The organism is Roseomonas indoligenes, assembly GCF_017813365.1.
GTDB lineage: Bacteria > Pseudomonadota > Alphaproteobacteria > Acetobacterales > Acetobacteraceae > Roseomonas > Roseomonas indoligenes.
The window spans coordinates 153003-266690 of the sequence record NZ_JAGIZA010000003.1; the positions used below are offsets into that span (position 1 = coordinate 153003).

The window sequence follows — 113688 nt, forward strand, 5'->3', positions numbered from 1 at the left end:
CGTCACCAGCACGACTGTCAGGCCGCGCTTTTCCCAGAGTTCGAGCATCAGCCTGTGCAGGTCCAGCCGCGTCAGCGCGTCCACAGCGCTGAAGGGCTCATCCATCAGCAGGATCCTGGGTTCCGCTGCCAGCGCGCGGGCCAGGGCGACGCGCTGCTGCATGCCGCCGGAAAGCTGCCAGGGAAAGTGGTCGCCGAAGCCCGTCAGCCCCACGGCCTCAAGCTGCGCATCCGCCAGAACGCGCGCCTTCGCCCGCGAGACACCGGCCCTGTGCTCCACGGCAAAAGCGACGTTGTCCCGCACACTGCGCCAGGGCAGCAGGGAACGCCCGTATTGCTGGAAGACGTACACCGCCTCGGGCGGCGGCCCGGATACGGTGCGCCCGGCCACACGCACCGATCCGGCGGAAGGTTCCATGAGCCCCGCCGCGATCTGCAGCAGCGTGGACTTGCCGCAGCCGGACGGGCCGAGAATGGAGAGGAACTCGCCCTCCCGCACGGAGAGGGAGAGCCGGTCCATCGCGAGGGTGGGCGGCCCGCCCCGGCCGGGAAAGACCTTCTCGACCGCTTCCAGCTCCAGGATCGCCATTCACTCACCTCCTGGACCGCGCCGCGATGCGGGCCCGCCGGGAACTAGAAGATCTCGAAATACTCCCGCTGCTCCCACTCCGAGACCTCCGCCTCGAACCGGGCGATCTCAGCGCGCTTGAGGCGCAGGAACCAGTCGATGAATCCCTCGCCGAAAGCCTCGCGTGCCGTGTGGTTCCTGTCCAGCGCGTCCAACGCCTCGGCCAAGCTGCGCGGCAGGGGATCGGCGGCGGTCTCGTAGGGCGTGTCGGCGGCCGGGCCGGGTTCCAGCTTGCGGGCAATGCCGTCGAGTCCGAAATGCAGCTGGGACGCCATGTAGAGGTAGGGGTTCGCCGCCGGCTCGCCCAAGCGGTTCTCCAGCCGGGTCGCGCGGTCCCCGGGCTGGCCGAGGGCGCGCACCATCACGCCACGGTTGTCCACGCCCCACACTGCACGGTCTGGCGCGAGCGACAGGGGCCGGAACCGGCGATAGCCGTTGATCGTCGGCGTCGAGAACGCGGCCGCCGCCCGCGCGTGCTGCAGCAGGCCGCCCAGGTAATGCAGCGCGGTGCCCGAGAGGAGCTCGCCCTCCTCCCCGACGAAAAGGTTCCGCCCCTCCCCGTCGCAGAGCGACTGGTGCAGGTGCCAGCCGGAGGACATGACGTTGGGGATGCGCGGCCGGCACATGAAGCTGGCGTGGTAGCCGTGCCGCCGCGCCACCTGCTTCACGGCGCTGCGGAACAGGATCGCGTTGTCCGCGGAGTCCAGCGCGGGCCGCGCATCGAAGGTGAACTCCACCTGGCTCGGCCCGTACTCGATCTCCATGGAGCGCAGTGGCAGGTCCAGGCCTTCCACCGCGTGGCGAAGCGTCTCCAGGATCGGGTCCAGCGCGTCGTAGCGGCTCTCCGTCAGGTAGTTGTAGCCCTGCGTCAGAAGCGCCACCTCCGGCGGCGTCCCGGGCTGGCCCGCATCCTCCGGCGCCATCTTCGGATCGAGCAGGCGGAAGAGATGGAACTCCATCTCGATCCCCGTGTTAAAGGAGAAGCCCTTCCCCTCGGCCTTCGCGAGCGCACGCCGCAGCTGCTGGCGGGAGCAGAGCGGTACGGCGCCGCCATGCTTGAAGTAGGCATCGCAGAGCAGCCAACCCGTGTGCGGCGCCCAGGGCAGCACGCGAAAGGTCGCGGGATCGGGGATGACGAGGAAGTCCGCCGCCCCCTGCATTTCCTGCATCGGCCCGCCCGTTCCGAAGACCGGCCAGCTCGTGCGGTGGCTGGTATCCTTCAGCAGCATGGTGGAGGTCATGGCGATGCCGTCGCGCAGCGCGCGCGCCGCGTCCGAGGCCACCACCGTTTTTCCGCGTAGGATCCCGTGCTGGTCCGCCCAGGAGAGGCGGATGACCCCGACTCCCTCCTCCTCGACCCGGCGCAGCACCTCTTCCGCCGCCTCCCGGGCAGCCGCGTCCTGCAGCCCGTGCGCCTCGACGAAGCTCATGCCGTCACTCGGCCGCCAGGGCCGGGGCGGACCAGGGTGCGGATGCGCGCCGGCGGGCCACGGCTGACTTCCAATGCGCCTGCCAGCTCTCGCTCGGGGCCATGCCGTCGATCGTGGCGGGCCCCGTGAGGTGCTCCGCCCCTTCGGTCAGCATCGGCGCCCTGCCCTCCTCCACCGCGGCCATGCCGCGCAGCAGCAGGCGGCGGTTGGCGGCGATCGCCTTGTCGGTGGAGGCCAGGTGCTCCTTCGTGCGGTCCTGGATCGCGCCCTGGCTCTCCACCGCCCATTGGTCATGCGTGTTGATGTCGTGGCCCATGCCCGTATAGGTCTGGGAAGCCTGCTCCTGCGGGTCGAAGCCGTAGTCGTTCTTTGCGTTCCGCGCGGGCAGGTAGTCCGGCAGGGAATAGCTCTCCAGCCGCTGCGCCCGCATCCGCGCGCGGTCCACCGGGGCGGCGAAGCTCGTGAAGATGGCGATCCAGTAGCAGCGCGTGTCGTCCACGGGCATGTGCCACTGGGTGATGGTCATCTCCGCGCTCATCGGGATCACGAAGGCCTGCGGGAAGTACAGGTTCGTCACGCGCACATGCGTCGTCGCCTCGCTGATCTTCCGCAGCGCCGTCACGCGCAGCCCGTATTCGGTGCTGTCCACCTCGATCTCCGGGCGCGGGAACTCCCGCAGAACGTAGGTCATCGGCAGGTCCGATCCGTCGGAGGCGCCGCGGAATTGCTTGCCGTAGGACTCCTTCTCGTCCCCATCCTCGAAGAAGCGGTGCAGGAAGGAGGCGTGGGCGGGGTCGATCCCCACCTCAAGCGCCTGCAGCCAGTTGCACTCGATCATGCCCTTGAAGGCGAAGGTGTGGGTGTCCGGCGCCACGAAGCAGTCGAAAGCCGGCAGCGCGGGCGCCTCACCCTCCCCGAGATAGGCGAAGACGATCCCGGACCGCAGCTGCACGGGGTAGGAGCGGGTGCGGATGCGCTGGTGCAGCGTGCTGCCCTCCGGCTCGCCCGGCGTCTCCAGGCAACGGCCATCGGCGCCGAAAAGCCATCCATGAAAAGGGCAGCGCAGCCCGCCATCCTCCAGGCGCCCATAGGCGAGGTCCACGCCGCGGTGCGGGCATCCCCGGTCGATGAGGCCTATCGTCCCCTGCTCGTCCCGGAACAGCAGGAAATCCTGGCCGAGTGCGCGCACTGGCCGGACAGGACGCGGCCCTTCCAGCTCGTCCAGAAGCGCGATCGGCTGCCAGTAGTGCCGCAGCAGCGCGCCGCCCGGCGTGCCCGGGCCGACCTGGGTCAGGCGCCTGTTCTGTTCCGCACTCATCATGGCCGAACACCCCCGAAAAATGTCCGATGACCGAACGTCTGTGCGATTGTAGAACCGCTCTTTCGGCCGACGCAACGCTGCCGAGGGGGAGGATCGAATGCCAAGGCTCAGTGCCGAGGCCAGCCGTAACCGCGAGGAGGCAGCGCTGGGTCCAGACTACTCCGAGGCCCTGGCCCGCGGGCTGGCGGTCCTCGCCGCCTTCGGGGCGGAGCGGCGCCCGATGACCCTGGCGGAGGCTGCGCGCGCGACCGGCCTACCCCGCGCCACGGCCCGCCGTGCGCTGTTCACCCTCGCTCATCTCGGTTTCGTCGAGGCGGAGGGGCGTCTGTTCCGCCTGACGCCGCGGGTGCTGCGCCTCGCCTCCGGCTATCTGGGGGCGAATGGTATTTCCACGCTGGTCCAGCCGCGCTGCGAGCGAATCGCGGTCGCTCACGGAATTGCCTGCTCTGTTGCCATGCTGGACGGGCCGGAAGTGGTGTTCGTGGCCTATGGTCAGCCGGCCCGCCTCATGCCCGTGAACACCATGATCGGCACGCGCCTGCCCGCCCATTGCACGGCCCTGGGCCGCGTCCTGCTTGCCGCGCTGCCGGCGGGCATGGCGGAAGCGCTTATCGCTGCCCATCCGCCCGCGGCTGTTACCCCGCGGACGGAGACGGACCCGGCCCGGCTGGGCGCTGCCATCGACGCAGCGCGCGCGGAAGGCCACGCGCTGGTGGAGGAGGAGATGGAGCTCGGCTTTGTCTCCCTGGCCGTGCCGCTGCGCCGCTATGACGGCCGCGTTGTAGCCGCGCTCAACATCGGCGCGCCCGCAGCCCTGCACACGCGCGTTGCGCTGGCGGAAACCTTCCTGCCTCTCCTGCGCGAGGAAGCAGCAGAACTGCAAGCACAACTCCTCTGAGACATGCTTCAACCGCGCGGCCTCCGGATCGTTCTTAACACAGGTGGTGGCGACGGGATCGGAGGAACGGTGCAGCAGCGTGCCCCAATCCAGGGCACCCCATCCGGAATGCGTCCGGGGCAGGGGGAAGCCGAGGTCAGGGCATTGCGCTCCGCTCTCGAGGAGGCGCACGCCGAATCGGCGCGCCTGACGGTGCGGCTCCAGGCCATGGAGCAGCGGCTGGCGGCTGGCCGCGCCCTCGCCTCTGCTCGCCGTGGCGCCGAGGACGACGATGCCGTCATCGGCGAGGCCTTCGAGGATCTCTGGTCGCTCACCGCGGAACTGGAGGAGGCCAACGCCCGGCTGGCGCGGGAGACGGCCGCGCGGCGGGCGGAGCTGGCCGCGGTGGACGCCGCCTTGCACGAGAGCGAGGAGCGCCTGCGCCTTGCCCATCGCTACGCAGGTGCCGGCGCCTGGGAATGGGACATCCCGGCGAACACGGTCACATGGTCAGCCGAGTACCGGGACATGCTGGGACTCGGTCCCCAGGCGCAGCCCACCATGGAGTCCTGGATGGGCGGCATGCTCTCCGAGGACAGGGAGGCCGTCGAGCGCGCGATCCGACGGATGCTGCAGGATCCCGATATGTCGGAGATCGAGGTCGAGTACCGCGCCCGCCACCCGGGCAAGGGCATCCTCTGGCTCTCCGGCCGCGGGCGGCTTCAACGCGACGCGGAGGGCAATCCCTGGCGCCTGACGGGGCTGAGCATCGACATCACCGCCCGCAAGCGCGCGGAGATCGCGCTACGCGACGCCAACGAGAACCTTCGCCGCGAGGTGGAGAAGGAGGTCGCGGCGCGGGAGGCCGCGCAGGCCGGCGTGACGCAGACCCTGAAGCTTGAGGCTTTGGGGCGGCTGACCGGTGGCATCGCTCATGACTTCAACAACCTCCTCGCCGTCGTCTCCGCCGGCATTTCCCTCCTCGCCCGCACCGAGGATCCGGCACGGCGGGAGAGGCTGACGGGGAGCATCGCCACCGCCTCCCAGCGGGGCGCGGACCTCACGCGCCGCCTCCTCACCTTCGCCCGGCGGCAGGCGCTGCGGCCGGAACCGATCGCTCTCAGCCCTTGGATGGGCGAACTCGGCGCCATGCTCTCCCGCTCCCTGCAGGCCGATATCGCGGTGGAGATAGAGGTGGCCGAGGACGCCTGGCCCCTCCACGCCGACCCTTCGGAACTCGAGCTGGCGCTGACGAACCTGGCCCTGAACGCCCGAGACGCCATGCCGCGGGGCGGGACGCTCCGGATCGCCGCGCGCAACACGGTGCTGGACGGCACGGAGGACCCGGACGGGCTTCGCGGCGAGTTCCTGCGCCTCGACGTCTCCGACACCGGCACGGGCATGGCGCCGGAGGTGCTGGCCCGCGCCTTCGAGCCCTTCTTCACCACGAAGGCCGGCAGCGGCAGCGGCCTGGGCCTTGCGCATGCCTACGGCTTCGCGCGGCAGAGCGGGGGCGCCGCACGGGTGCGGAGTCAGGAGGGGCACGGCACCTGCATCACGCTCCACCTGCCCCGTGCGGCCGAGGAGGCATCCGCGCCCGCCCCGGCCGAGGCGGCGGCGGAGCGGCCCCTGCGCGTCCTGGTAGTGGAGGACGAGGAAGCGGTGGCGGGCCTCGTGCTGGACATGATGCGCCACCTCGGCCACGCCCCTGTCCACGCGGCGAACCCCGCGACGGCGCTGGAAATGCTGGTGCGCGGGCTGGAGCCGGACCTCGTCTTCACCGACGTGCTGATGCCCGGCGGCATGGACGGGCTCGACCTTGCCCGGCACCTGAAGGAGGGCCGGCCCGCGCTGCCGGTGCTGCTGACCAGCGGCTATGGCGGCGCCCCCGCACGGGTGGCGGAAGCCGGGCTGCCGCTGCTGCGCAAACCCTATACCCTTGGCGCGCTGCGCGATGCCCTGACGGCGGCCGCGGCGGGCCGCAAGGCGGGCTGACCCTTCGCCGCCTTGGGGCGGGCCGTTCCCTGCAGGTTTCACGCGGGGCGCCCTTGGCCGCCGCCCGGCGGGCTGGTTGATTGGCGCCCATGCCCCTCGCACCCCGGCGTGTCCGTCCTTCCCCTGCCCGGTCCGCCTGGCGCTGGCTGCGCCGGGCCCTGGTGGTTCTGGTCGCCCTGCCGCTGCTGCTCGCGGCCGGCGTCGCGGGGCTGATCTGGTGGACCCTGCCGGGTGAGGAGGAGGCACTGCGGATTGCCGGCCTCTCCGCTCCGGTGGAGATCGCCTTCGATCCCAAGGGCATCCCCCGCATCCGCGCCTCCAACGAGAGGGATGCCGCGATGGCGATGGGTGTGCTGCACGCGCGCGACCGGCTGTTCCAGATGGAGATGACGCGCCGCGGCGGCGCCGGGCGGCTGAGCGAGATCGCCGGTCCCTCGACGCTCCGGCTGGACCGCTTCCTGCGCACCCTCGGTCTGCGGCAGAAGGCGGAGGGCGACCTCGCCGCCCTGCCCGCCGAGGAACGCGGAATGCTGGAGGCCTATGCGGCGGGAGTGAATGCCTGGATCGCCGCGCGCGGACGCTTCGCGGCGCCGGAATTTGTCGCCCTTGGCGCGCCGGAGCCTTGGAAGCCCACCGACAGCCTTCTCTGGGGCAAGGTGATGGGGCTCTGGCTCTCCGGGAACTGGCGGCTGGAGACCGAGCGGGCGCGCCTTTCCGCCACCTTGCCGCCGGAGAAGCTCTGGCAGCTCTGGCCTTCCGACGACAGCCCGGGCCGACCGGACCTCGCAGCCCTTCCCTCGCCGGAGCGGCTGGCGGCCCTGCTGGAGGCCGCCCCGAGCTGGGGAAGGGGCGCGCCCCTGCCGGAATCGGCGTCCAATGCCTGGGCACTCGCGCCGGCGCGCTCCTCCACAGGCGGCGCGCTGCTCGCCTCGGACCCGCATCTCGCCCTGCAGGCGCCGGTGCTGTGGTACCTTGCGCGCATCGAGCTGCCGGGCGGGCGCTTCCTCGCCGGCGCGACGGCGCCGGGCGTGCCGATGGTGGTGATCGGCCGGAACGAGCGCCTGGCCTGGGGCTTCACCACCACCCATTCCGACACGCAGGACGTCTTCGTGGAGCGCCTTTCCGGCACCGACGCCTACGAGACGCCCGATGGCCCCCGCCCCCTCACTACGCGCGAGGAGCGCATCGCCGTGCGCGGCCGGGCCGAGGAGGTGCTGCGCGTTCGGGAGACGCGGCACGGCCCCGTCCTGTCCGACCTTGACGAGCAGCCGCCGGGGAACGAGGTGCTGGCCGTCTCCATGGCGTCCCTCGCCCCGTCCGACAGCCAGGCGGCGGGGCTGCTGGCGCTCAACCGCGCCCACTCCCTTGAGGAGGCGCGGACGGCCGCCTCCCTCATTTCATCCCCCGCGCAGAACCTGATGGTGGCGGACGCCGCCGGCGGGATCGCGATGTATCTTACCGGCCGCACGCCGGTCCGCACCGCGGGCGATGGTGCCCTGCCCGTCGCCGGCTGGGACGGGGCGCATGACTGGACGGGCTGGGTGCCCTTCGATGCCATGCCGCATGTCGAGCGGCCCGCCAGCGGCGTGCTGGCCAACGCCAATAACCGCGTTCAGCCGCCTGGCGCGGAGCCGTTCCTGGGCCGCGATTGGTACGGCGACTGGCGCTTCCGCCGCATCGGCGAGTTGCTGCGGCAGCGGGAACGCCACGCGCCGGGGGACCTGGCCGCCATCCAGGCAGACGCCGTGGACCTTCTGGCACGGGAGATGCTGCCCCTCCTTCTCTCCCCCGCGCGCCCGGCCGGGGTGGCCGGCGCGGCGCGGGACCTGCTGCTGGGCTGGGACGGCACGGCGGGCACGGCCATGCCGCAGCCCCTGATCTTCAATGCCTGGGCCCGCGAGTTCGGCCGCATGGCCCTGGCCACGGCCGGGGTCGGGGAGGAGGCCTTCTCCCCCACCCCGGAATTCCTGCGGACCCTGGCCACGCCGCAGGGCGCCGGATGGTGCGGGGCGGGCGGCTGCGCCGCGCTCTCCATGCAGGCGCTGGAGAAGGCGGTTGCCGGGCTGGTCGCGCGCTTCGGCCCGGACCCGGCGGCCTGGCGTTGGGGCGAGGCGCACCGGGTGCGGCTGGACCACCCGCTGCTGCGCTTCGTGCCGCTGCTCGGCACAATGCTGCGGATCGAGGCGCCGACGCCGGGCGACGGGCAAACGTTGAACCGCGGCGGGATGACAGGGGATTTCACCCATGTCCACGGGCCAGGGCTGCGGATCGTGATGGACCTCGCCTCCCGCGACGGCGTGGCGGCGGCGGTCGCCACGGGGCAGTCGGGCAATCCCTTTTCCCGCCACTGGCGCGACATGAACGCCGCCTGGGCGGCGGGCCGGCTTGAGCCCATCCCTGCCCTGGCGGAGACCGCCGCGCGACTGCAGCTGGATCCCTGATCCTTCCTACCCGCCAAGGTATTGAAACCTCCCAGGACCGGCCTGAAATTGGAACCTTACGAAGCCATGGACGGCGACGGCCTTTCCGCGGACACTGGACCCCTCATGCTGCACCGCGCCGGACGCCGACCGCAGTTCTTCTACACCACCGCGCCCCTTCCCTGCCCCTACCTGGCCGGGCGGACGGAGCGGAAGGTCGTCACGGAGCTCTCCGGGCCGGAGGGCGAGGCGCTGCACGACCGCCTCTCCCGCGCGGGCTTTCGCCGCAGCCACAACATCGCCTACGCGCCGGTCTGCCCGGGCTGCCAGTCCTGCATCCCCATCCGCATCGTGGTGGCGGACTTCCAGCCGGGCCGCACGCATCGCCGCCTGCTGAAGGCGAATGCTGGGGTTGTCGCGCAGGAGGTGCCGGCGCGCGCGACGGCCGAGCAGTTCGCCCTGTTCCAGCGCTACCAGCGCGCCCGCCACCGCGACGGCGACATGGCTGCCATGGGCTTCTACGACTACCGCGCCATGGTGGAGGACACGCCGATCACCACCATGCTCGTGGAATTCCGGGAAGCGCCGGACCGGCTCATCGGGGTCTGCCTCACGGACTGGCTGAAGGACGGTCTCTCCGCCGTCTACTCCTTCTTCGAGCCCGACTACGCGAACCGTTCGCTAGGAACGCTGGCGATCCTGCAACTCGTGGAGCGCGCCCGGCAGCTCGGCCTTCCCTATGTCTACCTGGGCTACTGGGTGCCGCAGAGCGCGAAGATGGCCTACAAGGCCGCCTTCCGGCCGAGCGAGATTCTGGTGAACGGCGCATGGGTGCCGCTGCGCGACGCCGCCCCGCCCGTCGCCTCCTTCGCGCCGGAGAGCGTGGGGAGCTCCACCGCCCCGGCCTGATCCTTGCCTGTTGGCTGCGGTCGCCACCCGGCCCCTGCCGGGACGGTCGGACCGTAGCCATCGGAGCGCCGGATCGTGTTGGATCGCCGAACCCTTCTCCTGAGCCCGCTAATGGCCGCGCCGGCGCTCGCGCAGGAAGCCTTTCCAAACCGGCCGATCAGCTTCGTCGTGCCGCTCACCGCCGGCGGCCCCGCGGACGTCATCTTCCGCCCCCTCGGAAATGCCATGCAGGCGGAGCTGGGACAGCCCGTGGTGATGGACTACCGGCCCGGCGCCGGCGGCACCGTGGCGATGGACCACGCCATCCGATCCCGCCCGGACGGCCATACGCTCGCGATCGCCAGCAACAGCCAGTACAGCATCGCGCCCTTCCTGTTCCCCATGCCCTACGACAATGACCGGGCCTACGCGCCGGTGATCCTCGTCGCGCAGGCGCCGAGCTTCGTGGTGGTGCACCGATCCGTTCCCGCCAACACGCTGGCGGAGCTGATCGCGCTGGCGAAGGCCAAGCCGGACGGGCTGAGCTTCGCCACCGCCGGCGTCGGCTTCACCAGCCACCTGGCGACGGAGCTGCTCATGGAGTGGGCAGGCATGTCCATGCTGCACGTGCCCTATCGCGGCGCCTCCGCGGCCACCCAGGCAGTGGTGAGCGGCGAGGTGCAGATGAACTTCATGGAGGCCGCCTTCCTGGCCGGCCAGCTCCCCGGCGGCCAGCTGAAGGCACTGGCGGTGACGAGCCGGGAGCGCCACCCGCTCTTCCCCGACGTGCCGACCGTGTCCGAGGCCGGGATTCCCGGCTTCGAAACCGCCACCTACTGGGGGCTGGTCGCCCCGGCCGGGGTGCCGGCGCCGGTGCTGGAGCGGCTGCGGGCCTCCACCATGCGCCACGTTTCCTCCGCCGAGGAGCGCGCGCGGCTGGTGCAGGCCGGCTTCCTGCCCGTGGCCGGCGACGCGGCCGCCTTCGAGCGGAACAAGGCGGAGGAGACGGCCAAGTGGGGGCCCCTCATCCGCGCGCGCAACATCCGCGTGACCTGAGCGGAGCGCGCGGGGTCAGTCCGGCGCGGCGGCTGCGATGGCCGCGCGGATTTCGGCCTCGCCCGGCTGCGAGGCGCGGGTCCAGGTCACCCGCTCCCGCAGCACGCGCATGGGAACGCCGCCCACCAGCGTGCAGGGCGCCACATCCGCGGTGACGATGGTGTTCATGGCGATGATGGCGCCGCGCCCAACGCGCACGCCGCGGCTCACCACGGCGTCCTTGGCAATCCAGACATGCGGCTCCAGCACCACGCTCGCGGGCGGGTTCAGGGCGGCCGTGGGATCGTCCAGCGAGATGATGCCGTGGCTGTCGCTCGTGCGCAGGCTGACCCGGTAGGCCACCATTCCGTCGTCGCCGAGGATGATGCAGCGGCGCGGCCCCTCAACCAGGAAGTCGGCGGCGTTGGACGTAGCCCCCTTGCCGAAGAACAGCGCCCCGTGACGGGCGCGGAAGGTCATGTTGACGTGGCAGGTGTCGCGACCGTTGAAGACCAGCAGGTGGTCGTCGCCCTCGAAGCTCACCTGCCCGGCGAGCACGCCCTCGCCGCCGATCACGGCGATGCAGTTCTTCCGGCCGCCGAAGAGGATCCGGAGGTGATGCCCGCCCTGCCCGCCCGCGAGCACGACGAGGTTGCCCTCGCCCCCGCCGCCCCCGACCTGGATACCGAGGGGCGCCAGCGCCCCAGCGTCCTCCGCGCCATGAACCTGGCAGGTCCCGAGGGCGGGAAAGGTGTAGCCCTCGCGCGGCTGCCGGAAGAAGCCGCCCCAGGCTGGATGCCCGGTGATGGCCGCTTCCAGGGCTTCCGGCGTCAAGCCCGTGCCCTCACCCGTCGAAGCGGTTGGACTTCGGGAAGCCGTTCGGTGGCATCTTGCCCGCCCCGCCACGGTTGCCGCGCCAGGGGGCCAGCGCCGTCTCCGTGCGGGTCCGGTCCCCGAGCTGCCAGGTGAGGCCCTCGCGCCGCGCGTCGAAAACCTTCACGTCCGAAAGCCCGCCGTCGCGGTAGCCCTGGAGCGCCACGCCGCGGCCGCGCGCCATCTCCGGCACCTGCTCCAGCGGGAAGACCAGCAGCTTCCTGTTCTCGCCGACCACGGCGACCGTGTCGCCCGCCGCCGGAACCGCGGCGGCCAGCGTGTCCGGCGCGTCCACCACCAGCGCCTGCTTGCCCGTGCGCTTCTCCGCCAGCAGGTCCTCGCTCTTGGCCACGAAGCCGCGGCCGGAAGCAGAGGCGAGGAGGAACTTCATCCCCTCCCTCCACACGAAGGCGGTGACGATGTCGTCCTCGTTCCCCAGCTCCACCATCAGCCGGACGGGCTGCCCGTCGCCACGGCCGCGCGGCACGGCATCCGCCTTGATCGTGTAGGCGCGGCCATTGGAGGCCAGCAGCCCGATCCGGTCCGTCGTCTCCGCGTGCAGCATCAGCGCGAGGGCATCACCCTCCTTGAAGCGCAGGCCGGAAGGGTCCTCCAAATGACCCTTCTGCGCGCGCAGCCAGCCCTTCTCCGAGAGGATGACGGTGATCGGCTCCTTCTCGACGAAGTGGGATTCGTCGAAGACGACCGCCACAGCTTCCGTCTGCAGCGTTCGCCGGTCGCCCAGCGGCCCGGTGCCGAACTTCTGCCGCGCCGCCTCGATCTCCTCGCCGATGCGGTCCCACTGCGCCTTCTCGCTGGAGAGCAGCTTCTGCAGCCCCTTCAGCTCCTTCGTCAGGCGCGTGTGCTCCTTCCGGATCTCCATCTCCTCCAGCTTGCGGAGGGCGCGGAGCCGCATGTTGAGGATGGCCTCGGCCTGGTTGTCCGTCAGGCCGAAGGCCTGGATCAGCGCTTCCTTCGGGCGATCCTCCTCGCGGACGATGCGGATCACCTCGTCGAGGTTGAGGTAGACGATGAGATAGCCGTCCAGGATCTCCAGCCGGCGCTCGATTGCGGCCAGCCGGTAGTTCGAACGGCGGACCAGCACGACCTGCCGGTGATCCAGCCAGGACCGCAGGACCTCCTTCAGCCCCATGACGCGCGGTGTGCGGTCCGCATCCAGCACGTTCATGTTGAGGGAGATGCGGCTCTCCAGCGGCGTCGCGCGGAACAGGCTCTCCATCAGCACGGCCGGCTCGACGGTGCGGGACTTCGGCTCCAGCACCAGCCGGACCTTGTCCGTGCTCTCGTCCCGCACATCGGCCAGCAGCGGCAGCTTCTTCGCCTCCAGCAGCTCCGCGATCTGCTCGATCAGTCGCGACTTCTGGATCTGGTAAGGGATCTCCGTGACGACGACCTGCCAGGTGCCGTTCTTCAGCTGCTCCTTCTCCCAGCGCGCGCGCAGGCGGAAGCCGCCGCGCCCGGTCTCGTAGGCGTTCAGGATGCTGTCGGCGGGCTCCACCATGATGCCGCCGGTCGGGAAATCCGGGCCGGGCATGTGCGCGAGAAGGCCGGCGGTGGTGACCTCCGGGTTGCGGATCAGCTCCAGCGCGGCCGCGCAGCACTCGCCCGCATTGTGCGGCGGGATGCTCGTCGCCATGCCCACCGCGATACCGTTCGCGCCGTTCGCCAGGAGGTTCGGGAAGGCGGCCGGCAGCACCAGCGGCTCCTGCTCCTCCCCGTCATAGGTCGGGCGGAAATCGACGGCATCCTCGTCGATGCCGTCCAGCAGCGCCTTCGCCACCTCGGTCAGCTTCGCCTCAGTGTAGCGCATGGCCGCGGCGTTATCGCCGTCGATATTGCCGAAGTTCCCCTGACCCTCCACCAGCGGGTAGCGGGCGGCGAAGTCCTGGGCCAGCCGCACCAGCGCCTCGTAGACCGAGGCATCGCCGTGCGGGTGGTACTTGCCGATCACGTCGCCGACCACGCGCGCGCACTTCTTGAAGCCGCCGGCCGGGTCCAGCCGCAGCTGCTGCATGGCCCAGAGCAGGCGGCGGTGCACGGGCTTCAGCCCGTCCCGCACATCCGGCAGGGAGCGCGCCATGATCGTGGACATGGCGTAGGCGAGGTAGCGCTCGGAAAGGGCGCCGGCGAGCGGTGTCTCGTGGATGCGACCGCCCTCGGGGATCGCCTTGACGTCGTCTGGCATGGCGGGCCGGGACCTATGTTCTCAGTTCGTTCAGGTAGTTCCGTTCTAGCAGGCCGGGCGCCACGGCGCCAGGGCACGGCTATGTTGATGGACGTCCCGGCGGAACGGGGGCTAGCACGAGGGGAAGAGTAGAGGAGGATTCCGCATGGCGCAGCGCGGATCGACCCGGGCCCTCGGCCCGGTGGCAGGAGCCCTGATGGGCGTCGCGGCAGTCCTGGCCGCAGCGGAGGCGAGGGCCCAGGCGCCAGCTCCCCCGCCATCCCCCTCGCCCGCCCGGCCAGCCCCGGACGGCCCGGCCAAGAACCCTGCCACGACAGCGCCCGCGCGTCCCGGCCCGGCCGCCCCCACGCCCCCCGCCCCGGCCTTCGCGTCCAGCGCCGCCGATGCCGCCCGCACGCCGCCGCTGCAACCGGACCGGCCGGTGACCGTGAACCTGCGCCGCGGCCAGCAAGCCTTCTTCCGCGTGGCGCCGGACGCAGGCGAGGCCTGGGCTGTGACCACCCGCCGCCTGGGCCGCAACACGGACACCGTGCTGGCGGTGCTGAACGAGAACGGTGAGGTGGTGACGGAGGACGATGACGGCGGACAGGAGAACCTCGCCTCCCGTGTCGAGGTCCAGCCCGGCGACGGCGCACGCCTTGTCCGCGCCGGCGTGCTGGAGGATGCGGGCGGCCGCTTCGAGGTGGTCCTGACCCGCGAGGCCGTGCTCCCCCCGCCGAACTTCGCGACGACGCAGGAGGATGCGGCCAACCGCCCACCCCTTGCCACCGGGCAGGCCGTCCGGGTGCGTCTGCGGCGCAACCAGCAGGCCTTCTTCCGCCTGCCGGACGACCGGACCGACCTGATCGCCATCACGCGCGAACTCGCCGGGAATACGGACACGGCCCTGGCCCTGATCGACTCCTCCGGCCGGGTCCTGGCGGAGAACGACGATTCCGAGCGGGGCCTCGCCTCCACCCTGGCCGTCTCGCGCGCGGCGGAGGGACCGCTGTTCGTCCGGGCGAGCCTCGTCAACGAAGGCCCCGGCACCTTCGAGGTCATGCTGGAGCGCGAGGCACCGCTTCCCCCGCCCGACTACCCCACCACACTGGAGGCGGCCCGCGCCCGCGGCCCGGTCTCCGCCGGCCAGACCATCCACATCGAGCTGGCACGCGAGGGGCAGGCCGTCTTCGCCCTGCCGGAAGGCCAGGCGCTCACCCTGCTCACCCGCAACCTCAGCGACAATGCCGACACCGTGCTGACCCTTCTCGACGCGGCGGGCGAGCAGGTGGCTGAGGACGACGACAGCGGCGGCGGCGTGGCATCCCGCCTATCCACCAGCGCCGCGTCCCGCCCGGCCGCCTTTGTCCGCGCCACGCTGCTGAACGGCGTTCGTGGCAGCTTCGAGCTGGCTATCCAGGGCGTTGCGGAAGCCGCGCCGGGCGGTGCCTCCTCCAGCCTCGCCGAGGCGGCGCGCCGCCCGACCCTGCTCCTGGGCGAGGCCGTGCGGATCCGGCTGGAATCCGGCGGTGAGGTGTTCGTCGCCTTGCCCTATGACGGCCGTCCGGCCCAGGCGATGACCTACGACCTGGAGGCCGAGCTGGACACGGAACTGGCCCTTGTGGACGAGAACGGGGCAGTGCTGGCGGAGAACGACGACGCGGAGGGCCTCGCCTCCCGCCTCGACGTGCCGCCCACCCCGCGCCCGGCCTTCCTGCGGGTGAAGCTGGTGGACGACAAGGCCGGGTCCTTCAGCCTCGTCCTCGTGCGGCCGGCGCCCTGACGCCGTTCTGAGCGGCAGGGAACCAGGAGGCGCCGCCCCCTGGTTCCCCCGCCAGGGCGCTAAGGCTCCTCGACCTGCACTGGGCTGCCGTCGGCTCGGCCTAGGAGCCGAGAGCGATCGATCCGACAGAGCGTCAGCCGGCCAGATCAGAGGATCGGCGGCGCCTCGGCTTCAACCTGGGGCTCTGCCGCGGCCAGGGCGTCCACCCGGTCCGCCAGGGCCTGCCGCGCAGCGGGCATCGGGCGGTGGTGGGCGCCCAGGGCGTCACGCGCCAGGAAGTGGCCTGTCAGGCGCAGCGCAGCGGACCAGTCCCTCGGGCCGCTCGGAAGCGTGGCCTTTCGGAGGAAGGGCGGCAGCGGCAGCATCCGGTCGCCGTAGGGCGCGGCGATGTCGGAGCGCACGGCGCGGCCGGACTTCGGGGAGACGTGCGTGAGGTCCGTCGTCGCCCCCGTCATCGCGCAACGGGAGAAGTCCAGCCCGTAGCCCAGTTCCGCCAGCAGCAGCATCTCCCACCGGGCGTAGTCCGGGATCACCTCCGCCGCACCGGTCTGGAGGTGGGCGATGATCGGCAGCAGGGCGCGGAAGGCGGCGGGATGGGCCTCCCGCTCCGGCAGCGCCTCCAGCGCGACGGCGCAGGCCGAGGAGAGGAGGGTCAGGGCCAGTGGATCCTCCATCGCCAGGGCGGCGGTGGGATGTACCAACTCCCCGGAAATGGCGCCGAGCTGGTCGGGAAGCCGCGCAACCCAGCGCGCCTCCACCAGATTGCCCGGAAGCCATGTGGCCGCCTGCGCGCGGGACGCCCCGCCCCTCGCCAGCCCGGCGTGGCGTCCCTGCGCCTCGGTCAGCACGGTCACGACGGCCCCGCCCTCGCCGAGGGGGCGCGAATCCAGCACGATCGCGGGGGCGGTCCATTCCATGGCGGGAAGATGGGCCTTCCGCCGGTCGGACGCTACTCCAGGTCCTCGAGGCCGAGGGCGCGCAGCCGACCGCGCTCCTCGTCCCAGCCCGGCCGATCCTTCACGTTGAGGAAGAGGTGGACGGGCCGTTCCAGCAGCTTCGTCAGCTCGGACCGCGCGCGCTGGCCGATCTCGCGGATGCGGCTGCCCTTGTCGCCGATCAGGATGGCCTTCTGGGAGGCGCGGCCGACATAGATCGTGCAGTCGATCCGCACGGAGCCATCCTTCCGCTCCTGCCAGGATTCCGTCTCTACCGTCGCGTGGTGGGGAACCTCCTCATGCGTCTGGCGGAGGATCTGCTCGCGCACGATCTCGGCGGCCAGCATGCGGTCCGGCACGTCGGAGAGCTCATCCTCGGGGAAGAGCCACGGGCCCTGCGGCATCGCATCGGCCAGCCGGGTGCGGAGGCTGTCCACCCCATCCCCCGTCTCGGCGGAGATCATGAAGGTCTCCCGGAAGGAGAGCATGTCGTTCAGCTCGGCCGTCAGCGGCAGCAGCCGCTTGGTGTCGAACAGGTCCGTCTTGTTCAGCACCAGCCAGAGCGGCGGCGCGCTCTTCGCCAGCTTCTTCACGATGGCCCGCAGCGGCTCCGTCACGCCGGCGCGCGCATCCACCACCAGCATCGCCAGGTCCGCGTCCTGCGCCCCGCCCCAGGCAGCGGCCACCATGGCGCGGTCCAGCCGGCGCTTGGGGGAGAAGATGCCCGGCGTATCCGTCAGCACCACCTGGGACCGGCCCTCGGTGATGATCGCGCGGATGCGGAAGCGCGTGGTCTGCGGCTTGTTGGAGACGATCGAGACCTTCGCCCCGGCCAGCCGGTTCACCAGCGTGGACTTGCCGGCATTCGGTGCGCCCAGCACGGCGGCGATGCCGGCGCGGGTCGGACCCTCCGGCAGGGCGGGGCCTTCCTCGTTCATCTCCTCGGGCGGGATCCCGTTGGGCTCGTCAACCACGGCCCAGCTCCGTCAGCAGTGCTTCGGCAGCCGACTGCTCGGCCGCGCGCTTGTTGTCGCCCGTGGCCTCCGCGACCTTCCCGCAAGCGGCCACGGACACGGTGAAGAGCGGCGCATGGGAGGGACCTTCCGTGCCGACCAGCGTGTATTCCGGCAGGCCCTGGCCGCGGCCGAGGGAGAACTCCTGCAGCCGGCTCTTCGCCGACATGGGCGGGGTGGCGTCGGCCTCCATGGCCACGGTCCACTCCCGCCGGATGAAGTCGCGGGCCTTCTCCAGCCCGGCATCGAGGTAGAGGGCGCCGATCAGCGCCTCTGTCGCGTCCGCCACGACATTGGCGCGCTGGCGCAGCCCGGTGCGTCCCTCGGCGGGGGGAATGCGCAGGGCGGCCGGCAGGCCGATGGCGTCGCCGACCTTCGCCAGCGTATCGGCCGCCACGAGCACGGCGAGGCGCTTGCCCAGCTCCCCTTCCCGCTCCTCGGGGAAGCGCTCGCTCAGCCATTCCGCCATGCAGAGGGCGAGAACGCGGTCGCCCAGGAACTCCAGACGCTCGTTGGAATCGAGCTGGCGGCGCTTCGGGTCCGCGGCGGAGCGGTGCGTCAGGGCCTGTTCCAGCAGCGCGACGTCGCGGAACTCGTGGCCGAGCCGGCCTGCGAGGGCGGCGACGGGCGCTTTCAAGAAAGGTGGGCCTTCATCAGCGGACGCCCGAGAAGATGCGGGACCAGCGGACGGCGAAGGGCCATGCCCAGACCTCCCACCAGTTCGCCGATCCGTCCCAGGAGAAGAAGATGAATTCCGCCCGGCCGACCAGATTCTCCACCGGGACGAAGCCCACATAATTCGTCGCGCGGCTGTCCAGCGAGTTGTCGCGGTTGTCGCCCATCGCGAAGACATGGCTCGGCGGCACCACGAATTCCTGCGTGTTGTCGTAGGGCCCGTCGTCGGTCTGCTCGAGGATGTCGTGCGTGCGGCCGGGCGCGTCCGCGCTCGGCGGCAGGGTCTCGCGGTAGAGGTTCACCGTCAGGCGCGGACCGTCCCCCTCCACCGTGTAGGGGCCGATGCGGTTGCGGGTCACGGGCTGGCCATTGACCCGGAGGATGCCCTGGCGGACCTGGATGCGGTCGCCGGGCAGGCCGACGATGCGCTTGATGTAGTCCGTCACGCCGTCCCGCGGCAGCTTGAACACGGCCACATCGCCCCGCGCCGGCAGGCTGCCGAAGATGCGGCCGCTGAACAGGTTCGGGCTGAAGGGCAGCGAGGCACGGGAATAGCCGTAGGAATACTTGGAGACGAAGAGGTAGTCGCCCACCAAGAGGGTCGGGATCATGCTGCCCGAGGGGATGTTGAACGGCTCGAAGGCGATGGTGCGGATGCCGATGGCGATCAGGCCCGCATAGAGAATCGTCTTCAGGCTCTCCAGCCAGCCGCCGGAGGACTTCTTGCTCATCGTGCGCTTGCTCGCGGGCCTACCCGGTTGGCCATGCGTCCCAGGGTTCGGGTCGTGCCACCGCGTTGCGGCTGGGTGCGACAGTCTGGCGCTCCTGTCAAGGAAGCGGACCTCTCGGGCGCCGGGTCGCTCTCCGCCGGCACCTGGTGGGCCTGGACGGAACCCCGTGCAGCCTCGACCGTCACTCACTTGGTAGGGATAAGGTAAACCGGACGAGGCAGGCCCGATGACCTCCTGGCCCCCGGTCTAACCACCCTGCCCGGCGAGCGAGGCCGGCAGCGGCACGGCGGAGATGATGACCACCGCCTCGGCATAGGGGTACTCGTCCGTCATCGTGAGGGAGACCTGGGCCGCGTGCCCCGGCGGCGTCATGGCCGCGAGCCGCTCGGCCGCCCCGCCCGTCATCCGCAAGGTCGGCTGGCCGGAGGGCAGGTTTACCACGCCGAGGTCGCGCCAGAAGACCCCGCCCCGGAACCCCGTACCCAGGGCCTTGGAGGCCGCCTCCTTCGCCGCGAAGCGCTTGGCATAGGTGGCGACACGCGTCAGGCCCCGCCGCTCCGCCTTTGCGCGCTCCACATCCGTGAAGATGCGGGCGATGAAGCGCTCGCCATGCCGCTCCAGCGTCCGCTCCAGCCGGCGGATATCGACCATGTCGTTACCAAGTCCGAGAATCACGCCTTCGCCCGCTCCACCTGCTCGATCCCCGGCAGCGCCCGCAGCGCCGCGATGACGCTGGAGAGGTGGCGCAGGTCCTTCACCTCCAGGTCCACGTTCAGCTCCGCGAAGTCGGCGGACCGGTGCAGGAAGCGCAGGGACTGGATGCGGGCCTCCTGCTTGGCGATCGCCGTCGTCATGCCCGCGATGGCTGGACCCTCGTTCGAGGTCACGACGGAGAGCCGCGCGACGTGCTCCCCGGCCGCGCCGGGCCCGTTATCCCAGTCCACGTCGATGAAGCGCTCCGGCGTGGCCGCGAAGGCCTCCAGCGTGTGGCAGCCCTGCTTGTGGACCGTCACGCCGCGGCCGGTGGAAATGATCCCGACGATCCGGTCGCCCGGCACGGGATGGCAGCAATTGCCGAAATGCACCTCCATGCCGGAGACGAGCCCGACGATGCCGTGCGCCACCTCCCTCCCGCCGGTGCCGCGCGAATAGGCCACCGTGGCGCCCGGCCGGCCGCGGGCCCGGGTCAGCGCCAGGGCCTCCAAGCCCGAGACGGCGGGGCGGGGCGGGCCGCGCAGCTCCGGCACCGCGGCGTGCAGCACGTCCCGCGCCGAGATGTTGCCGTTGCCGACGGCGATGCAGAGCTCCTCGAAGCCCGGCTGCTTCAGCGCCTTCACGGCGGGCTCGGCGGTCTTCTCGGAGAATTCCAGACCTTCCTGGCGGAAGGCGCGCGCGATGGCCTGGCGGCCGTTCTCGCGGCTTTCCTCCCGCTGGCGGGCCAGCACGGTGCGGCGGATCCGCGCCCGTGCCTTGCCGGTGACGACAAAGCGTTCCCAGGCCGGGTTGGGCGTGCCGCCGCGGGCCGTGATGATCTCGACCTGGTCGCCGTTCTCCAGCTGATAGCGCAGCGGCACGATGCGGCCATTGATTTTCGCGCCCACCGTGGAATCGCCCACCTGGGAGTGGACCTGGTAGGCGAAATCCACCGGCGTCGCGCCGCGGGGCAGCGCGATCAGGTCGCCCTTCGGCGTGAAGCAGAAGACCTGGTCCTGGTGCAGGGCGAGCTTCGTGTTCTCCAGGAAGTCCTGCGCCTCGCCGGCATTCTCCAGGATTTCCAGCAGGTCCTTCACCCAGGGGAAGCGCTTGCGGTCGCGGGCGGCGTTGACCACGCCGTCCGGGCCCTGCTTGTAGATCCAATGGGCAGCGACGCCGAACTCCGCCACCTCGTGCATCTCCGGCGTGCGGATCTGCACCTCGATCTTGGCGTTGCGCCGCTCCGGCACCGTCACGCCCGTATGGAGGGACTGGTAGCCGTTCGGCTTAGGGGTAGAGATGTAGTCCTTGAACCGCCCGGGAACCACGCGATAGGCGGAGTGGACGGCACCAAGCGCCATGTAGCAGTTGGCCTTGTCGTCCGTGACGATGCGAAAGGCCATGATGTCGGAGAGCTGCTCGAACTCCACCTTCTTGGAGTGCATCTTCAGCCAGATGCCGTAGGCGGACTTCTCCCGGCCCTGGATGTCGATCACCGGCACCTCCGCGTCGCGCAGGCGGCGGCGGATGTCCTCCTTGATCTCCTCGATCAGGTCGGCGCCCTGCCCGCGCAGGAAGGCCAGGCGGGCGTGGATGGTCTGGGAGGCATCGGGCTGAAGCTCGCGGAAGGCGCGGTCCTCCAGCTCGTCCTTCACCGCCTGCATGCCGATGCGCTCGGCCAGCGGCGCATAGATCTCCATCGTCTCGCGCGCGGTCTTCTGGCGGCGATGCTGCTGCGGCACGAAGTGCAGGGTGCGCATGTTATGCGTGCGGTCCGCGAGCTTCACGAGGAGCACGCGGATGTCCTCGCTCATCGCGAGAACCAGCTTGCGGAAGTTCTCGGCCTGCTTCGTGCGCTCGGACTGCAGTTCCAGCCGGGTCAGCTTCGTGACGCCGTCCACCAGCTTGGCAACGTCGGATCCGAAATCGCGGGACAGGTCGGCCAGCGTAAGGCCGGTGTCCTCCACCGTGTCGTGCAGGAGGGCGGTGGCGATCGTGGCGGCATCGAGCCGGTAACCGGCCAGGATGCCGGCCACGGCGACGGGATGGCCGATATAGGGGTCGCCGTTGTCGCGCTTCTGGTCGCGATGGGCCCGCTCCGCCACGCGGTAGGCCCGCTCGATCATCGGGCCGTCGGCGCGGGGGTCGTAGCCTGTGACGAGATCGGCCAGGGCGCGGCCGGGGTCGGGGCCCAGCCCGGCATCGCCGAGGCTGTCGCTCTCCGGCCGGCCGGCGGCCAGTTGCACGGGGGCGGAAGCGGCCACCCCCTCGGGCGCAAGGAAGAGGCGCGGAACGGCACCGGGGGGTCTCGGGATCCCGGCGCCGTTGGTCATGCGGAGGGTCGGTCCTGCGCCGGGGTCAGCGCCGGCCGCCCAGCTCGGCCGCGATCGCGGCCTCGAGGTCGTCGCCGGACATGTCCTCGACCTGCATGCCGGCCTCGGCAGCGGTCTCCTCGTTCACGTCCATCACGCCGAAGATGTTCTCGTCGGTGGCGATCAGGTCGATCACCTCCTCCTCCACCGGCTCCGGCTCGGGCGCGCGCAGCAGGGACTTGATGATGTCCTGCTCCAGCCCGGTCAGCTCCACCGTCTGCTCGGCGATCTCGCGCAGGGCGATGACGGGGTTCTTGTCGTTGTCGCGATCCACCGTCAGCTCCTCCCCGCGGGAGATGGCGCGGGCGCGCTGGGCGGCGAGAAGGACCAGGTCGAAGCGGTTGGGAACCTGGAGGATGCAGTCCTCGACCGTGACGCGGGCCATGGCGAACCTCGGAATCTGTGAGCGGGCGAAAGGCGGAGATAGGGCCCCGCCCCCGCGAAGGCAAGCCTGGACCGCCCCTACCCCAGCGGTCGCATGGGGGCGGGCGGCAGGTCCGAGAGCATGGCGGCGACGCTAAGCCCGCTCACGGGATGCGTCCAGCCCGGCCAGACCTGCGCCAGGGGCTCCAGGACGAAGCGGCGGAGATGCGCGCGGGGGTGGGGCACCACCGGGTCCGGCGCGTCGCGGACCAGCCGGCCCATGGCGATAATGTCCAGGTCCAGGGTCCTTGGCGCGTTCGGGTAGGGGCGCACGCGGCCATGCGCCGCCTCCACCGCCTGCAGCGCGGCCAGCAGCGCCGCCGGATCCGCCTCTCCCCGCAGCCGCGCGACCCCGTTCACGTACCAGGGGCTGCCGGGCAGCGGCGGGTCCGGCGCCGTTTCCCACCAGCCGGAGACAGCGGCGAGGGAGAGGCCGAGGATGCCCTCCAGCGCCGCCGCGGCCGCGCGGCAGGTGGCCAGGGGACCGGCGCCGTCCACCCCCGGCAGGTTGGCGCCGATGGCAACGAGGGTATCGCCCTCCCCCGCAACGCCATCCGCCAAGTCAGGCGTACCGCTCCTCCAGCCAGGGGTCGCCGCGCTCGTGGTAGCCGCGGACCTCCCAGAAGCCGAGCTTGTCGTGCGGGATCAGGCTGATCCGCCGGATCCATTTCGGGCTCTTCCAGAAATACAGATGCGGCACCACCAGCCGCATCGGGCCGCCGTGCTGGCGGGTCAGCGGCTTGCCCTCCCAATGGGTGGCCAGCAGGTTCTCCGCCCGGTCCAGGTCGGGGAGCGGCAGGTTCGTAGTGTAGCCGTCGTGGGATTCCATGGTCACAAACGCCGCCTCGGCCTTCGGGCGCGCCAGGGCCAGCAGGTCGGAGATGGAAATCCCGCGCCAGTCATTGTCGTAGCGGGACCACTGGGTGACGCAGTGGATGTCGTTCCGCCATTCCCGCTGCGGCAGGGCCATCAGGTCTGCCCAGGAGAGGGAGAGCGGGTTCTCCACCAGCCCGTCGATGTCCAGCCGCGCCTGCGCCTCCGCCACCGTGGGCTGGATGCCCAGGTCCAGCACCGGCCAGTCCGTCACCAGCCGCTGGCCGGGCGGCAGCCGGTCCCGTGCCGGGTCCGCCGTGGTGCCGGTGAGGAGGCGCCCTTCCTCCGCCCAGCGCTCCTTCGTGCGGACGAGTTTTTCCTTGATCCCCGGGGGGGTGCCTTCCGGCTGGGTTTCGTCGGTCATGCCGCAACAGGTGCCCGCGGCGGGCGCCGGATGCAACGGACGATTCAGCGATGCGTGCCCAGCCAGGCGTCAATCTCCGGCCCCCAGGCGACCGCGCCGCCCCGTCCGTAGAACATGCCGTGGCCGTCCTCGCCCCAGGCAGGCAGTTCCACCAGCGTCGCCTGCCCCCCGGCACTGGTGAAGGCGCGTTGCATCGCGCGGACGAGGTTGGGCGCGAAGAAGCTGTCATTCGGGGTGTGCAGCCAGAGGAGGGGCATCCCCCCGCCCCTCCCGGCTAGTTGCCCCGCATCCGCCACCAGCCGGTCCGGGGCGCAATTCTCGTTCGGGCGGTCATCGCGGCGCCCACCCCGGCCCGGCGCCACGGCGACGAAGGCGGAGGTTCCCGGCGGCGGGTCGGCCGCAAGCGCCAGCACGCCCCACCCCCCGGCGGACTGCCCGATCACCGCGATCCCGTCAGGTTGGATGCCCGGCAGCCCGCGCGCGAGGGCGATGGCGGCGCGGATGTCCCGCCCCGTCTCCGCCGCCGCCCGCGCGTAGTCCGGGTCCTCGCAGCGGCCATATTCCTCAGCCCAGGCACCGCCCGAAGGGCCGTAGCCCCGCCGCAACGGCGCCAGCACCGCCTCGCCCCGCGCCAGGAAATGCCGGGCAACCGCCGAACCGCAGGGCAGCAGCCCGTATCGCGCCCGCGCTTGCACGCCCTCCCCCGGCGAGCCGTGATTGATGACGACGAGGCGGGCGGGCCCAGGTCCGGCCGGCCGGCAGAGCCGGGCGGGGATGGTCTGGACGCTGCCGTCGGCGGCCGTGACGGGAACGGAGAGCAACTCCTCCCCGGGCCGGTCCGGCGCGGCGCAGCCGGCCATGCCGAGCAGCGCGGCGAGGGCCAGGACCATGCGCCGCAACCGGCCATTTTCCCGCCTCGGGAAGGGTATATGTCGGTTACGGATAGGTGGTGGCGAAGGGTAACAGGGCATGGGATGCCCAATGTATCGCCCCTAGAAGGACGCTGTGCGAGATTCGAATCCCATGAACAAGCCCGCCGGGCCCACGCGACGGGACGCCGGCCGGATGGTGCTCGGCGCCCTGCTCGGGTTCGCCCCTGCGGGCTGCGCCCTGCACCCCGATGCCATCCCCGCCATCGAGCGCGGCCCGGACCGGTTCCGGGAGGCGGCGGCCCCGGCCGCCTGGCCGAACCCGGAGTGGTGGCGCGGCTTCGGCTCGGTAGAGCTGGATCGGCTGATGCGGCGCATCGCCTCGGAGAACCTGGACCTGGCGGCCGCTGCCGCTCGGGTGCGGCAGGCCGAGGCCACGGCCCGCGTGGCCGGCTCTACCCTGCTGCCCACCATCTCCTCCGGCGGGAATGCGCGGCGCAGCCAGACCGGTTCGGGCAACCCCTCGGCCACCTCCTATGACATCAGTCTCGCGGCTTCCTACGAGCTGGATGTCTGGGGGCTGAACCGGAACACCTACGAATCGGCCCGCCTCTCGGCCGTGGCCACCCGCTACGCCCTTGGCACGACGCTGATGACGGCCGAGGCCTCCGTGGCCAACACCTACTTCACCATCCTGGAAGCGCGGAACGCGCTGCGGATCCAGGAGGCAAACCTGAACGCCGCCCGGCGGGTGCTGAACGTCATCCGCCAGCAGGTGGCCGCCGGCACCGCCACCGGGCTGGACCTGGCGCAGCAGGAGACGGTCGTCGCCCAGCAGGAGGCGGCCGTGCCGCCGCTGCGCCAGAGCGTGTCCCAGAACGTCGCCACGCTCGCGGTGCTGGTGGGGCTGGCCCCCGTGCAGCTCGACATCCTGGGGGAGGGCTTCGAAGGGCTGGACGTGCCCTCCCCTTCCCCGGGCCTGCCCTCCGCCCTGCTGGCGCGGCGACCGGACGTGCTGCAGGCGGAGGCGAGCCTCGCCTCGGCGGGCGCCAACACCGCCGCGGCGCGGGCGGCACTGCTGCCCTCCTTCACCCTATCGGCCCAGGGCGGCTTCACCGCGGCACTGATCGGAACGCTTCTGCGGCCGGAAGCCCAGTTCTACTCCCTGGCGGCCAGCGTCGCGCAGACCATCTTCGACAACGGCGGCCTTCGCGGCCGGGTGGAGCTGGCCCGCGCGCAGCAGGAGGAACTGGTGATCGTGTACCGCCAGACCATCCTGAACGCTCTGGCGGACGTGGAGAGCGCCCTGGCGGCCCTGCGGGAGACGACCGAGCAGGAGGCGCTGCTGGCGGAGGCCGAGCGCCGCGCAGCCCGCGCCTACAATATCTCCGAGGAGCAGCTGCGCGGCGGCGTGATCAACCTGATCACCCTTCTGAGCACCCAGACAACGCTTTTCACCGCCCGGCGTAACCTCTCGACGGGCCGGCGGAACCGGTTCCAGGCCGCGGTGGGGCTGTTCCGGGCCCTGGGCGGCGGCTGGGGCGCCAGTGCGGCCGCCGTCCCGTCTCCTACCCTTGTGGAGGTTGCCCGATGAGGCGCGCGTTCGGTTGGCTCCTCGTCCTTGTCATCCTCGCCGGGGGCGGCTGGTACGGGTGGCGCTGGTGGCAGGAGCGGCACGGGGCGCAGGACCCCTCCGCCGCGCGCGACCAGATGCAGGCCCAGGGCCCGCAGGGCGGCACGAACCCGCAGGGCCCCGGCGCCAGGCGGGAAGGCGGCGGTGCTGGCGGCGGCAACCGTCCGCGCCGCGCGGGCGGCCCGGGCGGTGGGACCGCGGTTCCCGTGACGGTGGCGGAGGCCGCGCGGCGCGACGTGGCGCTGACGGTGGACGCGCTGGGCACCGTGGTGCCGCTGCAGAGTGTGGTGGTCCGCACCCAGCTGGACGGCCAGCTGATGGAGGTGAACTTCCGCGAGGGCCAGGAGGTCGCGGAAGGCGACGTGCTGGCGCGGGTGGACGACCGCACGGTGCGCGCCGCGCTGCAGCAGGCCGAGGGCAAGAAGGCCTATGACCAGGCACAGCTGGCCAATGCCCGCGTGGACCTGACACGCTACCAGGGCCTCGTCCGCGCCTCCGGCGCCACGCAGCAGCAGGTGGATACCCAGCGTGCCCAGGTGGCGATGCTGGAGGCCCAGGTGCAGCAGGACGATGCCGCCATCGCGCAGTCCCGGACCCAGCTCGGCTTCGCCACCATCCGCTCGCCCCTGGCGGGCCGGGTGGGCATCCGGCAGGTGGATGCGGGCAACCTCGTCCGCTCCTCCGACACGGCGGGCATCGTCTCCGTCACGCAGATGGCGCCGATCAGCGTCACCTTTACCCTGCCTCAGCAGGAGCTGCCGCGCCTAACCCGGGCGCTGGCCTCCGGCGCCGTGCCGGTGGAGACGCTGCCCGGGCCGAGTTCCTCCTCGGGCGGAACCCAGCCCGTGGCGCGCGGGACGCTGCTGACGATCGACAACAGCGTGGATGCCACCACCGGCACCATCAAGGCGAAGGCGGTCTTCCCGAACGAGGACCGCGCCCTCTGGCCCGGCGCCTTCGTGAACCTCCGCCTGCGGATCGAGGTGGTGCCGCAGGCCGTTGTGGTGCCCCTCGTCTCCATCCAGCGCGGGCCGGAGGGCAGCTACGCCTTCGTCGTGAAGGAGGACCGCACGGTGGAGCAGCGCCCCGTGACGCTCGGCCAGACGACCATGGCGGACGCCGTGGTGCAGTCCGGAATCCAGCCCGGGGAGCGTGTTGTGACCTCCGGCGGACTGCGCCTGTCTGCCGGCACCACGGTGGCGCTCCAGGATGAGAACGCCCCCACCCGGCAACCCGGCAGCCGGCCGCGGCGCACCGCCGAGGCGCGGGAGACGGCGAATTGAACATCTCCGCCCCCTTCATCTCGCGGCCGGTGGCGACGACGCTGCTCTCCGTCGCCGTGCTGCTGGTGGGGCTCTGGGGCTACTGGAAGCTGCCCGTCTCCTCCCTGCCGGAGGTGGAATTCCCGACGATCGAGGTCTCCACCCAGCTTCCCGGCGCCTCCCCGGACACGGTGGCGCTGCTGGTCACGGCGCCGCTCGAGCGGCAGCTCGGCCAGATTGCCGGCGTGGCAGTGATGACCTCAACCTCCGGCCCGGGCACCAGCCGCATCGCGCTGCAGTTCGCGCTCGATAAGGATATCGACGAGGCGGCGCAGGACACGCAATCCGCGCTGGACGCCGCGCGCGGCACCTTGCCAAGCACCCTTCCCTATCCGCCGGTCTACGCGAAGGTGAACCCGGCGGACCCGCCCATCATCACGCTGGCCCTGACGAGCGACACCCTGCCCATCGCGCGCCTGTCGGACACGGCGGACACGCTGCTGGCACAGAAGCTGTCGCAATCCGCGGGCGTCGGGCGCGTGACCGTGCAGGGCAACATGCGCCCGGCCGTCCGGCTGCGGATCGATCCCGGCCGGCTGGCGGCCTATGGCCTTTCCATGGCCGATGTCCGCACTGCCGTCACGGCGGCCAATGCCAACACGCCGAAGGGTTCGCTGGACGGGGCGCGGCAGGCCTCCACCATCATGGCGAACGACCAGATCACCGCGCCCGCGCAGTTCGCCGACATTATCGTGACCTACCGCGATGGGGCCCCCATCTTCCTGCGCGACCTCGGGACGGCTCAGGAGGGGCTGGAGAACGACCGCAACGCCGCCTGGTTCGACGGCCGGCCCGCCGTGATCCTGGACGTGCAACGCCAGCCCGGCGCCAACATCGTGGACACCGTGGCCCGCGTCCGCGCCCAGCTGCCGGTGCTGCAGCGCGGCCTGCCCGCCGGGATCCGCATGGCCGTGGTCTCCGATCGGACGGAAACGATCAAGGCCTCCGTGCGGGAGGTGGAGCTGACGCTGGTGCTCTCCACCGTCCTCGTCGTGGCCGTGATCTACTTCTTCCTGCATTCCGGCCGGGCCATGATCGTGCCGGCCGTCTCCCTGCCGCTCTCCATCATCGGCACCTTCGCCGTGATGGACTGGCTGGGCTTCTCGCTCGACAACCTCTCCCTCATGGCGCTGGTCATCGCCACAGGCTTCGTCGTGGACGATGCCATCGTCATGATCGAGAACATCGTCCGCCATATCGAGGACGGGATGGAGCCGCTGGCCGCCGCCTACGAGGGCGCGCGGACCATCGCCTTCACCATCGTCTCCCTCACTGTCTCCCTCATCGCTGTCTTCATCCCGCTGCTGTTCATGGAGGGCGTGGTCGGGCGGCTGTTCCGGGAGTTCGCGCAGACGCTGACGGCCACCGTCCTCGTCTCCATGGTCGTCTCCCTCACCCTTACCCCGATGATGTGCGCCCTGCTGCTGCGCCCGACGCATCACAGGAAGGGCTGGCTGGCGCGCGGGGCGGACCGCTTTTTCGACGGCCTGCTGCACGTCTATGAACGCGCCCTGCGCGTGACCCTGCGCTTCGAGGCGATCACCCTTCTGGTTGCCGTGGGCACGGTGGTGCTGACCGCCTGGTTTTACGTCATCATTCCCAAGGGCTTCCTGCCCGCCCAGGACACCGGGCTGATCCAGGTGGCCACGGAAGCACCGGGGGACGTCTCCTTCGCCCGCATGTCGGCGCTGCAGCGCCAAGTGGCGGACATCGTGCGCGCTGATCCGGCCGTGCAGGCCGTCACCTCCGTCGTCGGCGCGGGAACGGTGAACGCCACGCTGAACGGCGGCCGCATCACCGCCGTGCTGCGCCCGCGGGAGGAGCGGGACGAGACGGCGCAGGAGATCATCGCCCGCCTGGCCCCGCGCCTGGCGGGGGTGGCGGGCATTGTCTCCTACCCGCTGGCGGTGCAGGACATCCAGATCGGGGCGCGCGCCAGCACCACCCAATACCAGTTCACCATCGTGGACGCGGATGCGGCGGAGCTGGCGACTTGGTCGCCGCGCATCCTGGCCGCGCTGCGGAACCTGCCACAGCTTCTGGACCTCTCCAGCGACCAGCAGCAGCAGGGCCTGCAGATCAGCGTGGACGTGGACCGCGCCCGCGCCGGCCGGCTGGGCGTGACGATGCAGGCCATCGACGACGCGCTCTACGACGCCTTCGGCCAGCGCCAGATCTCCACCATCTACGCACAGAACAACCAGTACCGCGTGATCCTGGAGGCGGCGGAGGACTTCCTGGCAGACCCCACGAAGCTCGGCATGATCCGGGTGGCCGGCAGCACGGACGGCACCGCGAGCGTGGTGCCGCTGGCCGAGGTGGCGCGGGTGGGCCGGGTGAACGGGCCGCTGCAGGTGACGCGGGAGAACCAGTTCCCCGCCGTGACCTATTCCTTCAACCTTTCCGATACCGTCTCCCTGGGAGATGCGGTGGACTCCATCGGGAACTCCATGCGCGATCTCGGCGTGCCCTCCACCATCACCGGCCGCTTCGCCGGCGATGCGGCGGAGTTCAACGCCTCCCTGCAAAGCCAGCCCTGGCTGATCCTGGCGGCGGTGATCGTGATCTACATCACCCTCGGCGTGCTCTATGAGAGCCTGGTCCACCCGCTGACCATCCTCTCCACCCTGCCCTCCGCCGGCATCGGGGCGCTGCTGGCGCTGCAGCTCTTCGGGCTGGACCTCTCGGTGGTCGGAATCATCGGGATCCTGCTGCTGATGGGCATCGTGAAGAAGAACGCGATCATGATGATCGACTTCGCACTGGAGGCGCAGCGGGAACGCGGCCTTCCCCCGCGCGAGGCGATCACGCAGGCGGCCCTGCTGCGTTTCCGCCCGATCACCATGACGACCCTGGCCGCCCTTCTCGGCGCCCTGCCCCTGGTCCTCGGCCATGGCGCGGGGTCGGAGCTGCGCCTGCCGCTCGGCGTCTCCATCGTGGGCGGGCTGGTGCTCTCGCAGTTCGTCACCCTGTTCACCACGCCCTCCGTCTACCTCGCGCTGGAATGGGTGCGGCTGAAGCTGGGAGGGCGACCTGACGTGGCACCGGCCGCGGCGCCCGCGGAATGAACATCTCCGCCCCCTTCATCGCACGGCCCATCGCCACGGCGCTGCTGGCGATCGGGGTGGCGCTGTTCGGGCTGGTGGCCCTGTTCCGCCTGCCCGTGGCCTCGATGCCGCGGGTGGACATCCCCACCATCGTCGTTACCACCAGCCAGCCCGGCGCCGCGCCGGAGACGATGGCCAGCACGGTCGCTGCCCCGCTGGAGCGCCGCATCGGCACCATCCCCGGGGTGACGGAGATGACCTCCTTCTCCTCCCTCGGCAGCGCGACGATCATCATCCAGTTCGACCTGGCCCGCACGCAGCGGGAGGCGGCGCAGGACGTGCAGGCCGCGGTGAACGCGGCGCGGCAGGACCTACCCTCCGGCCTGCCCAACCCGCCCACCATCCGCAAGATCAACCCGGCCGACGCGCCGATCATTATCCTGGCCATGACGTCAGAAACCCTGGCGGGCCCTGCCGTCTACGACGCGGCGGACAGCCTCGTCGCGCAGCGCTTGGCGCAGGTGCCGGGGGTGGCGCAGGTGGAGGTGAGCGGCGGCGACCAGCCCGCCGTGCGCGTGGCCGTGGACCCCGCCGCAGCCGCCGCGGCCAGGGTTTCGCTGGAGGACATCCGCCTCGCGATCACCCGTGCCAACGTCACGGCCGCAACCGGCTTCATCGAAGGGCCGGAGCAGTCCGCCTCTATCCGCACCAACGACCGGATCGATCGCGCGGACGCCTATAGCGACATCGTGCTGAAATCGACGGGCGGCGCCATCGTCCGCCTCTCGGACGTGGCGCGGGTCGAGGACAGCGTGCGCAGCCGCCGCCAGGCCGGCTGGTTCAACGGCCGCCCGGCCATCCTGCTGATGGTCCGCAAGCAGGCGGACGCCAATATCATCGACGTGCTGAACGGCATCACCGCCATGCTGCCCCAGGTGGAGAACTGGGTGCCGGCCGGCGTGAAGATCGAGGTGGTGAGCGACCGCTCCACCACCATCCGCGCCTCCGTCGACGAGGTGCGGACGACGCTGGCCATCACCGTCGCCCTTGTCGTCGGCGTGGTCGCCATCTTCCTGCGGCGCTGGGCGCCCGTCCTGGCCGCCAGCGCCTCCGTGCCGCTGTCCCTCCTCGGCACGGTCGGGGTGATGTGGTGGATCGGCTACTCCCTCAATAACCTCTCCCTCATGGCGCTCACGATCTGCGTCGGCTTCGTCGTGGACGACGCCATCGTCATGATCGAGAATATGGCCCGCCACCGGGAACGTGGGCTCGCGCCGGTCCAGGCGGCGCTGGCGGGGGCGCGGGAGATCGGCTTCACCGTCCTCTCCATCACCATTTCCCTCATCGCCGTCTTCATCCCGCTGCTTGCCATGGGCGGGATCATCGGGCGCATCTTCCGGGAGTTCTCGGTGACGCTGGCCGTGGCCGTCGCCATCTCCGGCATCGTCTCCCTCACCCTCACCCCCATGATGGCCGGTTGGATGGAGCGGGACGGGCCGGAGAAGCCCCCAGGTCTCCTCGCCCGCGGCTTCGAGGGCGTGCTTGGCGCCACCTCCCGCGGCTACATCGCCAGCCTCACCTTCCTGCTGCGCTTCCGTTGGCTGATGCTGCTGGCCACCTTCGGGCTGATGGGGCTGACCGTCTGGCTCTACATCGCCGTGCCGAAGGGCTTCCTGCCCACGCAGGACACGGGCCTCCTCCAGGGCAGCACCCAGGCCGCGCCCGACACCTCCTTCGCCCGGATGGAGGAACTGCAGCGCCGCGCCATCGAGATCGTGGCGGCCGATCCGGCGGTGGAGAGCGTGGGCGGCAATGTCGGCAGCAATGGCGGCCAGGGTTCGTCGAACCGCGGCAACATGTACGTCACCCTCAAGCCCCGCGAGGAACGGGACGTGACGGCGGAGGGCGTGATCGCCCGCCTGCGCTCGCCGCTCAGCCGCATTCCCGGTGCGGGCGTCTTCCTGCGCCCGAACGAGGACATCCGCATCGGCGGGCGCCAGGACAGCGGCCGCTTCTCCTACGTGCTGCTCGGCAACGACATCGAGGAACTGCGCGAGTGGACGCAGACCATGGTCACCGCCCTGCGCGCCGTGCCCGGCATCAACGACGTGACGAGCGACCAGGACCGCGCAGGCCTCGTCACCCGCGTGGAGGTTGACCGCGCCGCGGCCTCAAGGCTCGGCGTGACGCAGACGGAGATCAACGCCGCGCTGAACAACGCCTTCGCCCAGCGCCAGGTCTCCACCATCTACCGCGCCCGGAACCAGTACCGCGTGGTGCTGGAGATCGACCCGGGGCTTCAACAGGGCCCGCCCGACATCACCCGCGTCTACGTGCCGGGGGCCGGGGACACGCAGGTGCCCCTCTCCGCCGTCGCGCGGGTGACGGCGGCGGCCGCCCCCCTCTCCGTCGCGCACCAGGGCGGCTTCCCCTCCGCCGCCATCTCCTTCAACCCCGATGAGAGCCTGCAAGTGGCCGAGATCCAGGCCAGGATCGAGGAGGTGCAGCGCCAGGTCGGCCTGCCCCCTTCCATCCGCGCCCAGTTCGGCGGCAACGCGCAGGCGGCGCAGTCCTTCACGAAGGACATGCCGCTGCTCATCCTCGGCGCCTTCCTCGCGATCTACGTCGTGCTCGGGGTGCTCTACGAAAGCTTCGTCCACCCCATCACCATCATCTCCACCCTGCCCACCGCCGGGCTTGGCGCGCTGCTGGCGCTGCTCGTCACGAACACGCCGCTGACGGTAATCGCGCTGATCGGCGTGATCCTGCTGCTGGGCATCGTGAAGAAGAACGCCATCATGATGGTGGATTTCGCGCTGGAGCATGAGCGCAACCACGGCGCCAGCAGCGAGGAAGCGATCATCGCCGCCTGCCGGGAACGGTTCCGCCCCATCCTGATGACGACGCTGGCCGCCCTGCTCGGCGCCGTGCCGCTGGCCCTCGGCACCGGCACCGGGTCCGAGATCCGGGCGCCGCTCGGCATCGCCATCATCGGCGGGCTCGTCGTCTCCCAGGTGCTGACCCTCTACACCACCCCCGTCATCTATCTGGCGCTCGACCGGCTGCGTCGGCGGGAGCATCCGCGCGCCATCCCCGCCCCGGCCGAGTGAGAGGTCAGGGCGGGGGCTTGCGGCACGGTTCGGGAGCAGGCCTCCTGCGCCCCGGACAACAGGAGCCCGCTCATGAATGCCATCCAGGCCGCCGGTGAACTTCTTGCCCGGGCCCGGGCCGGCGCCGCGCTGCCCGGCCTGCCGCCCGCGCTGCGCCCCGCCACCCTGGAGGCGGCCGAGGGCATCCAGCACGCCACCCTGGCCGCGATGGATGAAGGGATCGGCGGATGGAAGATCGGACGGCTGGACGGGATCATCAACTCGGCCCCGATCCCCGCCTCCCGCCTGCTCACCGATCCCCTGCCCGGCCCCATCACCCTGCCGGCGGAGCGCTACATCGAGATGGAGCTTGCCATCCAGTTCCGCGTTGCCGTCGCCCCCGCGGATGTGGCCACGCTGGTCCCCGGCGACCTCACCGGCCTTGCCACCCTCGCGACCCTGTTCGAATTCGTCCGGCCGCGAATCCCCACCTCGGGCGACGTGACGCCGCTGGACCGGATCGCCGACGCCATGGGCAATGACGGCGCGCTCGTCCGCGCGACGCTGCTGCCCTGGACGCTGACCACCCTGGACATGCCGCCCGCCCTGACCCTGTTCCAGGACGATGCCGTGCTCACGCGGCGGGAAGCCGTCCCCCATGTCGCGGCGCCCCTCGGCCCGCTGCTGGAAGCCTGGATCGGCCGCCTTCGCCGCGAGGGCCGGGGCATCGCCATGGGCGAAGTGGTCACCCTGGGCAGCCTTTCCGGCATGCCGCCCATCCCCGCTGCCGGCGCGACCTATTTCGGCGAGATCGAGGGGATGGAAGCCCTGCGCTGCACCGTCGCTCCGGTTTCCTGATCGGTTCGTTGCGCGGGTTCTGGGACGGCCTCGGCCGCCTCGGCCCCGCGCAGCAGGGGCACGCGCGCCAGCGGGTCGTGGTGCGTCAGCAGCTTGTCCAGCAGGCGGCCGAGCGTGGACGCCTCCCGCTCCGTCAGCGGCGCGAGAAGGGAGCACACGGAGCGCTCCGCCGCGGGTTCGACCTCCTCCAGCAGGGCAGCGCCCTGAGGCGTGAGGTTGAGGATGCGGCGACGCCGGTCCTGCCGGTCGCCGCTGCGGAGCAGCAGCCCCCGCGCCTCCAGCAGCCGCACGACCATGCCCGTGGTGGACCGGTCCAGCCCCAGCAGCTGCGCCAGCCCGATCTGGTCCAGCCCCGGCCGGGTCCGTAGCGCGACGAGGATGCCGTACTGCGTCGTCGTCACCTCGAAGGCCCGGCATTCCCCGGCGAAGACGGAAAGCGCGATCTGGTGGGCGCGGCGTAGCCGGAAGCCGGGCCGCGCGTAAAGGGCGGCGAGCGCCACCTCCGGCATCCCATTCGGCATCCCACCCGGCCCGGCGGCCGGCTCGGCTTCGTCGAAGGCCGTCAATGCTCCTCCTTCCGCGGGCGAACCGAGACTTGCAGGAAAGACATCGCCGGCGCCAGCCTGGTGTCTTTCACCCGGCCGTGATCTTCGCCTCGCGGATCACTTCGGCCCAACGGCGATAGTCCCGCTCCACCAGCTCGCCGAAGGCCTCGGGCGTCGCCGGGCTGGGGACCATGCCCTGGGCCTTCAGCGCCTCGGCCGTGGCGGGCTCGGCGACCCAGGCGTTCAGCGCGGCGTTCAGCCCGCGCACCATCGGCGCGGCCATCCCTGCCGGGCCGAGCAGCCCGTACCAGAGATCGGCCTGCGCCCCGCCGAACCCGGCCTCCGCCAGGGTCGGCACGTCGGGCGCGGAGGGGCTGCGCTCGTCGCTCGCCACCGCCAGCATCCGGATCTGCCCGCCTGCCACCAGCGGCAGCGCCGTGTGCACGGGCAGCACCATGGCAGCCACGCGCTTGCCCAGCAGGTCCTGGATGGCCGGGGCGGAGCCGCGATAGGGGATGTGCGTCAGCTCCACCCCGGCCTTCAGCGCGAAGAGAGCCATGCCCAGGTGCTGCGGCGTGCCGTTTCCCGGGGAGGCGTAGTCGATCGCCCCGGGTCTGCGCTTCGCCAGTTCCGCGAAGGCCCGCGCGTCCCGCGCTGGAACATCGGGGTTCACCACCAGCGCAAGTTCACCGCGGGTCAGCAGCGCGACGGGTGTGAAGCCCTTCACCGGATCATACGGTACGGTTGGAAAGAGGCTGGCGTTCATGACGAAGGTGTTGGGCTGCATCATCAGCGTGCGCCCATCCGGCGCCGCGCGCGCTACGGCCTGGGTGCCGATCAGCCCGCTGGCTCCGGCGCGGTTATCCACCACCACGGGCTGCCCGATCCGCGGCTGAAGCCATGGGGAGGCGAGCCGCGCCAGGATGTCCGGGCCGGTCCCGGCCGTATAGGGCACGATGATGGTGACCGGCCCATCCGGCTGCGGCGCCTGCGGGCTGGTTTGCGCAAGGGCGACGCGGGGCAGGAACGGCAGGGCGGCAAGCGCGGCCAGCCGGCGCCGGGCGATGGCATGGGGCACGAAACGTTTCCTGGCAGGGGTTATTCACTTCAGCCTGAACAGCCAGTGAGACTACTGTCAATCCGCTGGGCCGATTCAGTGAGACGTCTGACGATCTGGACAGGCGTCCCCCGGCGTGGGAAGCGTGGGGCGAAGCGGGCCGTCAGCAGCCCGCCGGATGCGAGAGGACGTGCCATGGCACAGGGCGAGGACCGCACGCAGGTCGTCATTGTCGGCGGCGGGCCGGTCGGGACGGGGCTGGCCATCGCGCTCGCGCAGCGCGGGATCGAAGCGGTCCTGGTGGAGCGCTACCGGACCCCGCAGCCCATTCCCAAGGGCCAGAACTTGACCCAGCGGACGATGGAGCACTTCCACTTCTGGGGGGCGGAGAAGGCCCTGCGCGCCGCGCGGACCATCCCGCGGGAATACGGCATTGGCGGCATGACTGCATACGGCACGCTGCTGGGCGACTACCACTACGACTGGCTGCAGCGCGAGCTCGTGCGCCCGTACTACTTCACCGACAACGAGCGCCTGCCCCAGTACGCCACGGAGGCGGTTCTGCGCGCCCGGCTGGCAGAGCTTTCCACGGCGAAGGCGCTGTATGGCTGGTCCGCCGAGGGCGTGGAGCAGGACGGGGACGGCGTGCGCGTGACGGTGAGCGAACGGGAGAGCGGCGCGACGCGCGTGATCTCCGCCGACTACGTGGTGGGCTGCGACGGCAGCCGCTCCACGGTGCGCGAGGCGGTTGGGATCACCCAGACCCGCTCCGACCACGACCGGCTGATGGTGCTGCTCGTCTTCCGCTCCCAGGGGCTGAACGAGCTGCTGCGGCGCTACCCCGGCAAGTCCTACTACAACGTGCTGCACCCCGACCTGCAGGGCTACTGGCAGTTCTTCGGCCGCGTGGACCTGGAGGGCAGTTTCTTCTTCCATGCCCCCGTCCCTGCCGGCACCACGAAGGACAGCATGGACTTCGCCGCCTACCTGCACCGCGCGGCGGGCGCGGAATTCGACGTGCAGTTCGAGCACATCGGCTTCTGGGACCTGCGCTTCGCCATCGCGGACCGCTATCGCGCCGGCCGCGCCTTCGTGGCGGGCGATGCCGCGCACAGCCACCCGCCTTATGGCGGCTACGGCATCAATACGGGGCTGGAGGACGCGGCCAACCTGGCATGGAAGCTGGCGGCCGACCTGCAGGGCTGGGCCGGGCCCGGCCTGCTGGACAGCTATGACGCGGAGCGCCGCCCCGTCTTCGCCTCCACGGCCGGCGATTTCATCGGCCGGTCCATCGAGCTGGACCGCGACTTCCTCGCCGCCTTCGACCCGACGCGGGACAGGGCGGCATTCGAGGCGGAGTGGGCGGCGCGCCAGGGCGGCGCCAAGTCCGAGGTCGCCTCCTTCGAGCCGAACTACGAGGGATCGCCGATCATCCCCGGCCCGGCTGGACGAGGGCCGAGCGCGCTCGGCTCCCACAGCCCGCTCGCCCGCCCCGGCCATCACCTGACACCGCAACATCTGGCGGACGGGCGCAACTGCTTCGAGGCGCTGGGACCGGGCTTCACCCTGCTCGCCCCCGATCCCGGCGCCGCGGCGGCGATGCGCGACGACGCGGCGCGGCGGGGCATCCCGCTGGAGGTCGCCGCCATCGGGGCGGAGGCGCAGAAGACCTATGGGGCGGAGGCGGTTCTCGTTCGCCCGGACCAGTTCGTCGCCTGGGCCGGCCCCACGGCGGAGGCCAGCGGCGCCCTGGAGCGCGCGACCGGCGGCTGATCGCGATGCGCGGCCGGGCTCTCAGCCCTTGTCGCGCATCACCCTGGCCTTGTCGCGCTTCCAGTCGCGCTCCGCGATGGCGTGGCGCTTGTCGGCCTTCGTCTTGCCTTCCCCGAGCCCGAGCGTGAGCTTCGCCACGCCGCGGTCGTTGAAGTGGATGTCGAGGGGGACGATCGTCGCCCCCTCCCGCGAGACGGCGCCGGCCAGGGCCTCGGCCTGCTTCTTGTGCAGCAGCAGCTTGCGCGGCCTCCGCGGCTCGAACTTCGCCACCACGGACCCGGCCTGCCATTCCGGAATATAGAGGTTGAAGATCCACATCTCGCCGTCGCGCTCGCCGGCCCAGGCCTCGGTCAGCGTGGCGCGGCCGGCACGCAGACTCTTCACCTCCGGCCCGACGAGGACGATGCCCGCCTCGTAGGTGTCGAGGATCTTGTAGTCGAAGCGCGCCTTGCGGTTCTGCGCGGCAACGCCGTGGCTGATCAGGGCCTTCTTGCGGGGCTCCGCCATCAGTTGAGCAGCCCCACGCCGGTCATCGCCGCCCGGACCTTGGCCTTCGAAGCCTCGGCGATCGGCGCCATCGGCAAGCGGCAGAACTCGCTGCCACGGCCCAACAGGCTGGCCGCGTACTTCACCGGGCCGGGCGAGGTCTCGCCGAACATGGCGTCGTGCAGCGGGGTCAGCCGGTTCTGGATGGCCTGCGCGTCCTTCACCCGGCCATCGGCCCAGGCGTCGTGCATCTCTCGGCACAGGCGGGGCGCGATGTTCGCCGTCACGCTGATGCAGCCCACGCCACCGGCCGCGTTGAAGGCCAGCGCCGTATGGTCCTCGCCGGAGAGCTGGCAGAAATCGTCGCCGCAGGCGATGCGCGTGTGCAGCGGCCGGGTCAGGTTCGCCGTCGCGTCCTTCACCCCGGCGATGTTCGGGTGCTTCGCCAGCCGCGCCATCGTCTCCACGCTCATGTCGATCACGCTGCGCGGGGGAATGTTGTAGATGATCACGGGGATCTCGGCGGCATCCGCCACCGCCTTGAAATGCAGGTACATCCCCTCCTGCGTCGGCTTGTTGTAGTAGGGCGTCACCACCAGCACGCCGTCGGCCCCGGCCTTCTTCGCGTGCACCGCCAGTGCCACCGCCTCCGACGTGGAGTTGGAGCCGGCGCCCGCGATCACCGGCACCTTGCCGCCCGCCGCCTCGATGCAGAGCTCCACGACCCGCTGGTGCTCCTCATGCGAAAGGGTTGGGCTCTCGCCGGTCGTGCCCACGGGCACCAGGCCCTGCGTTCCCTCGGCTACCTGCCAGGCGACGAGATCCTGGAAGGCGCGCTCGTCGATCTTCCCCTCGGTCGTCATGGGCGTGATGAGGGCGACGAGCGATCCCTTGAACATGGGGCGTTTCCTGGCTGGCGGCGGTCGGGGCGAGAGGATTATGTGGGGTGCCGGCGCCCCGCGCGCCAGCATCTCCATCCGATACAGGGCGCCACCCCCTGGAACAAGGCCCGCCCGGACCGTCCCGGCGCTCTGCCCGGGGGCGCGACAGGCGCGGGCGGACAGGTTAGAAGCGGCAGCGATGCGCATTCCGGTCCGCCCGGCGGTCGCCGCCCTCCTCGTCCTCGCCGCCGCGGCAGGACCCGCCGCCGCCCAGCCCTGGGCGACCGAGGCGCAGCGAAGCGCCGGCCGCGCCGCGCTGGCCCAGGCCAATGGCGGGCGCTACGCCGCGGCCGAAGCCGCGGCCGCCCAGGCGGACCCGCTGGTCCGCAAGCTTGCCCTCTGGCTCCGGCTGCAAGTCCGCGGCCAGGGCAACTCCGCCGAGCTGGTGGATTGGATGGCCGCCAATCCGGACTGGCCCCTGCCGAACACCCTGACCCGCCGGGCCGAGGAGGCGCTGGCTGCCGACCCGGATGACGCGCGCGCCCTCGCCCACTTCTCCCGCTTCCCCGCCACGACGCTGGACGGCGCCCAGCGCCACGCGGATGCCCTAACCCGCGCCGGGGACACGGCGCAGGCGGCGACGGTCATCCGGAGCGCCTGGACGTCCGGCCTCGGGGACGCGGCCGCCGAGAGCGGCTTCGCCGAGCGCAACGCCGCCCTGCTGACGCCGGAGGACCGCTGGCGCCGCTTCGACCGCGCCTTCCTTTCGCTTGATACGGGCGACGCCGCCCGGGCTGCGGCCTGGCTGGATCCGTCCCGCCGCACCGTGGCCGATGCCCGGCTCGCGGTGGCCGCCGGCACCGCCCAGCCCGTGACGGCGGGCGAGGATCTCGGCGTCCTTGCCGCCAGCGCCCGCGCGCTGCGCCGGGCCGACCGCGACACGGAGGCTGCCGCCGCCTGGGCTGCCGCCGCCCCGCTCCAGAAGGGCCTGCCGCCCGATGCGGCCCGGGGTATCTGGACGGAACGCCAGGTGCTGGCCCGCAAGCTGCTGCGGCTCGGGCAGGACCGGCTGGCCTATGCGGTGGCTTCCCAGCACGGCCAGACGGAGGGCGAGGCGCGGTCGGAGGCGGAGTTCCTGGCCGGCTGGATCGCCCTGCGCCGGCTGAGCGACCCGGTGCAGGCCGCCCGGCACTTCTCGCTTCTGGGGGACAACAGCGCGAGCGTCATTACCCGCGCCCGCTCCGCCTACTGGGAGGGGCGCGCGCTGGAGGGGAAGGATGCCGCCCGCTCCCGCGCCCGGCTGGGCGAGGCCGCGACACTCGGCACTGCCTTCTACGGCCAGCTCGCCGCCCTGGCGCTAGGCGAGGACGAGCCGCGCATCGCCGCCCGCATCCGCGCCATCCTGCCGCCCCAGCCGGGCGAGGAGGCGCGGCGCCTCTTCCAGGGGCGTGAACTGGCCTCCGCCGCCGCGGCCCTGGCCGATCTCGGCGACGCCCGCCGCGCCCGCATCTTCCTTCTGCGGATGGAGGAGCTCTCCCCGGATGCCGCGGACCGGGTGCTGATCGCCCGGCACGGCATGGCGCTGGGCCGGCCGGACTTCGCCGTCTGGATTGCCCGCCGAGCCGGGGCGGACGGCGTGATGCTGCTGCCGGAGGGCTGGCCCTCCCCATACCCCGCCCCCTCCGGCGGGCTGGAGCCGGCGATCGTCAACGCCATCGCCCGGCAGGAGAGCAATTTCGATCCGGAGGCCGTTTCCGGCGCGAATGCGCGCGGGCTGATGCAGCTGCTGCCCGCCACCGCCGCCGGGGTGGCCCGCAAGCTCGGCATCCCCCACCAGCCGGGATGGCTCACCTCCGACCCCGCCCACAACATGCGGCTGGGGTCGCAGTACCTGTCCGACCAGCTGGCGCGCTTCGGCGGCAATCTCGCCCTCGCCGCCGCGGCCTACAACGCGGGCCCGGGGCGGGTGCAGGAATGGCTGGGCACCTACGGCACTCCGGGCGAGGGCGGGACGGATATCATCGACTGGATCGAGTTGATCCCCTTCACGGAGACGCGGAACTACGTGCAGCGGGTGACGGAGAACGTAATGGTCTACCGGGCGCAGGATTCCACCGCGGCCGCCCTGCCCCACCCTCTCAAGCCCTGGATGACCGGCCCATGAACCCCGTGACGCGGCGCATCGCCGCGCGGGACGGGCTGGTCCTGAACGCCCTGGACTGGCCGGGGGACGAGGGCCGCACGCCCCTCCTCTGCCTGACGGGCATCCTGCGCACCGCCCACGACTACGACCGCTTCGCGGAGCGCCACGCCGGCAAGCGCCGCGTGGTCGCGCTGGACTACATGGGCCATGGCGAGAGCGCCCGCGCCGCGGACATCGCCCGCTACCGGCCGGAGCGGGCGGTGAACGACGTGCTGGATGCCTGCGCCGCCCTGCACCTGCCGCGCGCCGTGGTGGTCGGCACCTCCTTCGGCGGGATCATGGCCATGATCCTCTCGGTCCTGCGCCCCACGTTGCTGCGGGGCGTGGTGCTGAACGACATCGGGCCGGTGATCGACCCGCGCGGCCTCTCCCAGGTGGGCGGCTTCGCCGGAAACGACCCGGGCTTCCCCGGGATCGACGAGGCCGTCGCCTATCTCCGCACCGTCATGCCCCGCATACCTCTGGCCGACGAGGAGGCTTGGCGCCATTTCGCCGGCCTGACCTATGCCCGCGGCGAGGACGGGCTGCTCCACCCGCGCTGGGACACCCGCATCGCGGAGGCCATGGAGGCGGGCGCCGCGCCGCCCGATCTCGGCCCCGTCTTCCGCGGCCTGCGCCCCGTGCCCGCCATGTTGGTCTGGGGCGAGGAGAGCGAGTTCCTCGCCGCCGACACGGTGCGCGCCATGGTCCGGGAAAAGCCGGACCTGGAACTGGTTACCCTGCCCGGCGCCGGCCACGCCCCGACCCTGGAGGAGCCGGAGCTGGTCGGCCCCGTGGACGACTTCCTGGACCGCATCCCCTGATGTCTCCCGCGATGATGGTCGCGAGCCTTTGCGGCATCGGCCGGCTGCGCCCGGCGCCCGGCACCTGGGGATCGGCGGTCGTGCTACCCGCCGCGTTGCTCGGGCCGGGACCCTGCCTGGCGCTCGGGATCGCCTTTGCTCTCGCCGGCCTCTGGGCCGTCTCCCGCCTGCCGGAAGCGCGGGAGGACCCGGGCTGGGTGGTGGCGGACGAGGCGTCCGGGCAGTGCCTGACGCTTGCGGCCCTGCCGGCCGGCACGTCGCTCTGGTGGGTGCTGCTGGCCTTTGCCCTGTTCCGTGCCGCCGACATTCTGAAGCCCGGCCCCGTTGGCTGGGCCGACCGGCGCGGGGGAACCCTGGGCGTGATGCTCGATGACGTCCTGGCCGGGCTGCTGGCCGCCGCCGTGCTGGGCCTGCTGCGCTCCTTCGGAGGAATGGGCTGATGCTGCCCCAAGCCACCATCGACCTCGCCGCCACCCTGCTGGCCGCCTTGCGCGAGAGGGGCCTGACATCCGCGACGGCCGAGTCCTGCACGGGCGGGCTCGTTGCCGCCGCCCTGACGGCCGTGCCCGGCTCCTCCGACGTGGTGCAGGGAGGCTTCGTCACTTACTCCAACGCGATGAAGTCCCGGCTCCTCGGCGTGCCGGAGGCGGTGCTTACCCTCCATGGCGCGGTCTCCCAGGAGTGCGCGCGGGCCATGGCGGAGGGTGCGCTGGGCGCGGCCGAAGCGGGTCTCGCCATCGCTACCACGGGGATCGCGGGGCCGAGCGGCGGCAGCGCGGAGAAGCCGGTGGGACTCGTCTACATCGCCGTGGCACGGGCGGGCGGCGACTCGGCGGTGCGGCGCTGCCACTTCCCCGGCGACAGGGATGAGGTGCGGGCCGCGACGGTGGAAACGGCCTTGCTCCTCGCCCTGGCCGAGCTCAGGGCGGGTTGAAGGGGCATAATGCAGGGCGATGCGGCGGGATTAACGGCGTTGTTGCATCCGCAGCAACACAAACCCGGTATGGTGGCGAGACGCGCAAAAATTGCGCGCGTGACGAGAATCGAAGCGCCAGGGCTTGGGAAGGGTGAAGGAATGAGGCAACAGGACGAGGCCCGCGGCAATGGCGGCGCGCGCGACCGAGCGCAACGCACATGACGCTGACCGTCCGTGCCGCTGGCCCAGCGGACATCGAGGGACTGGCCGCACTCCTGGCCGAGATGCAGGCCTATTATGGAGCTCCAGTCCCTCTGGAGGACGCGCTGGTGGCGGCGGGCCAGCTCTGCACCCTTCCGCCGGAAGGCTTCAACCCGCGCACCCTTCTCGCGATGGACGGGGACATGGCCATCGGCTCCTGCGTCCTGAACGTCATGCTGCCGGCAGCGGACCTGCGCCGCTCCCTCTACATCCGCGACCTTTTCGTCTCTGCCCGGTCCCGGCGCCGGGGGGTCGGGCGCGCCCTGGTGGCCTGCGCGGCCCGGCTGGTGCAGGAGGGTGGCTTCTGCGCCCTGGACTGGACGACGGACTCGCAGAACCTGCCGGCCCGCCGCCTCTATGACGGGATCGGCGGCCGGGTGCTCGGCCGCACCTATTACCGGATCGAGCGGAACTCCCTGGGCACGTTGCTCGAGGAGGACGAGGTGCCCGCCCTCAGCCGCGCAGCAGGCGGCGGATAGTCCCGAGCGCCGCCTCGATCATCGGGGCGTCCACGTCGAGATGGGTGCAGGCGCGCAGGCGCCCACCCAGGCCACTGACCGCGATCCCCTCTCCCCGAAGCGCCGCCTGCAGGGCGGCCGGGGCCATGCCAGCACCGGTGGGGTCGAAGAAGACAAGATTGGTGTCCGGCTCCTCTACCACGACCCCTTCGATCTGCCGCAGCCCGGCCGCGAGGGCCTTGGCGTTGGCATGGTCCTCCGCCAGCCGGTCCACGTTGTTGTCCAGGGCATAGAGGCATGCCGCCGCGCAGATCCCGGCCTGACGCATGGAGCCGCCCAGGCGCTGCTTCCAGCGCCAGGCACGATCAATGAACTCCTGCGATCCGGCGAGCACAGCGCCCAGGGGCGCCCCGAGGCCCTTGGTGAAGTCCAGCCAAACGCTGTCAAAGCCCGCGCACATCTCGGCCGCGGGGATGCCGGCGGCCACGCAGGCGTTCATCAGCCGGGCGCCGTCCATGTGCGTGGACCAGCCGTGGTCGCGCGCGATGCCCGTCAGTTCCGTCAGCGTCGCCAGCGGCCAGACGGCGCCGCCGCCGATATTGGCGGTCTGCTCGATCTCCAGCAGCGTCTGTTCCGGCGAGTGGCGGCTGCGCGGGCGGATGGCGGCGCGCAGCGCGTCCGCGTCAAACATGCCGCGCGGGCCGCGCAGCGGGTGGATCTGAACCCCCGCGATGGCCGCGTGGGTGCCCGCCTCGCTCGTGAGGATATGCGCCGTCTCATGCGCCAGGACCTCGTCGCCGTTGCGGCAATGGACGTTCACGGCGATCACGTTGGCCATGGTGCCGGAGGGCAGGAAGACCGCCGCCTCCTTTCCCAGCAGCGCCGCCATGCGGTCGCAGAGGGCGTGGACGGTCGGGTCGTCGCCGTGCTGCTCGTCGCCCAGCTCGGCCTCCATCATCGCCGCCTTCATGGCGGCGGAGGGGCGGGTCTGGGTGTCGGAGTAGAGGTTGATGCGGACGGGCGGGGCGCCCGGTGCCGGGCGCTCGGGGATCTGGACCATGGGGCTCTCCGCGTCGGGTTGCCGTGGCTTTTGCCAGCCGCGACGCCGGGCGACCAGAGGTGCCTAGCCCGGCCCGGGGCTGGGTCGAGCCGCCATCCCCCCGCCCGGCCGCTCCCGCCGGTAGAGGACCATTGCCCGCCGCTCGAAGGCGCGGACCATGAGCCGCACCGCCTCGTTGAACACCGTGCCGATCACGGCTTGCAGCAGGCGCGACTTGAACTCGAAGTCCACGAAGAACCTCACCTCGGACCCGCCCTCGATCGGGGCAAAGTTCCAGTGGTTGTTCAGGTAGCGGAAGGGCCCGGTGAGGTACTCCACATGGACGTGGTCCGGCCGCTCCAGCGTCACCCGGCTGCGAAAGGTCTCACGGAACATCTTGAAGCCGATCGTCAGGTCCGCGATCAGCTCGTTCTCCGTCCTCGAGACCACATGCGCGCCGACGCACCAGGGCAGGAATTCCGGGTAGCGGCGCACGTCGGCCACTAGGTCGAACATCTGCTCCGGCGTGTAGGGCAGACGCTTGGTCTCGGCATGGGTGGGCATGTCAGGCGGCGCGACCCAGCCTGGCGTCGCGCGCGGCCCGCAGGTCCGCGAAATCCTTGTCCGCGTGGTAGGAGGAGCGGGTGAGCGGCGTGGCGGAGACGAGCAGGAAGCCCTTGGCCCGCGCCAGCCGGGCATAGTCCTCGAACTCCGCCGGCTCCACGAAGCGGTCCACCGCCGCGTGCTTCACCGTGGGCTGCAGGTACTGGCCGATCGTCAGGAAGTCGATCTCGGCGGAGCGCATGTCGTCCATCACCTGCAGCACCTCGCCCCGCGCCTCGCCCAGCCCGACCATCACGCCGGACTTGGTGAAGATGCCGGGGTCCAGCCGCTTCACCTCGTCCAGCAGGCGGAGCGAGTGGAAGTAGCGCGCCCCCGGCCGGATGGTGGTGTAGAGACGGGGCACCGTTTCCAGGTTGTGGTTGAACACGTCCGGCCGCGCGGCCACCACCACCTCCAGGGCGCCGTCCTTGCGCAGGAAGTCCGGGGTCAGGATCTCGATCGTCGTCTCCGGCGCCGAGGCGCGGATGGCCGCAATGGTCTGGGCGAAATGCTGCGCCCCACCGTCCTTCAGGTCGTCCCGGTCCACGGATGTGATGACGACGTGGCGGAGGCCGAGCGCCGCCACCGCCTCGCCAACCCGGCGCGGCTCATCCGTATCCAGGGACTTCGGCATGCCCGTCGTGATGTTGCAGAAGGAGCAGGCGCGCGTGCAGATCTCGCCCATGATCATCATGGTCGCGTGGCGCTGGGACCAGCATTCCCCGATATTCGGGCAGGCCGCCTCCTCGCAGACGGTGACGAGCTTCTGCTCCCGCATCAGGTTGCGGGTCTCGTGATAGATCGGGTGGTTCGGGGCCTTCACCCGGATCCAGTCCGGCTTGCGCTTGATGGGGTTGTCCGGCCGGTTCGCCTTCTCGGGATGGCGCAGCGGCGCCGCGGCGGCGCTGGGCACGATCCGGGCGATGTGCGCGGGCACGACGGCTTCAGGCACGGCAACAGCCGGGCTGGCGCCCTGGATGCCCCCCTGGGCGCCGCCGGCGCGGTGATCCACCAGGATGCGGGTGGTCATATGGATTCTGTCCTTCGGCCGCGCCCCCGGGGCGGGGGGCGCGGCGATAGGGGTGCGGGATCTCTCCCCTAGATGTGGATCACCCGGCCGTAGGCATCAAGGACGGCCTCGTGCATCGCCTCGGAGACGGTGGGGTGCGGGAAGATCGTGTGCATCAGCTCGGCCTCGGTGGTCTCGAGGGTCCGGGCGATGGTGTAGCCCTGGATCATCTCGGTCACCTCGGGGCCGACCATATGGGCGCCGAGCAGTTCCCCGGTCTTGGCGTCGAACACCGTCTTCACCAGCCCCTCGGGCTCGCCCATGGCGATGGCCTTGCCGTTGCCGATGAACGGGAAGCGCCCGACCCGGACCTCGTGCCCGGCCTCCTTCGCCTTCGCCTCCGTCAGCCCCACGCTCGCCACCTGCGGGCGGCAATAGGTGCAGCCCGGGACGTTCATCGCCTCCAGCGGGTGCGGGTGCATCCCCGCGATGTGCTCCACGCAGATGATCGCCTCGTGGCTCGCCTTGTGGGCCAGCCAGGGGGCGCCGGCCAGGTCGCCGATGGCGTAGACCCCCGGCTCCCCTGTCCGGCACATCTCGTCGATCACCACATGGGTGCGCTCGACCTTCACCTTCGTGCCCTCGAGACCAAGCTCCTCGACATTGCCGACGATGCCGACGGCGGAGATCATCCGGTCCGCCGTGATCTCCTGGGTCTTGCCGCCTGCCTCGACGGAGACGGTCACGGAATCCCCGTTCTTCGTGATCTTGCCGATCTTGGCCGAGGTGAGGACGTTCATCTTCTGCTTCGCGAAGGACTTCTGCACGAAGGTGCTGATCTCCGCATCCTCCACCGGCAGGATGCGGTCCATCACCTCGATCAGCGTCACCTGGGCGCCCATGTTGAGGTAGAAGCTCGCGAACTCGCTGCCGATGGCGCCCGATCCGATCACAATCAGCGACTTCGGCATGGCGTCCGGCACCAGCGCCTCGCGGTAGGACCAGATCAGCTTCCCGTCCGGCTCCATCCCCGGCAGCACCCGGGCACGGGCGCCGGTGGCGAGGATGATGTTCTTGGCGGCTAGCTCGGCCACGGCCTTGCCGTCCTTCGTCACGGCCAGCTTGCCGGGGCCGGCGAGCTTGGCGTGGCCGTCATAGACGGTGACCTTGTTCTTCTTCAGCAGCCCCTTAACGCCGCCGGAGAGCTGCCCCGCCACGGCACGGGACCGCTTGATCACCTTCTGGAAATCGAAGCGGATGTTGTCGGCCGCGAAGCCATAGGCATCCAGCGTGTGCAGCAGGTGGTTGATCTCGCTGGCGCGCAGCAGCGCCTTCGTCGGAATGCAGCCCCAGTTGAGGCAGATGCCACCGAGGTTCTCGCGCTCCACCAGCGCGACCTTCATCTTCAGCTGCGCGGCGCGGATGGCGGCCACGTAGCCGCCGGGGCCGCCGCCCACCACCACGAGATCGAACTGGTCGGCCATGCGGGCCTCCTCCGTGGCGCCCATGCGCCGATTGCGTCTTAGGTGGCGGGTCGCCCCGCCGAAGTCACGCGGCCAGATCCTTGAGGGCCTGGCCACTCAGGCGCTGGCCGACCCACTCGCCCTTCGTCTCCGCACCCAGGCCGCGGTAGAAGCCGATGGAGGGCTCGTTCCAGTCCAGCACCTGCCAGTCCATCCGCGTCCAGCCCTCCGCCACCGCGCGCCGGGCGAGGTGGCGGAAGAAGGCGCCGCCGATGCCCAGGCCGCGATGGCCGGGCTCGACGAAGATGTCCTCCAGGTAGATCCCGGGCTTGCCGGTGAAGGTGCTGACGTTGTTGAACCACAGCGCCTGCCCGACCACGCGGCCATCCACCTCCGCCAGCACGGCGTGGAGCAGCGGCTTCTCCCCGAAGAGCAGGGCGCGGAAGTCCTCCTCCGTCCCCACCGCCTCGTCCAGCATGCGCTCGTAATCGGCGAGCTCGCGGACGAGGCGCACCACCTCCGGCAGATCGGCCGGGGTGGCGTCCCTCAGGGTGAAGCGCCGCTCCTCACTCACAGCATCAGGCTCAGGGGATCTTCCACGATCGACTTGAAGGTCGAGACCCACTCCGCCGCCAGCGCGCCGTCGATGGCGCGGTGATCGACCGAGAGCGTCACGGTCATCACCGTGGCGATGACGACCTGGTCACCCTTCACCACCGCCCGCTTCTCGCCGGCGGACACGGCCAGGATGCCGGCCTGCGGCGGGTTGATGATGGCCGAGAAGTTGGACACCCCGAACATGCCCATGTTCGAGATGGAGAAGCCGCCGCCCTGGAACTCCTCCGGCTTCAGCTTGCCGGACTTGGCGCGGGCGGCGAGGTCCTTCATCTCCGTGGAGATGGTGGCCAGCCCCTTCTGATCGGCCTTGCGGATGATCGGCGTGATCAGCCCGTCCGGAATGGAGACGGCGATGCTGATGTCCACGTCGTCGTAGATCACCATGCCCTCGTCGGTCCACGACGCGTTGGTGTTCGGCAGCTTCCGCAGCGTGGCGGCGGCCGCCTTGATCACCAGGTCGTTCACCGAGAGCTTGTAGGCCCCGGCACCATCCTTCGGAGAGCGCGCGTTCAGGTCGGCGCGCAGCTTCATCAGCGCGTCCAGCTCCACGTCGATGGAGACGTAGAAGTGCGGGATCGTCTGCTTCGCCTCGGAGAGGCGGCGCGCGATGACCTTCCGCATGGAGGAGTGCGGGACGACCTTGTGCGGGGCCGTGATGATCGGCGCGGACGGCTTGGGCGCCGGCTTCAGCGCTTCGACCGGAGCGGCGGCGGCAGGCTGGGCCTGCGGCGCGGCAGCCGGCTTCGGCGCGGAGCCACCGGAGGCCTGAGCCGCCTCGATGTCCGCCTTCACGATCCGCCCGTTCGGGCCGGAGCCCTTCACCGAGCCCAGATCGACCCCGGCCTGCTCCGCCATGCGGCGAGCCAGCGGCGAGGCGAAGACCCGCCCGCCCTGCCCGCCCGAGGACGGCGCGGCGGCCGGAGCCGGCTGGTTCCCACCCGAGGGCACGGGCGCGGAGACCGGCTGCTCCGCCGCCCCCGCAACCTTGCCGCCGGCGGCCTGCACGGCCTCCAGCGCCGGGCTGCCGGAGGGAGAGGGGTTCGGGCCGACATCGCCGCCCGGCTTGGCGGCCGGTGCGGAAGCGCCGTCGCCTGACGGAACGGCCTCTCCTTCCTCCACCATGATGCCGATGGGCTGGTTGACCTTCACGCCCTCGGTCCCGTCCGGCACGAGTATTTTGCCGAGGATGCCCTCATCCACGGCCTCGAACTCCATCGTGGCCTTGTCGGTCTCGATCTCGGCGATCACGTCGCCGGACTTCACCGCCTCGCCCTCCTTCTTGAGCCAGCGGGCGAGCGTCCCCTCCGTCATCGTCGGGGACAGGGCGGGCATCAGGATGTTGGTGGCCATCGGACCCGCCCCTTACTTGTAGGTGACTTTGCGCGCCGCCTCGACCACCTGCGCCACCGTGGGCAGCGCGAGCTTCTCGAGGTTGGCCGCATAGGGCATCGGCACGTCGACGCCGGCCACGCGGACCGGGGGCGCGTCCAGGTAGTCGAAGGCGCCCTCGATCACCTGCATCGCCACCTCGCCGCCGACATTCGCGAAGGCCCAGCCTTCCTCGACCGTGACGAGGCGGTTGGTCTTCCGCACGGAGGCGAGGATCGTCTCGGTGTCCAGCGGCCGGATGCTGCGGAGGTTGATCACCTCCGCGTCGATCCCGGCCTTGGCCATCTCCTCCGCGGCCTGCATCGCCAACCCCACCATGATGGAGTAGGCGACGATGGTGACGTCCTTGCCCTGGCGTTCGACCTTCGCCTTGCCGATCGGCAGGATGAAGTCGTCCGCCGTCGGGCATTCGAAGGTCTGGCCGTAGAGGATCTCGTTCTCAAGGAAGACGACGGGGTTCGGGTCGCGGATCGCGGCCCGCAGCAGCCCCTTCGCATCCGCCGCCGACCAGGGCGCGAGCACCTTCAGCCCGGGCACGTGCGCGTACCAGGAGGTGTAGTCCTGGCTGTGCTGCGCCGCCACGCGGGCCGCGGCGCCGTTCGGGCCGCGGAACACGATCGGCGAACCGAGCTGACCGCCGGACATGTAGAGCGTCTTCGCAGCCGAATTGATAATGTGGTCGATGGCCTGCATCGAAAAGTTGAAGGTCATGAACTCGACGATGGGCTTCAGCCCCGCAAGCGCCGCGCCCACGGCCATGCCTGTGAAGCCGTACTCCGTGATCGGCGTGTCCAGCACGCGCTTCGGGCCGAACTCGTCCAGCAGGCCCTGGGAGATCTTGTAAGCGCCCTGGTATTGCGCGACCTCCTCGCCCATCAGGAACACGTCCGGATCGGCGCGCATCTCGAGCGCCATCGCGTCGCGCAGCGCCTCGCGGACCGTGGTCGGCTTCGTCGGCCCCCAATCCTTCTCGGGCTGCTCGGTGGACTTCGCCTCCGCCGCCACGCCCTCGCGCCGTTCCGCACCGCGGGCAGAGACCTGGCCATAATCCTCGGCCTGCTTGGCCACCTTGGCGACATCGCCGCCATGCTGGGTCGCGTTGGACTCCGGCAGCTGCACGGAGGCGGCCTTGCTGCCCTGCTCGGCGGGCGGCGTCGCGCCATCGCCCGCACGGGCGGTCGAACCGCCGTCGCCACCATCGAGCTCGGCGATGGCGGCGTTCACCTGCACGCCCTCGGTGCCCTCAGGGACGAGGATCTTCGTGATCGTCCCCTCGTCAACGGCCTCGACCTCCATGGTGGCCTTGTCGGTCTCGATCTCGGCCAGCACGTCGCCGGACCGGACCGCATCGCCCTCCTTCTTCAGCCAGCGACTGAGCTTGCCCTCCGTCATCGTCGGAGAGAGGGCGGGCATCAGGATCGTCGCGCCCATCTCAGCGGGTCTCCATCTTCATGGACTGGGCATCGACCGGGCTGGGAAGCACCACATCGGTCCAGAGTTCGGATTCGTCGGGCTCCGGGCTGGACTGCGCGAACTCCGCCGCATCCAGCACGATCGCCTTGATCTCGTCATCCACGGCCTTCAGGTCGGCTTCCGAGCGGCCCTGCTCCAGCAGCACCTTGCGGACCTGCTCGATCGGGTCGCTCTTGTCGCGCATCCCCTGCACCTCCTCGCGTGTGCGGTACTTCGCGGGGTCGGACATGGAGTGGCCGCGGTAGCGATAGGTCTGCATCTCCAGCAGGTAGGGGCCCTTGCCCTCGCGGCAGTGGGCCACGGCGCGCTCGCCGGCCTCCTTCACCGCCAGCACGTCCATGCCGTTCACCTTCTCGCCCGGGATGCCCCATGGCGCGCCGTTCTGCGACAGGTCCTTGGAGGCGGAGGCGCGCTCCACGCTCGTGCCCATGCCGTAGCGGTTGTTCTCGATGATGAAGATGCAGGGCAGCTTCAGCAGGGCCGCCAAATTGAAGCTTTCAAACACCTGGCCCTGGTTGGAGGCACCCTCGCCGAAATAGGCGAGCGCGACCTGCCCGTTCTCCTTGTACCAGTTGTGGAAAGCGAGCCCGAGGCCGAGCGGCACCTGCGCCGCCACGATGCCGTGGCCGCCGTAGAAGCCCTTCTCGCGGGAGAACATGTGCATGCTCCCGCCCTTGCCCTTGGAGTAGCCGCCGATGCGCCCGGTCAGTTCCGCCATCACGCCGCGGGCCTCCATGCCGGTGGCCAGCATGTGGCCGTGGTCACGGTAGGAGGTGATGACCTGGTCGCCCTCCTTCAGAGTCATCTGCATGCCCACCACCACGGCCTCCTGGCCGATGTAGAGGTGGCAGAAGCCGCCAATCAGGCCCATGCCGTAGAGTTGGCCCGCCTTCTCCTCGAAGCGCCGGATCAGCAGCATCTCGCGATAAGCCTTGGCGAGGACGTCCTGGTTGTGGCCGGCGGAGGGCGGCGAATCCTTGCCGTTCCCGCGGCGCTTCGCCGCGCTGTCGATCCCGAGGGCCATGGGAGTGCTCCTGCGTTCAAAGTCGGCCGAGGAGGCCGTCTTCTACCGGCAGATACGGTTGGCGCCCGGGATCAGCAAGCTACAAGACTCAGCTAAGTCATTGATGTTGCGTTGCAACATCGCGAATATCCGCACCGAAGACGCAACGACAGGCCCGGGAACGCCAAACGGCGCAGCGGAACCCCGCTACGCCGTCCGGAAGCCCTGCCCATCCCCGCCTCAGAAGAGGCGGCGGTTCGGTGCGTAGGGTACGATGATCTCGTCCTTGGCCACCACGTTGAGCAGGGCGCGGGCGCGCTCCTCCAGCATATCGCGGTCCAGGTGCTCGGCCCGCAGGCCGGCCACCTTCCGCTCCATGGCGTCCCGCTCCGCCTCGGCTTCCGCCAGCACGATCCGTGCGGCGGAAATCTCGGCATTGCGGGTATCGCGGGCAATCAGCCCGCGCGTCCCGTGGATGGCGTGGTGCGCGAAGTATCCACACAGCGCAAAGAAGATAGTCGGAAGAACCAAGGCCTGAGCCCGGCGCTTCACCCCCCTTAAGAAAGCCAACTGCCCCTCCCCCGAAGAGCTTAGGCCGATCGGAATGATCCCCTGGCCGCGAGTAGAATGGTCGCGACGCTGCGGCGCAAGGTCATTCAGGCCAGGGTTGCGGAATTAGCTGTGGACGTTGCGCGCACGCCGCGTCCTGGGGGGCGCGCGGCCCCGTCCAGCCCCGCTCAGCGCCCCTTCGGCAGCACGTTGCGGCCCGCGTAGCGCGCCGCGCTCCCGAGGCCCTGCTCGATTCGGATCAGCTGGTTGTACTTCGCGAGTCGGTCGGAGCGGGACAGCGAGCCCGTCTTGATCTGGCCGCAATTGGTCGCCACCGCGAGGTCGGCGATCGTCGCGTCCTCCGTCTCGCCGGAGCGGTGGGACATAACCGCCTTGTAGCCGGCGCGGTGCGCGGTCTCCACGGCGTCCAGCGTCTCCGTCAGGGAGCCGATCTGGTTCACCTTCACCAGGATGGCGTTGCCGACGCCCTTGTCGATCCCCTGCCGCAGCCGCTCCGGATTGGTCACGAACAGATCGTCGCCGACGAGGTTCACCCGGTCGCCCAGGCGATCCGTCAGCAGCTTCCAGCCCGCCCAGTCATCCTCGGACATGCCGTCCTCGATCGAGACGATGGGGTACTTCCCGACGAGCGCGGCGAGGTAGTCCACCATGCCGGCGGAGTCGAGCTTCTTCCCCTCGCCCTCCATGTCGTAGGTGCCGTCACGAAAGAACTCGGTGGAGGCGCAATCGAGGGCGAACATGATGTCCTCGCCCACCCGGTGGCCGGCGGCCTCGCAGGCGGCGGCGATGAAGTCCAGCGCCTCCTCGGCGCTCTTCAGGTTCGGCGCGAAGCCGCCCTCGTCGCCCACATTGGTCGCGTGGCCGGCGTCGTGCAGCTTCTTCTTCAGCGCGTGGAACACCTCGGCGCCGATCCGCACCGCGTCCGCCATCGTGCCGGCGGCCACCGGCATGACCATGAACTCCTGGATGTCGATCGGATTGTCCGCGTGCTGGCCGCCGTTGATGATGTTCATCATCGGCACGGGCAGCGTGCGCGCGAAGGTGCCGCCGACATAGCGGTAGAGCGGCAGCCCGTAATGCTCCGCGGCCGCCTTCGCATTCGCCAGCGACACGGCGAGGATGGCGTTCGCGCCGAGCCGCGCCTTGTTCGGCGTGCCGTCCAACTCGATCATCGTCTCGTCGATCTTCACCTGGTCGGTGGCGTCCAGCCCGGACAGCGCGTCGAAGATCTCGCCCTCCACGTTCGCCACGGCCTTCAGCACGCCCTTGCCGCCGTAGCGGGACTTGTCGCCGTCGCGCAGCTCCACCGCCTCATGCGCGCCGGTGGAGGCGCCGGAGGGGACGATGGCGCGGCCGATAGCGCCGCTGTCCAGCACCACCTCCACCTCCACCGTCGGGTTGCCGCGGCTGTCGAGGACCTCGCGGGCGATGATGTCGGAAATGGCGGACATGGCTGGCTCCGGCTTTGCGGGGACGTTGCCGGGGCGATAAGGCCCTGCGCCCCGCACTGCAAGGGGCGCCGGATGGGGGAACCCCGCACGGGGGCGTCCCTCAGCCCCCCGCGATGATCGCCTTGATGCGGGTCGCCAGGGCTTCCATCCCGAAGGGCTTGGTCATCACATGCATCCCCGGATCCAGCCGGTCGCCCACCGCCGCGGTCTCGGCATAACCTGTGATGAACAGCACCCGAAGCCCCGGCCGGACCGTGCGCGCGGCATCCGCCAGCTGCCGCCCGTTGAGCCCTCCCGGCAGGCCCACATCGGTCACCAGCAGGTCGATCCGACGAGAGGACCGCAGGATCTCCAGGCCGGAGGGACCGTCCGCCGCCTCCAGCGCCGTGTAGCCGAGGTCCTGCAGCACCTCCGCGACCAGCATGCGGACGGTCTCCTCGTCGTCCACGATCAGCACCGTCTCGCCGGCGCGCGCCCGCGGCGACTCGCCGGGCCCGGCGGCGGCCTCGTCCGTCTCAAGGGCCGCGAGGTGCCGGGGCAGTTGGATGGTGATCGCCGTGCCCTCCCCCGGGGCCGAGCGGATCCGTACCTGCCCGCCCGACTGCCGGGCGAAGCCATAGACCATGGAAAGACCAAGGCCCGTCCCCTGCCCCAGCGGCTTGGTGGTGAAGAAGGGGTCGAAAGCCCGCTCCAGCACCTCCGGCGCCATCCCGACCCCGGTGTCGCTCACGTTGACCGAAACATAGTCGCCGGGAAGCAGCCCCCGCGCCTGCGCCGCCTCCACCGCCAGGGACAGGTTCTCGGTCCCCACCGTCAGCGTGCCGCCTTCCGGCATCGCGTCGCGGGCGTTGATGCACAGGTTCAGCAGTGCGTTCTCGAGCTGGTTCGGGTCGCAGAGCGTCACCCAGAGGTCCGGCTGGAGCGCCTTCCGCACTTCGATGGCCGGCCCCACGGTGCGCTGGACCAGTTCCCCCATGTCCTCGATGAGGCGGTGCGCATCCGTCGGCTTCGGGTCCAGGGTCTGGCGGCGCGCGAATGCCAGGAGCCGGTGGGTCAGCGCCGCGGCGCGGCTCGAGGCGCCGAGGGCGGCGGCGATGTAACGGTCCGCCTCCCCCACCCGTCCCTCGGCGATCCGCGTCCGCAGCAGTTCCAGGCTGCCGGAAATACCGGCCAGCATGTTGTTGAAGTCGTGCGCCAGCCCACCCGTCAGCTGCCCCAGCGCCTCCATCTTCTGCGCCTGGAACAGCTGCTCCCGGGACTGCTCCAGCTGGATCTGGGTCTCGCGCCGCTCCGTGAGGTCGCGCGTCACCTTGGCGAAGCCGATCAGCTCTCCCGCCTCGTCGCGGATGGCGTCGATCACCACCCCGGCCCAGAAGCGGGTGCCGTCCTTGCGGCGCCGCCAGCCCTCGGCCTCGTAGCGCCCCTCTCTTCGCGCGGTCTCCAGCGCCCGGTGCGGCACTCCGGCCGCCGCGTCCTCCTCCGTGTAGAAGCGGGAGAAGTGCTGGCCGACGATCTCCCCGGCCGCGTAGCCCTTGATCCGCTCCGCCCCGGTATTCCAGTTGGTGACCTGGCCCTCCGGCCCCAGCATGTAGATGGCGTAATCGTGCACGCCCTGGACCAGCAAGCGGAAGCGCCGCTCCGTCTCCAGCGCCTCCATCTGGGCCGCGCGCTGCTCCGTCATGTCGCGCGTGACCTTGGCGAAGCCGATCAGCGCGCCGCCCCTGCGGATCGGGTCGATCACCACCATCGCCCAGAACCGGCTGCCGTCCTTGCGGATCCGCCAGGCCTCGGCGGTGAAGCGCCCCTCCTCGACGGCGGTCCGCAGCGCCCGGTCGGGCATGCCGACAGCCCGGTCCTCCTCCGTGTAGAAGCGGGAGAAGCTGGTGCCGATCACCTCCTCGGCCGCGTAGCCCTTGATCCGCTCCGCGCCGGGATTCCAGCTCACCACCACCCCGGTGGGGTCCAGCATGTAAATCGCGTAGTCCACCACGCCCTGGATCAGCAGCTCGTAAGAATCCGAGGCGAGGGATGGTCTTGCCGGGTTCATATGGACACTTGTCGAGAACTGGCCCGCTTCCGTTGGGGCAAGTTCTAAGCACTGATCCGGGCCGCCCTCAAGCAAGGCGTCAAACCGGCCAACAACCCTGGCGGGTCGTCCGGATCAACTCTTCGCGCCGGGGGAGGACCGCGCGGCCTCCCCCATTTGCGTTCAGGCTGCCAGCTTGGCCGCGATCCGTGCCACGTGCTCACCCTGGAAGCGCGCCGCCCCCAGGTCGTCCGGCGTGGGCTTCAGGCTGCCGTCGCCGCCCGCCACGGTGCTCGCGCCATAGGGCGTCCCGCCCTGCACCTTCGTCACGTCCTGCAGCGGGGCGTAGGAATAGGGTAGACCGACGATCACCATGCCCAGGTGGTACAGCACGTTGTTCGTCGCGAGAATCGTGCTCTCCTGCCCGCCATGGAGGCTGGCGGTGGAGGTGAAGCAGGATCCCACCTTCCCATTGAAGGCGCCGCGGGCCCAGAGGCCGCCCGTCTGGTCCAGGAAGTTCTTCATCTGGGACGCCATGTTCCCGTAACGGGTGGGCGTGCCGATGATGATGGCGTCGTAGGCGGGCAGCTCGTCCACGGTGGCGATCGGTGCCGCCTGGTCCATCTTGTAGTGGGACTTCCGGGCGATCTCCTCCGGCACCAGCTCCGGCACGCGGCGGATGTCCACGGTGGTGCCGGGCACGGCCCGCGCGCCCTCGGCCACGGCCTCCGCCATCGCCTCGATGTGCCCGTAGGTGGAGTAGTAGAGAACCAGGACCTTCGCCATCGCGCTTCACCCTTGACTGGCGGCCGGCCGGAGCGGCGGGCCTGCCGAGGAGTTAGGTGAAGGCGGACCCGGCGAACAACGCTTGACGGAAATGACCGTCATTCACGCCGGGTGCTCGCCAGTTTTCAGACCAGCCGCGCCTGCCGCACGGCCGCCCCGACGAAGCCCGCGAAGATCGGGTGCGGCTCGAAGGGCTTGGACTTCAGCTCCGGATGATACTGCACGCCGAGAAACCAGGGATGGTCCGGTCGCTCCACGATCTCCGGCAGCACGCCGTCCGGCGACATGCCGGAGAAGCGCAGGCCGGTGGCCTCCAGCTTCTCGCGGTAGTTCACGTTCACCTCGTAGCGGTGGCGGTGGCGCTCCATGATCTCGGGCTTGCCGTCATAGATGGAGCGGACGAGTGAATCCTCGGCCAGCAGGGAGGGATAGGAGCCCAGCCGCATGGTGCCGCCGAGGTCGCCGCCTTCCTCGCGCTTCTCCACCTGGTTGCCGCGCTTCCACTCCGTCAGCAGCCCCACCACGGGATCCTCGCAGGGCCCGAACTCCGTCGAGGAAGCGCCGGGCAGGCCGGCTTGGTGCCGCGCCGCCTCCACCACCGCCATCTGCATGCCGAAGCAGATGCCGAGGAAGGGCACGTTCCGCTCCCGCGCGAACTGCACAGCGCGGATCTTGCCCTCGCTGCCGCGCTCGCCGAAGCCGCCGGGCACGAGAATGCCGTGCACCCCCTCCAGCCGCTTCGTCGCGCCCTCACCCTCGAAGATGGAACTGTCGACCCAGTCCAGCTTCACCTTCACGTTGTGCGCGATGCCGCCATGGGTCAGCGCCTCGCCGAGTGACTTATAGGCGTCGAGCAGCGACATGTACTTGCCGACGACCGCGACGGTCACCTCGCCCTCCGGGTGCTGGAGGGAGTTGACGATCTTCCGCCAGCGGGAAAGGTCCGGCTCCCCGTAGACAGACATGTCGAAGTGCCGCAGCACTTCCCGGTCCAGGCCCTCGTCATGGTACTGCAGCGGCACGGCGTAGATGCTGGTGGCGTCCAGCGCGGGAATCACGCTCTCCGGCCGCACGTTGCAGAAGCTGGCGATCTTGCGTCGCTCGTTCTCCGGGATCGGACGGTCGCAGCGGCAGAGCAGGATTTGCGGCTGGATGCCCAAGCCCAGCAGCTCCTTCACGCTGTGCTGCGTCGGCTTCGTCTTCAGCTCGCCGGCGGAAGCGATCCAGGGCACGAGCGTCAGATGGACGAACAGGGCGTTGCGCGGCCCCAGCTCGTTCGCCAGCTGCCGCAGCGCCTCGAGGAAGGGAAGGCTCTCGATATCACCCACCGTGCCGCCGACCTCGACCAGGACGAAGTCGTAATCCTCGACCCCGCTGGTGATGCCTTCCTTGATGGCATCCGTAATATGCGGGATCACCTGGACGGTCCCGCCCAGATACTCCCCGCGCCGCTCCTTCGCGATCACCTCGGAGTAGATGCGCCCGGAGGTCCAGGCATCGGCCTGGTTGGCATGCACCCCGGTGAAGCGCTCGTAGTGGCCGAGATCGAGGTCGGTTTCCGCCCCGTCATCGGTCACGAAGACCTCGCCGTGCTGATACGGGCTCATCGTGCCCGGATCGACGTTGAGGTAGGGGTCCAGCTTTCGCATGCGGACCGTGTGGCCACGCGCCTGCAGGAGCGCAGCCAGGGAAGCTGCGGCAATGCCTTTTCCGAGGGAAGAGACCACGCCGCCGGTGATGAATACGTACCGCGTCATGGGGGTCCCTTATAACGAGCGTGATGGCGCCGCGGCCAGGGGCCACGGACGCGTGAGTGCCATGCGCGACCCCGGCTTGAACGGGGCCGCCTTTGCTACAGTGGCTTAGTTGGTCGGGACCGAGGGTGCGGCCGGCGCGACGGGTGCCGCCGGCAGGGCCGGAGCGGTCGCGGCGGGCGGCGAATCGAAGAGGGAGCGCTGCCGCCCGGTCCCCTGGTTCAGCAGCCCAAGCGCCAGCGCCAGCGCCATGAAGATCGTGGCCAGCACGGCCGTGGCCCGCGTGAGCAGGTTCGCCGTACCCCGGCCGGACATGAAGTTGCCCATGCCCTGGGAGGAGCCGATGCCCAGCCCCCCGCCCTCGCTGCGCTGCAGCAGCACGACCCCGATCAGGGCGGCGGCGACGAAGAAGTGCAGGACGAGGAGGACGGTGGTCATGATTCCCGGCTTCTAGCCCCGTAACGGGTGCGGGGGGAAGGGATTCAGGCGGAAACGGCGGCGGCGATGGCCAGGAAGTCGTCGGCCTTCAGGCTGGCGCCCCCCACCAGGGCCCCGTCCACATTCGGAAGGGCCAGGATGGAAACGGCGTTGGAGGGCTTCACGGAGCCGCCGTAGAGTAGGCGCGTCGTCTCCCCCTGCCCGGGGAACAGCGCCACGAGCTCGGCGCGCATCCTTCCGTGCATGGCGGAGATGTCGGCCTCGGTCGGGGTCCGCCCCGTGCCGATCGCCCAGACCGGCTCATAGGCCACCACCCCCTTCGCCCGCGCGAAGTCAGGCGGCAGGGACCCGGCGATCTGCGCCGCAACCACCGGCTCCGCCTCCCCGGCGTCGCGCTGGGCCTCCGTCTCGCCCACGCAGACCACGGGGATCAGCCCCGCCTCGATCGCCGCCCGGGCCTTGGCCTGGACCTGCGCGTCCGTCTCCCCGTGATCCGCCCGGCGCTCGGAATGGCCGAGGATGACGAAGCCGCAGCCGGCATCCGCCAGCATGGCGGCCGAGACGTCGCCGGTATGGGCCCCGTTCGCCTCCGCCGAGCAGTCCTGCCCGCCGATCGCCACGGGCTTCCAGCCCATGGAGGCGGCGGCGACGTGAAGGTGCAGGAAGGGCGGGCAGATCAGCAGGTCGGCGTTCGGCGCCCGGTCCAGCCCGGCCCGCACCCCCTCGGCCAGGGCCGCGGCGTCCCGCAGCGTGCCGTTCATCTTCCAGTTGCCGGCGATGAGGGGGCGGACTCCGGGGGTCATGGGCTCTCCTGGTGCAACGGCGCGTTTCAACGCCGCCTATCGGGCGGATCGAGGTTTGGCAACCGTACCGGGATGGGCTACCGCCCCATGTCCGAACTTCCCCCAGCAGGGCCCGCCGCCACCATGATCACCGCGTTCCGCCGCCTCGCCGGCACCTGGTTCGCCAGGGGCCTCTTCGTCCTGCTGGTGCTGTCCTTCGCGGTCTGGGGGATCGAGGACACCATCCGCAACTTCGGCCGGGACAATGCCGTGGCCCGGGTGGGTGGCGACCCGATCGAGCTGGCGGAAGCCCAGACCGCCGCCCGGCGGGAGACGCAGCGCCTGCAGCGCCAGCTCGGCCCGCGCTTCGAGCCGAACGAGGCCTTCCGCCAGGCCGTGGCCCGGCGGGCGCTGGACAACCTCATCGCCTCCCGCGCGCAGGACCGGGAGGCCCGCCGCCTTGGCGTCGCCGCCTCCGTGGATGCCGTGCGGGCCTATACCTTCTCCATCCCCGCCTTCCGCGGCGCCGATGGCCAGTTCAGCCCGTTCCTCCTCCAGCAGTTCATGCGCCAGAACGACATGACCGAGGCCGACTTCACCCGCCTCGTCGTCTCCGACCTGCAGCGCCAGCAGCTGGTGGGCGCCGTGCGCGCCGGCGCCCGCGCCCCGGAGACGCTGACGAAGCTCCTGGCCGCCTTCGCCGGGGAGAGGCGCGTGGCGGAAGTGGCGGAGTTCCCCCTCCTCACCGCCCCGGAGGTTCCTGAGCCGACCCAGGCGCAGCTGGAACGCTTCCACGAGAACAACCCCGCGCAGTTCTCCTCCCCCGAGTATCGCGAGGCCGCCGTCGCCCTGCTCTCCGCCGAGATCCTGCTGCCGAAGGTCGAGGTCTCCGAGGCCGAGATCGACGCCGGGCTAGAGGCCCAGCGCGAGCGCAGCGGCGCCCCGGAGCGCCGCACCGTGGAGCAGGCGCTTGTGAAGACGAAGGAGGCGGCGGACGCCATCCGCACGGCCTGGACCGGCGGCGCGAACCTCGAGGCGATCACGGCCCAGGCGGTCGCCGCCGGCGGCGCCGCGCTGGAGATGGGCGCGGTGACCCGCGCGGAGATGCCCGTGGAGAACATTGCTAGCGCCGTCTTCGCCCTGCCCCAGGGCGGCGTGAGCGAGCCGATCCAGAGCCCCTTCGGCTGGCACGTGATGAAGGTCACCGCCATCCAGGCCGCCGCGGAGATCCCGATGGAGACCCTCCGCGCCCAGACCCGCGAGACCCTGGCGCGCGAGAAGGCCGCCGACCTCTCCTTCGAGGAGGCGAACAAGCTGGAGGACGCGCTCTCCGGCGGCGCCACGGTGGAGGAGGCGGCGAAGCGCTTTGACCTGGAGTCCACGCGCGTGACGCTGGACCGCCAGGGCAATGGCCAGGACGGCCGCCCCGTGGCCCTGCCCGGCGGCCCCGCCGCCCGCGCCGCGCTGATCGAGGCGATCTTCGCCAACCCCGCCGGCTCCGGCCCGCGGGTGGCGGAAGTGGGCCAGGCCTTCGCCGCAATGGACGTTTCCAACGCCATCCCCGCCGCGCTGCGCCCCTTCGCCTCCGTCGAGGCCGAGGTGCGCCGCGCCTGGACGCTCGACGCCCGCCGCCGCGCGCAGGAGGAGCGGGCCACCGCCCTGATGTCCGCCGCCCAGGGAAATAACGGCCAGGGCGGCAAGGACTTCACGGAAGCCGCGAAGGAGGCCGGGGTGGAGCCGGTCCGCATGGGCCCCGCCACCCGCGACGCCGAGGGCCCTGCGGCCGGCGGCATCCCCGCGGAGCTTCTGCCCGCACTTTTCACCCTGAAGCCCGGCGAGGTGACCATGGCCACCACGGCCGCCGGCTTCGCCGTGGCGAAGCTGGTGGAGATCCTCCCCGCCGAGGCGAGCCCCGAGGCCGTGACCCGCGCCAAGACCGAGGTGGAGCAGGCGATGCAGGAGGACCTGGAGGCCCAGTTCGCCGCCGCCCTGCGCGCCCGCGCCGAGGTCAAGATCAACGAGGCCCTGATGGACCAGGTGGCGGCGCGATGAACCCCATCGGGACCAACGCCGAGGGCTACGCCGCCTTCGCCGCCGCCCATGCCGCCGGCCGCGGCCAGGTGGTGTTCCGGGAACGCGTCGCGGACCTCGACACCCCCGTCGGCGCCTTCCTCAAGCTCGCGGAAGGGCGGCCCAACACCTTCCTGCTGGAGAGCGTGGAGGGCGGGCAGAGCCGCGGCCGCTACTCCGCGATCGGCCTCGCCCCGGACCTGATCTGGCGCTGCCGGGGCGGCCGGGCGGAGGTGAACCGCCACGCCCTCGCCGCCCCGCACGCCTTCGTACCGGAGGAAGCGGCGCCGCTGGACAGCCTTCGGGCCCTGATTACGGCCTGCCGCATGGAAATGCCGGCCGGGCTGCCACCCTGTGCCGCCGGCCTGTTCGGGTATCTTGGCTACGACATGGTCCGGCAGATGGAGAGGTTGCCGGCGGAAAACCCGGACCTGCTGGGCATCCCCGAGGCGATCCTCGGCCGCCCGACCCTGATTGCCGTCTTCGATCACGTGCGGGACATCCTGACGCTCTGCGCCCCGGTCTATGCCGACAAGGGCGAGACGGCCCGGGACGCCTACGAGGCCGCCCAGGCCCGGCTGGACGAGGCGGAGGCGGCGCTGGACCGCCCCGTGCCCCGCCCCGCCCCGCCGGCCGCCCTGCCCGCCCCGGGGACGCCGACCTCCAACTTCACGCGGGAGGGCTTCATGGCCCTGGTGGAGCGCGCCAAGGAATACGTGGCCGCCGGCGACGTGTTCCAGGTGGTGCCCAGCCAGCGCTTCCAGGCCCCCTTCGCCCTGCCGCCCTTTGCCCTCTACCGGGCGCTGCGCCGCCTGAACCCCGCGCCCTTCCTGTTCCATTTCGACTTCGGCGGCTTCGCGGCCACGGGCGCGAGCCCGGAAATCCTCGTGCGCCTGCGTGACGGGGTGGTGACCGTGCGTCCCCTGGCCGGCACCCGCCGCCGCGGCGCCACGCCGGAGGAGGACCTGGCGCTGGAGAGGGAGCTCCTGGCCGATCCGAAGGAGCGGGCGGAGCACCTGATGCTGATCGACCTCGGCCGGAACGACGTCGGCCGGGTTGCGGAAATCGGCAGCGTGAAGGTCACCGCCCAGTTCGGGATCGAGCGCTATTCCCAGGTCATGCACATCAGCTCCGAGGTGCAGGGCCGTCTCCGGCCCGGGCTGACGGCGCTGGACGCCCTGATGGCCGGCTTCCCCGCCGGCACCCTCTCCGGCGCGCCGAAGGTGCGGGCCATGGGGATCATCGAGGAGCTGGAGCCCTCCCGCCGCGGCGTCTACGCGGGCTGCTTCGGCTATTTCGGCGGGGATGGCGGCATGGACACCTGCATCGGCCTCCGCATGGCCGTGGTGAAGGACGGGACCATGTACGTCCAGGCGGGCGCCGGGGTGGTGGCGGACAGCGACCCCGCCTCGGAGGAGGAAGAGACGCGGCAGAAGGCCCGCGCCCTGTTCCGCGCGGCCGAGGAGGCCGTGCGCTTCGCCGCTGCCGCGCCGCGCCGGGCGGAGGGCTGAGTCCCGCCCGTCCGGCTTGACCAGCCCCCTGCCCTGGGCCGAAGTGGGGCGGCCATGATCCTGCTCATCGACAACTACGACAGCTTCACCTTCAACCTCGTCCACTTCCTCGGGGAGCTGGGCGCGGAGGTGGCCGTCTGGCGCAACGACGCCCTCTCGGTGGACCAGGCGATGGAAATGAAGCCCCAGGCCATCATCCTCTCACCCGGTCCCTGCACGCCGAACGAGGCGGGCATCTGCCTGGATCTGATCGGCGCGGCCGCAAAGAAGGCCGTGCCCCTGTTCGGCGTCTGCCTTGGGCACCAGTCCATCGGGCAGGCCTTCGGCGGGGCGGTGGTCCGGGCGCCCCAGCCCATCCACGGCAAGGTGCACGAAATGCACCACGGCGGCACCGACGTCTTTGCCGGCCTCCCCTCCCCCTTCAAGGCCACGCGCTACCACTCCCTCGTCGTGCGGCGGGAGGACCTGCCGGAGACTCTCGAGGTCACGGCCGAGACGGCGGACGGGCTCGTCATGGGCCTGGCGCACCGGGACCTTCCGGTCTGGGGCGTGCAGTTCCACCCGGAGAGCATCGCCTCACAGCACGGGCATGACATGTTGGCCAATGTCATGCGGCTGGCCGGGATCAACCTGCCGCCCCGCGACGACGTGCTGCCCCGGGCGGCCTGACCGGTGTCCCTCAAGCCTGTCCTGGCCCGGCTCGCAGCCGGGGAGCGCCTCGCCGAGAGCGAGGCCGAGGCCGCCTTCGGCACGGTGATGGCCGGCGAGGCCACGCCCGCCCAGATCGCCGGCCTGCTCATGGCCATGCGCGTCCGCGGCGAGACGGTGGCGGAGATGACCGGCGCCGTGCGGGCCATGCGCGCCCGCATGCTGGCCGTGGAGGCCCCGCCCGGCGCGATCGACCTCGTCGGCACCGGGGGCGACGCCGCCGGCACCCTCAACATCTCCACCGCCGCCGCGCTGGTCGTGGCGGGATGCGGCGTGCCCGTGGCGAAGCACGGCAACCGCGCCCTCTCGTCCCGCTCCGGCGCCTCCGACGTGCTGACGGCGCTCGGCGTCAACACGGACCTGCCCATGGAGCGCATCCCCGAGGTGCTGCGGGAGGCCGGGATCTGCTTCCTCGCCGCCCCACGGCACCACGCCGCCCTGCGCCACGCCGCGGGGCCCCGCATGGAACTGGGCACGCGCACCATCTTCAACCTGCTTGGCCCCCTGACGAACCCGGCGCGCGTGCGCCGCCAGATGACCGGCGCCTTCGCGCCCCAGTGGCTGCGCCCGATGGCCGAGACGCTCGGCCGCATCGGGACGGAGCATGCCTGGCTGGTCCACGGCCAGGGCCTGGACGAGTTGACGGTCGCCGGTCCCTCCGAGGTCGTGGAGCTGAAGGGCGGCCACATCCGGGAGTTCGAGGTGACGCCGGAGGAAGCCGGGCTGTCCCGCCACTCCGCCGATACCCTGAAGGGCGGTGAGCCGGCGGAGAATGCGGAGGCCCTGGTCGCACTCTTGAAGGGCGAGACGGGCGGCTACCGGGACTGCGTGCTGCTAAACGCTGCCGCCGCGCTCATCGTGGCGGGCCGGGTGGAGGCGCTGAGGGAGGGTGCGGCGCTGGCGGCGGAGTCGATCGCCTCCGGCCGTGCCTTCGCGGCGCTGGAGAAGCTGCGGGCCGCCACGAACGCCTAGCCGGGCTTCTGGTAGCGGCGGGCGAGGTACAGCACCCGCCGCCGCTGCAGTGCCCGGTAGAGGACGGAGCCCTGCATCCCCGCGAACTGCCGCATCACCGGCCGCAACGGGCGGATCCGCGTGATGGCGGCACTCTTCGCCGCCTCCATCGCGTCCAGCGCGGCCACGACGCCCTCGTTGATCTCCGCCTCGGTCCGCAGGACCAGACCGGCACGGGCAAAGGCATTGTCGAGGTCCGGCAGCATGGCCGGGCTTCGCATATCTGCCCAGGTGAGCCACCCGCCCGGCCGCAAAACCCGTGCCGCCTCCGCCGCGAAGCGGTCCATGCTGCCGTAGCAGTGCGAGGACTCGACGTTCACGACGATGTCGAAGCTCGCATCGGGAAAGGGCAGCGCCTCCGCGTCGCCTTCGCGGAAGGTCAGGCGCGGCACGCCCGCGTTGAGCCGGATCGCCCGGCGCACGGTCTGCCGCGCGATGTCCACCCCCGTCACGGCATCCACGGCATAGTGCCGGGCGACATAGGCGGCCCCCCCGCCATGGCCGGAACCCACCTCCAGCACCGAGGCGGCCTTCAGCGGCAATCCTTCGACCGCCTGATGATAGAGGCCGACGAAGGGCCGGGACGGCTCCTCCTCCGGCCGGAGGGCGAAGGGGGCGCCCGGCCCGATGTAGCCGTAGTTCAGGAAAGCCCAGCGCGGCGTGCCGGAGAGGCGCGAGAGCAGGTTGTAGCTCCGCCGCCAGATCCAGCGCCGCAGGCCCGGGAAGGCCCCGCGCTCCGTCGCCCGCAGCACCCTTCGGAACAGAGGTGTCGCCATCAGGCCGGGACGGGGGCAGGCGCCTGGGCGGCCGCGGGCGCCAGCCCCTCCTCCGCCAGCAGGCGACGCCCGGATTCGATCAACCGCGCGTCCTTCGCCCCGCCGCCGCCGCGATAGCCCGGCCGCAGAGAGAGAAGGCAGGCGCCGATGAGGCGGGAGATAAAGCCGGGATAGACAAGGATGATCCAGAGAAAGCGCAGCCGCACCCCGAGCGTCACCTCCTGCCCGGAGGCACGGATCATGGAGAAGGCGTTCCGGACAGCCAGGGTGCAGACCGCCCCGACCACGGTGCCGAAGGTGACGATGCGGCCGACATAGCGCTTCCACAGCGGCAGGCGCGAGGGGATGGCGTGCAGCACCTGGAAGGCCACGGCCGCGTGCTCCACCTCCTCCAGCGCGTGCCAAGTCCAGAGGCGGCGGTAGTCGGGGTTCACGCCCTTCAGCAGCTTCGGGCGGCCGAGGAGGGAGCGGGACATGCTGTAGGTGATCTGCTCGATCGCGCAGGTCACCACCACGCGGCTCCTCGGTCCCTGCGCGGCGGAGAGCATGCGCTTGGTCGTCGCCTCCATCCCGTCCACGTCGTAGCCGAGCGCGCGCAGGCCATCGTTGTAGGATTCGTGCTCCCGCGTGTGGAAGGCCTCCTGCAGCGCATAGCCCTGGATTCCCTTCAGCACCTCCGCGTCCTTCAGGTCATGCACGAAGGGCTTGAGGGAGCGGATGAAGAAGCGCTCCCCCTCCGGCAGCATCACCGCGAAGCCGTCGACGAGGGCGGATTTCAGGAGATCCCCGTCGAACCAGGCACGGTCCGGACGTGCCGCGATCCCGAAGCGGATGTCGCGGGGGATGATGTCCGGGGTGTCGGTCATCGCGGGCTGCTGCACTCCATGCGGGCAGGCGGGGGATATAGCCGAAACGGGCACAGGGTCCCACCCGTCCGCCCGTCCACCCCCTCGCAACCGCGGCATTCCTGCCCTCCCGCAGCAAGGGCCCGCGCGGGGAAGGGCGAGCGCAGAAGGCCAGGACAGGGTCGGTCCCGCGCGCGGCTGGTACCGCATCCGGAACGGCAGGCGCGCGTTGGAGCCCCTGCGGGCCGCGGAACCCCTCCGCGCTCCCCTGCCCCGCACGAGTGCCGCTTGACGGCACCGGCGGAACGGCGCGAGGAACCGCTCACCATGGACCAGACCCTTCCCGTAACCGACGCGCCGTTTTCCGACCCCACGCGCTCCGCGCCGTCCTCCTCCGGCGCCGCCCTGTCGGACACGCTCCGGCAGATCCTGGCCGCCAAGTACCTGGAGGTGCAGGCGCGGCAGCAGGAAACCCCGCTCGGGGAGATGGAGCGGCGCGCCCGGGACGCGGGCAGGCCCCGCCCTTTCACGGCGGCCCTCTGCAACGCCGTGGCGGAGATGCGGGTCGGTCTGATCGCCGAGGTGAAGCGCGCCTCCCCCTCCGGCGGGCTGATCCGCGAGCCCTTCGACCCCGCTGGCATCGCGCGGGCCTACGAGGCCGCGGGTGCCGCCTGCCTCTCGGTTCTCACCGACGAGCAGTGGTTCCAGGGAACGCGGGAGCACCTGCGCCTCGCGCGCGAGGCGACGCAGCTGCCCGTCCTCCGCAAGGATTTCATGGTCGATCCATGGCAGGTCTTCGAGGCCCGGGCGATGGGCGCTGACGCCATTCTCATCATCATGGCCGCCGTGACGGACGAGATGGCGGAAAGGCTGGAGGACACGGCGCGCGGCCTGGACATGGGCGTGCTGGTGGAGGTCCATGACGAGGCGGAGCTGCAGCGCGCCCTGGGCCTGGAGACGCGCCTGATCGGCGTGAACAACCGCGACCTGCGGAGCCTGACGACCGACATCGCGGTGACGGAGCGCCTGGCGCCCCTCATCCCGGCCGACCGCATCCCCGTGGCCGAGAGCGGCATCCGCACTCCCGAGGACGTGCGCCGCATGGTCCATGCCGGCGCCCGCTGCCTGCTCGTGGGCGAGCACCTGCTGCGCCAGCCCGACCCCGGCGCTGCTGCCCGCGCGCTGGTGGAGGCGGCTTGAGCGGCCCCCTCACCCATTTCGACGCTGCCGGGCGGGCGGCGATGGTGGATGTCTCGGCCAAGGCCGAGACGGTGCGGGAGGCCACCGCCAAGGGCCGGATCACCATGCGGCAGGAGACGCTGGCCCTGATCGCCGAGGGACGGGCGGGCAAGGGCGACGTGCTCGGCGTGGCCCGGCTGGCCGGGATCATGGCCGCGAAGCGCACGGCGGAGCTGATCCCCCTCTGCCATCCCCTTCCCCTCTCCTCCGCAAGCGTGGAGCTTGAACTGGCGGAGCCGGACGCGGTGGAGATCACCGCCACGGTCAGGACCGCCGGCCGCACCGGGGTGGAGATGGAGGCGATGACGGCGGTCACCGTCGCCGCTCTGACCGTCTACGACATGGTGAAGGCCGTCGATCGCGCCATGCGGATCGAGGCTGTGCGGCTGGTCAGGAAATCCGGCGGCAAGTCCGGGCTCTACGAGGCCGAGTAGCGTGATCCCCGTCGCCGAGGCGCTGGAGCGCATCCTCTCCGCCCTCCACCCCACTCCGACCGAGACGGTCTCCCTGCCGGAGGGGTGGGGCCGGGTGCTCGCGCGGCCCGTCATCGCCCGCGTCACCCAGCCGCCGGCCGATGTCTCCGCCATGGACGGCTATGCGCTTCGGGCGGCGGATGCGGCCGTGGGGGCGCGGCTGCGCGTGATCGGCAGCGCCCCGGCCGGGCATCCCTTCGATGGCACCGTCGGCCCGGGCGAGGCGGTGCGGATCTTCACCGGCGGCGCCGTGCCCGCCGGTGCCGATGCCATCCTGCTGCAGGAGGATGCGACGGCCGGGGACGGCTTCGTGAGCCCGACCGAGGCCTCCCGCCAGGGCCGCCACATCCGCCGCGCCGGGCTAGACTTCGCCGCCGGCAGCGCCGTGCTGTCCCCGGGCCGCCGCCTGACGGCCCGCGACATCGGCCTCGCGGCCGCCGCCAACCATCCGTGGCTGCAGGTCCACCGCCGCCCGCGAATCGGCATCCTCGCCACGGGCGACGAGATCGCCCTGCCCGGCGATCCCATTCCCCCGGGCGGCATCGTCTCCTCCAATGCCCATGCACTGGCGGCGCTGGTCCGGGCCTCAGGTGGGGAGCCCCTGGTTCTGCCCATCGCTGCCGACGACCGGGACGCGATCGCGGAGGCGGCGACCGCCGCGACGCGCTGCGACCTGCTGCTCACCACCGGCGGTGCGAGCGTGGGCGAGCACGATCTGGTCCAGTCCGCCCTCGGCCCCCAGGGATTCTCGCTGGATTTCTGGAAGATCGCGATGCGGCCGGGCAAGCCGCTGATCTGGGGCGACCTTCGCGGCACCCCCATGCTGGGCCTGCCGGGGAACCCCGTCTCGGCCCTGGTCTGCGCCGTGATCTTCCTCATCCCCGCCCTGCGCCGCCTTTCCGGCCTGCCCGCGGGCCCCGTGGGGGCGGGCACCGCCCTGCTCGGCCGGGACATGCCGGCGAATGACCGGCGGCAGGACTACGTGCGCGCGGAACTCTCCCGCGGCCCGGACGGGGCGCTGACGGCCACCCCCCTGCCCGTCCAGGACAGCTCCATGCTCGCTTCGCTTGCGCGGGCGGGGGCGCTGGTGGTCCGTGCGCCCCATGCTCCGGCGGCCCCGGCGGGCACTCCCGTGGAAATTGTGGAGTTTTCTTCGATCGGCGTCTGAGGAGCGGCATTGACCGACGCGGGAGAACTTTCATAGAACTTCCACGTGGGTTGCCCGTTTGTTCGTGCGGATACCCCCACCCCTCGCCCCCAGGGAGACGCCCGGACCATGCTCACCCGCAAGCAGCACGAGCTGCTCACCTTCATCGACAAGCACCTGCGGGACACCGGCTTCTCCCCCTCCTTCGAGGAGATGAAGGAGGCGCTGAACCTCAAGTCCAAGTCCGGCATCCATCGCCTGATCACGGCGCTGGAGGAGCGCGGCTTCCTGAAGCGCCGCGCACACCGCGCCCGCGCGCTCGAAGTGCTGCGCGTTCCGGAAAGCCTGGCGCCGCGCGCCGTGCAGGCCATGCACGCGTCGCCCCAGCCGGCCGTGGCCGCGGCCCCGTCCTTCGCCCCGAACGTCATCCGCGGCAACTTCGCACCCAACCTTCCCGGCGCGGTCCGCACTGCCAACGATGCCGCCGCGGTCCACCTCCCCCTCTACGGCCGCATCGCCGCTGGTTTGCCGATCGAGGCGCTGCGCGACATGGGCGAGAGCGTCGAGGTGCCCGCCGCGATGCTCGGGGGTGGCGAGCACTATGCGCTGGAGGTCTCCGGCGATTCGATGATCGAGGCCGGCATCCTGGACGGCGATACGGTCATCATCCGCCGCGGAGATACGGCCGATAACGGCTCTATCGTGGTGGCCCTGGTGGACGAGAACGAGGTGACGCTGAAGCGGCTGCGCCGCCGCGGCAACTCCATCGCCCTGGAAGCCGCCAACCCGCGCTTCGAGACCCGCATCTTCGGGCCGGACCGCGTGAAGGTTCAGGGCCGTCTGGTCGGGCTGGTTCGTCGCTACCACTGAGGGCGTCGCTTGCCGGGGGGCTCCGCCCCCTGGCTCCTGGACCGACGTGAAAGGTCCGCGGGGCTGACCTCAGCCGGCAGGTTTCGACAACCGCTTCTAGCTCAGCCGTTAAAGGCGCCTTGGCCCCGGGTATCCAGGCCTCTTGCAGGGCGATTTCAGTCCACGTTGCCCGGCAAGAGCTCCACCGCCTCGATAACGGCCGTGAAGCCCCGCTCGCAGAACAGCCGAACCTCAACGCCGATCAGGTCCTCCGCTGCTTCGAAGGGCAGCGTGGCGACCCACCCCTCGGCAACCAGGGCCTCTCCCTGAACGGCGCGGGCCGCGAGGCGTGCTGAACCGTTCGCGGCGGACACGTCCATCACCGCCGTCCCGGATGCCGGCGCATCGGGCCGGAAATGCAGCCGCGCCGTCCAGCGGCCACGCGCGAGCGGGACATAGGGGCCGTACAGGCCTGTCCCCGCCGTGCCGTCCAGCAGGATCGCGCCGCCCTCTCGCTGGCCAGTGGCCGTCTGCACCCGATCATCTGAGGCGTGGAGATAGAGGGCCATCTTCGTCAGGCGCCGGGCTTCCCACACCGTGGCCCAGGGCGGGTCGGCGCAGGGGATGCGGCGGCCGGACCAGCCGGTGCGGGCCAGGGCGCGCTGGAAGTAGTCCTGGTGGAAGCCCAGCTCCAGCCAGCCATTCTTGCGAATGGCCCAGAGGGAATTGCCGTCCAGCCGCACGCCCCAGGGCTGGGGAAAGTCGGCCGTGATCGGCTCCCCGCCGAAGAAGAGGCGCCCGCCCTCGGCCACGCGCGCCTGCAGCGCACGCAGCAGGCGCAGGTGGTCGGCGCAATGGTGGAAGCACTCGAAGAACAGCACGGCGTCGAAGGTCGCGGTGCTGCGCTCCGCCCAGAAGAAGTCGTCCTGGACCACCTCGATGGAGAGATCCTCACGCGCGGCGCGACGGCGGATCAGCTCGCAGAAGCGCGGCTCCACGTCCACGCAGGTCACGTGATGGCCCAGCCGCGCCAGCTCCAGCGTCGTGTTGCCCCAGCCCGGCCCGAATTCCAGCACGCGCGAACCCGGCGGCAGGGCCATGGCGCGCAAGGCGAAGCCGATGCCCATCAGGTGCTCGCCGGCCGTGGTGGCGCTGCCGGTGGAATAGGGGAAGGGCCGGCGCAGGGCGGCGTCGACATCCAGCGGCGTCGCCTCGTTCGCCAGCGCATAGTCACGGCCCGCTATGGTCGCGTAGATGCCCATCTGCGCCTGGCGATACGCGTCGGAGAAAGGATCCTCCGGCATGCCGGCGGGTGGGTCGATCCGGAAGGTGCCGAAGACGGCGCGCATGGCGTCGTCGGAAACCCGCTCCGCCCGGTCGCATTCGGCCAGGGCCTCGTCCAGCTCCTCCAGGCTCCGCAGCACGCGCATCACGATGCCTCCGGCCCGTCGTCGCAGGGGTCCTCGATGATTCCCATCGCCACCCAGGGCTGCGTCTCGGAATTCGATTCGGCGGATGGGACGGAGGTGCGGATCTCCAGCGCATCCCCGCGCTCGCGGATGGATCGGGCGACCTGCCGGCGCATCAGCGTCTCGAACAGCTCCACGCGGTCCTTGTGCCTCGCCACCACCTCCCGCAGCTCGGGCCGGGAGGAGCGGCGGAGCGCCGCGAAGCCGCGCAGGGACAGGCCGGCGGAGTAGTTCCAGAAGCTGCCATGGGTGTGCCGGTTCCCCGCCTCGTCATGGACGTCGATAACCACCCCGTCCTGCTTCACCGGGCCGCCGAGATCGACGGCGTGGGTGCCCAGCGCATAGGTGCCGAGCGCACGGTCTAGCGCGGGCGCGATTCGCGGGTCGTCCAGCGCCGTGGCCGCGCGGGCCAGGGCCAGCACGGCGGCGGCGTGGCAGTCCAGGTAGGGCGGCTTGCCCTTGCCCATCGGAAAGACGGAGACGGGCTTCCCGACCATGTCCTTCATCGGCCGCTCGAAGGTGAGCAAGGCGTCTACCGCGCGCCGCAGCGCCTCCCGGTGGCGGGGGGAGCCCGTGACGGCCAGCGCATCCACCAAGCCCATCACCACGAAGGAGAGCGGGCGGGAGAAGATCGCGCGCGGATCCGTCTCCGCGGGCGCGAGCATGTTCTCCTCATAGGCGGCGAGGAGCTGGTCGTGCATCCCCAGCGCCTCCTCCACCATCGGTGCCGCGGCCTCTCCCGCGCGGGCGAGCATGCGGGCGCGGCGGGCGAAGGCCGAGAGCTCCACGCCGTAGTCGTAGGAGAGGGAAAGGTCGATCGGTTGGCTGGGCGGGGCCGCCGCCTCCGCGCCGATGATGGCGGCCATGTCGTCCACACGGTCGTAAAAACCGCCGGAGGTGAGGAGCTTCGTTTCCTCCGCGGAGATCAGGCCGCCGCAGCGCTCCCCGGGGAAGGCGTGCTCGGCCGCCACCCAGTGCAGGTTCCCCTCCTCCCGTGCGACCATGTTGAGGGCCGAGAGGCGTCCCGGCTCCCGAGGAACGGAGTGGATGGCGGGCGAGAAGCCGCGCATGAACCGGTCCCGCGACATGGACCAGTAGGGGGCGCCGGCGAGCGGCAACAGCCCCTCGGCGGGCTCCGTCACGCCCACCCTCATCGGCGCCGCGCCCGGCTGCCGGGCCCGGACGGCGTTGTAGACCATGCCGAGCTCGCCATGGGTCAGGTCGTCCGCCGCGATCGTCAGCACGAGGTCAGAGACGGTCACGCCAGGATCGAGGTCGAGCGATGCCTCAACCCGGAAGATCGTGCTGCGGGCATCGAAGCGATAGGCGTAGACGAGCCGCCCGAGCCGCAGGTCCCGCCCGTGCTGGGCGAAGCGCAGTTCGCTCGCGTGGGAAAGCTCCAGCGAATCGCCGCGGTGCCGGATCTCCCAGGCGCCAATGGCGTCCTCGACATCCAAGGTGTGGCCGATCCCGGCATAGGTGAATCGCACGTAGTTGCCGGTCAGCATCACGTTGCGGGCGGTGCGCCCGTCATGGAAGCGCACGCCGACGGTGACGATCCCGCGCGGCAGGTCGCAGGTGATGTCCATCAGGCTATGGACGAAGCGCGCCCGCGCGCCGTCGTTCTCCACCGCCTCCAGCCGCGCCTGGCCGAGGCGGCGATACACGTAGGGGCCGCGGCAGAGGTCGCGCAGGAAGCCGAAGGTGGCTTCCACCGCCTCGGGATAAGCCCACCAGACCTTCGGGAGGGAGAGGAACTCCAGTGCCTTCGCGTTGTCGTCGGACCAGAACCAACGGTCCCCGTCCATCATCTCCTCGGTCTCCGCCACGGCCTGACGGTCGCCGAAGCGCGGGCCGACGGGATGCAGGAGGTGACGCACGATGAAGGCGGCGTAGGGAATAGGATCGGTCGTCAGCACTGGCCTGGCCTGAAGGGCATGGAGCGCTTGTAACCGGGAAGAGGCGGGAAAGACGAGGGCCCGCCTTGCGTCGCGAGCCACAACCCCTTCAGGACAAAGGGTATTTAGGCGGATGGTGGGCGCAACAGGGATTGAACCTGTGACCCCCACCGTGTCAAGGTGGTGCTCTCCCGCTGAGCTATGCGCCCATCCGCCGGGTCCGCCAGGGCCCTAGGGGCCGTGGCATGGCGGCCCCTTTAGCCTGCCCCCCGCCGGGCATCAAGTCCGAAGGCGACGTGTCGCGTGCTGATGCAGCATCCCGCGTGACAGGCGCGTCCGGCTGTGGTGATTCAGGGATAGATGGACCTCTCGATCCAGGCCGTGCCCGAGGCCGACGCCCCACCGCCCTTCCAGCTGATCCGGCCGGCGTTTCAGGCCGCGCCGATCATCCTCGCCTCGCCTCATTCGGGCCGCCACTACCCGGCCGCCTTCCTGGCGGAGAGCCGGCTGGACCCCGTCGCGCTCCGCCGCTCGGAGGACGGGTTCGTGGAGGAGATTTTCGCCGATGCGCCGCTGCACGGCGTCCCGCTCCTCGCCGCCACCTTCCCGCGCGTCTACTGCGACGCGAACCGCGAGGCCTGGGAGCTGGACCCCGGCATGTTCGACGGGCCGCTGCCGGATTTCGTCAACAGCGCCTCACCCCGGGTCGGGGCCGGGCTGGGGACGATCGCCCGGGTGGTCGCGAGCGGGGAGCCCGTCTACCGCCGCCGCCTTTCCTTCGACGAGGCGGCGGACCGCATCCGCGCGCTGTGGGAGCCCTATCACGCCGCCCTATCCGGGCTGATCGAGGAGACGGTGCGGCGCCACGGCGCCTGCCTGCTGATCGACTGCCACTCCATGCCCACCATCCCCGGCGAATCCGGGCGCTCCGCGGACATGATCCTCGGCGACGCGCACGGCACCGCGGCGGCCCCGCGCGCGACGCGGCTGCTGGAGGAAGCGCTCTCGGCCCTGGGCTACCGGCACCGGCGGAACGATCCCTATGCCGGGGGCTACGTCACCCGGCATTACGGCCGCCCGAGGGAGGGCGTGCACGTGATCCAGTTGGAGATGGCCCGCAGCCTGTACATGGACGAGCGGCGGATCCAGCGGCTGCCAGGCCTCGCCACGCTGCGGGCCGACATGGACCGGATGCTGGCGCGGCTGGTGGCGGAGGACTGGTCCTTCCTTCGGCCCTGATCCCCGTCCGTTCCCGTTGGCCAGACGCGCGGGCAAAAAAAAGGCGGTGCCAGAGGCACCGCCGAGTTTAGGGAGGAAACGTCCAAGAAAGACAACAACGCGACAACATCGCGTTGCTGCGGTGCAAAAACTAATCATTGGGGCGGGTCCGCGCAACCCCTTTTCCGCATCGCAGCATCACGGAAATGCGATGGCTGGTTTGCACCAACGATGGCATGCGGATTGAGCAGAGGGGGCCATGCGCCTTCTCTCCCTTATCCTCATCCTGCTGCCCGGCCTGGCCCTGGCCCAGCCTTCCTCGACCTTGCTGTGCCGGGCCGCCATCGCCTCTGCGGAGCGGGAATACGGGCTTCCCGCAGGCCTTCTCGCCGCCATCGGCCGGGTCGAATCGGGCCGCCGCGATCCGATCACCGGCGAGAACGGCCCCTGGCCCTGGACCATGAACGCGGAAGGCACCGGCAAATTCTTCTCCTCCAAGGCGGAAGCGGTTGCCGAGGTGCGGCAGCTTCGTGCCGGGGGGATGCGGCTGATCGACATCGGCTGCATGCAGATCAACCTGCACCACCACCCCGACGCTTTCGCTTCCATTGAGGACGGCTTCGACCCCCTGACGAATGCCCGCTACGCCGCGCGCTTCCTCAAGGGGCTGCAGGCCACGAGCGGCGACTGGATGGTCGCGGCGGGCCACTACCACAGTCAGACTCCCGCCCGCGCCGAAGCCTATCGTGCCCAGGTGGCGCTGCGACTGCCGGAGGAGCAACGGCAGGCCGGTGGCGCCCCCGCTTGGCAACCCGGCTGGTCGAACCAGCCCGCCGGGCCCCGCTTCCCCGTCGCCGTGGCGGCCACGCCCGGCATGAGCATCCGTGCTGCCCCGCCGCCGACGATCATGCGTACCGCAAGTCCCGCCGCGTCCGAATCCGGCGAGCGTGGGCGAGGGCTGGACGCCTACCGAGCCATGGCCATCCCGCTGGCCAGCCGCGCGCCGGCAATGCTGGTGCGCGGCTGGCCGGCGGCGGGGGGCTGAACGGTCTTCAGCGCGCGACGACCGCCTCCATGGATGGCGCGGCGTCGCGCACCACCGCCGCGAGCGCCTCCAGCGCGGCCGCGCGCGGGTCGGAGGCGCGGACCAGCAGCACCACCTCGCGGCCCACTCCGGCAGGAAGCGGCTCGTACTCCACCAGCCCCTCCACCGGACCGAGCGCGGCGGCGGCCATCGCCGGCATCAGGGAGGTCCCCTCCCCCGCCGCCACCATGTGGCGCAGCATGTCCAGCCCCGTCGCGTGCCGGAGGCCTGGGGGAGCCCCGATCCCGCAGGCCGCCAGCGCCTGGTCCCGCAGGCAGTGGCCCTCCTCCAGCAGCAGCAGTTCCCCTTCGCCGGGGAGGCATGCCGGCTCCCGGGCGGGCTGCCCTGGCGCCCGCATCAGCAGGAAGGGCTCCAGGAAGAGCGGCAGGGCCCGCAGCGCCGGGTCCGCAGGGCCGGCGCAGCAGAGCGCCGCGTCCAGCGTACCCGCCTTGAGCGCGTCCCGCAGTTCGGCGGTGCGGGCCTCGCTGAGCACGGGGCGCATGGGGGGGAAAGCCTCGCGTAGCGGGCGCAGGATCCGCGGCAGAAGATAAGGGCCGAGGGTCGGGATCGCGCCGAGGCGGAAGGGGCCGGCCAGCGGCGCCTCCCCGGCCCGCGCGGCCATGAGCAGGGCCCGGGCCTCCCGCACCACCACGGCGGCGCGGGCCAGCACCACCTCCCCGCGCGCCGTGACCAGGACACGGCCGGGCAGGCGCTCGAAGACCGGGAGGTTGAGAAGGGCCTCCAGCTTGCGGACCTGTGCGGAGAGGGCGGGCTGGGACACGCCGCAGCTTTCCGCCGCACGGCCGAAGTGGCGGTGTTCGGCCACCGCGAGAAGATATTCGAGATCGCGAAGGGAGAGGCCGGCCAAGGACATGGGCCACTGCATAAAGGATCTCTATTGAGATCTGAATAGAACGGTCTTGGTCATTATCGCCTTCCGGCGCGATTTCCTCCCCGGACAGGATGCGGAAGCGAGGACCGATATGACGAAAGCCATCGATGAGGCGCCGCGCCCAACGGCGCTCCGCACCAGCAAAGGCCGGCGAGCCATGACGCCCGCCGGGCGAGCTGCGCTCCGTCTCTTGATCCAACTCGTCGCACGGCGTGCCGGCAATGAACCGGCCTGACACGGCAGCCTAACCGGGGATAGGGCGAGAAACCCCGCCCAAGCCTATGGCGCTGGCCTGCGGTCGTAACAGCGGGAATGGGTGCATGTCAGCGTCACGGGCCTCCGCCCGCCTCTCCCTTCCCCGTGCCAGCCTACGGGAGACCTTCGCCTTCCTCTCCGGCGTCGTACTCCCGCTTCTCGGCAAGGGGGTGATCCTGCGCCGCCCGCCGGCAGTGGCCCTGGCCCAGCGGCTGAATCTCGACAAGCGCGCCCTTCGCATTGTGCAGCGCCTGCGCGACCGGCACGGCCCCGGTCCGCTGCTGCTGCCCGTGCCGTTACACCCCTACGCCCTGATCCTTTCCGCCGAGCACGCGGCGCGCATCCTGGCGGCCTCCCCCACCCCCTTCACCCCGGCAAGCGACGAGAAGCGCGCGGCCCTCAACCATTTCGAGCCGCACGGCGTCCTGATCTCCGGCGAGCGGGAACGCGCCCTGCGCCGCCCCTTCAACGAGGCGGTTCTGGAAACGCCCAACCCCCTGCACCACCTCGCGCCCCGTTTCCTGGCCGTGGTGGAAGAGGAGGCGCCCGCCCTGGCGAAGGAGGCGGAGGCGGCCGGCAAACTGGACTGGGACAGCTTCGCCATGGCCTGGTGGCGGATGGCGCGCCGCGTGATGTTCGGCGACGAGGCGCGAGACGATCATGCGCTGACGGACATGCTCTCCCGTCTGCGCGCCGACGCGAACTGGGCCTTCCTGTTCCCGCGCCGCCGACGCCTCCGCCGCCGCTTCGATGAGCGGCTCGGGGTGCATCTTGTCCGCGCTGAGCCGGGCAGCATCGCCGAGGTGATGGCGCGCATGCCGGCGCGGCCCGGAACGGATCCGCTGCATCAGGTGCCGCAGTGGCTCTTCGCGCTGGACGGCCCGGCGCGCGCCACCTTCCGCACCCTCGCCCTGCTCGGCACCCACCCGGCGCAGCGCGCCCGGGCCATGGAGGAGATCGCGTCCGGCGGGCCGGAGCTGCCCTACCTGCGCGCCTGCCTTCTGGACACGCTGCGCCTCTGGCCCACCACGCCCGTCATTCTCCGCCAGGCAACCGAGGACGTGGATTGGGAGGACCGAACGATCGCCCGCGGCACGGGAATCATCATCTACGCCCCCTTCCTGCACCGCGACGCCGAGCGCCTGCCCCAGGCCGACCGCTTCGCGCCCGATCCCTGGCTGGAGGGCACGCCGGAGCGGGCGGGGTTGGTGCCCTTCAGCGACGGCCCGGCGCGCTGCCCCGGGCGGCATCTCTCGCTGATGCTCTCAAGCGCCATGCTGGCCGCATTGCTGCGTCGGGGCTTCGTCCCGAAAGGGCTGGAGGGGATCGGCCCGGACCGGCCACTCCCCGCGACGCTCAGCGCCTACGGCCTGCGCTTCAGCCCGGGGTGATCAGCGATTCCGCGTCACCAGCCGGCCCGGCTTCTCCCCCGTCGCGCCTCCGCGCTTGTCCTGACGGGCGGCGACATAGGTCGGCACGCCGTTGCACCACACCTCCTCGATCCCCTCGCTGATCTGCTTGGGATCCTCGAAGGTCGCGCGGTCGCGCACGGTATGGGGGTCGAAGAGCACGATGTCGGCATAGGCACCCTCGCGCAGCACGCCGCGATCCACCATGCCGAAGGTCTCGGCCGCCTTGCCCGTCATCTTGTGGACCGCCGTCTCCAGGCTGAAGAGCTTCACGTCCCGCACGTAATGGCCGAGCACGCGCGGGAAGGTGCCCCAGAGGCGGGGATGCGGATGCGCGTCGTGCGGGATGCCGTCCGATCCGATGATCGACATGGGATGCGCCATGATCCGGCGCACATCCTCCTCATCCATCTGCCACGTCACCTGCCCCGCCGGCAGAAGGCGCGCGGCCGCGGACTTGATGTCCGTGTTCCAGCCGCGCGCGATGTCCTTGATGTACTTCCCCGCCATCTCCGGGTGCGGAACGGACCAGGTGACCATCACCTCCACGTCGTCGCGCAGTTTGTCCGGCATCAGGACGGTGGAGCCGGCGGGATAGGGATAGACGTCGTAGCTCACGGCCTGGGTGCGCGCGAATTCCGAGATCAGCGGCAGCGTCTGGGTGGAACGCCCGTAGTTCTCGGGCATGGAGCACTTGTGGTGGCTGATATGGACGGAGACGCCGGCCCGCTTGCCGATCTTCGCGGTCTCCTCGATCGAGCCGAGGATGCGGTCCGCCTCGTCGCGCATATGCGTGCAGTAGAGGCCGCCAAAGGGCCGGATGGCCTCCGCCACCGCGATCACCTCCTCCGTCGTCGCCTGCGCGTTCGGCGGGTAGTACAGGCCGGTCGAGAAGCCGCTCGCCCCCTCGCCCATGGACTGCTTCACCAAGTCGTGCATCCGCGCGATCTCGGCGTCCTTGGCCTGGCGGTACACGTCGTTGTCCATGGTGCGGGCGCGCAGCGTCTGGTGGCCGACGAAGGCGTAGGTATTTACCTCCGAGCCCTGGGACTTCAGCGCGTGTGCGTAGTCGCCGAAGCTTTCGAAGGTGTACCAGCTCTCGTCACCCAAGAGGTCCAGAGGCGGCACGGGTCGCGTGGCGAAGCGCGCCGGCGCCAGGCTGACGCCGCAATTGCCCACCACCACCGTCGTCACGCCCTGGCTCGTCTTGCAGGTCGTGCATTCCGGGCCGCAGAGAACGGCGCGGTCGTCATGCGTGTGGCTGTCGATGAAGCCGGGTGCCACGGCCTTGCCGGTGGCGATCACCTCCCGGTCCGCCGTGGCGCCGCCGAGATCACCCACGCCGACGATCCTGTCCCCCCGCAGCCCGATGTCGCCGAGCCGCCGTGGCGCGCCCGTGCCGTCGAAAAGGGTGGCATCGCGGATGATCGTGTCGCAGCGCAGGGCCATCAGGGGAAACTGTCCTGTCCGGTAGAACGGCGGCGATCATGATCCCCCGCGAAAGCTTTATCCAGAGGCGCTGGCCGTGCCCCGCCACACGGCCCACCCTGCCGGCATGACGGACGAGGCACAGCAGAAGGCGGCCGAGCTGACCGGGCGCATCGACCGCCTGGGCGGGCGGCTGGCCCGGATGCGCAAAGCCCTTCCGGCGAATGACAGGCTGCGGGGCGGTCTGCGGCAGGCCGTGCTCACCGCCATCGCGGCGACGATCGCCTACCTGCCCACCCAGGCGCTCGGCCTGCGGGAGGGATTCTGGGGCGCCATCACCGCCATCGCCGTGGTGCAGAACGAGTGGGGCGCGGCGCGCGGCGCGGGGCGGGACCAGTTCCTCGGCGCCACCATCGGCGGGATCGTGGGCGTGGCCGTCGTGCTGACCTTGGGGCAGGCCTACCTGTGCTACCTGGTCGCCATCGTGCTCGCCGTTCTCGTCTGCTGGGTGGCGAACCTCGCTTCGGCGAGCCGACTGGCGGCCATCACGGCGACCATCATCCTGCTGGTGCCGCACACCGGCACGCCGCAGCACATGCTCTTCTCCCGCGTGAGCGAGGTTGGCTGGGGCGCGCTGGTCGCGCTGACCCTGGTCTGGGCGGAGGCATGGCTGAAGAAGCGATAGGCGGGGCGCGGCAACCCCGCATCGACGAAGGTCGTTCCCGCCGGTACCACCCGGCCAGGACACCCCTATGCCCTCCTCCCGCCCCGGCACCGCCGGATGACGCCCGCCGAGGCACGCGCCGCCTTCGAGATCGCACTGCGGAGCTTCGACGCGTCTCGCCCGCCGCTCATCCTCTGCCATCATGACGCGGACGGCTTGGCCGCCGGTGCCATCCTCGCCCGCGCCCTGCCGGGCGCGGGAACGCGGGTGATCGGACGCGGCGAGGGCGCCTGGACGGAGGAGACCGCGGCGGAGGTCCGGGCGCGGGACCCGGGCGGGCTGCTCGTCACCGATCTCGGCACGCGGGCGGATGCCGTGGTGCCCGGCCTGCCCACCGCCGTGCTCGACCACCATGTGCCGATCAAGGCCCAGGCCGCGGAGGGCGTGACGGTCATCGCCGGCCACGACACGGATCCGCAGCCCTGCTCCGCCCTCATCGCCCACTGGTGCGCGGGCGGCGAGGACCCCTGGCTCGCCGCTATCGGCATCCTCGGCGATTTCGGCGACAAGGCGCCCTTCCCCGAGCTGGCAGAAGCCCGCAAGCGCCACGGGATCGGCGTGCTGAAGGAAGCGGTGGCTTTGCTGAACGCGCCCCGCCGCGCCTCCTCCGGCGATGCCTCCCCTGCCCTGGCGCTGCTGCTGCGCGCCAATGGGCCGCGCGAGGTGATCGACGGATCCCAGCCCGAGGCCGCCGTCCTGGCCGCGGCGCGGGACGAAGTGCGCGCGGCCCTCGATGCCGCCCGCCGCGTGCCGCCGAAGGTGGTGGGCGATGTCGCGCTGATCCGCATCCACACGCCCTGCCAGGTGCACCCGCTGGTCGCGCAGTCCTGGGTCTCCCGCCTGCGCGGGAAGGTCGTGATCTGCGCCAATACCGGCTACCGGGAGGGCTGGGTCCACTTCGCAGCCCGTTCCTCCGACGGTCGCGATCTCATCGCCTTCCTTCGGGAGCGGGCTCCGGAAGGCGCGGGCGAGAACTTTGCCCAGGGACATGCCCGCGCCACCGGCGGGATGCTGCAATTGGGTGCCTGGGACGACTTCCTGGGCCGCCTCGGCTACCCACCCGGCTAGAACCCGCCGGGCGGGATGCGAAAGGTCGGCGGCGCGGGCCGGGACGCCGCCGCCACCGCGGCATCCAGCGCCACCAGGAAGCGCTGCCGGTCCGCCCCGGTGAAGGCGGCGTTCCGCGTCTCCATCCCCGTCTCCCGCATGTGGCGGGAGATCTCGCGGCCGGCCAGCGCGCCACCGATATTCGCTTCCGTCCAGGCATGGCCACGCGGCGAGACGGAGAGCGCCTTCTTGGCCAGGCAGCGTGCCGCGAGCGGAATGTCCGCCGTCACGCAGATGTCGTTCGGCCCGATCGCCTCCACGATCCAGTCATCGGCCGCGTCAGCCCCCTCCTCCACAATCACGCGGCGGACGCCATCGGGCAGGCGCACGCCGCGCGAACCGTTGGACACGACGGTGACGGGCAGCGAGAGCCGCAGCGCCACTCGGAAGACCTCATCGCGGACGGGGCAGGCATCCCCGTCCACGTAGATATGGGGCGTGCTCAGACCAGACCGTCCGCTTCATCGCGCGCGACGAGCGCGGGGTCGCGCCCCGCCGGGTCGCCCATGCCGCCGCCGCCGGGGAGCTTCAGCAGCAGCCGCTTGCCTTTGGGGATCACTTGGAAGCCCTTGGTGCGAAGAAGTGTCCCATCCGTCAGCCCCACCCAGCCCGGCGCGCCGTCTCCGCCGCCGTCGCGGCCCTTGGGCGGGTTCGCCACCCGGTCGAAAATGGCGTTCACGGCGAATTCGGCGTCGTTCTTGCCGCCAATCTCCATCACCTGCCCCAGCCCGCCGCGCGTGCGCCCGGCGCCGCCGGAGCCCGGCCGCAACTCCTTCTTCCAGAAGATCACGGGCGCCACATTCTCCGTCGCCTCCACCGGCATGGTCCGAACGCCCGAGGGGAAGGCGGTGCCGTCCAGCCCGTCCTGCGTCGGCCGCGCGCCCGTGCCGCCGGAGTTGAAGGTGATGACCTCGAAATCGGGAAGCTCGGCATTGGCGCCGCTCACCTGCCCGCCGCCGCGCAGGGGCGGGTTCCAGAGGCAGGAGGAGCCCTCCGCCGTCACCCGGTCCGGCACGGCCTGGTGCAGGCAGCCCATCATCAGGTCCGGCAGGAGTTGGCCGACGACGTGGCGCACCGCCACGGGATAGGGCCGCGGGGCGTTGAGGATGCTGCCCTCGGGGATCTCCATGCGGAAGGGCAGCAGGGAGGCCCAGTTGTTCGGAACCTCCGGCGCCACCACGCACTTGATGCCGAAGCAGGCATAGGCCCGCGTATAGGCGGCCGGCACGTTGATGCCGCGCCCGGAGAGCCCGGAGGTGCCTGCGTAATCGACGGAGATGTGGTCTTCCGACACCGTCATGCGCGCGCGCAGCGTGACGGGCGCCTCATAGCCATCCGAGCTGATCTGCGCGCTGAACTCGCCGCGCGGAAGCTTCGCGATCTCGGCGAGGGTGGCGCGGGAGGATGCCTCGAAGATGGACTCCGCGAGGCTGTCGAGCGAGTCCATCCCGAACTCGTCCATCATCTCCACCAGCCGCCGCGCGCCCGCGTCGTTGCAGGCGCAGAGGGAATAGACATCGCCCTCCAGCTCCGCCGGCGTCCGCGTGCCGGCGCGCAGGATGTCGAAGAACGTCTCGTTCGCCTTTCCCTGGTCGAAGCACTTGACGATGGGGATGTAGAGCCCTTCCTCGAACACCGAGCGCCCTTCCGGCCCCATGCCGAGCCCGCCCACGTCGATGACATGCGCCGTGTTGGCGAAGAGGCCGACGATCTGCCCGTTGCGGAAGGCGGGGGTGACGACGGTGAGGTCGTGCAGGTGCCCCGTGCCGAGCCAGGGGTCGTTGGTGATGTAGTGATCCCCGGCCTTCATCGTCTCCGCCGGGAACTTGGCGAGGAAGTGGCCGACGGACTCCATCATGGAGTTCACATGACCCGGGGTGCCCGTGACGGCCTGCGCCAGCATCCGCCCGCGCAGGTCGAAGATACCGGCGGAAAGATCGCCCGCCTCCCGCACCGTGGTGCTGAAGGCGGTGCGGATCATGATCTGCGCCTGCTCCTCCACCACGGCGATCAGGCGGTTCCACTGGATTTGCCGCTGGATGGCGGCGAGGGCATCGCGCGGCTGCGCGTCCGGCGAAGAGCTCATCGCGTCAGCTCCAGATATCCCAGCCCATCCATCGTGCAGGTCCAGCCCGGCCCCACCAGCGTGCTCGTCTCCGCCTCCACCACGATGCAGGGGCCGGGAACGGCGGCACCGGGCGCGAAGGCATCCCGATCATAAACCGGCCAATCGGAAACCCCGCCCTTCGCCGTATCGCGCACGGCCAGGCTGCGGATCGGCGTCGGCGCGGGCGCCGCGGCCACCTCGGCCACGGGCGGCGGCGCTTCCACCGCGGTCGCCACCGTCACGGCGAAGGACAGGATCTCCACGTCGCTTCCCGGCACGGGGCGATCGTAGAAAGCGGCATATTCCCGGTCGTAGGCGGCGCGCACATCGGCCACATCCGCATCGCCCAGGGCCGTGACCGGCAGCTCCACCGCGATCTCATGGCCCTGCCCGACGTAGCGCATATAGGCAATCCGCCGCTCCACCAGCTCCGCGCCGAAGGCCGCATCCGCCACGACGCGGCGGGCTTCCGCCGACATCTCCGCCAGCAGCGCGTTCACCGCCGCCGTGTCAAAGGTCCGGAAGCGCTGGTAGAGGCTCCGCACCACCTCATAGCCAACGGGCGCGCGCAGGAAACCGATCGCCGAGCCCACCCCCGCGCCCGAGGGCACGAGAAGCCTGTTCACCCCGATCTTCTCCGCCACGCGATAGCCATGCACCGGCCCGCCGCCGCCGAAGGCGATCACCGCGCGCCCGTCATAGCCCTTCCCGCTCTCGATCGCATGGACGCGGGCGGCATTGGCCATGTTCTCGTCCACCACCTCCACCACGCCCAGCGCCGCCATCGCCGGCTCCAGCCCCAGCGGGCCGAGCGAGGACTCCATTGCCGCCGCCGAGGCGTCGGGATGCAGGGTCATGGCCCCGCCCGCGAAGGTGTCGGGATCGTAGCGTCCCAGCAGCAGGTTCGCATCCGTCACCGCCGGCTTCGCCCCGCCGCGCCCGTAGCAGGCCGGTCCGGGATCGGCGCCCGCGCTCTCCGGTCCCACCTGGATGCGGCCGAGCGCATCGACGGAGGCAATGGAGCCGCCGCCGGCGCCGATCTCCACCATCTCGATCACGGGGATCCGCAGCGGAAGGCCCGATCCCTTCTTGAACCGCCCGATCCGCGCCACCTCGAAGGTGCGGGCCGTCTGCGGCGCGAAATCGTCGATGAGGCAGACCTTGGCCGTGGTGCCGCCCATGTCGAAGGACAGCACGCGGTCCCACCCCTTCTGCCGCGCCACGAAGGCGGAGAAGATCGCCCCGCCCGCCGGCCCGCTCTCCACCAGCCGAATGGGAAAGCGCGCAGCGGTCTCCAGCGTCGTCAGCCCGCCGCCGGAGAGCATGAGGTAGAGCGGGCAGGTGAAGCCCGCTTCCGACAGCCCTGCGCGCAACCGGTGCAGGTATCCCATCATCAGCGGCTGGACATAGGCGTTGGCGGCGGTGGTGGAAAACCGCTCCCACTCCCGCATCTCCGGCGAGACCTCGCTCGAGAGGGAGACGGGCAGCTCCGGCCAGAGGTCGCGCACGATCTCCGCCGCCTGACGCTCATGCGTGGGATTGACGAAGGCGTGCAGGAAGCCGATCGCCAGGCTCTCGATACCCTCCGCCTTCATGAAGGTCACGGCCTCGCGCACCGCCGCCGTGTCCAGCGGCAGCAGGACACGTCCCTCATTGTCCAGCCGCTCCGGCACCGGCAGGCGCCAGCGCCGCGGCACCAGGGGCTGCGGCAGGGTGATGTTCAGGTCGTACTGGTCGTAGCGGCTCTCATTCCCCAGCGCGAGGACGTCGCGGAAGCCCTCCGTCGTCAGCAGCGCGGTCCGCGCGCCCTTGCGCTCGATCACGGCATTCGTCGCCAGCGTCGTGCCGTGGATGAAGAGGGAGACGTCGGCCGGCCCCATCCCCGCCTTGGCGAGCACCGCGCGGATGCCCTCCAGCACGCCCTTCTCGGGCGCAGCGGGGGTGGTCAGCACCTTTGCCGTCCAACGCTCGTAACCGCCCATCCCGTCCGCGCGCTCCAGCGCGAGGTCCGTGAAGGTGCCGCCGATGTCGGAGGCCAGCCGTACGTCACCCACCGGTCAGATGCTCCGCACCACGCCGCCGTCAATCTTGATGATGCTGCCGGTGATGTAGGCCCCGGCCTCGGATGCGATGAAGGCGGTGGTCTTGCCGAACTCCGTCGCCGTGCCGTAGCGGCGCAGCGGGATCGTGGCCTCGCGGTCCTTGATCACCTGCTCCGGCGTCTTGCCGGACTTGGTGGCCGCGGCCTGGGCCAGCTCATAGGTGCGGTCGGTCTGGATCGCGCCGGGGGCGACGATGTTCACCGTCACGTTGTCCGGCCCCACCTCGTCGGCCAGGGTCTTCGCCCAGCCCACGATGTTGGCGCGCAGCACGTTGGACAGGGCCAGGTTCGGCAGCGGCTGGATCATGCCGGAGCTGCCGACGGCGATGATCCGCCCGAACTTCCGCTCCCGCATGCCCGGCAGGGCGAGGTTCGCCAGCCGGATGGGGGAGAGCACGATGCGCCGGAACCAGGTCTCCAGCGCCTCCTCCGTCAGGTCGGCCGCCGTGCCGGCCGGCGGGCCGCCATGGTTCAGAACGAGGATGTCCACCCCGCCCAGCGCCTTCACCGCGCCGGCATAGAGGGCGTCCATGTCCTCGCCCTTGGCGACGTCCGCCGCGAAGGCCTGCGCCACCGGCGCGCCCATGCCCTTCAGCGCCTCGCAGACCGGCGCCAGCCGCTCCGCGTCACGCCCGGAGATGGCGAGCGATGCGCCGTCGGCGGCCAGGGCCTCCGCGATCGCCCGGCCCAGGCCCTTGGAGGCGCCCATCACCAGCGCCCGCTTGCCACGAAGACCGAGTTCCATCGAAACCTCCAACCGAATCAGGGCGGGGACCCTGGACCGCGTCTCCGGGGCTGGCAAGATCGGGGCCGCCATCGCCGGCAACGGGTTTGGCAAGCTGCCCTGCCGCGGGCATCCTGTCGCCATGCCCCGCCCGACCCTGCTTCAAACCCGCACCCTGCCCGCGGCCGTGGAGGCCCGGGCTGCCCGGGACTATGCCGTCCGACGCCCGGAGGGGCCGGACCGCACCCTCGATGCCGCCGCCCTCCTCGCCGCCGCCGGGGGGTGCGATGGCATCCTCTGCGCCGCCGGGGACGCGCTGGACGCGAAGACCCTCGCCGCCCTGCCGGAGAGCGTGCGGATCATCGCCACCTTCTCCGTCGGCACGGACCACATCGCGCTGGACGCGGCGCGGGCGCGTGGCATCGCCGTGACCAACACGCCGGACGTGCTGAGCGTGGCCACCGCCGAGATCGCCATGCTGCTGGTCCTCATGTGCGCCCGCCGCGCGGGCGAGGCGGAGCGGCTGCTGCGCGCCCGCGAATGGACGGGCTGGGCCCCCACCCAGCTCATGGGCGTGACGTTGGAGCGCAAGCGCCTGGGTGTCCTCGGCATGGGGCGCATCGGGCGGGAGCTGGCCCGCATGGCCCGCGGCATGGGGATGGAGATCCACTACCGGAACCGCGCGCGGCTGGCGCCGGAGGAGGAGGAAGGGGCGACCTTCCACGCGGACGACGAGAGCTTCCTCGCGGCCTGCGACGTGCTTTCCATGCACATCCCCGGCGGCCCCGCCACCAATGGCTGGCTGAACGCGGCCCGCATCGCTGCCCTGCCCCGCGGCGCCATCGTGGTGAACACCGGCCGCGGCACCACGGTGGACGACGAGGCGCTCTGCGGGGCGCTGCGGGCCGGCCACCTGCGCGCCGCGGGGCTCGACGTCTTCGCCGGGGAGCCGGCCATCTACGAGGGCTACCACAGCGCCCCGAACGTCACCCTCCTGCCCCATCTCGGCAGCGCCACCGTGGAGACGCGGGACGCCATGGGCTTCCGCTGCCTCGACAACCTCGACGCCCTGCTGCTGCACGGCGGCGAGCCGCCCCACCGCGTCGCCTGACCTCTGCAGCCGCGTCCGGGCGCCGGGGCACGGATCCAGCCAAGGAAACCCCTATGCTCTTCGACTTCGAGGCCCTTCCGAAGAAGGACCGCTACAAGCTGGTGGTCTCCACCATCGTTCCCCGCCCCATCGCATGGATGGTGACGCAGGACGCGGAGGGGCGGACCAATGCCGCACCCTTCTCCTTCTTCAACGTGTTCAGCAACGACCCCGTGGTGGTCGGCATCGGCGTCGGCGCCCGCGGCATGGGCGGCGAGGAGAGGTCGGACATGAAGGACACGATGGACAACATCCGCGCGCTGGGCGAGTTCACCGTCTGCATGGTCAGCGAGGAGCTGGCTGAGGCGATGAACGTCACTGGCGCCGAGTACCCGACGGGGGTGGACGAGATCGCCATGGCCGGCCTCACCACCGCGCCTTGCGCGAAGGTCCGCACGCCCCGCATCGCGGAGAGCCCGGTGGCGCTGGAGTGCAAGCTCTGGCAGGCCATTCCCATCGGCACCCACAACCTAGTCCTCGGCGAGGTGGTCGCCGTCCACGTGCAGGACGAGTGCATGCTCGACGTGAACCGCCTCTACGTCGACACGCCGAAGCTGAACCTGGTGGGCCGCCTGCATGGCGGCGGCTGGTACGCCCGCACCACGGACCGCTTCGACATGCCCCGCGTCACGCCCGAGCAGGTGGAGGCCCGCCGCAAGGGCTAAGGGGAAAACTGGCCCGGCCAGCCGGCCTGGGCTAATTTTGCTTCATGCGGATCTACCTTGCGGGCCCGGAAGTCTTCCTGCCGGATGCCGGCGCGCTGGCCGAGGCCAAGCGCGCCCTCTGCGCGCGCCACGGCGCCACCGGCATCTTCCCCACCGATCCCGTGCACTGCCCGGCGGCCGACGCGGCCTCGGAGGATTGGCTGGCCATCTACCTCCGCAACGAGGCCCATATCCGCGGGGCGGAGGCGCTGATCGCCAACCTCACCCCGTTCCGCGGCCCCTCCGCCGATGCGGGCACGGTGTACGAACTGGGCTTCATGCGCGCCCTCGGCCGGCCCATCGCCGGCTACTCCAACGCAGCGATGCCTTTCGAGGAGCGCAGCCGCGCCTTCCTGGGTCCCGCCGCGCGCCGCCGCCCGGACGGCGCCTGGGAGGACGCCGAGGGCCTGCACCTCGAATCCTTCGGCCTGCGGGACAACCTGATGATCGACGGCGGCATACGCGCCGCCGGCGGCCCCTTCGTGACGCGTGACGTGCCGGAAGAGGTGCGCTGGCGTGACCTGGCCGCCTTCGAGGAGGCGCTGCACCTCCTCCTTGAAGCGCGCTGAGCAGAATCCCTGCCGCACCGGCTTGCCCGCCCGTCCCTTGCCCCCTATACCCCGGCGCCGTTGGACAGGTGGCCGAGCGGTCGAAGGCGCGCGCCTGGAAAGTGCGTATAGGTCAAAAGCCTATCGTGGGTTCGAATCCCACCCTGTCCGCCATCCGCCCCTCCGCAAGATCCCGAACGTCTCATCTTTGGCCCGGAGCGGATCTGCCCCGCCATGGCTTGATCCCCGCCCGATTTTGAGCGACCAGCCGTTCCGCGGGCCGGTCCGCAGCGGCGTTCCCGGCCGGTGCCCGCCTCCTCCCCCCTCCGCCGGAGCGAACGACGCATGACGACGATCTGGATCGATGTGGAGGATCTGTTCGATTACGCCGTGGTGAACCCCCGGCCGAGCGGCATCCAGCGCGTCGAGTACGAGATCTGTCGCTGCCTCGTGACCGCCGGCGCGCCGGGAAGCGTGCGCTTCCTGCGGCACGCCGCGGGCGGCACGGATTTCCGCAGCGTCGCCTGGCATGAGGTGGAGTCCCTCTTCGCCGGCTTCAGCAAGCCCGCCAGCGGCACGGCCGAGGCCGCCGCGGCCCCCACCCCCGCCAGCGGCACGCTGGCCGCCTCCGTGCCGGACCTTCCCCCGCCGCCGCGCCGCCTCCGCCGCCGCGTGCTGAGCTGGCTGGCCCGCCGCACGCCGGAACCGCTCCGCAGCCCGCTGGGCGAGGCCGTCATCCACCAGATCGTGGCGCTGCGCAGCGCCGCCCAGGCCGGGCGCATCGCCTGGTCCGCCGTCAAGCGGCCGGCGCGCCCGCCCATGGCCCTTCCGGCGCCACCGCCGGCACCGGTGCCGCTCTCAGGGGCCGAACCTTCCTCCGCCGCTCCCGCAATCCTGCCGGACGTCGGCGGCGCCGACCCCTTCGCGGCGGCCGGGCCGGGCGACACCCTGCTCGTCCTCGGCTCGCCCTGGTTCCACGCCGGCTATGGCGCGCTGATCGAGCGGATGAAGGCGGCGAAGGGCATCCGCTTCGGCGTGCTGCTCTACGACATCATCCCGCTGCGCCGTCCGGAGTTCTGCGACCAGGGACTGGTACGCATTTTCGATCACTGGCTCAGCACCGTGCTGCCGCATGCGGACATTCTGCTGGCCATTTCCAAGGCCAGCGCCGACGATATCGACGCTTACGGCAAGGAGAGGGGCTGGAACCTGAAGGCCCGCCCCGTCGCCATCCCCATGGGCACGGGCTTCGGCACCCCTGCCCCCGCCACCCGCCTAGCCGGGCGCGACTACCCGGAGGCGGGAAGCTACGCCCTCATCGTCTCCACCATCGAGGCGCGGAAGAACCACATCCTGCTCTTCCGCGTCTGGCGGCGCATGCTGGAAGAGATGCCGCGGGACAAGGTGCCCACCCTCGTCTTCGCCGGGCGCGTCGGCTGGATGGTCTCCGACCTGATGCAGCAGCTGAAGAACGCGAACTTCCTGGACGGCAAGCTGGTGCTGTTCCAGGACCCGACCGATGGCGAGCTGACCACCCTGTACCAGGGCGCGCAATTCACCCTCTTCCCCTCCTTCTACGAGGGCTGGGGCCTGCCGGTGACGGAGAGCCTGGCCTTCGGCAAGCCCGCCATCATCTCCAGCAGCACTTCCCTGCCGGAAGCGGGCGGGACGCTCGCCCGCTACTTCGATCCGGAGAACACCGCCGAGGCCTACCGGGTGATCCGGCAGGTGGTGGAGGACCCGGAAGGGCTGCGGCGCTGGCAGGGGCGGGTGGCGCGGGAGTTCCGCCCGGTGTCCTGGGACGAGGCCGCCGAGGCCGTGCTGCGCGCCTTGCAGGAGCCCGCGCCGGCGGCTTAGGCGCTCAGCGCCAAGCCTCCAGCAGCGTCTCCGTCGCCACCGCCTCCACCTGCTGGCCATAGCGCTCGCGGTAGAGGGTCAGCAGCGCGTCATGGGTTCGGTCTGAGGATGAGCAGAGCGCGTCCGTTGGGATGACGACGCGATAGCCCCGGTCCACCGCGCCCAGCACGGCCGCGAGCACGCAGACATCCGTCTCCGCCCCGGTGATGACGAGCGTGTCCGTGCCCCGTTTCCGCAGCAGCGTTTCCAGCTCAGGCTGCAGCCAGGGGGAATAGGCCGTCTTGTCGATCACAGTGGCGGGCGGCACGAAGCGGGCGAGGCCCGGTAGCAGGTCCACCATGGTTTTCGGAAGCGCCTCCAGCGTCATGCCGGCCCAGCGCTTCCAGTAGCGGTTCCAGGTGCCCTGCCCTTCCCCGGGGCGGGCTGCGGGGATGAAGCGGGTGAACACCGTCTCCGCCGGATGGGCCCCGGCGATCCGTTCCACCACGGGCAGCACGCGCTTCATCCAGGGGGTGTGCCAGTCCGTGCCCTCCGCGAAGAGGTTCTGCATGTCCACGCAGAGGTGCACGCAGTTCGGCCCAAGCGGACCGAAATGCAGGCCATCCTTCTCATCCGCCATTCCCGGTCCCTCCCCTATTTCCGTCGTCAGGAACGCCGGAAGGGGCCGGAGGATACGTCGGCCGATCGCAGGATTGTCCTGCGTTCACATACGTTTAGTGGGCGTTAGCGCCCCTTGTCCTTCCGCCACTCCGCGAAGATCTCGAGGTTCTTCGCATCTGTCGCGGGATAGAGGCCGCGGATCGTGTGCCCGGCGCGCACGCGCTCCGTCACGAAATCCTCGTAGGCCGTCATCTCCACCGCCTCGCTCGCGATCTCGTCCGCGATGCCGGCGGGAATGACGATCACCCCGTCCCCGTCGCCCACGATCACGTCGCCCGGAAACACCGGCGCGTCGCCGCAGCCGATCGGCACGTTCAGGTCGATCGCTTGGTTGAGCGTGAGGTTCGTCGGCGCGGACGGGCGGGAGTGGTAGGCCGGGATATCCATCCCCGCGATCTCCGCCGCGTCGCGGAAGCCGCCATCCGTCACGACGCCCGCAACGCCGCGCACCATCAGCCGCGTGACGAGGATGGAGCCGGCGGAGGCCGCGCGCGCGTCCTTGCGGCTGTCCATCACCAGCACGGCGCCGGGCGGGCAGGCCTCCACGCCCTTGCGCTGCGGGTGCTCCGGGTCACGGAACACCTCCAGCCCGTTCAGGTCCTCGCGGGCGGGGATGTAGCGCAGCGTATAGGCCTCGCCGACCATGCTCTCGGTGGGCTGGCGCAGCGGGTGCACGTTCTGGATGAACTGCTGGCGGAGCCCGCGCTTGTAGAGGGCGGTGGCGAGGGTCGCCGTGCTGACACCCTTCAGCTTCTGGCGCGTCGCGTCGGAAAGCGGCATCTGGATCGTTCCTCCTGTTTCATCTTCAGTAGATCACGGGCTCGGGCACGGGGGCGCCGAACTCCGTGCGCAGGAAGTCGAAGTCGCAGCCCTCGTTCGCCTGCTGGATGTGCTTGGTGAACATGTAGCCGTATCCCCGCTCGAAGCGCGGCTCCGGCGCCTTCCAGGCGGCGCGGCGCGCGGCCAGCTCCTCCTCGGAGACTTCCATGTTGATGGTCCGCGCATCCACGTCCACCGTGACGATGTCGCCGGTCTTCAGGAGCGCCAGCGGCCCGCCGATATAGCTCTCGGGCGAGACATGCAGCACGCAGGCGCCGTAGGAGGTGCCGGACATGCGCGCATCGGACATGCGCATCATGTCGCGCAGGCCCATCTTCAGCAGCTTCTTCGGCATCGGCAGCATGCCCCATTCCGGCATGCCCGGCCCGCCCTGCGGCCCCGCGTTGCGCAGCACCATCACCGTGTCCGGCGTGAAGGGGTAGCTCTCGTCGTCCACCGCCTTCTTCATGGAGGGGTAGTCGTCGAAGACCACCGCAGGTCCGGAATGCTTCAGGAAGCGCTGGTCCATCGCCGCGGGCTTGATGACGCAGCCATCGGGGGCGAGGTTCCCCTTCAGCACCGCGAGCGAGCCCTCCCCGTAGATCGGGTTCGCGGTGCTGCGGATCACGTCGTCGTTGTAGACCCGCGCGCCCTCGATGTTCTCGCCAACCGTCTTACCCGTGACGGTGAGGCAGGACAGGTCCAGGTGCTCGCGGATGTTGCCCATCAGCGCGCGGATGCCGCCGGCGTAGAAGAAGTCCTCCATAAGGTACTGGTTGCCGGAGGGACGCACGTTGCCGATCACCGGCACGCGGCGGGAATACCGCTCGAAGTCGTCCAGCCCCACATCCTGCCCGGCGCGCCGCGCCATGGCGATCAGGTGGATGATGGCGTTGGTCGAGCAGCCCATGGCCATGGCCACCGCGATGGCATTGCCGAAGGCGGCCTTGGACTGGATCTTCTGCGGCGTCAGATCCTCCCAGACCATCTCCACGATCCGCCGCCCGCTCTCGCTTGCCAGCCGGATGTGCCCGGCATCGGCCGCGGGGATGGAGGAGCCGCCCGGCAGCACCATGCCCACCGCCTCCGCGATGGCCGTCATGGTGCTCGCCGTGCCCATGGTCATGCAGGTGCCATAGGAGCGGGCGATGCCGCCCTCCACGCCCAGCCAGTCCTGGTCCGTGATCTTCCCGGCCCGCAGCTCGTCCCAGTACTTCCAGCTGTCGGAGCCGGAGCCGAGCACCTTGCCCTGCCAGTTGCCGCGCAGCATCGGCCCGGCGGGGAAGAAGATGGCGGGGATGTTCATGCTGGTGGCGCCGAGCAGCAGCCCCGGTGTCGTCTTGTCGCAGCCGCCCATCAGCACCACGCCATCCACGGGGTGGGAGCGCAGCAGCTCCTCCGTCTCCATGGCCAGCATGTTGCGGTACATCATCGTGGTCGGCTTCACGAAGCTTTCGGAGACGGAGAGCGCCGGAAGCTCCACGGGAAACCCGCCCGCCATCAGGATGCCGCGCTTCACGTCGTCCACGCGCGTCTTGAAGTGGGAATGGCAGGGCTGCAGGTCGGACCAGGTGTTGACGATCGCGATGACCGGCTTGCCCGTCCACTCCTCCGGCGCGTAGCCCATCTGCATGGCGCGGGACCGGTGGCCGAAGCTCCGCAGGTCGGCCGGGCCGAACCAGCGGCGAGAGCGAAGTTCCTCCACCGACTTGCGCTGCGGCCCGGCCTCGACCGGCCCGGGCTCCAGGGACTCAGGGGGCAGGTTCGGATCGGACATTTTGCTCTCCCGGACGGCGTTCAGACTGACATAGCAGATTCATTGCCCCGCGCCAGGGGGCCGGCGCAGGATGGTGACCCGTTGCGGCACCGCACAAGGCCTGTTTCCCTGCCGGGCGGAGTCGAGGGGATCAGGGCGCATGGAACGTCTTTTCCGGCTGACGGAGAATGGCACGACGGCCCGGACGGAGCTGTTGGCGGGCCTCACCACCTTCCTGGCCATGGCCTATATTATCGTCGTCAACCCGCAGGTCCTCGCGGCCGCGGGGATCGATGCCGGGGCGGCCTTCGTCGCCACCTGCCTGGCGGCCGCGATCGGCTGCTTCCTGATGGGCCTCCTGGCGAATTTCCCGATCGCGCTGGCGCCCGGCATGGGGGTCAACTCCTTCTTCGCCTTTGCGGTGGTGGGCGGCATGGGCGTGTCCTGGCAGGTCGCCCTCGGGGCCGTCTTCCTCTCCGGCGTGCTGTTCCTGATCGTCTCGCTCTCCGGCCTTCGGGAATGGCTGATCAACGGGATCCCGCTCTCACTCAAGCTCGGCATCGCCGCGGGAATCGGGCTGCTGCTGGGGCTGATCGGGCTGCAGAATCTCGGGCTGGTGGTGGACCATCCCGCCACGCTGGTCGGCCAGGGCCGGATCGGCTCCGCCCCGGTGCTGATCGGCTCGGCGGGCTTTGTCCTGATCGCCGCGCTCGCCGCGCGCCGCGTGCCCGGCGCCATCGTCATCGGCATCCTCGCGACCGCCCTGGCCGGCATCCCCTTCGGCCTCACCCGCTTTAACGGCATCGTCTCCGCCCCGCCCTCCATCGCGCCCACGCTGCTGCAGATGGACCTCGCGGGCGCTTTCACGCTCGGCGCGGCGAGCATCGTCTTCACCTTCTTCGTGGCGGACCTGCTGAACAACGCGGGAACGCTGATCGCCACAACGCATCGCGCCGGGCTGATGCGGCCGGACGGCTCCGTGCCGCGCCTCGGCCGCGCGCTGGTCGCGGATAGCGGGGGCGCGATGATCGGGGCCGCCCTCGGCACCTCCCCCACGGTCAGCTACATCGAGAGCGCGGCCGGCATCCAGGCCGGCGGGCGCACGGGGCTGACCGCCGTGACGGTCGGGATTCTCTTCCTCGCAGCCCTGTTCCTGGCGCCCCTGGCCGCCGCCGTTCCCGCCTTCGCGACGGCGCCCGCGCTCGTCTTCGTGTCCTGCCTCATGGCCCAGTCGCTGAGGGACCTGAACTGGGGCGACATGACGGACTACCTGCCCGCCATCCTCGGGGCGATGGCCATGCCCTTCACCTTCTCCATCGGCGCGGGCATCGGCATCGCCTTCATCGTCTACGCCCTGCTCAAGCTCATCGCGGGCCGGGCGGCGGAGGTGCATGGCGCGGTCTGGCTGCTCGCCCTCCTGTCCGCGGTGATGTTCGCCCTGACCTGATCCGCTGGCATGGGGATTGCTGCACCGTAATCCCCGCGCAAGGACGAACCCATTGCCGCAGCCGACCCGGCGCGCCCTCCTCGCCAGCCCCGCCCTGCTCCTGCCGGCGTCTGCGCGGGCGCAGTCCTTCCCCGACCGTCCGATCCGGATGATCGTCCCCTTCCCACCGGGCGGCGCGGCGGACTTCCTCGGACGCGTGGCGGCGGACCCCATGGCGAAAACCCTCGGGCAGCCGATCCAGATCGAGAACCGCACTGGCGCCGGCGGCAATATCGGCACTGCCCTCGCCGCCCAGGCGGAGCGGGACGGGCACAGCATCCTCCTCAACGGCCTACCCTATGCCGTGAACCGCTTCCTCTATCCCAGCCTTCCCTATGACCCGGACCGTGACTTCACGCCGCTCGCGATGCTCGCCGTGGTGCCGAACATCATGGTCGTCTCGAACGACCTTCCCGTGCGGAGCGTGGCGGAGTTCGTCGCGCTGGCGAAGGGCAAGGCCGCGCACTACGCCTCCATCGGCAACGGCACCTCCCTGCACCTGGCGGGCGCGCAGTTCGCCCTCGCCGCCGGGCTGGACATGACACACGTCCCCTATCGCGAGACCGCCGCTGCCAATTCCGACGTCATGTCCGGCCGGGTGGAGGTGATGTTCCAGACCATCTCCGCCGCGGCCGGGCTCGTGAAGGGCGGCCGCATGAAGGCGCTCGCGGTCACGAGCGCCGAGCGCGTCCCCGCTTTCCCCGAGGTGCCGACACTGAAGGAGGCGGGCGTGGACCTCGTCTCCGTCGGCTGGTTCGGCCTCTTCGCTCCGCGCGGCGTGCCCCCCGACCGGGCGGCGAAGCTGGAGGCGGCCACGGTCGCCGCCGTGAACGACCCGGCCGTGAACGCCCGCATCCTGGAGACGGGCAGCCTTCCCCGCCCCTTGCCCGGTGCCGAGTTCGGCCGCTTCATCGCGGAGGAATCCGCGCGCATGGGCGCCACCATCCGCGCAACCGGCATCCGCGCCGACTGACACCCCCGATTGCAGCACAGGGAGCCCCGCCGCATGCCCATGACACCCGTGATCCCCGCCGGTTCCGGCAAGCCGATCGCCCCCTTCTCCCCCGGTGCGATGGCGGACGGCGTTCTCTACGTCTCCGGCACCCTGCCCTTCGACAAGGACAACAACGTCGTCCATGTCGGCGACGCCGCGGCGCAGACGCGCCACGTGCTGGAGCTGATCAAGTCCGTGGTGGAGGCCGCCGGCGGCACCATGGCGGACGTAACGATGAACCACATCTTCGTCACGGACTGGGCGAACTACGGTGCCGTCAATGCCGTCTATGCCGAGTACTTCCCGGGCGACAAGCCGGCGCGCTACTGCATCCAGTGCGGGCTGGTGAAGCCGGACGCCCTCGTCGAGATCGCGACCGTCGCGCACATCGCCAAGTGAAGTACGAGATCACGGGCAAGCCCGGCGCGGAGGCCGTGGTTCTCTCCGCCGGGCTCGGCGGCGCGGCCGCCTTCTGGAAGCCGCAGATGGCGGCCCTGGAAGAACATTTCCGCGTTGTGTCCTTCGATCAGCGCGGCACCGGCCGCAACGCGGAAGCGCTGCCGGAGGGCTACTCCATCGCCCATATGGCCGACGATGTCGTGGATGTGCTGGACGAGGCAGGGATCGAGCGCGCCCATTTCCTGGGCCATGCCCTCGGCGGCCTCGTCGGCCTGGAGATTGCCCGCCGCCACCCGGCGCGCCTGAACTGCCTCGTGCCGGTCAACGCCTGGGCGAAGGTGGAGCGCCATTCCGAGCGGTGCTTCGAGATCCGCATCGGCATCCTGAAATCCCAGGGCCCGGCAGCCTACGTCGCCGCCCAGCCACTCTTCCTGCACACCGCCCCGTACATGGCGGAGCACTATGAGAAGCTGGATGCCGAGATCGCCCACGGCACGGCGCATTTCCAGGGCGAGGAGAACCTGCTGCGCCGCATTGGCGCCCTTCGCGCCTTCGACTCCCGCGCCGACCTCGCCGACATCATGGCACCGGCCCTCGTCGTCGCGGCGAAGGACGACCTGCTCGTGCCCTGGACCGCCTCGCAGAAGCTGGCGGAGGGTCTGCCGAACGCCCGCCTCTGGCTGACCGAGACCGGCGGCCATGCCTCGACCGTTGAGCAGCCGGAGCCCTTCAACCGCGCCGTGGTGGAATTCCTGCTGGAGGCCTGACCGCTCCGGGGAGCGGCGCTGCCGTCAGCGAATGCCGGCCCGCCGCAATTCCTCATCGAGCCGGCCCGTCAGGTACAGCCCGGCCATCCGGAGATCCGAGCCAAGGGACCAGAGCGGGTAGGTGAAGGTCGCCGGCCGGTTCCGCTCGATCGTCATGTGGCTGACCCAGGCGAAAAGATATCCGCTCACGACGCCCGCCAGCATCAGCCACCACCGGCCCGTCAGCAGGCCCACCAGGAACAGCCCCGCCCCCAGCACCGTGCCGAGGACGTGAACCCGCCGCGTCACCGGGTCCGCGTGCTCCCGGAGGTAGTAGGGCCAGAACTCGGCATAGGTGGCGATGCGTTGGGCCATGGGGCGAGCCTGACAGACCGCCCGGCCGGAAATCAACCGGCGCGCTGGACCGAAGCCAGACGGGAATAGACCCCACCCCGGCCGAGCAATTCCCCGTGCCGCCCCTGCTCGACCACCCGGCCGTGATCCACCACCACGATCCGGTCCGCGTCCCGGATCGTCGCCAGCCGGTGCGCGATCACCAAGCTCGTCCGGCCTTCGGACAGTTCCCGCAGGGATTCCTGGATCGCCCGCTCCGTCTCCGTGTCGAGCGCGGAGGTCGCCTCGTCCAGGATCAGGATTGGCGGGTTCTTGAGGAAGATGCGCGCGATCGCCAGCCGCTGCTTCTGCCCGCCGGAGAGCTTCACCCCCCGTTCCCCGATCACGGTATCCAGCCCTTCTGGCAGGGCCTCGATCACCCCGTCCAGCCGCGCACGCCGCGCCGCCTCCAGGATCTCCGCCTCGCTCGCGCCGAGGCGGCCATAGGCGATATTCTCCCGGATCGTGCCGCCGAAGAGGAACACGTCCTGCTGCACGATCCCGATCTGCCCGCGCAGGGAGGCGAGGGTCATGTCGCGGATGTCGATCCCATCCACCGTGATCCGCCCGCCCGCCACCTCGTAGAAGCGCGGCAGCAGGGAGCAGAGGGTGGTCTTCCCCGCGCCGGACGGACCGACGAAGGCCACCGTCTCCCCGGTGCGGATATGCAGGTCGATCCCGTCCAGCACCGGCCGGCCATCGGCGTAGGCGAAACGCACGCCCTCGTAGCGGATCTCGCCGGTCAGTCCGGACACGTCCCGCGCGCCCGGCGCGTCCACGATGTCGGGCGCCGTGTCCAGCAGCTCCGTGTAGCGGCGGAAACCCGCGATTCCCTTCGGGTAGGTCTCGATGACGGAGTTGATCTTCTCCACCGGCCGGAAGAACACGCCCACCAGCAGCAGGAAGCCGACGAACCCGCCCGCGGAGAGCTCCCCGCGCATGACGAAAAGGCTGCCGGCGACCATCACCACCAGCTGCGTCAGCCGCATGGACATGTAGGAGAGCGAGCCGCTGGCGGCCATCAGCCGGTAGGCCTCAAGCTTCGTCGCGCGATAGGCCGCGTTGTCCCGGGCAAAGAGCCGCTTTTCGTGCTCCTCGTTCGCGAAGGCCTGCACCACGCGGATCCCGCCCACATTCTCCTCGATACGCGCGTTGAAGTCGCCGACGCGGCCGAACATCGCCCGGAAGTTCCGCGCCATCCGGCCGCCGAACCGCGCCGTCAGCCAGCCCGTGAGCGGCACGATCGCCGCCGTGATCAGCGCCAGCTGCAGGTTCACCGTGGTCATCAGGGCGAAGGCGCCGAGGAAGGTCATCACCGCGATGAACAGGTCCTCCGGCCCGTGATGGGCCACCTCCCCGATCTCCTCCAGGTCCTTCGTCAGCCGGCCCACGATGTGCCCGGTCTTGTTGTTGTCGAAATAGGAGAAGGAGAGCTTCTGCAGGTGCGCGAAGGCGCGCCGCCGCATCTCCGTCTCGATGTTAATGCCGAGCATGTGGCCCCAGTAGGTCACCACCGCCATCAGCCCGGCATTCAGCAGGTAGACGGCCAGCAGCCCCGCCGCGGCCAGGGCGATCATCACCGAGTCCTGGCCGGGAAGCAGCCGGTCCACAAAGACCTTCACGGCGATGGGAAAGCCGAGCTCCAGCACGCCCGAGAGCACGGCACAGCCGAAGTCCAGCAGGAACAGCCGCCGGTGGGGGCGGTAGTAGGCGAAGAAGCGCTTCAGCATGGGCAAGGCCCATAGCACCCGGCCCGCCCTGCCGCACCGTACAAGCGCGCAACCCGGCCTTGCCTTACCGATCCATGACGGGCAGGAAACCACCCGCCCTTCCATCAGGTGCCGATGCCCGCCCCCGCTGCCTTCGTCCCCTTCCGGAACCCCGCCTTCCGGATGCTCTGGATCGCGACCACGATCAGCAACATCGGCGGCTGGGTGCAGAACACGGGGGCGGGGTGGCTGATGACCTCCCTCACCACCTCCCCGCTCATGGTCAGCCTGGTGCAGGTAGCCTCCATGCTGCCGGTTTTCCTCCTCGCCCTGCCGGCGGGGGCGCTGGCGGACATCATGGACCGACGCCGCTTCCTCATCCTCACGCAGATCTGGATCCTCGCGACCGCCCTGATCCTCTGCCTCCTCACGGCCACGGGGACGCTGGGTCCCTGGGGCCTGCTGGCGCTGACCTTCTGCATCGGCATGGGCGCGGCGGTGAACTTCCCGACCTTCGGCGCCACCACGCCGGAACTCGTCCGGCGGGAGGACCTGGTCCAGGCGATCGTCCTCAACGCGATGGGCTTCAACCTCGCCCGCGCCCTCGGGCCGGCGCTCGGCGGTCTCGTCCTGGGCTGGGCGGGCGCGGAGGTGGCCTTCGCCCTCAACGCCACCTGCTTCCTCTACCTCACCATCGCCCTCCTCCTCTGGCGGCGCGCGCCGGAGAAGGAGCTGGCCCCGCGGGAAGGCCTGATGGACGCCATCGGCAGCGGGCTGCGCTACGTGGTGGCCAGCCCCGTCATGCGCGGCATCATCCTGCGTGCGACTGCCTGCTTTTTCGCCGGCACGGCGGTCTGGGGCCTGATGCCCGTGCTGGTGCGCTACCGCCTCGGCCTGGGGCCTGGGGCCTACGGCATGATGCTCGGCGCGATGGGCGTGGGGGCCGTCACGGCCGGGTTCTTCCTGCCGGCCCTGCGCCGCCGACTCTCGAATTCCCGGACGGTCGTCGTCTGCGCCTGCGGCGTAGGCCTCGCGATGATCGCGCTCGGCCTCTCCTCCCACTGGCTGCCCGCAGGGCTCGCCATGCTCTTCTACGGCGCCTCCTGGCTTGGCATGACCTCCAGCCTCGGCGCAGCGGCGCAGCTCGCCGCGCGGCCCTGGGTGCGGGCGCGGGCTATCGGCCTGTTCCAGGTCGCCACTTTCGGGGCCATGGCGCTCGGTTCTGCCTGCGGCGGCATCGGCGCGGCGCTGGTCGGCGTGCCCACCACCCTCATTGCCTCCGGCTGCCTCGGCATCGCCCTCGCCTTCGCCACGCGCCGCCTCCCCATGGAGGCCGCGCCCCCGCCCCCCGTCGCTCCGCTTCCAGCCGAGCCAGTGCCGGAAGCGCCTGCGCCCGAACTCCTGCCGAGCCTCGCGACAGACGAGGCGCGGCTCCTGGAATCCGTCCGCTACAACGTCCCTGCCGCCTCACGCGCGGCCTTCCTGGCGGCGATGGCGGAAGTGCGCGGCGTCCGCCTGCGCGCGGGCGCCATCGTCTGGCGCCTCTACGAGGACGTGGCCCATCCCGAGCGGTACGTGGAGCTCTGGGCCGTCCGATCCTGGACGGACCACCTGCGGGAACAGTCCCGTCTCTCCGAGCAGGACCACGCAACCCTCGCCGCCGCCGCGGCCTTCCAGGAAGCCGGCTCGGCACCGGAGGCGGAGCGCTTCGTGCAGCTTCCGGTCTGACGGGGGCCGGGGCGAACCCCGGCCCGCCCTCGTTCCCGCTCGTTCCCTCAGGCCCGCGCCGGCGTGATCCGCACGGAGAGGTCCGGCAGCCCTTCGATCTTGCAGAGGATCACGTCGCCCGGCACCACCGGCCCGACATTCTCCGGCGTGCCGGAGTAGATGATGTCCCCCGCCTTCAGTTCGAAGGCCTGGGACAGGTTGGCGATCTGCTCCGCCACGCTCCAGATCATCATGGACAGGTCGGCGCTCTGCTTCACCTGACCATTCACCGCGAGCGAGATGGCGCCCTTGGTGAAGTGCCCCGTGCCGGCCACGGGATGGATCGGCCCGATCGGCGCCGAATTGTCGAATGCCTTCCCGATCTCCCAGGGCTTCTTCTGGTCGCCCATGCCCCGCTGCAGGTCGCGCCGGGTCATGTCCAGGCCCAGCGCATAGCCATAAACGTGCTCCAGCGCGGCTTCGGCCGGGATGTTCCGCCCCCCGGACTTCAGTGCCGCCACCAGCTCCACCTCGTAGTGGTAGTTCTTCGTCAGCGACGGATAGGGATGGTCCGCCACCGTTCCGGGGGTGACGAACTGGATGGCGTCGGTCGGCTTCTGGAAGAAGAAGGGCGGCTCCCGCGTCGGGTCGCTTCCCATTTCCCGGGCGTGGGCGGCGTAGTTGCGGCCGATGCAGTAGATCCGCCGCACGGGAAAGGCCGCCTCGCTGCCCACCACCGGGACGGTGATCCGCGGCAGCTCGAACAGGGTGCGCGGGCCGGCCGCGACCTGCGCCTCCGCTCCCGCCGTCGCCCCCACCAGCCCCGCCGCGCCGAGCGGCAACGCCGCGCCCAGCACAGTCCTGCGATTTGTTGTCATGCCCATCTCCTCCGTCCCACCCCGTGCCGGGGCGTGGCCCTGAAGATTAGCACGGTGTCATTTGCCGGGCATGCGCTGCGATGAGGGCAGCATCGTCCTAGAAACCTTCCCCCGCGCCGCGCATTCGGGTTGCCGAGGGCGGCATCCACCCCATCATGGATCCCGTCTATCGGACTCGAGAAAAGGAGCCTCCAGTGGCGACCAAGACCGAACCCGGCAAGGTTCCCGGCAAGATCCCTACCCGTAACGATACCCCCAGCAACGGCAAGGCCGTTTCGATCGGCGTGCTTCAGGCCTGCCTCGTTGACATGGCGGACCTGACGAACTCCACCAAGCAGGCGCACTGGAACGTCAAGGGCAGCCACTTCTACGGCCTGCACAAAATGTTCGAGAGCTTCTACGCGATCCTGAACGAGCAGACGGACGAGATCGCGGAGCGCGCGGTGCAGCTCGGCGGCATCCCCGACGGCACCACCGAGACGATCGGCGCCACCAAGCGGATCGAGCGCTATGACAACAAGCTGCTGGACGGCCTGGAGCATTGCGCGGCCCTTGCCGACCGCTACGCCCAGATGGCGAAGGAGCTCCGCGAGGGGATCGACGCCACTGACGAGGCCGGCGATGCCGACACCTCGGACCTGCTGACCCAGGTCTCTCGTGAGGTCGACAAGATGCTTTGGATGATCGAGGCCCACCTCCAGGGCAAGGACTGACCTTCGGCCGAGAAGCCGCTGGTCTGCCGCCCCGGCGCCGAGAGGCCCGGGGCGGTTGCTTTTTGGGCCCCGGCCGGGCTAGGTTGGGCCAGGGACCCAGAACAAGACATGAACGATCTATTCGGTGGCCGCGCCCCCAAGGGTCCGGCCCAGCAGAGTTATTCCGCGGCCGACATCGAGGTGCTGGAGGGGCTTGAGCCCGTCCGCCGCCGCCCCGGCATGTATATCGGCGGCACGGACGAGAACGCCCTTCACCACCTGGCGTCCGAGGTCATCGACAACGCCATGGACGAGGCGGTGGCCGGCCATGCCGACCGCATCGAGGTGACGCTGGAAGCCGACAACTGGTTGACGGTGCGGGACAACGGCCGCGGCATCCCCGTAGACCCGCATCCCAAGTTCCCGAAGCTTTCCGCGCTGGAGGTGATCCTCACCACCCTCCATTCCGGCGGCAAGTTCTCGGGCAAGGCCTACGACACCTCGGGCGGCCTGCACGGCGTCGGCTCATCGGTCGTGAATGCCCTCTCCGAGCAGATGGAGGTGGAGGTCGCGCGCGACCGCACCCTTTTCACCCAGGCCTATTCGCGCGGAAAGCCGCTGGCGAAGCTGAAGAATGCCGGCCCGGTCCAGAACCGCCGCGGCACCACCATCCGCTTCAAGCCGGACCCCGAGATTTTCGGCAAGCAGCACTTCCTGGCGGCCCGGCTTTATCGGTTCTGCCGGTCCAAGGCCTATCTCTACAAGGGCGTGGAGATCCGCTGGTCCTGCGACCCGGCCCTGGTGAAGGATGAGACCCCCTCCCAGGCGGTGCTGCACTTCCCGGGCGGCTTGGCCGATTACCTCGCGGCCTCCATCGCCGGGCGACCCACCGTGGTTCCCAATCCCTGGACGGGCGAGGTCTCCTTCCCCGGCGGGGCCGGGCGGGCGGAGTGGGCGGCCACCTGGCTTGAGGGTGGGGAGGCCTTCCTCAGCACCTACGCGAACACCATTCCCACGCCCCAGGGCGGCACGCACGAGACGGGCTTCCGCAACGCCCTGGTGAAGGGCCTGCGCGCCTATGGCGAGCTGAAGAAGGAAAAACGTGCGGGCAACGTGACGGCGGAGGACGTGTTCGGCGGCCTCGCTGGCACCGTCTCCGTGTTCATCCGCGAGCCGCAGTTCCAGGGCCAGACGAAGGACAAGCTCACCTCCCCCGAGGCCGCGCGCCTGGTGGAGAACGGGCTACGCGACCATTTCGACCACTGGCTGACCGGCGATACCCGCACCGCCGACAACCTGCTGGCCTGGGCGATCGAGCGCGCCGAGGACCGTATCCGCCGGCGCGAGCAGAAGGACACGCCGCGCAAGAGCGCCACGCGCCGGCTGCGCCTGCCGGGCAAGCTGGCGGATTGCAGCAGCGAGAACGCCGCCAGCACGGAACTGTTCCTGGTGGAGGGTGACTCGGCCGGCGGCTCCGCCAAGCAGGCGCGGGACCGCGCGACGCAGGCCGTCCTCCCGCTCCGGGGCAAGATCCTGAACGTCGCCTCCGCCTCCACGGAGAAGCTTCGCGGCAACCAGGAGCTGCGCGATTTGGTGGAGGCGCTGGGCTGCGGCGTCGGCGAGCGCTTCGATCTCTCGAAGCTGCGCTACGGTCGCATCATCGTCATGACGGACGCGGATGTGGACGGCGCCCATATTGCCGCCCTGCTGATGACCTTCTTCTACAAGGAGCTTCCGGCCCTGGTGCGGGAGGGCAAGGTCTTCCTGGCGCAGCCGCCCCTCTATCGCCTTCAGCACGGCGCCAAGTCGGTCTATGCGCGGGACGACGCGGACCGGGAGCGGATCCTGAAGCGCGAGTTCAAGCCGAACCAGAAGGTCGAGGTTTCCCGCTTCAAGGGCCTGGGCGAGATGCCGCCCGCCTCCCTGAAGGAGACCACCATGGACCGGTCCAAGCGCACCCTGCTGCGCGTTGTCCTGCCCCAGGACGCCCGGGCCGAGACGGCGGAGCTGATCGAGGCGCTGATGGGCCGCAAGCCGGAGCTGCGCTTCCGCTTCATCCAGGAGAATGCCTCCAAGATGGACGAGGCGGAAGTGGACGTCTGAACCGGCGCGGCAGAACCCCCTTGCCGAAAGGCCGTCCATAAGGTCATCGTACTGACCTTAGAGGAACGACAAGAAGGTTCGGGGGGACGATGCCGCAGGACATGCGCGCGGACGTGCTCGTGGTCGGCAGCGGGCCGGTCGGCATGGTACTGGCAATGGATCTCGCCTCCCGGGGCGTGAAGGTGATCGTCGCGGAGCGACGGGCGCCGGGCGAGCCGCCCAACGTGAAGTGCAACCACGTCTCCGCCCGCTCAATGGAAGTCTTCCGCCGCCTCGGCGTGGCGCAGGCCGTGCGGGACACGGGCCTGCCCGCGGACTTCCCGAACGACTGCGCCTATCGCACCACCTCCACCGGGATCGAGCTGTCCCGCATCCCCATCCCCTGCCGCCGGGACCGCTACACGGCCACCGGCGGCCCGGACACCTGGTGGCCCACCCCGGAACCGCCGCACCGGATCAATCAGACCTTCCTGGAGCCCGTCCTCTTCGCGCACATGTCGGCCACCCCCGGCATTCGCGTGCTCAACCGTGTCGCGGTGGAGGGGTTCGAGCAGGACCACGTGGGCGTCCGTGCCACGGTGGAGGAGCTGGACGGCGGCGCTTCCTTCACGGTCGCCTGCCGCTACGTCGTCGGCTGCGATGGCGGTCGCTCCACCATCCGCCGGGCCATGGGCGCGAAGCTGGAGGGCACGCCGGTGGTGCAGCGCGTGCAGTCCACCCTCATCCGCGCCCCGGACCTGATCGACCGCATCGGGCGGCCCGCCTGGATGCTCCTCTCCCTCAACCCCCGCCGCTCCGGCACCGTGGTCGCCATCGACGGGAAGGAGGAGTGGCTGGTCCACAACCACCTGCACGAGCACGAGACGGAGTTCGACTCCGTGGACCGTGACTGGGCCATCCGCACCATCCTCGGCGTCGGGCCGGACTTCCGCTACGAGGTCATCAGCCAGGAGGACTGGATCGGCCGCCGGCTCGTCGCGGACCGCTTCCGCCAGGGCCGCGCCTTCATCTGCGGCGACGCGGCGCATCTCTGGATCCCCTATGCCGGCTACGGGATGAATGCCGGCATCGCCGACGCGGTGAACCTCTCATGGCAACTCGCCGCCGTGGTCCAGGGCTGGGCGGAGGAGGGCATGCTCGACGCCTACGAGGCCGAGCGGCGCCCGATCACGGAGCAGGTCTCCCGCTTCGCCATGGGGCATGCCCTTGCGATGATGCGCCAGCGCGGCGGCGTGCCCGCGAATATCGAGGAACCCGGCCCGGAGGGCGATGCCGCACGCGCGAAGCTCGGCCAGGAGGCCTACGACCTCAACGTCCAGCAGTACTGCTGCGGCGGGCTGAACTTTGGCTACTTCTACCCGGACTCCCCGGTCATCGCGCATGACGGCGCGGAACCCCCGCCCTACACCATGTACGACTTCACGCCTTCCACCGTGCCGGGCTGCCGCACACCACATGTCCGGCTGCCCGACGGCCGTTCCCTGCTCGATGCCATGGGGCCGGGCTACACGCTCCTGCGCCTTGATCCGGCGCTGGACGCGGGCGGGCTGGAAGCGGCGGCGGCGCGCGCCGGGATGCCCTTCACGGTGCTGGACCTCGATCCGGCAGCGGCGAAAGCGGGGGGCTACGACCACCCGCTCGTCCTCTCGCGCCCCGACTGGCACGTGGCCTGGCGCGGCCATGCCGCGCCCCCCGATCCCGAAGCCCTGATCGACCGGTTGCGCGGCGCCAGCCCGGCCGCGGCACGCAGCCTGGCCGCCTGAGACGACCGCCCCCTGAAGCGGGGCGGCGAACAACGAGACGAGGACACGGACCATGTGGAGAGATCGCCCCCCGGGGCGGCGCGCGGCCCTGCGCGCCCTGGCCGCCGCGGCCCTGGCAACGGGTCCCCTGGCCGCAGGGGTCCGGCCCGCCGCCGCGCAGGCCTATCCCGCGCGACCCATCCGGCTGATCGTCACCTTCCCGCCGGGCGGCAGCAGCGACGTGATCGGCCGCATCCTGGCGCCGCGGATCGAGGCCCGGCTCGGCCAGCCGCTGGTCATCGACAACAGGCCGGGCGCCGGCGGCAATATCGGGATGGACATCGTCGCGAAAGCCGCGCCGGACGGATACACCCTTGGCATCGGGGCGGCCGGTGCGCTTTCCGTGAACCCCAGCCTCTACCCCAACATGCCCTACGACACGCTGCGGGACCTGGCGCCCGTGACGATGCTGGCGGGCATCCCCTTCGTCCTCGTCGCCAATCCCCGCATCGGCGTGAAGACCCTGCCGGAGCTGGTCGCCCTGGCGAAGTCGCGGCCGGGCGTCCTGACCGTGGCGCATGGCGGCAACGGCACGGCGATGCACCTCTCGGCGGAGCTGTTCAACCAGATGGCCGGGCTGCGGATCGAGACCATTCCCTTCCGCGGTAGCGCGCCGGCGATGACGGCGGCCGTCTCCGGGGATACGGACCTGGCCGTGGTGGACCTCGCCTCCGTCAGCGGGCTCACCGCGGGCGGCCAGCTCGTCGTTCTCGGCGTCACCACGCCCGCGCGCGTCTCCTCCCTGCGCGAAGCCCCGACGATCGCGGAAGCGGGGCTGCCCGGCTACGAATCCGTCGGCTGGTTCGGCCTCGTCGCCCCGGCGCGCACCCCGGCGGCAGCGGTCGAGGCTCTGAACGCCGCCTTCACCGCCGTGCTGCGGGAACCGGAGATCCGGGCCAGGCTGGAATCCATCGGAACGGTGGCCCAGCCCGGAACGGCGGAGGACTTCGCGTCCTTCATCCGTTCCGAGACGGCCAAGTGGGCCGGCGTCATCCGAGCCGCCGGCACGAAGGTGGAATAGGGGTGGCCGCGGGCCTTTAGGCTGTCCGACGAAGCATGGCCTGGGACCCTGGGCCCGGCGGGTCAGGCGGCGGCGGCCACGGCCTCCGCCAGCTTCGCCTTGCCGCGCCGGACCGCTTTGCCGGCGGCGCGCTTCGCCTTCTCCGGCACGGCGGAACCCTTCCCCGCCTTCAGACGGGCCAGGAGCGCCAGCACCGCCGCCTCCTCCGGCCGGAGCTGCTCCAGCTCCTCGCGCAGTTCCTGCTCGGCCCGCTCCGCCATCTCCAGCACGAGCTGTCCGGCCATGTAGCCCTCGATCACGTCCGGGTGGACGTAGCACTTGCGACACACGGTCGGCGTGTTGCCCAGCCGGGAGGCCACGTGCTCGATCGCCGCGCGCACGTTCTTCTTTGCCGCGGTCTGGCTGTCGAAGGCTTCAAATTCCCGCAGGGCCAGGGCGGCCATCACCGTGCCGGACCAAGTGCGGAAATCCTTCGCCGTGATGTCCCGGCCCGTCACCTCGCGCAGGTAGTCGTTCACGTCGCCGGAGGTGACGTCGTGCATCGTCCCGTCCTCGGCGGGCCAGGCGAACAGTTCCTGACCCGGCAGGTCCTGGCAGGCCTTCACCACCCGCGCGATGCGCCGGTCTTGCAGGCCGAGCTTCCAGGTCTTGCCGCTCTTGCCCTTGAAGGCGAAGCGCATGGTCCCGCCTTCAACCTTCACGTGCCGGTTCCGCAGCGTGGTGAGGCCGAAGGATCCATTCTCCTTCGCGTAATCGTCGTTGCCGACCCGGATGAGCGTCGTCTCCAGCAGCCGCACCACGGTGGCCAGCACCTTCTCCCGGCACAGCTCCTTGCGCTGCAGGTCGGCCTCCACCCGGGCACGCAGCGCGGGCAGGGCGGCGGCAAACTCCTCCATGTGCTCGTACTTCGTCGCGTCCCGCGTCTCCCGCCAGCGCGGGTGGTAGCGGTACTGCTTGCGCCCCTTGGCGTCCCGCCCCGTGGCCTGGATGTGGCCGTTCGCGTAAGGGCAGATCCAGACATCCGTATAGGCCGGCGGAATGGCGAGCGAGCGGATCCGCTCCAGCACCGCCTCGTCCCTCACCGGCTCGCCGGAGGGATCACGGTAGAAGAAGCCGTCTCCCTTGGCTTGCCGGGTGATGCCGGGCCGCGTGTCGCTGACGTAGCGCAGGCCCGCGGCGCGGGCCGCCTCGCGCGGCTCGATGATGGAGCTTTCCTTGGGGTCGTTGTCCCCGGTGGTCTCGCGGGTCTCGGCGGTGCTGGGCATGCGGGCGTCCTTCTGCCAGCAGAAACCCTCTTGCCCGATCCCAAGTTTCCCGGCCGCTTCAGCCCAGCCAGTCGCGCAGCAAAGCCGTCACTTCGCCCGGGCGTTCCATCGGCGGCAGGTGCGCGCAGCCCGGCAGCACCTGGAGCCGGGCGCCCGGGATCCCCTCGGCCATCTCCCGCGCCAGATCCGGCGGCGTCAGGACGTCCGCCTCCCCCACCGCGACCAGCGCGGGCACGGCGATGCCCGCCAGGTCGGGCCGCGAGTCCGGCCGCCCGAGGATGGCGGCTTGCTGGCGCAGGAAGGCCTCCTTCCCCACCCGCCCGGCCATGGCGATCACCTCCTCCGCCAGCGGGCCCGCCTGGTTCTCCGCGTGGAGCAGGCGCGGGATCAGCCGCGGCGTCACGCCCCGGAACTGGCCCGTGCGGGTCAGCGACATCAAGCCCCGGCGCTGCCGGGACTGTTCCGGCGTGTCCGGCCGGGCGGAGGTATCGAGCAGCGCCAGCCGTTCCACCCGTTCCGGAGCCCGCCGCATCACCTCGAAAGCCACGTAGCCACCCATGGAAAGCCCGGCCAAGGCGAAGCGCGTCGCACCGGCCGCGTCCATGGCCGCCAGGGCCCGTTCGGCCATGGCACTCACGCTCTCGTCCAGGGTCAGATCGGCGACCACCGGCGTGGCCGCCGCCCCAAGCCCGGCGACCTGATCCCGCCAGAGTCGTGCGTCGCAGAGCAGGCCGGGGAGAAGAAGCAGGGGCGTGCGGCTCATCCGGCGTGTCAATCACGCCACGCAACCCCCGGCAACCCGCCCGGCGGACCCCGGAAACCCCGGGAAATGGCCGGGAACCTTGCATCGGCGGCCCCGCGGGCGCATATCGCGCGCATGCGGCTGCGTGCTGCGCGTATGGAATCCCAATCGGGAAGCCGCCGCGCCACGCCGGACCACCGGCCGGGCGCGACCGGCCATGCCGCACGGCGCCCGACCCCATTTTGACCACGCAGCCGAGTTTTCGCCGCCCTCCGCCACAGCAGGCCGGGTAGCGGCACAGGGAAATACGCTTGAGCGAACACGACCAGCCCCGCCCCGCCGACACCAGCGCTTCTGAAGAGCGCCTCGGGGATCGCCCCGAGGAGCACCGGGAGGCTGCGCGCGAGGGCCTGCCGCAGGGCGGCATCACCCCCGGCGCGGCCGGCAGCATCCAGGGCGCGGCGGACGGCGACCCCGTGGGTGAGGGCAGCTCCCCCGACTTCGCCGAGCGCCCCGCCGCCTTCGAGAGCGCCGAGCCGGTGGCCGCCCTCGCCTCCGACGCGCCCGATGCCGGCGGCACGGGCGCGGATCGTGACGAGGATCCCGGCGAGACGGGTGCCGACTACTCCGACCCCGACGACGAGTCCGAGGACGAGGACGTGAGCGGGTCTGATCCCGTCGCCGATGAATCCTCGTCCGAGGACGACGAGGACGAAGACGAGGATGACGAGGAGGAGGCTGCCGCTGCCCCCCGCGCCACCTTCGCCGATCTCGGCCTTTCCGAGCCGATCCTGCAGGCCGTGGCGGAGACGGGCTACGTCCACCCCACCCCCATCCAGGAAGCCGCGATTCCCGTGGTGCTGATGGGGCGTGACGTTCTCGGCTGCGCCCAGACCGGCACGGGCAAGACCGCCGGCTTTACCCTGCCCATGCTGGACATCCTGGCCGGTTCCCGCGCCAAGGCCCGCATGCCGCGCAGCCTGATCCTGGAGCCGACGCGCGAACTGGCCCTCCAGGTCGCCGAGAACTTCGTGAAGTACGGCAAGTACCTGAACCTGACCCATGCGCTGCTGATCGGCGGCGAGAGCATGGATGAGCAGAAGGCCGTCCTCGAGAAGGGGGTGGACGTGCTGATCGCCACGCCCGGCCGCCTGCTGGACCTGTTCGACCGCGGCCGCATCCTGCTGGCGGACTGCAAGGTGCTGGTGATCGATGAGGCGGACCGGATGCTGGACATGGGGTTCATCCCCGATGTCGAGCGGATCGTCTCCATGCTGCCGAAGATGCGGCAGACCTTGTTCTTCTCCGCGACGATGGCGCCGGAGATCAAGCGCCTCGCCGACGCGTTCCTGCAGAACCCGCGTGAGATCAGCGTCTCGGCCCCCGCCTCGGTCGCGACCACCATCACCGCCGGCCTGTTCTGGGTCGGTGAGCGCGACAAGCGCGAGGCCCTGCGCCGCCTGATCAAGCGGGAGGCGGTGCAGAACGCGCTGATCTTCTGCAACCGCAAGGTCGATGTCGACATCCTCTACAAGAGCCTGAAGAAGCACGGCTTCAGCGTGGGGGCCCTGCACGGCGACCTCGCCCAGTCCGTCCGCTTCGCGACGCTCGAAAAGTTCAAGAACAACGAGCTGCAGCTGCTCGTCTGCTCCGACGTGGCGGCGCGGGGGATCGACATCGGCGGGCTCTCCCACGTCTTCAACTTCGACGTGCCCTACCACGCGGAGGACTATGTCCACCGCATCGGCCGCACCGGCCGGGCCGGGCGCGAGGGCCATGCCTATACCCTTGCCACCGCGGACGAGGCGAAGGCCGTGGCGGCGGTGGAGACCCTGACGGGCCGCCCCATCCCGCCGATGGCAATCGAGGGCCTCGATCCCGTGAACCCCGAGGACATCCAGGCCGCGCTGAAGGCGACCGGCCGTGGCCGGGGCCGCGGCCGTGGCGGCGAGAGCCGTGGAGGCCGTGAGGCTGGCCGGGGCGAGCGCGGTCGCGGCGAAGCGCGCCGCGACCGTGGCGGCGAGGCCCGCGAGGGCGCCCGGCGCGAGGGCAGCGGCCGCCGCGACGAGCCCCGCCGGGAGGAGAAGCGGAAGGACGAGCCGCGGCGCGAGGAGCGCGAGGCCCGGCCTGGCCGCGAGAACCGCGGCGCCGAGCGCGTGCTGGACGAGGTGAACCGCGACGCCGCCCGCGAGTGGAAGGGCGAGGATCGGCCCCGCGGGGATGACCGTGCGCGCCGCGAGGAGCGGTTCCGCGAGGACCGCCCGCGCGAGGAGCGGGGCCGCCGCGACGACCGCCGCTACCGCCAGGACGACCTCGGGCCCTCCGTGGTCGGCTTCGGCGATGCCGTGCCCGCCTTCATGCTGATCCCCCTGCCCCGCCCTCGCCGGGTGCGGGACGACGAGGCCGAGGCGGCCTGATCCGCGGGAGGGGCCCCGGCCCCTCCCCCTCCCCATCGCTGGCACTCTCCTGCCCCCTGGGGCAGGATGCGCCCGCGTTGGCATTGCCCATCAGAGGAACGCAGAGATGAACGTCGTCACCCAGGTGCTGCCTGAGGCCCCGCAGGCCCGCGTCCCCCAGAAGATGGGCAGCTTCGTGTGGAACGACCCCCTCCTGCTGGAGGAGCAGCTCACCGAGGATGAGCGCATGATCCGCGACGCGGCGCATGAGTTCTGCCAGTCCAAGCTGATGCCCCGCGTGCTCATGGCCAATCGGAACGAGCACTTCGACCGCGAGATCATGAACGAGTTCGGGGAGATGGGCTTCCTCGGCGCCACGCTGGACAGCCATGGCTGCGCGGGCGTCGGCTACGTCTCCTACGGCCTGATCTCGCGTGAGGTCGAGCGCGTGGACAGCGGCTACCGCTCCGCCTTTTCCGTGCAGTCCTCCCTTGTCATGTACCCGATCTGGGCTTTCGGCTCCGAGGCGCAGAAGGACAAGTTCCTACCGAAGCTCCGCACCGGCGAGTTCGTCGGCTGCTTCGGCCTGACCGAGCCCGATGCCGGCTCCGATCCCAATTCCATGCGGACGCGGGCCAAGTCGGTCGATGGCGGCTACCTCGTCTCCGGCTCGAAGACCTGGATCTCCAACTCCCCGA

97 protein-coding genes and 2 tRNA genes (2 of these 99 running past the window's edge) are annotated in these 113688 nt (G+C 70.9%); 46 read left to right on the forward strand and 53 right to left on the reverse strand.

Going from position 1 to position 113688, the window contains the following annotated elements:
• The 3 genes in view from J5Y10_RS05830 to J5Y10_RS05840 are tightly spaced (at most 44 nt apart) and all read right to left on the reverse strand, a layout consistent with a single transcriptional unit that may run on beyond the window.
• A protein-coding gene (locus J5Y10_RS05830) for an ABC transporter ATP-binding protein (RefSeq protein ID WP_209371760.1) crosses the window boundary here: on the reverse strand, positions 1–588 show its 5' portion. 207 nt of this gene lie to the left of the window's left edge; the window shows 588 of its 795 coding nt (coding positions 1–588); its start codon is at positions 586–588; the stop codon falls past the left edge of the window.
• A 44-nt stretch (positions 589–632) separates the two neighbouring features.
• A complete protein-coding gene (locus J5Y10_RS05835) occupies positions 633–2057 on the reverse strand; it encodes a glutamine synthetase family protein (protein WP_209371761.1) in 1425 nt (474 codons plus the stop codon).
• A 4-nt stretch (positions 2058–2061) separates the two neighbouring features.
• The gene (locus J5Y10_RS05840; RefSeq protein ID WP_209371762.1) at positions 2062–3378 is read right to left on the reverse strand and encodes an aromatic ring-hydroxylating dioxygenase subunit alpha; all 1317 of its coding nucleotides are present in this window, start codon (positions 3376–3378) and stop codon (positions 2062–2064) included.
• Between the two features lie 97 nt (positions 3379–3475).
• On the opposite strand from J5Y10_RS05840, the gene J5Y10_RS05845 reads away from it, so the two are divergent.
• The 5 genes from J5Y10_RS05845 (at position 3476) to J5Y10_RS05865 (ending at position 10614) form a co-directional block, all read left to right on the forward strand.
• The gene (locus tag J5Y10_RS05845) at positions 3476–4276 is read left to right on the forward strand and encodes an IclR family transcriptional regulator domain-containing protein (protein ID WP_209371763.1); all 801 of its coding nucleotides are present in this window, start codon (positions 3476–3478) and stop codon (positions 4274–4276) included.
• A gap of 144 nt (positions 4277–4420) precedes the next feature.
• The gene (locus J5Y10_RS05850) at positions 4421–6250 is read left to right on the forward strand and encodes an ATP-binding protein (protein WP_209371764.1); all 1830 of its coding nucleotides are present in this window, start codon (positions 4421–4423) and stop codon (positions 6248–6250) included.
• An 89-nt stretch (positions 6251–6339) separates the two neighbouring features.
• Positions 6340–8691, forward strand: coding sequence for a penicillin acylase family protein (locus J5Y10_RS05855; protein WP_209371766.1), 2352 nt, complete (start codon positions 6340–6342; stop codon positions 8689–8691).
• A gap of 105 nt (positions 8692–8796) precedes the next feature.
• Positions 8797–9579 (forward strand): arginyltransferase, encoded by a 783-nt coding sequence (locus tag J5Y10_RS05860; RefSeq protein ID WP_209372241.1) that lies wholly within the window; start codon positions 8797–8799, stop codon positions 9577–9579.
• Between the two features lie 111 nt (positions 9580–9690).
• Entirely contained in the window at positions 9691–10614 is a 924-nt protein-coding gene (locus J5Y10_RS05865; protein ID WP_209371769.1) for a Bug family tripartite tricarboxylate transporter substrate binding protein, read from the forward strand.
• A 15-nt stretch (positions 10615–10629) separates the two neighbouring features.
• Here J5Y10_RS05865 and J5Y10_RS05870 read toward each other — a convergent pair whose 3' ends face one another.
• Together J5Y10_RS05870 and parC are read right to left on the reverse strand one after the other, a co-directional pair.
• Positions 10630–11427, reverse strand: coding sequence for an acyltransferase (locus J5Y10_RS05870; RefSeq protein ID WP_209371771.1), 798 nt, complete (start codon positions 11425–11427; stop codon positions 10630–10632).
• Positions 11428–11437: 10 nt separating this feature from the next.
• The gene (gene parC / locus J5Y10_RS05875; protein ID WP_209371773.1) at positions 11438–13672 is read right to left on the reverse strand and encodes a DNA topoisomerase IV subunit A; all 2235 of its coding nucleotides are present in this window, start codon (positions 13670–13672) and stop codon (positions 11438–11440) included.
• Positions 13673–13817: 145 nt separating this feature from the next.
• Between parC and J5Y10_RS05880 the strand changes: the two genes are divergently transcribed.
• Positions 13818–15434: a hypothetical protein gene (locus tag J5Y10_RS05880; RefSeq protein WP_209371774.1), complete on the forward strand. Its 1617-nt coding sequence runs from the start codon at positions 13818–13820 to the stop codon at positions 15432–15434.
• A 146-nt stretch (positions 15435–15580) separates the two neighbouring features.
• Here J5Y10_RS05880 and recO read toward each other — a convergent pair whose 3' ends face one another.
• From recO to J5Y10_RS05930, 10 genes are all read right to left on the reverse strand, one after another.
• The gene (gene recO, locus J5Y10_RS05885; RefSeq protein WP_209371776.1) at positions 15581–16351 is read right to left on the reverse strand and encodes a DNA repair protein RecO; all 771 of its coding nucleotides are present in this window, start codon (positions 16349–16351) and stop codon (positions 15581–15583) included.
• 32 nt (positions 16352–16383) lie between these two features.
• Positions 16384–17307 carry a GTPase Era gene (gene era, locus J5Y10_RS05890; RefSeq protein ID WP_209372243.1) on the reverse strand — a complete coding sequence of 308 codons (924 nt, stop codon included), beginning with the start codon at positions 17305–17307 and terminating at the stop codon, positions 16384–16386.
• A 28-nt stretch (positions 17308–17335) separates the two neighbouring features.
• Entirely contained in the window at positions 17336–18019 is a 684-nt protein-coding gene (rnc, locus tag J5Y10_RS05895; RefSeq protein ID WP_209371778.1) for a ribonuclease III, read from the reverse strand.
• Between the two features lie 16 nt (positions 18020–18035).
• Positions 18036–18788, reverse strand: coding sequence for a signal peptidase I (lepB, locus tag J5Y10_RS05900; RefSeq protein ID WP_209371780.1), 753 nt, complete (start codon positions 18786–18788; stop codon positions 18036–18038).
• A gap of 246 nt (positions 18789–19034) precedes the next feature.
• Positions 19035–19463 carry a holo-ACP synthase gene (gene acpS, locus J5Y10_RS05905; RefSeq protein WP_209371782.1) on the reverse strand — a complete coding sequence of 143 codons (429 nt, stop codon included), beginning with the start codon at positions 19461–19463 and terminating at the stop codon, positions 19035–19037.
• A complete protein-coding gene (locus J5Y10_RS05910; protein WP_209371784.1) occupies positions 19460–21814 on the reverse strand; it encodes a RelA/SpoT family protein in 2355 nt (784 codons plus the stop codon). Before J5Y10_RS05910 ends, acpS begins: the two co-directional genes overlap by 4 nt.
• A gap of 25 nt (positions 21815–21839) precedes the next feature.
• On the reverse strand, positions 21840–22238 hold the full coding sequence (rpoZ, locus tag J5Y10_RS05915) for a DNA-directed RNA polymerase subunit omega (protein ID WP_209371786.1): 399 nt from the start codon (positions 22236–22238) through the stop codon (positions 21840–21842).
• A gap of 77 nt (positions 22239–22315) precedes the next feature.
• Positions 22316–22837, reverse strand: coding sequence for a 2-amino-4-hydroxy-6-hydroxymethyldihydropteridine diphosphokinase (folK, locus tag J5Y10_RS05920; protein WP_209371788.1), 522 nt, complete (start codon positions 22835–22837; stop codon positions 22316–22318).
• Position 22838: 1 nt separating this feature from the next.
• Positions 22839–23513, reverse strand: coding sequence for a sulfite oxidase-like oxidoreductase (locus tag J5Y10_RS05925; RefSeq protein ID WP_209371790.1), 675 nt, complete (start codon positions 23511–23513; stop codon positions 22839–22841).
• A gap of 44 nt (positions 23514–23557) precedes the next feature.
• Positions 23558–24412, reverse strand: coding sequence for an alpha/beta hydrolase family protein (locus tag J5Y10_RS05930; RefSeq protein WP_209371791.1), 855 nt, complete (start codon positions 24410–24412; stop codon positions 23558–23560).
• Positions 24413–24536: 124 nt separating this feature from the next.
• Here J5Y10_RS05930 and J5Y10_RS05935 point away from each other — a divergent pair, with 124 nt between their 5' ends.
• The 5 genes from J5Y10_RS05935 (at position 24537) to J5Y10_RS05955 (ending at position 34331) form a co-directional block, all read left to right on the forward strand.
• A complete protein-coding gene (locus tag J5Y10_RS05935) occupies positions 24537–25976 on the forward strand; it encodes an efflux transporter outer membrane subunit (RefSeq protein ID WP_245214359.1) in 1440 nt (479 codons plus the stop codon).
• Complete coding sequence (locus tag J5Y10_RS05940; RefSeq protein ID WP_209371793.1) at positions 25973–27298, forward strand: efflux RND transporter periplasmic adaptor subunit; 1326 nt, start codon at positions 25973–25975, stop codon at positions 27296–27298. The genes J5Y10_RS05935 and J5Y10_RS05940 overlap by 4 nt, the downstream gene beginning before the upstream one ends.
• Positions 27295–30405, forward strand: a complete 3111-nt coding sequence (locus J5Y10_RS05945) for an efflux RND transporter permease subunit (RefSeq protein ID WP_209371795.1) — start codon at positions 27295–27297, stop codon at positions 30403–30405. Before J5Y10_RS05940 ends, J5Y10_RS05945 begins: the two co-directional genes overlap by 4 nt.
• A complete protein-coding gene (locus J5Y10_RS05950) occupies positions 30402–33494 on the forward strand; it encodes an efflux RND transporter permease subunit (protein ID WP_209371797.1) in 3093 nt (1030 codons plus the stop codon). The genes J5Y10_RS05945 and J5Y10_RS05950 overlap by 4 nt, the downstream gene beginning before the upstream one ends.
• 72 nt (positions 33495–33566) lie before the next feature.
• Positions 33567–34331 carry a hypothetical protein gene (locus J5Y10_RS05955; RefSeq protein ID WP_209371799.1) on the forward strand — a complete coding sequence of 255 codons (765 nt, stop codon included), beginning with the start codon at positions 33567–33569 and terminating at the stop codon, positions 34329–34331.
• Here the strand turns inward: J5Y10_RS05955 and J5Y10_RS05960 are convergent.
• Positions 34271–34897 carry a MarR family winged helix-turn-helix transcriptional regulator gene (locus J5Y10_RS05960; RefSeq protein ID WP_209371801.1) on the reverse strand — a complete coding sequence of 209 codons (627 nt, stop codon included), beginning with the start codon at positions 34895–34897 and terminating at the stop codon, positions 34271–34273. The two genes, J5Y10_RS05955 and J5Y10_RS05960, sit on opposite strands and share 61 nt — an antisense overlap.
• Before the next feature lie 67 nt (positions 34898–34964).
• Complete coding sequence (locus tag J5Y10_RS05965) at positions 34965–35954, reverse strand: Bug family tripartite tricarboxylate transporter substrate binding protein (protein ID WP_209371802.1); 990 nt, start codon at positions 35952–35954, stop codon at positions 34965–34967.
• Between the two features lie 174 nt (positions 35955–36128).
• Here J5Y10_RS05965 and J5Y10_RS05970 point away from each other — a divergent pair, with 174 nt between their 5' ends.
• Positions 36129–37706 (forward strand): FAD-dependent monooxygenase, encoded by a 1578-nt coding sequence (locus J5Y10_RS05970; protein ID WP_209371804.1) that lies wholly within the window; start codon positions 36129–36131, stop codon positions 37704–37706.
• Between the two features lie 21 nt (positions 37707–37727).
• Here J5Y10_RS05970 and smpB read toward each other — a convergent pair whose 3' ends face one another.
• Both smpB and dapA read right to left on the reverse strand, forming a co-directional pair.
• On the reverse strand, positions 37728–38213 hold the full coding sequence (gene smpB / locus J5Y10_RS05975) for an SsrA-binding protein SmpB (RefSeq protein WP_209371806.1): 486 nt from the start codon (positions 38211–38213) through the stop codon (positions 37728–37730).
• Entirely contained in the window at positions 38213–39091 is an 879-nt protein-coding gene (gene dapA / locus J5Y10_RS05980; RefSeq protein ID WP_209371808.1) for a 4-hydroxy-tetrahydrodipicolinate synthase, read from the reverse strand. The genes smpB and dapA overlap by 1 nt, the downstream gene beginning before the upstream one ends.
• A gap of 181 nt (positions 39092–39272) precedes the next feature.
• Here dapA and J5Y10_RS05985 point away from each other — a divergent pair, with 181 nt between their 5' ends.
• The 5 genes from J5Y10_RS05985 to J5Y10_RS06005 all read left to right on the forward strand — a co-directional run bounded on the left by J5Y10_RS05985 (position 39273) and on the right by J5Y10_RS06005 (position 43735).
• Positions 39273–41237 (forward strand): lytic transglycosylase domain-containing protein, encoded by a 1965-nt coding sequence (locus tag J5Y10_RS05985; RefSeq protein WP_209371809.1) that lies wholly within the window; start codon positions 39273–39275, stop codon positions 41235–41237.
• Positions 41234–42079, forward strand: a complete 846-nt coding sequence (locus tag J5Y10_RS05990) for an alpha/beta fold hydrolase (protein WP_209371811.1) — start codon at positions 41234–41236, stop codon at positions 42077–42079. Before J5Y10_RS05985 ends, J5Y10_RS05990 begins: the two co-directional genes overlap by 4 nt.
• Complete coding sequence (locus J5Y10_RS05995) at positions 42079–42519, forward strand: phosphatidylglycerophosphatase A family protein (RefSeq protein WP_209371813.1); 441 nt, start codon at positions 42079–42081, stop codon at positions 42517–42519. The genes J5Y10_RS05990 and J5Y10_RS05995 overlap by 1 nt, the downstream gene beginning before the upstream one ends.
• Positions 42519–43013 carry a CinA family protein gene (locus J5Y10_RS06000; RefSeq protein ID WP_209371817.1) on the forward strand — a complete coding sequence of 165 codons (495 nt, stop codon included), beginning with the start codon at positions 42519–42521 and terminating at the stop codon, positions 43011–43013. The genes J5Y10_RS05995 and J5Y10_RS06000 overlap by 1 nt, the downstream gene beginning before the upstream one ends.
• Before the next feature lie 200 nt (positions 43014–43213).
• On the forward strand, positions 43214–43735 hold the full coding sequence (locus J5Y10_RS06005) for a GNAT family N-acetyltransferase (RefSeq protein ID WP_209371818.1): 522 nt from the start codon (positions 43214–43216) through the stop codon (positions 43733–43735).
• Here the strand turns inward: J5Y10_RS06005 and J5Y10_RS06010 are convergent.
• The 15 genes from J5Y10_RS06010 to tpiA form a co-directional block, all read right to left on the reverse strand.
• Positions 43710–44774, reverse strand: coding sequence for a threonine aldolase family protein (locus tag J5Y10_RS06010; RefSeq protein WP_209371819.1), 1065 nt, complete (start codon positions 44772–44774; stop codon positions 43710–43712). The genes J5Y10_RS06005 and J5Y10_RS06010 overlap by 26 nt on opposite strands.
• A 63-nt stretch (positions 44775–44837) precedes the next feature.
• Complete coding sequence (locus tag J5Y10_RS06015) at positions 44838–45317, reverse strand: type II toxin-antitoxin system RatA family toxin (protein WP_209371821.1); 480 nt, start codon at positions 45315–45317, stop codon at positions 44838–44840.
• Position 45318: 1 nt separating this feature from the next.
• The gene (gene lipA, locus J5Y10_RS06020; protein WP_209371823.1) at positions 45319–46386 is read right to left on the reverse strand and encodes a lipoyl synthase; all 1068 of its coding nucleotides are present in this window, start codon (positions 46384–46386) and stop codon (positions 45319–45321) included.
• A gap of 68 nt (positions 46387–46454) precedes the next feature.
• Entirely contained in the window at positions 46455–47849 is a 1395-nt protein-coding gene (gene lpdA, locus J5Y10_RS06025) for a dihydrolipoyl dehydrogenase (protein WP_209371832.1), read from the reverse strand.
• Between the two features lie 64 nt (positions 47850–47913).
• Positions 47914–48402, reverse strand: coding sequence for a GNAT family N-acetyltransferase (locus tag J5Y10_RS06030; protein WP_209371834.1), 489 nt, complete (start codon positions 48400–48402; stop codon positions 47914–47916).
• Positions 48399–49796, reverse strand: coding sequence for a pyruvate dehydrogenase complex dihydrolipoamide acetyltransferase (locus J5Y10_RS06035; RefSeq protein WP_209371835.1), 1398 nt, complete (start codon positions 49794–49796; stop codon positions 48399–48401). The genes J5Y10_RS06030 and J5Y10_RS06035 overlap by 4 nt, the downstream gene beginning before the upstream one ends.
• A gap of 12 nt (positions 49797–49808) precedes the next feature.
• Positions 49809–51266 carry a pyruvate dehydrogenase complex E1 component subunit beta gene (locus tag J5Y10_RS06040; protein WP_209371836.1) on the reverse strand — a complete coding sequence of 486 codons (1458 nt, stop codon included), beginning with the start codon at positions 51264–51266 and terminating at the stop codon, positions 49809–49811.
• Position 51267: 1 nt separating this feature from the next.
• Positions 51268–52332: a pyruvate dehydrogenase (acetyl-transferring) E1 component subunit alpha gene (gene pdhA, locus J5Y10_RS06045; protein WP_209371837.1), complete on the reverse strand. Its 1065-nt coding sequence runs from the start codon at positions 52330–52332 to the stop codon at positions 51268–51270.
• Between the two features lie 219 nt (positions 52333–52551).
• Positions 52552–52842, reverse strand: coding sequence for an FtsB family cell division protein (locus tag J5Y10_RS06050; protein ID WP_245214360.1), 291 nt, complete (start codon positions 52840–52842; stop codon positions 52552–52554).
• Between the two features lie 206 nt (positions 52843–53048).
• The gene (gene eno / locus J5Y10_RS06055) at positions 53049–54332 is read right to left on the reverse strand and encodes a phosphopyruvate hydratase (protein WP_209371839.1); all 1284 of its coding nucleotides are present in this window, start codon (positions 54330–54332) and stop codon (positions 53049–53051) included.
• 100 nt (positions 54333–54432) lie between these two features.
• Positions 54433–56379, reverse strand: coding sequence for a hybrid sensor histidine kinase/response regulator (locus tag J5Y10_RS06060; protein WP_209371841.1), 1947 nt, complete (start codon positions 56377–56379; stop codon positions 54433–54435).
• 162 nt (positions 56380–56541) lie between these two features.
• Positions 56542–57144: an NAD(P)H:quinone oxidoreductase gene (gene wrbA, locus J5Y10_RS06065; RefSeq protein ID WP_209371843.1), complete on the reverse strand. Its 603-nt coding sequence runs from the start codon at positions 57142–57144 to the stop codon at positions 56542–56544.
• Between the two features lie 125 nt (positions 57145–57269).
• The gene (gene pyrG / locus J5Y10_RS06070; protein ID WP_209371845.1) at positions 57270–58901 is read right to left on the reverse strand and encodes a CTP synthase; all 1632 of its coding nucleotides are present in this window, start codon (positions 58899–58901) and stop codon (positions 57270–57272) included.
• Between the two features lie 105 nt (positions 58902–59006).
• On the reverse strand, positions 59007–59336 hold the full coding sequence (gene secG, locus J5Y10_RS06075; RefSeq protein ID WP_209371847.1) for a preprotein translocase subunit SecG: 330 nt from the start codon (positions 59334–59336) through the stop codon (positions 59007–59009).
• A gap of 44 nt (positions 59337–59380) precedes the next feature.
• Entirely contained in the window at positions 59381–60139 is a 759-nt protein-coding gene (tpiA, locus tag J5Y10_RS06080; RefSeq protein ID WP_209371863.1) for a triose-phosphate isomerase, read from the reverse strand.
• A gap of 87 nt (positions 60140–60226) precedes the next feature.
• Here tpiA and J5Y10_RS06085 point away from each other — a divergent pair, with 87 nt between their 5' ends.
• The 4 genes from J5Y10_RS06085 to trpD are packed head-to-tail and all read left to right on the forward strand — an operon-like array spanning position 60227 to position 65379.
• A complete protein-coding gene (locus J5Y10_RS06085; protein ID WP_209371864.1) occupies positions 60227–62170 on the forward strand; it encodes a peptidylprolyl isomerase in 1944 nt (647 codons plus the stop codon).
• Positions 62167–63699 (forward strand): anthranilate synthase component I, encoded by a 1533-nt coding sequence (gene trpE / locus J5Y10_RS06090; RefSeq protein ID WP_209371865.1) that lies wholly within the window; start codon positions 62167–62169, stop codon positions 63697–63699. The genes J5Y10_RS06085 and trpE overlap by 4 nt, the downstream gene beginning before the upstream one ends.
• A gap of 54 nt (positions 63700–63753) precedes the next feature.
• Positions 63754–64368 (forward strand): anthranilate synthase component II, encoded by a 615-nt coding sequence (locus J5Y10_RS06095; RefSeq protein WP_209371866.1) that lies wholly within the window; start codon positions 63754–63756, stop codon positions 64366–64368.
• A 3-nt stretch (positions 64369–64371) separates the two neighbouring features.
• A complete protein-coding gene (gene trpD, locus J5Y10_RS06100) occupies positions 64372–65379 on the forward strand; it encodes an anthranilate phosphoribosyltransferase (protein ID WP_209371867.1) in 1008 nt (335 codons plus the stop codon).
• On the opposite strand, the gene J5Y10_RS06105 is transcribed toward trpD, so the two are convergent.
• Positions 65376–66194 carry a class I SAM-dependent methyltransferase gene (locus J5Y10_RS06105; protein WP_209371868.1) on the reverse strand — a complete coding sequence of 273 codons (819 nt, stop codon included), beginning with the start codon at positions 66192–66194 and terminating at the stop codon, positions 65376–65378. The genes trpD and J5Y10_RS06105 overlap by 4 nt on opposite strands.
• Positions 66194–67060, reverse strand: coding sequence for a metal-dependent hydrolase (locus J5Y10_RS06110; RefSeq protein ID WP_209371869.1), 867 nt, complete (start codon positions 67058–67060; stop codon positions 66194–66196). Before J5Y10_RS06110 ends, J5Y10_RS06105 begins: the two co-directional genes overlap by 1 nt.
• Positions 67061–67366: 306 nt before the next feature.
• Here J5Y10_RS06110 and trpC point away from each other — a divergent pair, with 306 nt between their 5' ends.
• The 4 genes from trpC to lexA all read left to right on the forward strand — a co-directional run bounded on the left by trpC (position 67367) and on the right by lexA (position 70768).
• Positions 67367–68239, forward strand: coding sequence for an indole-3-glycerol phosphate synthase TrpC (trpC, locus tag J5Y10_RS06115; RefSeq protein WP_209371870.1), 873 nt, complete (start codon positions 67367–67369; stop codon positions 68237–68239).
• Positions 68236–68712 carry a cyclic pyranopterin monophosphate synthase MoaC gene (moaC, locus tag J5Y10_RS06120; protein ID WP_209371871.1) on the forward strand — a complete coding sequence of 159 codons (477 nt, stop codon included), beginning with the start codon at positions 68236–68238 and terminating at the stop codon, positions 68710–68712. Before trpC ends, moaC begins: the two co-directional genes overlap by 4 nt.
• Position 68713: 1 nt before the next feature.
• Complete coding sequence (locus J5Y10_RS06125) at positions 68714–69919, forward strand: molybdopterin molybdotransferase MoeA (protein WP_209371873.1); 1206 nt, start codon at positions 68714–68716, stop codon at positions 69917–69919.
• Between the two features lie 108 nt (positions 69920–70027).
• Positions 70028–70768 carry a transcriptional repressor LexA gene (lexA, locus tag J5Y10_RS06130; protein WP_209371875.1) on the forward strand — a complete coding sequence of 247 codons (741 nt, stop codon included), beginning with the start codon at positions 70028–70030 and terminating at the stop codon, positions 70766–70768.
• A gap of 155 nt (positions 70769–70923) precedes the next feature.
• Here lexA and J5Y10_RS06135 read toward each other — a convergent pair whose 3' ends face one another.
• The 3 genes from J5Y10_RS06135 to J5Y10_RS06145 all read right to left on the reverse strand — a co-directional run bounded on the left by J5Y10_RS06135 (position 70924) and on the right by J5Y10_RS06145 (position 74323).
• Positions 70924–72177, reverse strand: a complete 1254-nt coding sequence (locus J5Y10_RS06135) for a class I SAM-dependent methyltransferase (RefSeq protein ID WP_209371877.1) — start codon at positions 72175–72177, stop codon at positions 70924–70926.
• On the reverse strand, positions 72177–74135 hold the full coding sequence (locus J5Y10_RS06140) for a hypothetical protein (RefSeq protein ID WP_209371879.1): 1959 nt from the start codon (positions 74133–74135) through the stop codon (positions 72177–72179). The genes J5Y10_RS06135 and J5Y10_RS06140 overlap by 1 nt, the downstream gene beginning before the upstream one ends.
• Before the next feature lie 113 nt (positions 74136–74248).
• A tRNA-Val gene (locus tag J5Y10_RS06145) sits at positions 74249–74323 on the reverse strand.
• A gap of 151 nt (positions 74324–74474) precedes the next feature.
• Between J5Y10_RS06145 and J5Y10_RS06150 the strand changes: the two genes are divergently transcribed.
• A complete protein-coding gene (locus tag J5Y10_RS06150) occupies positions 74475–75353 on the forward strand; it encodes an N-formylglutamate amidohydrolase (protein ID WP_209371881.1) in 879 nt (292 codons plus the stop codon).
• A 238-nt stretch (positions 75354–75591) separates the two neighbouring features.
• Positions 75592–76377 carry a lytic transglycosylase domain-containing protein gene (locus tag J5Y10_RS06155; RefSeq protein ID WP_209371883.1) on the forward strand — a complete coding sequence of 262 codons (786 nt, stop codon included), beginning with the start codon at positions 75592–75594 and terminating at the stop codon, positions 76375–76377.
• Positions 76378–76384: 7 nt separating this feature from the next.
• On the opposite strand, the gene J5Y10_RS06160 is transcribed toward J5Y10_RS06155, so the two are convergent.
• On the reverse strand, positions 76385–77290 hold the full coding sequence (locus J5Y10_RS06160) for a LysR substrate-binding domain-containing protein (protein WP_209371885.1): 906 nt from the start codon (positions 77288–77290) through the stop codon (positions 76385–76387).
• A 338-nt stretch (positions 77291–77628) separates the two neighbouring features.
• Between J5Y10_RS06160 and J5Y10_RS06165 the strand changes: the two genes are divergently transcribed.
• Positions 77629–78954, forward strand: coding sequence for a cytochrome P450 (locus tag J5Y10_RS06165; RefSeq protein WP_209371887.1), 1326 nt, complete (start codon positions 77629–77631; stop codon positions 78952–78954).
• Here J5Y10_RS06165 and J5Y10_RS06170 read toward each other — a convergent pair whose 3' ends face one another.
• Positions 78955–80421 (reverse strand): N-acyl-D-amino-acid deacylase family protein, encoded by a 1467-nt coding sequence (locus J5Y10_RS06170; RefSeq protein WP_209371888.1) that lies wholly within the window; start codon positions 80419–80421, stop codon positions 78955–78957.
• Positions 80422–80497: 76 nt separating this feature from the next.
• Here J5Y10_RS06170 and J5Y10_RS06175 point away from each other — a divergent pair, with 76 nt between their 5' ends.
• Together J5Y10_RS06175 and J5Y10_RS06180 are read left to right on the forward strand one after the other, a co-directional pair.
• Positions 80498–81085 (forward strand): FUSC family protein, encoded by a 588-nt coding sequence (locus J5Y10_RS06175; RefSeq protein ID WP_209371890.1) that lies wholly within the window; start codon positions 80498–80500, stop codon positions 81083–81085.
• A gap of 96 nt (positions 81086–81181) precedes the next feature.
• Positions 81182–82192 (forward strand): DHH family phosphoesterase, encoded by a 1011-nt coding sequence (locus J5Y10_RS06180; RefSeq protein WP_209371892.1) that lies wholly within the window; start codon positions 81182–81184, stop codon positions 82190–82192.
• On the opposite strand, the gene J5Y10_RS06185 is transcribed toward J5Y10_RS06180, so the two are convergent.
• Genes J5Y10_RS06185 through J5Y10_RS06200 form a run of 4 tightly spaced genes read right to left on the reverse strand, consistent with a single transcriptional unit; the run spans position 82189 to position 87184 of the window.
• Positions 82189–82656, reverse strand: coding sequence for a YaiI/YqxD family protein (locus J5Y10_RS06185; RefSeq protein WP_342452852.1), 468 nt, complete (start codon positions 82654–82656; stop codon positions 82189–82191). The two genes, J5Y10_RS06180 and J5Y10_RS06185, sit on opposite strands and share 4 nt — an antisense overlap.
• 17 nt (positions 82657–82673) lie before the next feature.
• The gene (locus J5Y10_RS06190) at positions 82674–84317 is read right to left on the reverse strand and encodes a hydantoinase B/oxoprolinase family protein (RefSeq protein WP_209371894.1); all 1644 of its coding nucleotides are present in this window, start codon (positions 84315–84317) and stop codon (positions 82674–82676) included.
• Positions 84314–86392, reverse strand: coding sequence for a hydantoinase/oxoprolinase family protein (locus J5Y10_RS06195; RefSeq protein WP_209371896.1), 2079 nt, complete (start codon positions 86390–86392; stop codon positions 84314–84316). Before J5Y10_RS06195 ends, J5Y10_RS06190 begins: the two co-directional genes overlap by 4 nt.
• Positions 86393–86395: 3 nt before the next feature.
• The gene (locus tag J5Y10_RS06200) at positions 86396–87184 is read right to left on the reverse strand and encodes an SDR family oxidoreductase (RefSeq protein ID WP_209371898.1); all 789 of its coding nucleotides are present in this window, start codon (positions 87182–87184) and stop codon (positions 86396–86398) included.
• Positions 87185–87305: 121 nt separating this feature from the next.
• On the opposite strand from J5Y10_RS06200, the gene J5Y10_RS06205 reads away from it, so the two are divergent.
• The 5 genes from J5Y10_RS06205 (at position 87306) to J5Y10_RS06225 (ending at position 91422) form a co-directional block, all read left to right on the forward strand.
• On the forward strand, positions 87306–88274 hold the full coding sequence (locus J5Y10_RS06205; protein ID WP_209371899.1) for a 2-hydroxyacid dehydrogenase: 969 nt from the start codon (positions 87306–87308) through the stop codon (positions 88272–88274).
• A gap of 53 nt (positions 88275–88327) precedes the next feature.
• Positions 88328–88978: a flavin reductase family protein gene (locus J5Y10_RS06210; RefSeq protein WP_209371900.1), complete on the forward strand. Its 651-nt coding sequence runs from the start codon at positions 88328–88330 to the stop codon at positions 88976–88978.
• Positions 88979–89022: 44 nt separating this feature from the next.
• Positions 89023–89586, forward strand: coding sequence for a nucleoside 2-deoxyribosyltransferase (locus tag J5Y10_RS06215; protein ID WP_209371901.1), 564 nt, complete (start codon positions 89023–89025; stop codon positions 89584–89586).
• Between the two features lie 62 nt (positions 89587–89648).
• Positions 89649–89739 (forward strand) — tRNA-Ser (locus J5Y10_RS06220).
• A 171-nt stretch (positions 89740–89910) separates the two neighbouring features.
• Positions 89911–91422 (forward strand): glycosyltransferase family 4 protein, encoded by a 1512-nt coding sequence (locus J5Y10_RS06225; protein ID WP_209371902.1) that lies wholly within the window; start codon positions 89911–89913, stop codon positions 91420–91422.
• A 4-nt stretch (positions 91423–91426) separates the two neighbouring features.
• On the opposite strand, the gene J5Y10_RS06230 is transcribed toward J5Y10_RS06225, so the two are convergent.
• The 3 genes from J5Y10_RS06230 to araD form a co-directional block, all read right to left on the reverse strand.
• Entirely contained in the window at positions 91427–92041 is a 615-nt protein-coding gene (locus J5Y10_RS06230) for a cysteine hydrolase family protein (protein WP_209371903.1), read from the reverse strand.
• A 104-nt stretch (positions 92042–92145) separates the two neighbouring features.
• On the reverse strand, positions 92146–92862 hold the full coding sequence (locus J5Y10_RS06235; protein ID WP_209371904.1) for a ribonuclease activity regulator RraA: 717 nt from the start codon (positions 92860–92862) through the stop codon (positions 92146–92148).
• 25 nt (positions 92863–92887) lie between these two features.
• Positions 92888–94678 (reverse strand): L-arabinonate dehydratase, encoded by a 1791-nt coding sequence (araD, locus tag J5Y10_RS06240; protein ID WP_209371905.1) that lies wholly within the window; start codon positions 94676–94678, stop codon positions 92888–92890.
• Between the two features lie 139 nt (positions 94679–94817).
• Here araD and J5Y10_RS06245 point away from each other — a divergent pair, with 139 nt between their 5' ends.
• Genes J5Y10_RS06245 through rutD form a run of 4 tightly spaced genes read left to right on the forward strand, consistent with a single transcriptional unit; the run spans position 94818 to position 98303 of the window.
• Positions 94818–96104 carry an NCS2 family permease gene (locus J5Y10_RS06245; protein ID WP_209371907.1) on the forward strand — a complete coding sequence of 429 codons (1287 nt, stop codon included), beginning with the start codon at positions 94818–94820 and terminating at the stop codon, positions 96102–96104.
• Between the two features lie 52 nt (positions 96105–96156).
• Positions 96157–97116, forward strand: coding sequence for a Bug family tripartite tricarboxylate transporter substrate binding protein (locus J5Y10_RS06250; RefSeq protein WP_209371908.1), 960 nt, complete (start codon positions 96157–96159; stop codon positions 97114–97116).
• A gap of 33 nt (positions 97117–97149) precedes the next feature.
• Positions 97150–97536 carry a pyrimidine utilization protein C gene (gene rutC, locus J5Y10_RS06255; RefSeq protein ID WP_209371909.1) on the forward strand — a complete coding sequence of 129 codons (387 nt, stop codon included), beginning with the start codon at positions 97150–97152 and terminating at the stop codon, positions 97534–97536.
• A complete protein-coding gene (rutD, locus tag J5Y10_RS06260) occupies positions 97533–98303 on the forward strand; it encodes a pyrimidine utilization protein D (protein WP_209371910.1) in 771 nt (256 codons plus the stop codon). The genes rutC and rutD overlap by 4 nt, the downstream gene beginning before the upstream one ends.
• A 24-nt stretch (positions 98304–98327) precedes the next feature.
• Here rutD and J5Y10_RS06265 read toward each other — a convergent pair whose 3' ends face one another.
• Both J5Y10_RS06265 and J5Y10_RS06270 read right to left on the reverse strand, forming a co-directional pair.
• Positions 98328–98657: an Mpo1-like protein gene (locus J5Y10_RS06265; RefSeq protein ID WP_209371911.1), complete on the reverse strand. Its 330-nt coding sequence runs from the start codon at positions 98655–98657 to the stop codon at positions 98328–98330.
• Positions 98658–98689: 32 nt separating this feature from the next.
• Positions 98690–100405 (reverse strand): ABC transporter ATP-binding protein, encoded by a 1716-nt coding sequence (locus J5Y10_RS06270; protein ID WP_209371912.1) that lies wholly within the window; start codon positions 100403–100405, stop codon positions 98690–98692.
• A 114-nt stretch (positions 100406–100519) separates the two neighbouring features.
• Between J5Y10_RS06270 and J5Y10_RS06275 the strand changes: the two genes are divergently transcribed.
• Positions 100520–102112 carry an MFS transporter gene (locus J5Y10_RS06275; RefSeq protein ID WP_209371913.1) on the forward strand — a complete coding sequence of 531 codons (1593 nt, stop codon included), beginning with the start codon at positions 100520–100522 and terminating at the stop codon, positions 102110–102112.
• A 47-nt stretch (positions 102113–102159) separates the two neighbouring features.
• Here the strand turns inward: J5Y10_RS06275 and J5Y10_RS06280 are convergent, their stop codons facing one another.
• On the reverse strand, positions 102160–102969 hold the full coding sequence (locus tag J5Y10_RS06280; RefSeq protein ID WP_209371914.1) for a fumarylacetoacetate hydrolase family protein: 810 nt from the start codon (positions 102967–102969) through the stop codon (positions 102160–102162).
• A 194-nt stretch (positions 102970–103163) separates the two neighbouring features.
• Here J5Y10_RS06280 and dps point away from each other — a divergent pair, with 194 nt between their 5' ends.
• The 4 genes from dps (at position 103164) to J5Y10_RS06300 (ending at position 108587) form a co-directional block, all read left to right on the forward strand.
• Positions 103164–103682 carry a DNA starvation/stationary phase protection protein Dps gene (gene dps / locus J5Y10_RS06285; protein WP_342452853.1) on the forward strand — a complete coding sequence of 173 codons (519 nt, stop codon included), beginning with the start codon at positions 103164–103166 and terminating at the stop codon, positions 103680–103682.
• Between the two features lie 108 nt (positions 103683–103790).
• A complete protein-coding gene (gene parE, locus J5Y10_RS06290; protein WP_209371918.1) occupies positions 103791–105764 on the forward strand; it encodes a DNA topoisomerase IV subunit B in 1974 nt (657 codons plus the stop codon).
• A gap of 89 nt (positions 105765–105853) precedes the next feature.
• Positions 105854–107527 carry an FAD-dependent oxidoreductase gene (locus J5Y10_RS06295; RefSeq protein ID WP_209371920.1) on the forward strand — a complete coding sequence of 558 codons (1674 nt, stop codon included), beginning with the start codon at positions 105854–105856 and terminating at the stop codon, positions 107525–107527.
• Between the two features lie 52 nt (positions 107528–107579).
• Complete coding sequence (locus tag J5Y10_RS06300; protein WP_209371922.1) at positions 107580–108587, forward strand: Bug family tripartite tricarboxylate transporter substrate binding protein; 1008 nt, start codon at positions 107580–107582, stop codon at positions 108585–108587.
• Between the two features lie 62 nt (positions 108588–108649).
• Here J5Y10_RS06300 and J5Y10_RS06305 read toward each other — a convergent pair whose 3' ends face one another.
• Positions 108650–109852, reverse strand: a complete 1203-nt coding sequence (locus tag J5Y10_RS06305; protein WP_209371924.1) for a DNA topoisomerase IB — start codon at positions 109850–109852, stop codon at positions 108650–108652.
• Between the two features lie 58 nt (positions 109853–109910).
• Positions 109911–110615, reverse strand: coding sequence for an alpha/beta fold hydrolase (locus tag J5Y10_RS06310; RefSeq protein ID WP_209371926.1), 705 nt, complete (start codon positions 110613–110615; stop codon positions 109911–109913).
• Between the two features lie 290 nt (positions 110616–110905).
• Between J5Y10_RS06310 and J5Y10_RS06315 the strand changes: the two genes are divergently transcribed.
• Complete coding sequence (locus tag J5Y10_RS06315) at positions 110906–113011, forward strand: DEAD/DEAH box helicase (RefSeq protein ID WP_245214362.1); 2106 nt, start codon at positions 110906–110908, stop codon at positions 113009–113011.
• A 106-nt stretch (positions 113012–113117) separates the two neighbouring features.
• On the forward strand, positions 113118–113688 hold the beginning of the coding sequence (locus J5Y10_RS06320; RefSeq protein ID WP_408901574.1) for an acyl-CoA dehydrogenase. The gene runs 656 nt beyond the window's last position; only the first 571 of its 1227 coding nucleotides appear in the window; its start codon is at positions 113118–113120; the stop codon falls past the right edge of the window.

Excerpts from the sequence above, each read along its gene's own strand:
- J5Y10_RS05880 (WP_209371774.1), top strand. The coding sequence starts at position 13,818 with ATGGCGCAGCGCGGATCGACCCGGGCCCTCGGCCCGGTGGCAGGAGCC.
- J5Y10_RS05955 (WP_209371799.1), top strand. The coding sequence starts at position 33,567 with ATGAATGCCATCCAGGCCGCCGGTGAACTTCTTGCCCGGGCCCGGGCC.
- pyrG (WP_209371845.1), bottom strand. The coding sequence starts at position 58,901 with ATGACGCGGTACGTATTCATCACCGGCGGCGTGGTCTCTTCCCTCGGA.
- era (WP_209372243.1), bottom strand. The coding sequence starts at position 17,307 with ATGAACGAGGAAGGCCCCGCCCTGCCGGAGGGTCCGACCCGCGCCGGC.
- rutC (WP_209371909.1), top strand. The coding sequence starts at position 97,150 with ATGCCCATGACACCCGTGATCCCCGCCGGTTCCGGCAAGCCGATCGCC.
- J5Y10_RS06295 (WP_209371920.1), top strand. The coding sequence starts at position 105,854 with ATGCCGCAGGACATGCGCGCGGACGTGCTCGTGGTCGGCAGCGGGCCG.
- J5Y10_RS06085 (WP_209371864.1), top strand. The coding sequence starts at position 60,227 with ATGTCCGAACTTCCCCCAGCAGGGCCCGCCGCCACCATGATCACCGCG.
- dapA (WP_209371808.1), bottom strand. The coding sequence starts at position 39,091 with ATGTTCAAGGGATCGCTCGTCGCCCTCATCACGCCCATGACGACCGAG.
- J5Y10_RS06235 (WP_209371904.1), bottom strand. The coding sequence starts at position 92,862 with ATGCCGCTTTCCGACGCGACGCGCCAGAAGCTGAAGGGTGTCAGCACG.
- lexA (WP_209371875.1), top strand. The coding sequence starts at position 70,028 with ATGCTCACCCGCAAGCAGCACGAGCTGCTCACCTTCATCGACAAGCAC.
- J5Y10_RS06225 (WP_209371902.1), top strand. The coding sequence starts at position 89,911 with ATGACGACGATCTGGATCGATGTGGAGGATCTGTTCGATTACGCCGTG.
- J5Y10_RS06275 (WP_209371913.1), top strand. The coding sequence starts at position 100,520 with ATGCCCGCCCCCGCTGCCTTCGTCCCCTTCCGGAACCCCGCCTTCCGG.
- J5Y10_RS06245 (WP_209371907.1), top strand. The coding sequence starts at position 94,818 with ATGGAACGTCTTTTCCGGCTGACGGAGAATGGCACGACGGCCCGGACG.
- eno (WP_209371839.1), bottom strand. The coding sequence starts at position 54,332 with ATGTCCGCCATTTCCGACATCATCGCCCGCGAGGTCCTCGACAGCCGC.
- J5Y10_RS06200 (WP_209371898.1), bottom strand. The coding sequence starts at position 87,184 with ATGGAACTCGGTCTTCGTGGCAAGCGGGCGCTGGTGATGGGCGCCTCC.
- J5Y10_RS06215 (WP_209371901.1), top strand. The coding sequence starts at position 89,023 with ATGCGGATCTACCTTGCGGGCCCGGAAGTCTTCCTGCCGGATGCCGGC.
- lepB (WP_209371780.1), bottom strand. The coding sequence starts at position 18,788 with ATGAGCAAGAAGTCCTCCGGCGGCTGGCTGGAGAGCCTGAAGACGATT.
- J5Y10_RS05865 (WP_209371769.1), top strand. The coding sequence starts at position 9,691 with ATGGCCGCGCCGGCGCTCGCGCAGGAAGCCTTTCCAAACCGGCCGATC.
- J5Y10_RS06110 (WP_209371869.1), bottom strand. The coding sequence starts at position 67,060 with ATGACCGACACCCCGGACATCATCCCCCGCGACATCCGCTTCGGGATC.
- J5Y10_RS06190 (WP_209371894.1), bottom strand. The coding sequence starts at position 84,317 with ATGAGCTCTTCGCCGGACGCGCAGCCGCGCGATGCCCTCGCCGCCATC.
- J5Y10_RS05840 (WP_209371762.1), bottom strand. The coding sequence starts at position 3,378 with ATGATGAGTGCGGAACAGAACAGGCGCCTGACCCAGGTCGGCCCGGGC.
- tpiA (WP_209371863.1), bottom strand. The coding sequence starts at position 60,139 with ATGACCCCCGGAGTCCGCCCCCTCATCGCCGGCAACTGGAAGATGAAC.
- J5Y10_RS05845 (WP_209371763.1), top strand. The coding sequence starts at position 3,476 with ATGCCAAGGCTCAGTGCCGAGGCCAGCCGTAACCGCGAGGAGGCAGCG.
- J5Y10_RS06060 (WP_209371841.1), bottom strand. The coding sequence starts at position 56,379 with ATGAACCCGGCAAGACCATCCCTCGCCTCGGATTCTTACGAGCTGCTG.
- J5Y10_RS06170 (WP_209371888.1), bottom strand. The coding sequence starts at position 80,421 with ATGGCCCTGCGCTGCGACACGATCATCCGCGATGCCACCCTTTTCGAC.
- J5Y10_RS05940 (WP_209371793.1), top strand. The coding sequence starts at position 25,973 with ATGAGGCGCGCGTTCGGTTGGCTCCTCGTCCTTGTCATCCTCGCCGGG.
- J5Y10_RS06015 (WP_209371821.1), bottom strand. The coding sequence starts at position 45,317 with ATGCCCACCCATGCCGAGACCAAGCGTCTGCCCTACACGCCGGAGCAG.
- J5Y10_RS06160 (WP_209371885.1), bottom strand. The coding sequence starts at position 77,290 with ATGTCCTTGGCCGGCCTCTCCCTTCGCGATCTCGAATATCTTCTCGCG.
- J5Y10_RS05970 (WP_209371804.1), top strand. The coding sequence starts at position 36,129 with ATGGCACAGGGCGAGGACCGCACGCAGGTCGTCATTGTCGGCGGCGGG.
- J5Y10_RS06205 (WP_209371899.1), top strand. The coding sequence starts at position 87,306 with ATGCCCCGCCCGACCCTGCTTCAAACCCGCACCCTGCCCGCGGCCGTG.
- trpC (WP_209371870.1), top strand. The coding sequence starts at position 67,367 with ATGGACCAGACCCTTCCCGTAACCGACGCGCCGTTTTCCGACCCCACG.
- lpdA (WP_209371832.1), bottom strand. The coding sequence starts at position 47,849 with ATGGCCGACCAGTTCGATCTCGTGGTGGTGGGCGGCGGCCCCGGCGGC.
- wrbA (WP_209371843.1), bottom strand. The coding sequence starts at position 57,144 with ATGGCGAAGGTCCTGGTTCTCTACTACTCCACCTACGGGCACATCGAG.
- J5Y10_RS06305 (WP_209371924.1), bottom strand. The coding sequence starts at position 109,852 with ATGCCCAGCACCGCCGAGACCCGCGAGACCACCGGGGACAACGACCCC.
- J5Y10_RS06270 (WP_209371912.1), bottom strand. The coding sequence starts at position 100,405 with ATGCTGAAGCGCTTCTTCGCCTACTACCGCCCCCACCGGCGGCTGTTC.
- J5Y10_RS06000 (WP_209371817.1), top strand. The coding sequence starts at position 42,519 with ATGCTGCCCCAAGCCACCATCGACCTCGCCGCCACCCTGCTGGCCGCC.
- rpoZ (WP_209371786.1), bottom strand. The coding sequence starts at position 22,238 with ATGGCCCGCGTCACGGTCGAGGACTGCATCCTCCAGGTTCCCAACCGC.
- J5Y10_RS06105 (WP_209371868.1), bottom strand. The coding sequence starts at position 66,194 with ATGGCGACACCTCTGTTCCGAAGGGTGCTGCGGGCGACGGAGCGCGGG.
- J5Y10_RS06180 (WP_209371892.1), top strand. The coding sequence starts at position 81,182 with ATGACGCCCGCCGAGGCACGCGCCGCCTTCGAGATCGCACTGCGGAGC.
- J5Y10_RS05860 (WP_209372241.1), top strand. The coding sequence starts at position 8,797 with ATGCTGCACCGCGCCGGACGCCGACCGCAGTTCTTCTACACCACCGCG.
- J5Y10_RS05835 (WP_209371761.1), bottom strand. The coding sequence starts at position 2,057 with ATGAGCTTCGTCGAGGCGCACGGGCTGCAGGACGCGGCTGCCCGGGAG.
- J5Y10_RS05855 (WP_209371766.1), top strand. The coding sequence starts at position 6,340 with ATGCCCCTCGCACCCCGGCGTGTCCGTCCTTCCCCTGCCCGGTCCGCC.
- secG (WP_209371847.1), bottom strand. The coding sequence starts at position 59,336 with ATGACCACCGTCCTCCTCGTCCTGCACTTCTTCGTCGCCGCCGCCCTG.
- J5Y10_RS05990 (WP_209371811.1), top strand. The coding sequence starts at position 41,234 with ATGAACCCCGTGACGCGGCGCATCGCCGCGCGGGACGGGCTGGTCCTG.
- araD (WP_209371905.1), bottom strand. The coding sequence starts at position 94,678 with ATGTCCGATCCGAACCTGCCCCCTGAGTCCCTGGAGCCCGGGCCGGTC.
- J5Y10_RS06150 (WP_209371881.1), top strand. The coding sequence starts at position 74,475 with ATGGACCTCTCGATCCAGGCCGTGCCCGAGGCCGACGCCCCACCGCCC.
- J5Y10_RS06300 (WP_209371922.1), top strand. The coding sequence starts at position 107,580 with ATGTGGAGAGATCGCCCCCCGGGGCGGCGCGCGGCCCTGCGCGCCCTG.
- J5Y10_RS05925 (WP_209371790.1), bottom strand. The coding sequence starts at position 23,513 with ATGACCGACGAAACCCAGCCGGAAGGCACCCCCCCGGGGATCAAGGAA.
- J5Y10_RS06280 (WP_209371914.1), bottom strand. The coding sequence starts at position 102,969 with ATGACAACAAATCGCAGGACTGTGCTGGGCGCGGCGTTGCCGCTCGGC.
- J5Y10_RS05995 (WP_209371813.1), top strand. The coding sequence starts at position 42,079 with ATGTCTCCCGCGATGATGGTCGCGAGCCTTTGCGGCATCGGCCGGCTG.
- J5Y10_RS05935 (WP_245214359.1), top strand. The coding sequence starts at position 24,537 with ATGAACAAGCCCGCCGGGCCCACGCGACGGGACGCCGGCCGGATGGTG.
- J5Y10_RS05985 (WP_209371809.1), top strand. The coding sequence starts at position 39,273 with ATGCGCATTCCGGTCCGCCCGGCGGTCGCCGCCCTCCTCGTCCTCGCC.
- J5Y10_RS05950 (WP_209371797.1), top strand. The coding sequence starts at position 30,402 with ATGAACATCTCCGCCCCCTTCATCGCACGGCCCATCGCCACGGCGCTG.
- J5Y10_RS06135 (WP_209371877.1), bottom strand. The coding sequence starts at position 72,177 with ATGCGCGTGCTGCGGAGCCTGGAGGAGCTGGACGAGGCCCTGGCCGAA.
- J5Y10_RS06210 (WP_209371900.1), top strand. The coding sequence starts at position 88,328 with ATGCTCTTCGACTTCGAGGCCCTTCCGAAGAAGGACCGCTACAAGCTG.
- J5Y10_RS05910 (WP_209371784.1), bottom strand. The coding sequence starts at position 21,814 with ATGACCAACGGCGCCGGGATCCCGAGACCCCCCGGTGCCGTTCCGCGC.
- smpB (WP_209371806.1), bottom strand. The coding sequence starts at position 38,213 with ATGGCGGAGCCCCGCAAGAAGGCCCTGATCAGCCACGGCGTTGCCGCG.
- J5Y10_RS06095 (WP_209371866.1), top strand. The coding sequence starts at position 63,754 with ATGATCCTGCTCATCGACAACTACGACAGCTTCACCTTCAACCTCGTC.
- J5Y10_RS06010 (WP_209371819.1), bottom strand. The coding sequence starts at position 44,774 with ATGGTCCAGATCCCCGAGCGCCCGGCACCGGGCGCCCCGCCCGTCCGC.
- J5Y10_RS06165 (WP_209371887.1), top strand. The coding sequence starts at position 77,629 with ATGTCAGCGTCACGGGCCTCCGCCCGCCTCTCCCTTCCCCGTGCCAGC.
- trpE (WP_209371865.1), top strand. The coding sequence starts at position 62,167 with ATGAACCCCATCGGGACCAACGCCGAGGGCTACGCCGCCTTCGCCGCC.
- J5Y10_RS06035 (WP_209371835.1), bottom strand. The coding sequence starts at position 49,796 with ATGGCCACCAACATCCTGATGCCCGCCCTGTCCCCGACGATGACGGAG.
- J5Y10_RS06005 (WP_209371818.1), top strand. The coding sequence starts at position 43,214 with ATGACGCTGACCGTCCGTGCCGCTGGCCCAGCGGACATCGAGGGACTG.
- lipA (WP_209371823.1), bottom strand. The coding sequence starts at position 46,386 with ATGACCACCCGCATCCTGGTGGATCACCGCGCCGGCGGCGCCCAGGGG.
- parC (WP_209371773.1), bottom strand. The coding sequence starts at position 13,672 with ATGCCAGACGACGTCAAGGCGATCCCCGAGGGCGGTCGCATCCACGAG.
- J5Y10_RS06230 (WP_209371903.1), bottom strand. The coding sequence starts at position 92,041 with ATGGCGGATGAGAAGGATGGCCTGCATTTCGGTCCGCTTGGGCCGAAC.
- J5Y10_RS06310 (WP_209371926.1), bottom strand. The coding sequence starts at position 110,615 with ATGAGCCGCACGCCCCTGCTTCTTCTCCCCGGCCTGCTCTGCGACGCA.
- recO (WP_209371776.1), bottom strand. The coding sequence starts at position 16,351 with ATGGAATGGACCGCCCCCGCGATCGTGCTGGATTCGCGCCCCCTCGGC.
- J5Y10_RS06265 (WP_209371911.1), bottom strand. The coding sequence starts at position 98,657 with ATGGCCCAACGCATCGCCACCTATGCCGAGTTCTGGCCCTACTACCTC.
- J5Y10_RS06040 (WP_209371836.1), bottom strand. The coding sequence starts at position 51,266 with ATGGGCGCGACGATCCTGATGCCCGCCCTCTCTCCGACGATGACGGAG.
- pdhA (WP_209371837.1), bottom strand. The coding sequence starts at position 52,332 with ATGGCCCTCGGGATCGACAGCGCGGCGAAGCGCCGCGGGAACGGCAAG.
- parE (WP_209371918.1), top strand. The coding sequence starts at position 103,791 with ATGAACGATCTATTCGGTGGCCGCGCCCCCAAGGGTCCGGCCCAGCAG.
- J5Y10_RS06155 (WP_209371883.1), top strand. The coding sequence starts at position 75,592 with ATGCGCCTTCTCTCCCTTATCCTCATCCTGCTGCCCGGCCTGGCCCTG.